We start from the raw sequence: 115,343 nt of genomic DNA on the forward strand, positions 1-115,343 counted from the left end.
TCACGCCTCCCCTCCTTAGCCCATGCTTCCAATAGTTGATCAACCTGCTCAAAATCGATACTGTCGCGAATATCCTTCGGAATCTTGGTTGCCACCAACGCTAATGCGAAGTTATCATGGTAGGCCTTTTTGCTGTCCAGTATTTTATCCTGCTTATCCTGCTGTACAAAGCTTTCAAAAACCAATACCTCCGTTGCGATCTGCTTCTGCCTTAATTGATAGCTGACGATTAATCCCGGGTTATAAAATCCGAGACCAAAACCGGAGCAAAGAATGGTTACGAGCGTTTGCTTCACAACCTCATCCCCTAACTGGATACTGTGATGGCTAGCGATGACAGCAGTGAACGCAGCCTACTGACTAGTTGCTCCCCTTCCGCCAAATCACTCGCCACAATCGATACATACATGCGCGCCTTATAACGTCCAGCTTGTTGTTGATTCACCTTAAAAGTATTCGCACTTAACGGAATGATGCCATGACGGCGTCCGTCTTTGTACAATAGCCCCTCGTACTCCATTGCATGCAGCACATCTCCAAAAGAAATCGGGTTCGAACCCACCATCGATACATAGGTCAAATAACCTTCAAGCGAATGCGCACCCAGATAGTTATCAAGCTGATGCTTGATAAGACTCATCGATTTTCTCGCATTGATTTCAACTAGCGGAACTATGCTGCCACCCTGAAGAACCATCGAATCGACGCAGACATGTCCAAAGTAGCCGCTCTTGTACAGTTGGACGGCAACGTCCTGCATCAGCACCCAATAACCGTCCCGCTCCAGCTGCCGCAACAACGGAGGAGCTGCTGTTATCGAGCCTTGATAGGCAAAATCGGCATTCAGCACCTGCTGCACCGAAATCAAATGAAATCCACCATCCGGCAGGATTTCAAATTGGCACGAGAAGTCCACTTCCTTATTCAGCAGCGGCTCTACAATAAACAGGGTTTCCTTATCGGTCTTTTCCTGCTTGGAAATGTAGGCACTCACCCGGTTCAGCATGCTTTCTGTAGAAATCAGGAGATTCCCTTTACCGGATACACCAAAGGTGTCTTTAATCAGGAACACACCTGCATCCAGCAGTTTTTTGCCAATACGGTCCAGCTCAACATGGCTCCTTACAAATTGGCTCACGTTCCAAATACCGAGCTTGTCTTTCAGCTCTGTTGAATAAGCTTTTGAATTCACATGCTTCACAATTTCAAGCGAGGGCGCATGAACCGTCCAGCCCTGCTGTTCAGCCAATACATCCATGCCTTTCAATATCGCAAAGGGCTCCAATTCAGCATTCTTCGGCAGTTGTGGATTGAACAGAAGATATGGCAATGTCGCCTTCAACCGTTCGAATATATTCATTTCATTGGATGCTGCATGATCGGATATGTCCAGATCCACTTTATTGCAGGTAAAATGGAAGCCGATTTCTTGTAAATAATGACGGTGCGCTTCATCCATCGCATAGCGGGTCAACAGCACATCCTGATCCCGGCAAAATACAAACAAGAGCTCATCCATGGCGTTCACCAGGTTACGTGTCTGTAGATCAGGGATGGACGGTAGTCTGGTTAATCTTTCATCACGCCAGCAGGTCTCGGCATCGAAGGTTCCACAGTGAATACGGGGTACGCGTTCTGCCCCTGTCATGCGCTTTGGGATTCAATAAAATAGCAGAACGTGTCAATCGAATTCAAATGGACCATATCAAATTCATCAAAATCAATTTCAATATTGAATTCATCCTCCACCCGCAATATGAAATTAATCAGCTGCAGTGAATCCAGTCCTCCATCATTCAGCACATCCGAGCTTCCCTGCAGATTTTGAAGCAGCTCCGGCTCATTTTTGATTTCACTGATAATCCCGATAATTTTTTCCTGAAGCATGAACTTCACTCCTCATTTGTTTGATTTATGAATAATGGCCGAATCACTGGTTTTGACAATAACGGCCAGAATGTCTGTTTGGGCATACTTCCGGTTATAGTTCGTCATGTGCAGCTGTCTGGCGTCCGTAACAGATATCAGCTTAAGCTGGGTGGGCAAGGCTTTAATAATATGCTTGATCAAAGCGGCTTTCGTGAAACGCCATATGACTCCATCAATCGATGAATTCACCATATAACCTTCGGTCATCGACTTGCCGGATTCGGCTTCTTCCAAAATAACCGGATCAACGACCCAGATCTCACCATGATCCCGCAGCAGTCGGGCACACTCGGCAAAAGCCTTTTTATGATGACGAATATGATGAAAGCAGCGGGCAAATATAATCACATCAAAGCTTTTATCGTCCATGGGAACCTCATAAATCCCACTAAGCAGGTAAGAATCATACCTACCCTTGCGGACGCCATATTCCAGATAATGCGGGTTAATGTCCAAATTGACGATTTGCTTTGATTGCTGCTTGCCTACATGCTTGTTTAGAAGTCCGGTCCCGCAGCCAACCTGCAGAACACTTCCCTTAAGCGGTGGTAAGAAACCATACACCGAGGTAGGTTTGGGAAAGTTCAACACAAACATCGACCATTCGTACAAACGTGGATGCTTTTCGATCAATCGTACAAGCTTGCTGACATAGAACGGATTTTTCAGCTTGCTTTTAGTAAAATCACGTTTATTCCATACATAATAGATGGGGTACAATACAATGAAATAGATCCAATATACGGCTTCCAACAGCCTAATGAATATCGGATGATCGGGTGTATGTATATGATGCTTGATACCATGATCGGTCCCCCTATGATTCAATTCACTCTGCATGTTCACACCCCCATAAAATTGATATTAATGGTAAATGATGGTTATTAAATTGTAGTTCAAGCTTAACAGAGGCGGCAGATAACCATCAATTGGACTTTTTTGTAAAAAAGCTTTTTATGCATTAGTACATTTTTGAAAAACTTGGACTTTTCTTGATATGTCTATAGTCAAGGCGGCCAATAGCCCCGTTCAGCGGAATTCCATTCCAAACCTCAGGTGGAAATAGTAAATAGACCTAATCTTCGCTTGAACGAAAATTAGATCTAAGAATAACATTAACTTATGATGAAGCTTGCTTGTATTTAATAAAAATCTGTTACGATGACAACACACATGTGATTCTTATTCAGCCTTTTGGGCAGGACTTGATAACGCCGTACATTCCCGAAATGCAAAATGTTGGCAGCCCACGCACTTGTTGTAATCGAGCTTTTTCAGAGCATAATTGATTGCTTCCCCCGTATGCTCGAAGAAATGGTCATGCCCAATTTCCACATCAAGACCCGTCTTTTTCATGAAAGCTCTTGGTTGATGTTGAATACCAGAAATGAGTACGATCCCGCCTGCATGGGTAACATGCTTCACAATATGGGCCAGGTTCGCCTCTCCAGTCGAGTCCATGAAGGGTACCCTTGCCATACGAAGCAGCAGCATTCGGTGATGTTCTTGGAGGGAATCCATGATCGAATGCTCAAACGTGCTCGCTACACCAAAAAATAAAGGGCCGTCAATCGAATATATACTCAGCTGTGGGCAATCATGACCTTCACTCACCATATAGGATTTTACTTTTTCATGCTTCAGTGACGGATCTGGAAGCACCTTCGCTACTCCCAGCGTATCGCTCATCCTTTTGACAAACAGAAGCACTGCCATAATTAATCCAATTTCAACTGCCGTTGTTAAGTCTGTAAATACTGTAAGCAGGAACGTGATGACGAGCACAACAGAGTCACTGGTTTTGGTTTTGAGTATTTCTGCAAAATGTTTACGTTCACTCATATTCCAGGCCACGACCATCAGGATCGGTGCCATACTTGCTAGAGGGATGGCCGAGGCCAACGGAGCAAATAAGATCAGGATCAATAATACGACAATGCCATGAACAACACCGGACATAGGCGATGCGGCACCATTTTTAATATTCGTTGCTGTGCGCGCAATCGCGCCTGTAGCCGGTATCCCCCCAAATAAAGGAGTCACCATATTCGCGATTCCTTGACCAATCAGCTCCTTGTTGCTGTTGTGTCGGCTGCCTGTCATTCCATCTGCGACAACAGCGGACAACAAGGATTCAATCCCGCCAAGCATCGCAATGACAAAAGCCGACGGGAGCAGCCCGATGATTTTATCGATGGATAGCTGAGGTAACTGCAGGCTAGGCAGTGTGCTCGGAATGTTCCCATAGGTTGATCCGATTGTTGCCACTTCACCTCTGAATAATAAGGCCGCTACGATAGCCGAAACAATTAACCCCACTAATGAACCCGGTATTCTGGCACTCAATTTGGGCATAACAAGAATAACCCCTAAGCTGATAAGGGCTGTTATCATAGTCCACACATTCGCCGTAGATACATGCAGCACAATTTCCTTCATATTCGAAACAAAAGCCTCATGACGTTCTAAGTTTGTCAGCCCCAGAAAATTACTGATCTGACCCGAAAAGATAATAACGGCGATACCCGAGGTAAATCCGATCGTGACGGGTCGCGGAATGTACTTGATTAGCACCCCAAGCTTCAATATCCCCATCAAGACCAGAAGGATGCCTCCCATCATACCGGCTATCAGTAAATCTTCATACCCATACTGCATCACAATAGCAAATAAAATCGGAATAAACGCGCCTGTGGGACCACCAATCTGGAATTTGGAACCACCGAGCAGTGAGATAAGAATACCCGCCACAATTGTCGTGTAAATGCCAAACTGCGGCTTTACCCCGGAGGCAATAGCAAAAGCCATCCCAAGAGGGATGGCAACAACGGCGACTATTAATCCTGATATGAGGTCTCGACGCAGCATTTGATAATTATAGCCTTCAAATCTCCCATACCCCTTCATAACAACCCTTCTTCTCATATATTTGATTATTTGAATATATAGCAATAATAAGACTAATAAACAAAAAAATCAATACCTCAATCTGAAGAACCTTACACCTGTGTAAAGAGCCTATTGTTCTGAAGCACGCATGCTTTCCAGAAGAGAGATGGTGCCCACCAGATGGTTATCAAATATTTGTTTGGTAACCTGCAGCAAGTCTTTCACCAAGGGATCACGTAAGCTGTATACCACCGTTGTCCCCTCTTTACTGCCATAGACAACATTTTTATTTCTTAATACCGAAAGCTGCTGCGAAACCGCTGAGCCTTCACTGCCAATAATGGCTTGTATCTCATTGACATTCTTATCACCCTCGCAAAGAACTTCAAGGATGCGAATTCTCATGGGATGGGCCAACGCTTTGTAAAAATCAGCCTTAAATTGCTGGAGCTCAAGATTCATAGTGATTTCTCCTCATAGATTCAAATATATAAATATTATCATATCATAAAACGATTCCTGTACAACTTTCCTCCACTCTAATCGACATTTTTTCTGCAGGAACAATAACTTGCTTTTTTTATGCAAAATCCTTATATTCAAATAACAAGATATTTAGTATTAACTAGATAACATATTGAGCAGGTATACTAAATACAAATGAGGAATTAATCATATGACCACTAGACAGATTGTTATTGATCAAGGCCTTGATTTTTTACAAAGGGTTGGAACCGAACAGATATGCAAGGTATGTATCATGAATGGAGGCTCATGCTGCAGCGGGTGTGTTCATCTGGCTGATGGAAGGGGCTGTACCCTTAGAAATACAAGCTGCACGGCATGGTTATGCGGATTTCTTGGGTTCTTGCTTTATGAAACGGGGCTTTATCAGGAATGGACTGAATTTTGGAGACAGGTCCCTGGTCGTAATTATCGAATGGATAACACACCCGATATATTCCCTATATCCAAAGCCTTGCCCAAACGAAACCTTCAATTTCTGAGTCACGAGCTTGCGGAGGATTTAAATGCCTTGTCCCTGCTGCATCCGCAAAAACGTTATATTCTTGACTTGAGGGAACAAATCGATAATTGCCTGGACGAGTTGTTTTATTGGAAAAGTCCTGAGAAACAGACCACTATTAAAAATAAATTACGATTGTTATCAAAGGATTTTTCCCGGTTTAATCAAGCTTTAGCCAGCTACCGCAAAGACACTGAGTCCAGTGTGAATTCGTGAGAAAAAAGCCCGCTGCGCATCCGTTTATCGCAGTGGGCCTCATAGTATGAACATGCTTTAGCTATACCGTTTTCTCTTAGCAAATAGCCATACTGCAAGCAGCACGATCAGCGCCCCAATGGCTGCTGGAAAGTAGGGAAACCCTGGCGATACGGCCGTTTGGGCTGTATCCGATTCACTGCTGTGTCCAGCATGGTTGTGTGTTGATGGCTGACTGTCATCCCCCTTAGCCGCCTGGTTGGCAGACTGTTGCTCGAACGTGACCAGCTGTAGCTGCTCCGTAGTACCATCCTCTTTGGTCGACCATGAGGAAATGATGTTTTTGCCTTTCCAAACGGTTGGATCTACCGAGGCCTGAATGATTTTGGGATGAGCTCCCAATACAAAGGACTTGCCGTTTATCAGCAGGATGGATGCTTTGACCGTTTTACCGTTTTTATCCTTCATATCCTTTGTTGTCACGTCTTCTACTTTCCCAGAAGGTCCTGGAGTAAAACCTGCCATCTCGTACAGCGTATGACCGTTAACCTTTTGCTCCAGGTACGGCTTCATCACCACGACCAAAGCTTCCCGAGTCAGTTCTTCGTCAGTTCGACCTATCTTGGCTTGCCCTTGAAAAAAAGCCTGATCGACCTCTTTATAGGTCGCGTTTCCTTGCACAGATGTTACAATTCCCTTATCCAATGCCGCTTTAACAATCTCATCGGTTGGCGTATTCGCCGGTTTTATTTGCAGGAAGGCTCCAGCCCACAGGGCGAGCTCCTTGCGCGTCAACTTATCACCCGGTTTGAATAGCGATGCTCCGTGCTCATAAGGAATAACACCCAATCCACTCAATATAACAATCTGCTCCTTCACAGCAGAGTACTGAATGTCCTCGTAAATGGTTTGATCATTAACCACATGTGCAGAAGCAGCTGATGGAAGCAGGATCATCAACATGGTAATCATCATCAGCAGCATACGGTACATAAAAGCTACCTCCTTAAAATCATAATTCAATCATTAGCAGCGCTAATTATATACATCAATGAATATATCAGTAATATGCATCATCGAGCTTCACTTGTTACGATAAGAGCTCCGCCGGACTGCCGCAAATCCACTGGCCCCTTCATTCCGGGTAACTGCTCCAATAGATCATGACGAATACGAAATCCAGATAGCTCTATCATTAAAGTATCCGGCATTAAAAAACCGTTAAAAAAACCGGCTTCAAATTGTAATTGCGCGTAACCATTGCCTCCACTCAACACCTGACCGATGAGTATGACGTGAATATCCTTTTTTTTATACACCACATACACATGATCGGAACGAAAAAAATACTCTACATCGCTCTGTGCATTTAACCAGCTCTCATTCAATCTATAACTGGCATTCTCGGCAGCTGCTGTCGCCCAGGTTTGTACCTGCTGCTCCGTTAGCTCCGTATCGTGCTTCAGTGCCTGAATCAGATGCTTTTCTACCTCGGATTGCCAGTCGATATCCAAATAATTAGCTACCTGATCAATGGGCAGCTGTGCATTTTGTGACAAGAACAGATTACGCATCTGCATGTTATCTTCGATTATAGTTAACAGCCGCTGATGACCCTCAAGTGCCACCTTGGTCGATTGGAGCTGCATATAATCCTTGTAGAGCAAATCCAACTGCTTCATATAGGCTTGAAGGTGATTTTCAAACAGCCAATGGCTTCCCATCGCATCAACAAGACTTTCTGACTGCAGCAGTAAATTCATCCAGGTGTCCAGACCCACTTCATTGTAAAATTGCAGTTGGGAAACCGCGAGCTGCTGTTTGTCTTTGTAATCATTTTCCAGCTTGTTGACACGAGGCACTAACGACTCGATCTCAGCCTTGGTAGAACGAATTTCTGTTTTCAATTTCTCCGTCGTTTGTTCATCTTGTACGGTAACCAGAAAATCGGCAAAAGCCCCGGTCAAATGAGCATATACGGTTACGCTCGTTGTGAGTATGAGCATACTTCCAAGTAATAACCCGAGCATGGATCGACTTCCCGTTCCTTTCACGATTGTCCAACCTCCCTAAGCATCCTTGATCAGCTTCATCGTAGATACATAGCTAGCCGCCAAACCAACCAAGGTGCCTACTGCCAGGAGAACAGCCATCAAGCTATATACCTGGGAAACTGGAAAATGAAAAATATACGGATAGTAACGTTCGATTGGAAACAGCATGTACGCATACCCCATATAAATGGTTGCTGAAGCAAGCAGACTCCCGATTAGACCGATCAAACCGCCCTCTAGCAAAAACTGACCTCTGACATGTGCTGGTTTGGCTCCCAGCAGCAGCTTGACGCGAATTTCCTTCTGTCGCTGGTAAAGCGCTAAATTAATCGCCATATATACGGTTACGAATGCAATCGCCGTACATACAGTAAGCAGGATCACCCCGTAACGCTTCCCTTGTTCTGACCATTTCACAACAGTTTCCGCCAGCTGCTGGGGATAGACCACCTCAGCTATTCCCTTCATTGTGCGCAGCTCTTTGACGATCTGCTCGATACTGTTGTTATCGCTAATTTTGATCGTAACCGCATCCGGTATGGCACTATCCTTAAAAGCATTTAGCAAATATTCCTTACCTTGAAAAAAAACACGGAGCCGCTCCAGTAGCTGCTCCTTCTTTTCGATATCTACTGATTTTACAAAGCTTTTGCTTTCCAGAATACGTGCAACTTCCCGCGTATCGATAGCAGGATCCACATAGACCTTGATGTTCACCTGAGCTTGCACATAAGACATAATGTCAGTTATGCCTATACGAACGAGCAGCAAGCCACCCAATATGAGCATCGCGGCAAAGATCAGAGCCGCAGCCGTAGCTGCAGCTCCTGCATTGCGCTGTATACCTTCTCGCGCATCTCGCATATACATGTTAAGTACGTGCATACTCCCTTACCTTTCCATTGTCCATCTTCAAGGTTCTCGATGGAAACTGCGTAATCAGGTGCTCCGAGTGCGTAACGACCAGCATCGAAATTCCTTCCTCTTCATGCAGCTCCTTTAACAGCTTCAGCATCTGCTCCGCGGTTTCTGAATCCAGATTCCCGGTCGGTTCATCCGCCAGCAAGAGGCTGGGCCGGTTAAGCAGCGCTCTGACAATCGCCACCCGCTGCTGCTCGCCACCAGAAAGCTGCTCTGGGAATAGCTGCTCCATTCCTTTCAAGCCCACCCTCTCCAGTAAACGCATGGCCTCGGGTTCAATCAGCTTGCTTGCCTTACCCTGCACTTCACCTGCTAGCACCACATTCTCGAATACCGTCTTTCTCTCAAGCAGCTCAAACGATTGGAAAATAACGCCGATCTTGCGCCGTAGTACATATTTGGGCATCTGCTCAATCGGAGTTCCTCCCACAAGGATCTGTCCGCTGTAATCTCCGATATCCCGGTACAGCAGCTTGAGCAACGTGCTTTTACCGGAGCCCGATCGTCCCTGCAGGAATACAAACTCTCCTTCCCGGATATGCAGATTCACATCATCCAAAATGGTGCGATTGCCATATTGTTTGGTCAGATTGTCGATGCGAATCATTAGAAAGTGCCTACCGCAATCCAAGGCATAAAGCCATCCAGAAATCTTTCGGTAGCTGGCATAAAATAGGATCCATAATGGTATTCAGGGTCCAAGGTGGTTACGATCCACGTGCCAGCTGTGCTCACCTTGTCCACGTATAGAATAGCTCCATGATCCTCGGTTGATATTAACACTTCCGAGCCTTTAGGCGGCCAGAACACGCCGTGATAATGCCAGGTTGCATCTCCAAGTGATATATACTTAAATAAATCGTGCTCCGGCTTTGCTAGTACCAGCCCGCTCTTCGCTTCCTTATCCAGCCACCACCAGAAATTGGTCGGCCTGAATTCCCAATTCTGTGCCGGAATCCATTCCTTCGGTTGTTGTCCGAGTGCGATGACCGTTCCCCCACTCTCGGCAAATTCCCAGATCTTCTTCTGCGCTTTCACCAGCAGTCCCAAATGCAGCTGTGAAGGAACAAGCAGCACATCGATCCCATCCAGAGACGCTTGTTCAAACTCAGGTAAATAAATGATTTCATGAATGTACCGACGATACTTGGGCTCATTCAGGCTGCGATATTGGTGGGCATTTCCCCCGTACAGGGCCGCGACTTTTCTCATTAGCCTGCATTCCTCTCTTGTATCTGTTTGTATTCGCTGCGAATCCAGTCGATCAACTGTGGAGTAATACGTCCGGCTGTATTCGGATGATTGCTGTAGCTAAGCAGGTCACTACCAGCATGAACCACGATCGTGCCCTTGGTGCTGAGTCGGTCGATATACATAATCGGCTCCGCTCCTCCCAGAAACAGCAGTACTTCCGCCTCAGGCGGCAATGGATGATGACCCCTTGCAAAAAAACCGGCTACACCCTTGTTGTAAGTCAGATCATCGGGCTCAACGCCTTCAAATATAGGATGCGGATTGGCAAAAGTAATCGCGTAGTCATTAAAGCAGCGAATCGTTTTGGGAATGAAGGAGGAGCCTCCTGGAAGCCATGGACGAAACAAATGCCCACCGAATAAAATCACTTTACCCTGCGCCAGAAAATCAGCGATACGGGCTTTTTCCTTGTTCAAATACTCCTGATCAATCAGCCCGTTAATGATCATACATTTGTAGGGAGTAAGATCAATAGACGGCAATTCATATACGTCCTGAAAAGTAAAATCATTTTGATAACGCGAATCCTTGACTCTTTGCTCGGCAAAGCTGCTGCAAGCGTTTAATACAAGAAAATCCTGGGTCAATTCCACGCAGATTACCTCTTCCTCGCTAAATTATAGGCACATCTAGATTTTGTTCAGCTGCTGTAAGGCTCCAATCAACCTCTGTGTATAAGGATGCTGTGGTCTTTCAATGACATCCTGCGGTGTACCGGATTCGACGATCTCACCCTTATCCAAAACAAGCAGGCGGTCACAGAAGCTATGGGTTAATGCAATATCATGCGTAATAAATAAGTACGAAATTTGATGGCGCTCTCGAAGCTGGTTCATCAGCTGCAGTAAGTCAAGACGCAGCGAAGAATCCAGCATGGAGGTGGGTTCATCAGCCACGATCAAACGAGGCTGACATATAAAAGCTCTGGCCAGCCCCACCCGTTGCCGCTCGCCTCCAGACAGTTCATGGGGATAACGATTCATGAATCGCTCGGGAGGCGTTAATGATACCTCGGCAAGCGCAGCGCGAACAAGCTGTCGCCGTTTTTCAGGCTCATTCTTATACAGCTTCTGTATAACTAATGGTTCTACGATCAATTGCTCAATCGTCATCCGTGGGGATAAGGACTCATAGGGGTCCTGAAAAATCATTTGTATCGAATTCGTTACCGTTCTGCGTTCTTTGTTCTTCAAGGCCAGCACATCGTGTCCCTGGTACAGCATCCTGCCGCTGTCTGCATGCTCCAAACCGGCAATAATCCGTCCGATCGTGCTTTTGCCAGCGCCGCTTGAGCCAACCAACCCAACTGTCTCATTCTCGCCTACCGTAAAATGAATCCCGTTCAACACATTTGCGATATGGGAGAAGGCGCTTCGATCACGATACGATTTGTGCAGGCTTTGTATCTCCAGCAAGCCTGTATGCTGCATGGCTCCATGTTTAATGATTTGCTGACGATGGGGATTCCGAGATAAAGCTTGCAGGGAATCCCTATCCTCTGATTCCTTTGATTTTGATAAATCGGATAATTCCTTAACGGCCATGATTCCTGCCTCCTATCCTCAAGAGTGCTCATATACCAGTTGAATGTTCGCAGGCTGCGGTTCATTGATCTTCAACCTCGGAATCGAGTCCATCAACCGGCGGGTATATGGGTGTGTTGAGGCTATCGCCAAATCGGCAGAAGCTACCTGATCGACAATTTCACCCTGCTTCATAATCACGATCCGGTCAGCTAATCCCAAGACAACAGGAAGATCATGGGAAATAAAAACCATCGATAAGCCTAGACGCTTTTGCAGTCCCTTCAACAGCTTCATGATTTCAATCTGAACCATGATATCCAAACCTGTAGTAGGTTCATCGGCAATAACAAGCGTGGGCTCATTAATAAGCGCCATGGCGATAACGACTCTTTGGCGCATGCCTCCGCTCAGCTCATGCGGATAAGCGGATCCCCACTTGGCAGCTAATCCAACCTGCTCCAGCATTTGGTTTACCCGCTGCTGCAGTTCAACCTTACCCAGCTTGTGCTTGGCAGTAATGGCTTCGATCAATTGCTGACGAACCGACAGCACGGGATTGAGCGCGTTCATAGCGGCTTGAGGGATAAGTGCAACCTTCATTCCGCGCAGCTTTTGCATCTCCATGGGAGACAATCGGGTCAAATCCTGACCGCACAAATGGATCGAGCCTTCACGCAAGACAGCAGGCGGCTTCAACAATTGAATAATCGAAGCAGCTACCGTTGTCTTCCCGCTTCCGGATTCACCAACAATCCCCACGACCTCACCTTGGTTTACCGAAAAGCTTACAGAGCTTATTGCATTCACAAGCTCCGATCCTTTTAAATAACCGACTGTCAAATTGTTGACCTCTAGAACTTGTCCTCTGCTTGTCATTTCACTAGTTGAAGGTACACCAGCGGCAGCTTGCAGCTTGACTCGCTTGACTGTCATTGCAGACAAATAAGTGCGCAGACGCGGGCTGACTCTTTCCTCCAGCCAATAACCGATAAAGGAAAAGGATAAAACCGTGATCACGATGCATAGACCCGGAGGAAGAATCCACCAGAGCCAGGCATCTGTCAAAAAGGCACTACGCGAATTCGCATAAAACAATATACTGCCCCAGCTTTTGGAAAGCGGATCTCCCAGACCCAGGAAGCTTAGCGCGGATTCCATTAAAATAGCGGAATTCACTGCTCTCACAAACTGTGGAATCAACAACGGAACGATACCGGGCAATATATGCCGGCGAAGCAGATAGAAATCGCCTGCTCCCATCGACTTCGCGGCCATGACGGGACCACGTGTACGTAATGAAAGAATTTGCGAACGAATTTCGCGCGCTTTACTGGCCCACAGAACTAAAGTAATAACAATAACCTGCGTGATTATACTTGGACCCAGATACACGCCGATTACAATCATGAGCGGGAGGAAGGGTAGGGTGAGACTCACATCCACGATTCTCATGAATAAGGAATCTGGCCAGCCTCCCCAGTAGCCCGCTAGCAGCCCAATAATGGTTCCGATGAACGTAGCCATAATAGCCGATGCGATTCCGATAAATAAGGATACACGCGCACCCTCCACCAATTCTGCCAAAATGTCTTGACCCATATCGTTAGCACCCAGCCAATGTGCATAATCCGGGGCTTGCAGCGGTAGAGCAGTCTGCTCGTTGGAGTCATACGGAACAGCAAAGGGTCCGACAATGGCCATCACTAACATCATGGACAGCAGCAGGACTCCGGCAATTCCGATCTTTTGCGCCATCGTCCGCATCATGCTGTGCCCTCCATCGGTTTACGTGTTCGTGCCCGTGGATCAACGAGCGGATAAGTCAAATCCGCAAGCATATTTGCTGCAATGACTCCGACTGTTATCAATAGAAATACTCCTTGCATCATCGGAAAATCTCGTGCCACAACACTTTCATACAACAAACGACCAATACCCGGATAAGAAAATACAGTCTCCACCACAACAGCTCCGCTCACCAGAATACCAAGGCTCATCGTGATATGCGTGTAAACAGGAAGCAGAGCATTGCGGAGAGCATGACGATAAATCACACCTCGCTTGCTGACTCCTTTGGCTTCAGCCATCAAGATATAATCCTGACCTAACGTTTCAAGCATCGAAGAGCGCGTCAGCAGGAAGTTCGTACCGACTGATGCTATCGTTATGGTTGCGACCGGAAGGATCATCCGGCGAATAACCTCAACCATATAGTGGAAATCATTGGCGCTGGTCAACGGCACCGCACCATATGAGGGCAGCCAGCCCAAATTAACTGCGAATATGGCAATCAATATCATTCCGATCCAGAACCCGGGCATCGCATTGACAGCCAGCATGCTGGTCAGGAGAAGCAAATCTCTGCGTCTCCCCCTGTTCCACGCTGCATAAGCACCACATATGATCCCGATAATCGGACTTAGTATTAGGGCAGGAACGACTAACAGAAAAGTCCAAGGTAATCGTTCCCGCAGTACAGTCGTCACGGGCTTGCCGAACTTGGTCGAGCTTCCCAGCTTCATTGTCACTGCACCTGCCATGAAATTTCCATACTGCTCCAGGACTGAGGCATCCAGCCCGAGCTCGCGGTTCATCCGCAGTCGCTGCTCAGGCGTCAATGTATTCACCTCTTGCCCCATAAAATAAATCAGAGGATCACCCGGGGCCAAACGCGGCAAGCCAAAGTTAATAGTCAAGGCAATCAGCAGCACCAAAACATACTGCAGGAATTTCCGGCCGAACCAGCGATAGAAGGAGCTGCTATCGGCTTTTCCTGGTAAGGTCTGTGTGGTCATCGAAATCTCTCCGTTCTTATTTCGCTCCCGTTGCTAATTTTCGAGCTTTCTCTGGCAGGAAAGAAAATTTATGAATGATGCCGAAACCAAGGGTTTCTACCCAAGAATCATATTTATCCGAACGGTAGGCAAAGCTTTGATCTGGATAGTACAGTGCAATGCTGGTCGGCTGACGATTGAACAGCTCCTGCAGCTCGAAGGAAATCTTTTTGCGCTTTTCTACATCCGCTTCAGCCATCCATCTGGCTGTTATGGAATCCATCTCTGGATAAGCAAGACCCTTTGTCCATAAATACCCTGAACGGTGAGACATAATGAATTGATCCGGATCAGCTACGCCATGCGGTCCGATGCTGCTAATGTACATATCGAATTTTTTGGATTGTGACAAGGTACCTATGGTTCCCGAATCCAATACCTCGACCGTAGTCTTGATCCCCGCCTTGGCAAACTGCTGTTTCAATAATTCAGCCGAACGAATCCATGTTGGTTCCGTTGAAGCTACATTGACTTTGAAATCAAGCAGTTTTCCATCAGCACCCTCTCTTACTCCATCACCATCACGATCCATATAATTGAGTTTATCCAGGACCGACTTCGCCTTCTCTAAATCGAAAGGTGTGCTCAGATTCGGATTGGTCCACGGAGAATCCGGGTGCGGATAGCCTTTGAGACCTGGCTTACCTTGACCCAGCAATACGGTATCCGTAATTGTTTTACGGTCAACAGCCAAAGAAATCGCTTGTCTAAGCTCTGGTTGATTAAACGGTTCTTTCTCATAGTTAATACGAATCTCGGCCAACGACAGCTCTGATGTTTTCATAACCTTCATATTAGGTGCCTTCTTGAACGATTCAAGTAATTCTGGCGGAACACTTCTTGCGGCAATGTCAATTTCACCGGAACGCAATGCATTGAACATTGAGGTCGGGTCTTTAATAATCGGCATAACCAGAGTATTTACCAAAGGCTTGCCATTAAAGAAATCCGGGTTCGCTTCGAATTTATAATATTGATCGGGCTTGTACTCAACCAGCTTGTAAGGTCCTGTTCCAATCGGTAGTTCTGTGAACTTACGTGCATTCTCGACCTTTTCCCAAATATGCTTAGGAATAATTGGCAGGTCTGCAAGTGTGATCTTCGCCAAGGTCGGGCAAGGATACGCGCAGGTCATACGTACCGTGTTTGCATCTTCCAATTCGATCTTTTCCACTCGAGGTACTTCGCTCACATGATGCGTATATCGGTTAGAGGGGCCATCCCTGAAATATTCAAATGTAAATTTAACATCCTCGGCTGTGAACGGCACGCCATCATGCCATTTAACACCTGAACGAACCTTCACAACCCAAGTAAGTGGGTCAAGCTGCTTAGCCGATTCGGCCAGCCATGGTTGTGGGTCGTCTACATAAGGAGAAGGGGCAAATAGCTTATCGAGCACAAGCTCTGTTAAATAGTCATAATTACTAGATCCGGTATAGAAGTTCAGCGGTCCTGCATCACCTGGTAGACCGATCTTTAATTCTTGAACCGTCTTTTCCGTTGATGCTGTCGCATTACTTGGTTGTGCTGCGCCCGAGTCAACAGCAGCTGGTGTACTCGACGAATTCGTGCAGCCTGCCAGCATAATGGCCGTACCAATCATGCATGTCAGTAGTCGTCTGGATAACTTGCGTGTAATCAACTGGATAACCCCCATTTAATGGTTTATGAAATTCTTTTTATCTATAAGCTGAGTGTTTTTAACAAGGATTTGGTTTATGAAATTCGTTTGACAGTCAGCAGTTCGTCCTGTGATAGTTCCAGGGCACGATTACAAAGTGACAGCTTCATTTCGGTGAAGGTTTCTGTATCCTGCTCCGTCATTGTGCCTTCACGCCCTTTTTTCAAATAATCATAAAAGGCAAGCGGTAAAAAGCCATCACGAAGCGACACCTCGACGGATTTGCCATCTGTGCTGGAAATCACGTACGCATAACCTTGAGCACGGTGCGGGTCATATTGGGCTTGCGGGTAATTGACATCAACCGTATAGGCACCACGAGTTACTGCCCGTGTCACAAATTCGAAGGCATCGCGAAATCCAGGTCCACCATGTCCCGACAGGATTGAAATTTCTTTACGCTGCGGCGCATCCTCGCCATACAATTCCTTGAAAGCTGCCTGCAAGCTTCTAAATCCAACGGCTACCGCCATGAGCGCTATGTTACCGTGGTATTTTCTTACTTCCGGGAAACCAATTTCCAATAATTCCTTGCCGTCTTTTATGTAGATTGTGGACATAAATGAGCCTCCTGAATAATGATTATTTGTATGCTGCAAACCGATAGTAACCCAAATGATAATGAATATCAATATCAATCATAAGGTCGACTGACCCCATTACCCGATAATAACGCTGTTTATCAGCATTTGTTGGCTATCATTTAATTTTCTGATTCATAACCAAACAATTCTTATAGAACGAATTCGGAACAATAAAAAACGCTCTTCTCTAAAGAGCGCTCCGTGTCGCATGAAAGTATCGTTCCACATCCTTGCAAAAAGCGATTTCTGCTGGGGTCAGCTTGGCCTGCTTACGCACTACAAAACCATTTGTCCTCTTTAGATTCAAGGAAGCTACCGTCCTGACCTCAAGCTCACCGTTTTTCTCATCGCCCGCAACTGTCGTATAGGGAAGAAAAGCTAAGCCCAACTGAGATTTCACAGCTCTCTTGATCATTTCAAAATTACTCATTTGTAGAAAACGCACCTTAACCTGATGCTTCTCCATTTGCTCGGCAATGTATTGCTGCAAGTATGGGCTTTGCGGGAGCAGTATCGTTTGATTTTGTAAATCCCTGCAGTAAATAACCTTTCTAAGGGCCCACGGATGACCTGCTGGAAGAATGAGCAAAAAATCATCCTCAAAAAGCACCGAGATGTCGTATTGACTATGTATATATTCATCCTTTGCATAGATCGGCATGAACGCAATGTTCGTTCTTCCCTCACGAAGACAACGTACCAAATCCTCATAGCAATGTGTATAGACTTCAAGTAATTGCTTTGGAAAAGCAACATGAAAATGCTTCAAAATGTCCGTAAAAAAATACCCGGCAATATAATTGCTTACATAAACAGACAGAATCAATTCCTGTTGGGAAACATTTTTGATCTTGATCGATGCTTCATCAACCAGCTCGGTCATGAGCTTCGCATAATTAAGTAAAATCTCGCCTTGCTTGGTCAGCTGTACAGTTTTACCTGATCGGTGGAACAATGTCGTTTTGAACATTTCCTCCAACTGCTGGATATGGTTGCTGATCGTTGGCTGGGAGCAATACAGACGTTTGGCTGTTTCCGTAAAAGAACTGCAATCAGCGAGAACAATGAAAGTTTCGATTTTTTCTAATATTTTCAGATTTATACACCTCGATGTGGTAGAAAAACTGCAAAACTACTTCTTACTGATAAAGATTATCATTATCACATAATAGAGTCAATAGATATCCAGATCATTATCCGATATACCCCAAAAAAGAAAAGTTCATTCGAAGCTTATACAGAATAAGGAGGTGCTTACTTGATGGATAATGCCAAACAAAAGCTGCATAGCCGTCTGGAACAATGGAAAACAGCCGCCACTCAACTCATATCCGGCTCCGAGGACAAACAAGAAGCCACCATTCTCGACCTTGATCCTGTTCTGTTGGACAAGTGTCATGATGAGGCAGAGCAGCAGCAAACAACGGTAAGTGCCGTTATTAATCATATTTTGCAACAACATTGGGCGCAGGCACAATCTGTTCCCCTACAGATCATATCCATTCAGCAGCTGGAGCGTAATCCCCTGCTCTATCTGGATCAATTAACAAGCCGGGAATTTAATCGTTATGGAGGTGAGGCGTATGCCGAGGAGTGAAGAAATAGATTATCGGCAGGCTGTTTTTTTGGATCAGACCGCACTGACTTCCCTAATGGATGAACAACAAACCCACTATAGTCGGGCAAGAGCGCTTTTTCTTGACCTTGATGATTTGGAACGTCCTCTCATTACAACCAATTATGTGATATTTGATACCCATCAGTGGCTGCGAAATCGCTGCAGCTTTGATCATGCACAATTTTTCATCGATATTGTCGATCAGTGTGTAGCCAAAGGTGTCCTCAAAGTGATACCCGGTAGCCCTGAACTTGAGCAAGAATCCAAGCAGCTCATTGGAAGCTGTCCCGAGCTTCGCCTGTCCTTAAGTGAGGCACTAACGGCTGTCGTTATGCTATCTTATCAAGTAAAACGTATTTTCACATTTAATCCGAACCATGCTTTTCTCCCAAAGCTGGATACCGATATCAAAGTGATGCCGAGCGGAGTGTAGATGGTGTGCAGCAGCAAATTGACTTATAAATAAACCGGAGTTCCGCTTATCGGAGCTGCGGTTTTTTACTATTTCTTCTATTATATGTGTAATCTAGTTAGTCATGAATAATCAGGGAAAGGATGCGGAAATATAGATTTAGTTACAAACAGTTCATTCGAAGGAGGATTGGAATGAAGAAATGTTTAGGCTGTCTGACCCTTCTATTATGTTTCCATATGTCAACCGTTTCAGCAAGTGAAATCAAAAGTCCTTCCATTCAGATTCAGGAATCTGATCAGGAGCAAATTCAGCCCCTATCAAGAGGCAGAGGAGGCAGCTATCGTTCACCCTCTGGATCATTTTCAGGAGGTAATAGAGCTACCCCAGGAAATGGGTATACGACCGGACCAAGGTCCCCTTCCTCCAATGTAACACGCAATCCAAGAAATCAACCGGGTCAACAAGCGAATCCAACAAGTCGCTGGGGTGGTTTCTTAGGCGGTCTTGCAACTGGAGCCATCATTGGACATTTATTGAATCCTTTCGGTTTTGGTGGTGGTGGAGGCGGTTTTTCGCTCATTGGGATTCTTTTTTGGGGCGTTATTATCTACTTCGGCTATAGATGGTTTAAAAAATTCAGGGAGAAAAACAGATGAAAATTATTTTTAATGAGCAGGATCTCATCGATTCTACCTGTGTATTTGGCGCCAGTACCTACAATGAGGTTATTGAAGATATTCAAGCCGAATTACATCACGAGGAAGGAAAAGGAATTACAGCAACACTGCATGCGTCCAAAAGTCAAAAGTCCTATCAGCTCTCGGAGCAGGATATTATAGATGCCACGGCCATTTACTTGGAGGAGTATCATCATTTTGACCCTAATCAACTACTGATTCAGTTATTTTATGAGGAGGAAACCGGATTCTCAGCAGAGATCGAAAGTCATTAAAAAAGAATGCTGACGTGAAACATACGCCGGCATTCTTTTTTAATTATTTAAACCACAACCCTATAAGTTTATCAGGATTTAATCATATCGTGATCAACATAACGCTCACCGTTGATTTCACTAATGACATTAATCGCTACCTTCGCGCCATCACCAGCAGTAATTATAGTATGCACACTCACGCCTGCTGCTGTTCCCGCTGCCCAGATACCTTCAACTGAAGTTTTGCCTTCCGGTGTAGTCGCATATATCGTTTTGATGCGAGGTTCAGTTGCCGGTTTGGTTTCAATCCCGATTTGCTGCGCAAGGTCGGTAAGTACACCCGTTGCCAGAATGAGATGCTTGCCCTCATAGTGCGCGCCTTCGATCTCGACTTGAAAGCCGTCTGCAGCTTTGGCGATTTTAATGGCTTTACCAGTAATAAATTCGGCTCCGAACTTGGCAGCCTGTTTTTTCCCTAATTCAATCAGGTCCGGTCCAGCTATTTCCAAAACACCATAGTGATTTTCAACCCAGGCACGTTTGGTAATACTTTGATCATTGTCAATAACCAATGTTTTCTTCCCTGCTTTAGCCGCGAATAACGCCGCACTCGACCCTGCCGGACCTGCTCCAATTACAATAATATCGTACATACTGAACTTCTCCCTTCAATTGTTATTCCTATTATTTCCACAGTTGCCTCTATAGCTTGTCGGTAATTTCTATGCTACACAAAGCTCCATTTAAAGTCAAAACTCGTTTGATCTTTATTTCTTATAAACGCTGTCATAGGCTTTTTGGTAAATTTTCATATATTGCGGCAGATTCAAACCATCAAGCCCTTTCACATAGGCATCCCAGTCATTATTGAGATTTTTGCGGCCAATAATAAACTCGACCATCGACGTTTTGACATAGGCATTGATCGTTGTCCTCAGCTGATTCGCTGCATCGGCATCCTGAGGGTCCATGAAGATGCTTATCGGATACATCTCTTTCGGTTGGTACTTCTCATACTTTTGCGTTGCCAAATACAGCCGATATTCATAGCCGCCATTTCCGAGTGGATCCTGAGGTACGGCAAACGATTCCCGATAATCACGCGTCCGCAACGACGAACCCATCTGGCTCCAGTGCTCATTTTGCTGTTGAATCGAATCAAATTCCGGTGCCGTTATATATTTGGCCGGACGTCCGCGAACATCCTTCTCCTCTGGCTTGGCTTTGGACCACCATTTTCCTTCCGGTCCAAATATCGATAACAAAGCAGCTTCTTCCGTATACATATAATCGGCGAGCTTCATGGCTGCTATCGCTTTTTCCTTCGACGCTTTGTTTGTAATGGCAAACGTCCCGTTACCAACCCCTGCAAAATACCCGCTCAGCTGTACACCATCCGGCCCTTTGAGTGGCGGAACCGCATCATAATCCTTATGCCGTGTTTTACCGGGAGCCGTATCGACGACCATCCCGATATGCCCCGCCGTATATGAGCCAAGGATCGCCGTATCGGGATTATTGCCCAGCTGCTTCAAGCCATCCTGATTTTGTGTAAATGAAGCTTGATCGATCAGACCCTCCTTATATAGACGGTTCATATATTCCAAACCCTTTTTCCATTCTGGCTTATTGGGTGCAAAATCCACCTTGCCATCCTTCATCGTAAAATAATCCGCTGAATTGTTATAAATAAATGCCGACATCAGAAATCCGTCAATATTGCCATGCCATGTAGCCGGATCACCTGCGCCGCTAAGCGGAATTTCGTCTGCTTTGCCATTGCCGTTAGGGTCCTTCTCTTTGAAGGCCTTCAATACTTGATAATATTCCTCAGTCGTGGTTGGCATGCTTAAACCGAGCTTTTCCAGCCACTTGGTATTGATCCACATCTTTTGTGCATACCAGCAATGATAACATTCGTTAATCTGCGGAATCGAGTATATTTTACCGTCCGGCGCCGTAATCCCCTTTTGTAAATAAGGGATGTCCTTGAACGCTCTTTTTACGTTAGGCGCATATTGATCGATCAGGTCGTTCAGTGGAATAAATACACCCTGCTGCCCATACTTCAGCTGCTCAGCCTGCGTCAAATTTCCATCCAAAAACAGCTCCGGATAATCACCGCTTGCCAGCAGCAGTTGTTTTTTGTCATTCAGGCCGGCATTGGGAACAACCTCCCATTTGAACTTGATATTCAATTTGTTCTCGACATATTTGCTGAATGTATTCGTCTCCAAATTTTCCACATCCGCCCGCTGTCCACTGAACACAGACAAAGTTATCGGGGCATTGCCATCCTTGGGCACCGCTTCCTTATCCCCCTCTAGATTGCCGCTGCAAGCCGTAACGAGCAGCATCAAGCTTAGAGCCCATGCACAGCCTGCCATGATTGTTTTGTTCATAACAACGCTCCCTCATATCAATTTATCCCTTAAGGGACCCGATCATAATACCTTTGACAAAATGCTTTTGAATAAAAGGATACAAAATCAGCACAGGCAAGCTGGATATAACGATCAAGGAAAACTTTAGCAAATCCTTTAGACCTTCTCTAACAGCCATTTGATTGGCATCGATCATCATCGAAGAAGCGTCAATGTTGTTCAGAATCAAAATATTGCGCAATATGATTTGCAGCGGAAACAGATTGGAGGATTTGAGGAAAATTAGCGCGTCAAAATAAGCATTCCAATGGCCCACTGCATACATCAGCACCAATACAGCGATAATCGGCTTCGATAAGGGAAGCACGACCCTCAACAAAAATTGTAGATCACTGCAACCGTCAAGCTCTGCAGCCTCATACAATTCCTCCGGTATCGTCGTTTGAAAAAAAGTTCTGGCAATAATCACCTGCCACACCGCCATTGCCTGCGGCAGCAGCATCGCCCATGGTGTATTGAGAATCCCTACACTTTTCACCGTCATATAGTAGGGAATCAGCCCGCCGTTAAACAGCATCGTAATGACCAGCAGCACCATGATCACATTCCGGCCCTTAAAATCCTTTCTTGCTAATGGATACGCGAGCATTACCGTTAAAATAATGTTAATACAGACGCCGGCGATCGTATACAAGGCGGAATTGCGGTAGCCGATCATAATTTGCGGGTTTTTGAACGCAGCCTCATAGCCAGCCAGACTAAAATCAACCGGAAACAGCCACACTCTTCCCGAAACTACCGCCTGCGGAGAACTGAAGGAGGAGCTTACAATGTATACAAGCGGGTACAGTACACTTACAAGAACAGCCCCCAGGAATACATAAATACAAGCCAGAAAAAGCTTATCCACATGGGATTCACGAATTGCATTCGATTTGGACATGGTCTCAGGCCTCCTCTACCATAGGCTGGTTTCGGAACTTTTTCGGGCGATGAAGTTCACAAACAGCAGCAAAATCAGGTTAATTACTGAATTGAACAAGCCGATTGCTGCAGAGAAGCTAAAGTTGGCGCCGATCAAGCCGATTTTGTAAACATAAGTAGATATCACTTCGGACGTACCGGTATTCAGCGGATTTTGCAGCAGAAATACTTTTTCAAATCCGACATTCATTAATTGACCGACGTTTAGAATAAGCAAAATGACCGCCGCGGGCATGATTCCGGGAATATCGATATTGAATATTTTTTGCAGGCGCGATGCCCCGTCCACCTTAGCCGCCTCATACAATTGCGGATTGATTCCTGCCAGTGCAGCCATGTAAATGATTGCACCATAGCCGGTATGCTGCCATACATCTGACCACACATAAATGTGTCTGAACAGCTCCGGCAGCCCGAGAATATTCACGGATTCCATATCAAGCGCTTTCAATACACTGCCAGCAAAACCTACCCGTGGAGATAAAAAGATAATAATCATGGAAACCATTACCACTGTAGAAATAAAATAAGGCGCATAGGTGACCATTTGAACCGTTTTTTTGAACAGACCCTGCCGAAGCTCATTGAGTGCCAGAGCCAATATAATCGGAGCTGGAAACCCCACTAGCAAAGCATAGAGATTTAAAAACAATGTATTTTGGATCAGAACCGGAAAATTCGGTGATTGAAAAAACTGCTCGAAGTGCTTCAACCCCACCCACGGGCTCCCCAACATTCCCTTAACTACGTTGTAATCCTTGAAAGCAATTTGGGCGCCAAACATTGGGATGTACTTGAAGATGATCAGGTACAGCAGCGGAAGAATGACGATTAGATACAGTTGCCAGTGTCTTTTAATGGAAAGCTCCCCCTCCCAAACCCTCCCCTGGGGGAGGGCCCCAAAGGGCTTGGCCCTCTGGACTCCCTTGGTGGTATGCGATACTGTGTGCGGATTAGCCCGCTCCGTCCCTTACGGGACGCGCTTTACTTTTAGTGTGATGCTGGTGGTGAGGCTGTGTGCGGTTTGGCCCGCTCCGTCCCTTACAGGACGCGCTTTACTTTTGGTGTCACGCTGGTGGCGAGACTGTGTGTTTTCGGGGACGCATTGTCCCTTTGGGACTCGCTGTTTCTTTGTTGGTTCTACAGCGTTGGTACGGCATTTTACTTTTGGTGTGATGCTGGTGATGAGACTGTGTGTTATCGGTGACGCATTGTCCCTTTGGGACTCGCTGGTGGGGTTGGCCTCCTTTGCTTGATTTTAAATTTTACAAAAGTTGGGATCGCAATGCTTATTCTCAATTTAGAGGTCCGTTGGTCATAGATCAACAATCCATTTTCCTGTGGGCAAACTGTTTTCTTTTGCAAGGACAACGGCTGCTGCAAGCGATTTTCGCAGACCATACTTAATTCGTATCATTTGATTTATGTGTAGCTGGAGATATGCATTATGTGGTCTTCTTAATATTGAACGACGGTTATTTACGTCAGGTTTTATATCATGAGACAACAAGTAGTTGTGGACGAGGTTCTTGTTAACGAATGGTTTGCTGTATTGAGAAGCGCGGAAGTAAAAGCTGTTCCTGCAAGAAATAATTTGAAAAAGCTCATTTATAAGCACTTTTCACCTTGCGATAATCTCCGGGTGATACACCCGAATGTTTTTTAAACACTCGGCGAAATGAGATCGAGTTGGCATACCCTACCTTTTCGGAAATATCCTGAATAGGCCAGTCGGTCTCACACAGCCATTGCTGTGCTTGTCGCATACGAATTTGGGTCAGAAAATCGATAAATTTTTCCCCGAACTCTTCTTTAAATACATAGCTGATATATTTACCATTCATGCGAAACTGCTGTCCCAGATGGTCAAGCGATAGCTCCGGATTCATAAAGTTCTGCTCAATATATTGTTTAAGCTCCCTAAGTAACTCATGAAGCTGTGCACGATTATGGAATGCCTCCACACGCTGAAACCAACTATTCAGAACCTCGGTAAACTGCTCTTGGATTTCTTCCAACGTTTCGAACTGATGCATTGCCTGTTCTAGTCTCTCCAGCTCTCCTTCCTCCATCCAGCTGCCGGTCTTCGGCATTTTGCTCAGTTCCTTTTTTAAAGAGCAGATCAAATCATTCAACACGATCAGAATAAATTCTCTGGAGAGCATATCTTTTTTCATTTCGCAAAAAATGGTTTCCAGGCACTGCTGCCATTTTTCTTGATATATACCAAAGCTTTCAATCATTTTAAGCAGAAGCTGAACATATTTGAGTCGATCCTCCTGGGAGTGAAGCTCCAAATCCTTTTGTAGAATAATTCGATTATGACCAAGCACGGCCTTATATTGCAACGATCTCAACGCTGCTTTGTAGGAATGCACAATATCAACAGGCTGCTCTGCTATCGTACCCAATGCCATCGTGACCGTGTATTTGAGGTTAGCTTTTAACCAAGTCTGAACTTGCTCACAGGCAGCAAAAATCAGATCGTTCGTCGCTTCCTCCTTATTCGGCCTGCTTACAATGGCACTGAGCTGGTGATCTGACGTCCATTCAATCCAAACCGGTATCCTATGGCTATCCATCACCTCCTTGAAAGCGCTTGCCATTACGAATTTAATCAAATATTGATCGTGTTCGCTATAAGCCTGAATAAAATCAGTGCTCCGATCAATCTCTGCGACAATAACGAGCTGTTGCTCAAACGTATCGCTCATCTGGAGTCTGCGCATTTGAGTGCTCCATTCAGGCAGCTGAATTTTCGGTGCGCCTCTCAGCAATTCGTGGAAAAACAATTTTTTACGCACTCGCAGCTCATCCTCATACTGCTGGGCTATCCGATTGGATTGCTCCATCAAGCTTCCCAAAGCGGTGCCAATCACCTTAAATTCATCTATCTTATCTCCACCTATAATCGGTTTCATCGGATGCGAATAGGCATGAATACGGGAGAGCAGCTCGTCGATCGGCTTATAGTTTTTACGTGTGACATATAAGATCGAAATCATGCCGAGTGTAAAAGCTATGATTCCCAGAACGATCCAGAATCCCGAAACTGTAGAGGCCACACTGATCAGCGTCCCCGCCATCAAGCCGCTGCGTATGACCCAGCCAGTGTATGTAGAGGCTTCGGCCGAGATCATCTGGTTGTCCTCTATTTGTGAATCCAGACTGTGACCGTCATCGAACAGCAGCTCCCCATTCCGGTCGAACAAACTTACAAACCGAAATGAGTTATGATACAGCTCCAACACTTTTTTCTGCAGCTGGGCCGTACTCACATTGACGACAAGCACACCCTTTTCTACATTAGATGGGGAATGGCGAACCAGACTGACAACAGATTTGGTATCCATCCTTACAAACTCTCGAAATTTACGCAAATTTGACCATTGATTCGGATAGGCATCCCGTTTCATTTGATCAACAAAAGCAGCGTCCGTAAAGCTTTCTCTGCCATTCAGAATATTGCCGTTATACACAAACTGGTCATGGTAACGCACCAGATAGATCGAATCAATCAACGGATTCATCTGCTTCAAATTTTTAATCTTGTCGGCAATTTTGTAGTTCAACAGCACGTCGCCAGAATCCGTTTCTTCAAAAAACTGCTTGAACAGCTCATTATTCAACAGTTCATTAATAACCAAATAATCAATGGATTGCAGAGTGGCGTCAATATAGTACAATACCTGCCGGGTAAATACCTGGTTAGCCATAGACAGGTCCTTCTTGTTTTGCTCTGCCAGTGTCTGGAAAAATACGAAAAATAAAAAGCAGACAACAATCATAAACATCGGAATATACGACCATAACATCCGCTGGTACCACACTTTTTTCATTCGCAACCCCACCTTTGGGTACATTTGGTAATTCAATTATAAGACGAATGAATCGAACATTTAATGGTCAATAAGAACCTATTGTTGCACAATACAAATAACTTGCAATTCTTAGCGGTTTACCTTTAAACTAATGTCACTTATACGCAGCAAGAAAAGGAGTTCCACAATTATGAACTGGCGATCACCCTACGTGTTATTAATTTTGGCGACCTGTCTGTGGGGCGGGAATTTTGTTGTTGGAAAAGTGCTTGTGGCGGATATCCCCCCCATTCTATTAGCCACATTGCGCTGGTGTATTGCGTTAATCGTAATAACCCCCATATATGCCAAGGAAGCCTGGAAACATCGCGCCCTATTTTTAGAAAAATGGAAAATGCTCACGTTCCTATCACTAACCGGAGTTGCAGGCTTTAATACGCTTGTATATATTGCTGTGCAATATACGAGCTCGATCAACGCGGCGGTTATGAATGCGGCTACACCTATTTTGATTATTATGGTTTCGTGGGTGATGTTGAAAGAGCCAATCAGCTTGAAAACCATACCGGGCATAGGTCTATCCATGTTGGGTGTGCTGTGGATGATCACCCGCGGCAGCTGGGATGTACTTGTCAGTCTTTCCTTTAATAAAGGTGATCTATGGATGCTTGCAGCGATTTTATGCTGGGCGTTATACTCCGTCGGAATGCGGCGATCTGCCAAACAGGTTCCGGCTCAAGCATTATTTGTATATACAATTATCATTTCTGTCGCACTGCTAATTCCTCTTTCTGTTGTTGAGGTCTTGCTCGTTAAGCCTGTACTGCATATTTCACTTGGTATCGGCTCAGGTATCGTCTATATTGGGGTATTCGCTTCCTTAGTCGCATTCTCGGCGTGGAATCAATCGATTGCGCTCATCGGACCAGCCCGCTGTGCCGGATTCCTCAATCTCATTCCCTTATTCAGTACCATCTTTGCTACAGCCTTTACCGGAGAAAGTATTCACATCTACCATTTTGTAGGAGCTGCACTGATCCTCACAGGCATTTATACCGCTAATCGCAGGCAGAAGCTCAAGCAGTCCGCTCCGTGATCGCTCTCTACTTCTAAGGCTTATCTAGACTTTTATCAAATTCATAATTATACTAAATTTAAACCAAATGGTGCATTTATCCACGTCAAGGGGTTGAACGAAATGATGAAATCTAGTGCTTGGGAAAGCTTGATTTATGCGGAGTCAGAGCAGGAGCAGGCTGATTATCAGCAAATGGTGCACAACGGAGGCTATTCCGCTTTTCATCAATTATTGGAGGGGATCAAGCACAAGCTGAAGTTTATGCAGGATGCGGAGATTGAACAGGTTATAGGCTGGCTTGATAAAGGGCAGCGTTTATTTCCCGAGCCCGGCGTATTCAGTCCTTCCTGGCTTCACATCTGGGATGAGTTGAGACAGATCGTAATCATTAAATCCGATATTATGGCCAGGATTCCACTAACCGACCGAGCAGGTGAATGGCAAATTCTGATCGATAATCCGCTCTCTATTCAGGAAATTGTTTGCCATCCCGCCTTAAGCTTTGATGAGGCTGCTTATTTGTACAGCTATTTCCGACCAGGACTAGAGAAAAATGAGTATATCCGGCTGCAAAAAATTATTTCCCTGATCACCGATGTTGGCGATTGAAAGCGCTAACTATATGATATATTTGCTTAATCTGTTGATTCTTGGAGTGAACTGGAACTAAAATGTCGAAGCTCGTACTGTTTTATCGAGTTGTGCGCTTACCCGGGAAATAATCAGTAATTGCACAAAAATAACCCCCGATTTCCTGAAATGGAATCGGGGGTTGTGTGTATTTCATAGCTTACTTAACCAAGCTCATGTTCAGCCTGCGATTTCTTCCAGATCCAAGTCAAAGCCGCAGCTACAAAGCCAAGGATGCCTGCAAAATAAAATCCACTATTCAGACCACCAAATTCATTAAGCCATCCAGCCATAAAGGGCCCGGCAAACATTCCGGTTGCGTAAACAGCTTGATAAAATCCCATCGCTGTTGCACGCTTCTCCGGCTGGATATGCTGAATAACGAGCCCCAGCAATAAAGGAAAATGAAGACCCTGAAAAAAACCGTTAAATATTTGTGTAATGAGCAGCATAGAAAAATTGTTAACCAAAGGCATCACCACAGTGCATAAAGCACTGCATACAAATGCAACCGCTACTACCTGCCAAGACCCAAATCTGGGTGCGAGTACTCTCCCCGATAAGAAGGAGGTCATCGCGTGTGGTATCATAAAAGCAAATACGAGCAAGGTTAAATCAAACTTATTGGCTCCAAGAGCAATGGCAAGCGAAGGTGTAAAGCCAAACATCGTAATAAACAGCACACTATGTGCCAATATCGACAGCATAGAAACCTTTAATAGAAGAGGCTCCTTCATCACCTGAAGCAAGCCGCTCAGCCGAATCGGCTGCAGCGCAATACTTTGCTTCGGTTCACGAATGGCTACGCTCACCAGCAAGCCGGCTATACCGATAAAGCTCCCTGCCCAGAAGGTAGCACTCCATCCCCATTCCTCAACCAAATAACCGCTGATACTCATCCCCAGCAGCTGCCCAGCTGCCGTCAACAAGCTGATTAGCCCCATTGCTCTCGTCATATGCTCTTGCCTGAAATAACTTGCATATAGTACGGTAAAAGCCGCCCAGGTGGAAGCACCGATCCCGGACATGATCCTTCCGGCAAGCGCCCAGCCCATATGCTCACCCCAAGCAAAACAAAGGCAGCTTAGCGAGGTCGCCAGCATCCCGAGCATCATAAAAGGCTTTCGCGCCTTCAACCGGTCAGAAGCAATCCCAAGTGGCAAGCGAAGCACAATTTGCACAAGACCATAACTTCCCAATACCAATCCGGCAAAACTGTAGGATGCGCCCAAGTGCTCTAAATAAGGTGACAGAATCGGGACGTACGTGTACAGTGATGCCCAAAAGGATACCGTAACCACAATAAAAATAATATGCTGTGCCCTGGAAGGCGTCGTGCTGTTCAAGGTGCTCATGCTGGTTCTCCTAATAGCAATTACAAACTCAATTCCAAAATTTCATGAACTGCATCCGCGTCCAGGCTTTTGAACGAACCAACCGAACCAAAACGAACGGTTTCTTTGGACATCCGATCAAGCTCTTTTCCGTTAATTTTCAAGTCGCCAAGAGTTGCAGGTGCACCAATTCTTGTGAAGTAATCGCGTGTCGCTTGAATACCTGCGAGTGCAATTTCCTCATCGGTCTTGCCTGCCGGATCAACCTGCCACACACGTACGGCAAATTGAACGAAACGATCAAGACGTGCGTTAAATACATATTTCATCCAGTTAGGGAATACGATTGACAAGCCCTCTGCATGCGCAATATCATAAATAGCACTGATTTCATGCTCGATCATGTGTGTCGACCAATCGTTTTGCATACCGACGCTGATCATACCACCGTTCAGTGCATAGGTTCCGCAGAGCATCAGGTTCGCCCGTGCCTCATAGTTGTCAGGCTGTTTCAGTGCAATTTCCCCATTCTCGATAACGGTTTGCAGAATGGACTCACACAACCGCTCCTGAAGTGGCGTGTTGGTTGTTGGAGAAAAATATTGCTCGAAGACATGAGACATCGTGTCGACAATCCCATTGACCGTTTGGTTGGCAGGCACTGAATACGTCAAGGTCGGGTCCAGAATGCTGAATTTCGGATAAGCATGAATACTTCCGAAAGATTTTTTAAGATTTTCTTCCCAGTTAGTAATAACGGAATTACCGTTCATTTCCGAGCCTGTCGCTGAAAGAGTTAAAATGGTTCCGAGTGGCAAAGCTGATGTGATTTGAGCTTTGTGCATCAGAAAATCCCATACATCCCCTTCATAAGGAACACCCACAGCAACCGCTTTGGCTGCATCAAGAACACTTCCGCCGCCTACGGCTAATATAAAGTCAAGTGAATGCTCGCGGCACAGCTCAATGCCTTTGCGGACTGTTGATACACGAGGATTTGGCTCTACCCCGGATAGTTCATGTACGACGGCTCCGATTTGCTGCAACTGCTGCTGAACCTGATCATATAACCCATTGGCTTTGATACTACCGCCGCCATATACCAATAGTACTCTTTTTCCATATTCGGCCAACTGCTCGCCAAGCTTGTTTACAGTACCAGCTCCAAATATAATACGAGTTGGATTCTGAAATTGAAAGGAATTCATTAGTACGCCTCCGCTTCTATGTATGCATCCTGTGCATCCGTATATTCTTTATTGGTTCCAAATCATTATATCCTTAAGATCTTCATTTTAAAATAACTGACCGCAGCTTTATCAACTTACCTGAGGGTAACTATAGCAATTAACATTTCTATCTATCTTGTCCAAGAGACACATTCCAACACTCTACATGCCACCGAATTGAAACCATAATGAGTCCCAGATCGCTCTTACCTGGCTGCCCAAGGGAGTTACAAAGGCATTCCATAGCAGGACCAGCGTGAGCGTGATACACACATTTTCCACCAGAAAGCCGCTGAACTTGCCTGTACTCATCATTGGAATCCTGAGCTTCCACTTGAATGGAGGAATCGGCTGTATACCATGCTTCGTTAACATATCACAGAGCAAATGCAGCGTGTAAGAAACTGCACCTGCTATCCACAATGGAATGGCCAACTGAACAGAGGCTGCATAGAGTAAACCTCCCCAGATTAAAATTCCATAAATCGAGTGTGTCAAGCCGCGGTGCGGAAGCACAGAGCAAACCATAAGCAGCGCTCCGACTGAAGCCAGCCACGGACCGCCATCAGCGCCCAGATACAGCAGCAAACCACCAAGAGCAGCCATCAGCAATTGACGAAACAAGCGATGGTTGGCCAAACAAATCGCGATTAACAAGATCCCGATCCCATAACTGTATGGAAGAAAAAAGGATTGCAGGTAAGCATACACGGTCCACCCTACCCCGATAGCTGCGAGCAGCCACTTCAATTTCAAGATCAAGGAATTGGGAACCGTCTTTTGCAACAATAGGCTGTTAGGTTCATCAATATCAGGAAGCAGTGAGCTGATCAATGCAACGGCAAAGCCCGGCAGTGTAACCCCCTGTCCAATTAGCTGCATAACGGACATAGTAACTCCTGTGCTTACAATCAGATGGGTACGTCCCGTCATAACATTCGTACGCTTCCTTTCAATAACATGATGTGCATAATGCATGTAGCTCTTGCTATTATAACATGTTTCCACCTTTTATGCGAACACATGTTCATATAATTCCATGCAACAATAGTTGAGCTAATAAATCAAATTGGTGTTAATAATTCTCAGGCTGTTTTAGATTGTTGTATAAGGTTTATATATTTCTTAGAAGAACATTACAATATAAAAGAGGAGCTAATCCTATGAAAACGTCATCTAAAGCAAACAGCAGCAAATTATTAGAGCAATTGGAAGCAGTCGATTTTGCCTTAGTCGACATGATTTTATATTTGGACTCACATCCCCAGGATGCAAATGCATTAACCCAGCATGATGAATTGTGTGAACAACGCAAAGAAATACGCAACCAATTGGCAATTGCGAATGGTGCTGTTTATAAATATGAACCCACCCGTAAATTGGAATGGCCGTGGGGCCAATCTCCCTGGACATGGTAACTATCGTCCAAACCATAGAAATACGGTCACTGATTAACATAGCTAAATAGCGACATCCCTCTCCCATAATAGACATCATTAAGCAACCATTACCACAAGCTTCACGTTAGCTTTATTCATTGTTTAGTTTATGTCGTTAACTTCTACCCTGTTTGCATTGTATAAGTATACCCTGAGCTCATTGGCTACGTCGCCATTGCTCAGGGTATTCATGCTGCTATTCACCAAGCTCCATAACCATAAAAAAAACGGCCCTTGAAGCAGATATCTGCATCAAGAGCCGGCTGAGTAAAGTCTATGTTATTGTTTAAAGGTAGCAATCAACCGTTTGGCGACTCCAGTTGGAGTAGTGATGTCCTCATAAATGTGAAGAGTCAACGGATAATCGAGCTGCTCAGACTTGATATCGGTAAAGGTGATCGTCTGTGTTCCGTTGATTAATTTACCTGTACCCTGCAGCTGCTGAGTCGTACTTCCCAAGACTCGATCCCTGCCGTCTACAAGCTCGAATTCCATTTGAGCGAATGTATTATCGACAATAACCTCTGCAGCCTTTTGGATATCAAGACTCAGTTTAAGCTTATACGTATAAGCGTTGGAGCTGAACACCGATGACAAGTTCCACTCTTCAATATTTACTGTGTACGGGTAGAATGATAGCTTCTTACTCACTGCAGTGGGATCATCCTCACCTGCTTGATTGACTGCCACCTTGTAATCGGCGATAGGCAGCTTTAATTTCAATGAATTGGAGCTGTCCAGAATACTCAACTTAAAGTTTCCTTGTGCCGATGGCGGCAGCATGTACGAATAACTGTATACATAAGCTGAATCCGGAATCAACTGCGTGAGAGATGTTGTTTGACGTGTTCCCGGGAAGATAGTTCCCGAGCTATCTGTTAAAGTCGTGTCAAACGTTGGCAATGCCAGCGTGTCATTACTTTTGTTCAAAAATTTAAATTTGGCAATGACGGTCTGATAACCATTGTCAGCGTTGGTATGCCCATTCAACTCCACCATGGAAACTTCCAGATTATTATCAATGACATGGCTGCCAGTAGAGAAAGTGAATGGCTGTCCCAACTCATACTGTGGAATGGAGTTCAGATTGGAAGCAGCAGCAAGCCCTTCTTGCAAACTAACTATCGCTATTGGCAACGAACTTGTAATCGATGAAGTGCTATTCGATTGAGAAGCCGACGACGAGTTAGATGAATTGTTAGATGAAGAATTACTGTTTGTTGTCGTGTTCGTGGCAGCACCGGTTGTTGATGAATTTGTTGTCGACGAGTTAGTCGTCGAGGCTCCGGTTGAACCTGATGTGTTCGTATTGGTTGAATTCGATGCAGATGAGTTGTTGGATGTGGAAGCAGTTCCCGTTCCTGAAACCTTGCCGGTATCGGATACCAGGAATTGAAGCTTATCTGCTGCTATCCCTTCTGGCAATACAACTGCGAATCGGTAAATACCGGATTCTCCAGGCGCAATATATGCCTCTGGCGAGACAACGGTCTCTGCACTCACAGATAGCGCTGCATCACTGGAGATTAATGTGCCTAATAATGAAGGTGTCTGCAAGGTGCTCTTGCTATCGTTGTGAATAACAGCAGTAACTAATGCCCCTTTTTTAGTGGAGATCAACTGTTCCTCCGCTTTTTGCAGCTCCAATGTAACACCTGTCCGGCCTTGAACAAGGTAAGGAGTACGATCACCCATTTTAACTAGTTGAAATATGGAAGACAACGATAGTTTGCCAAATGATTTAATACCGGTATTATCGAGCGAAAGCTCCAATGACATTTTATCGGTAACCGGTACAGTATCCGTTGTGGCAGTTAACAATACATGCTTGGTTTGACCTGCATTAATGGTGCTGCCGTCTATAGCATTGGATGCCAGTACCATGGTTCTGCCTTGACCATCACGAAGCAAATATTTTAATCCTGAGGGCAGTGTAATGGTCTCCGATCCTGTCGGAGTTACAGCTGCGTCTATCAGAATGGTCCATTTCCCATCCTGAGGTACGGTAATCGCCTTGATCGCCTCGATGGATACATACGAGCTTGTGGTCAACGAGGTGTCTACCTCAGCCAGATTCAGCAGCAGTTGCTGAGCCTGCTCACCTAACGAATCTGCATTCGCTACAGAAAGGGAGCCTACATCCTGTGTACTGGAACCGCTGCGCTGAAATACGGTAACCTTTAAATCACTTGTTTGGAGTGACCCGGGAATCGTTGATACATAATAGTAGCCTGCCGCAGTGTGCGGTGAAACCAGGGCATCAGCCGCTTGACTCATTTGTGCATAATAGCTGCCACCTGCGGTTGAGGTCACTTTAATTCCGTACTGATTAAAATCAACTACAGTGTCGCCATCATTGTTAAGCTTGACATTGAATCGCATCATCTGTGAGTCAGCACCTTTGGAAATTGAAACCTCTTCAAGCGTAAAATAAACCGAATTGTTAATAAACACGCCTTCTTTACCCGCATAAGTAATCACAGTAGACCATGAGTAGAATATCAAGCAAAGTATCGATACGATAAGAACCGCAATGCGCCCCTTATGTAACAGCTTCCCGTCAGGTAATTGAACAACCATGTTGTAATTCCTCCTTAGAGTTTGCAAAGCAAACTTTTCTTCGTAAGCATCAACTGAGTTTGCGTAGCAAACTTTTCTTCGTAAGCGTCATCTGAGTACTTTCTTCTTTGTATAAATTAATCGGTACGTAAAGCGTCGATCGGCCGAAGCTTGGAAGCTTTATTCGCAGGATACAAGCCGAAAATGACACCGACCAGAACCGAGAACAAAAATGCATACAAGCTGATATCAAAAGAAACAACCGTTAACTGCTCAGGATTAAAATAAGGCAATAACTTAGCAAGAGTAACACCTAAGGCAAGTCCGATTATCCCACCCAATCCACTGATTACGACAGCCTCAAAAAGAAATTGCAGCAAAATGTTGCGACGCTTGGCACCGATTGATTTACGGATACCTATTTCTCTCGTACGCTCACTCACCGTAACCAGCATAATGTTCATAATCCCTATGCCCCCAACCAAGAGGGAGATACAAGCGACACTGACCAGTTGGCTCGTTAACGTGTTCGAGGCTTCTGTACTTGCTGATAATAGCTGGTCTTGATTCGTAAACCGAAAACCGTTGGCGTTTTTAAACTTATAGGTCAGGAATGAAGTCAAGGTCGCCTGTGCTTTGGTAATGTCATCTTTCGTAGTCGCTTCAACATATGTCGTCCTTATAGCGCCAAGGTTCAGCTGACGTTGCGCTGTAGTGAGCGGAACGATTGCAGAGGTGTCCGCAGAAGCCCCGCCAATCGTGGAGCCCTTCGCATTCAGCACACCTACGACTGTGAACTGAAAGCCATTGATATTAATCTGTTTATCCAACGGATCGACATTTCCAAACAGCTCCTTGGCAACCGTTGTGCCGAGAACAGCTACATTCGTTCGCAGATCCAGATCGGATTCCGTGATAAAACGTCCTTCTTTAAGTGAAGCCTTCAAAATGGTCATGTACCTTTCATTGGACCCCATGACCGTATAAGAGTCTTGCGTTGTGTTGTATTTGATATTGATGTTGGAAGTAACGGTTGGGGCCATCGCGCTGATCTCAGGAAATTGTTCAAAGGTCATGATTTCCTGATAATCCAGCTGTGTGGCACGGCCCGTATTCAATAAATTCACCACCAGCAGGTTCGTACCCATATTTTCGTATTGCTTGGCGATCTGAGCAGATGTTCCTTGCCCGATCGCTACCAGTGTCACCACAGAGCTGACACCTATAATAACACCCAGCATCGTAAGTAATGTTCGCATCCAGCTGGCACTCACGGTTTTGAGCGCCATCCGCAGCAATTCCGTAATTCTCATAGTGTTGCCTCCAGCGCCTTCACTTGTCGCAACTCAGGCTCGTTCTCCATATCACTGACAATTAATCCATCTCTTATGGTGACAATGCGCTTCGCATTCTCGGCAATATGCAGATCATGGGTAATCAATACGATCGTGTTACCCATTTCATTTAAATGCAGCATCAATTCCAGTACCTCTTGCCCGGTCTTGGAATCCAGAGCTCCGGTAGGCTCATCCGCCAGCAGCAAGGAAGGACCAATGGCCAAGGCACGGGCAACGGCTACCCGCTGCTGCTGCCCACCCGATAATTCGCTTGGACGGTGATGTGAACGTTGTGCCATACCGAGCAGTTCCAGCGTCTGCATCCCTTTTTCTCTACGCTCTTTTTTGGAGATACCGGCGTAAATCATTGGTAGCTCCACATTTTCAATAGCTGTCAGCCGCGGCAGCAGATTAAATTGTTGAAAGATAAAACCGATTTTACGGTTCCGTAAACCCGCCAATTCATCGTCCTTCATCTTTTCTGTGGCAATTCCATCGAGATTGTACGATCCGGAGGTAGGCACATCCAGCAAACCGATCATATTCATTAAGGTCGATTTACCCGATCCGCTGGGACCAACAATTGCCACAAATTCGCCGATACCGACGGAAAGTGAAATATCTTTTAAAATGTGAAGCTCTTCAATTCCACGAAAATAGGTTTTTCTAATTTGCGTCAGTTCGATCATTTTCATTGGTTATCACCGTCCCTTCGAACTATAATCATCGGCCGCCTCCGCCAGCTGGGAATCCTCCGCCTGGGAAACCACCACCAGCACCGCCACCTGCAGCTCCTCCGGTATTTCCGTTTCTCACGCCTTGCTGGTACTGATTTCTCAAAGCGTCGGTTTCCGTTTGGGAAAGCTTCCGCTGCGCACCTGATGCCTGATTGACAAGCACATCTCCAGCAGCCAAACCATCCGTAATTTCAATGAGTGTGGAGCTGTTTGCACCGATTTTCACTTCATGCTCGGCCTCAATCGTTCCGTCTGCCTTTTTCAAAGAAACTGTCTTTTTACCGTTGCGTGTTTTCACGTTCTCTACAGGTACAACAAGCACATCTTTCTTGTCTTCAACGAGAATATCAGCCGTCGCGGTCATCGTGTACTTAAGCTCTGAAGCATTGTTCAATGTCACAACAGCTGTATAAAAGGTTACGCCATTCGTAACCGTACCTACAGTGGATACCTGTGTTACCTCGCCAGTGAAGACTTTGCCTGCGATGGCATCCACCTTAACCTCTGCCTTCTGGCCTACCTTGATTTTGGGAAGATCCAGCTCATCTACCTTGACCGGAAGCTGCAGTGTATTCAGATTGGCTACTGCACCCAGCTGTACATTGCTGGCTATCGTGGTTCCAACCGGGTAGGAAGCCAGCACGTTTTTCTTCTGATCGACAAAATCGGTCGAGAATACACCGTCAAAAGGCGCATAAACCTTCAGCTTTTCCAGCTGATCCTCCAAATCCTTAATACTTTTCAGGGATTGTGTAATTTGATTTTGTTTATTGGTAATATCCTTTTGCAAGGTATCACTCACAATCGTACTAATCAAATCCCCTTTATTAACCATTTGGTTTTCTTTGATTGCCATTTGATCTATGTTACCCGAAACGCCAGCCATCACGTTCACCGAGGTTTTATATTGCAGCGCGGCTTGTACTTTGGATTCCAGCTTCAACCCGTCGACGGTAATGGCACCTTTTACATTTTGTCCGGCATCCATAGTCCCATCGTTGTCCACGCGAATGTTCACATCAATCAGATGATTACCTTTGGCATCCGACTTAACGGATTGGGATACGGACGTTACAACGCCTGACTTGGTCAGCATATAGCCATCTATGGTCAACTGGATCAAATCACCCGCTTTAATTTGCCCAGCTTCCTCCTGAAGAAATGGGAGAGCCGCTGTTAACGTATCGATACTCGCAATCGTGGCAATCTTGGTCGTTTTGGATACGCCGGCTCCCTCGCTGGCCGTTGTCGCCAAAATTAATTTGCCGCTAGCGGGTGCATAGGTTTTCAAGGCTCCTGCCTGCGTCTGTAAATCCTGCATATCCGACTCATATCCACTTAATGTAAGTCTTGCTGAATCCAGCTTTTCATCCAGACTCGAATCGGACACCTCCAGCAGCAAATCGCCTTTTTTCACGGTTTGATTTCTGGTCAGATTGAGGGTTTTGATCATGCCTTCCTTGGGAGGGACAATTGTCTGCTGATCCTGCGGCTCCAGCTGAGCCGTACCAGAAATCGCTGTTCGCACATTTCCTTTTTTCACCGTGTAGGTTGTTTGCTGCACAGCTACCTGCTTCGTTCCGAGCAGCGTATCCTTTTTTAAATAGGCGTATGTACCGCCACCGCATACCAATATTGCCGCCAATGTGATAATAATCACTTTTTTCTTGTTCATGAAGCTGCCTCCCTAACTGCTAATGATAATAATCAACATTAATTTCATTCCATTTGGAACCAAGTGAAGCTTTATCCCCATAATAATGAAGCTTGCTGTGCTCATCGATCGATAATACTTCACAATAGGCGGCGTGCTGAGCTATCAGTGACAATCCTTTTTCCGAACCGAGCTTCGCTATAGCCTGCGCCCAGATTCCACATTCAACCGGGTCCATTCCGGTAACCGTACACTGATTCCAGTATATGGCATCCGGGTCCTGCGTCGAATAGGTGGCGATGGCTCCTTCGGAAAGGGAAACTGTTGCAATCAGCCCCTTTGTTTGCCCGGGTTTATTAATCCCGATTACCCAAGGATCAAAGCTGTCAACAGGGCGGCCCCATACCTTATAGGACTCACCGACACGAAGCAGACCCTGCTTGAGCTTCATCCGGTGCTGAAACATATCGGCTAATCGCAATAAAATCCAGTTCTGAACAATGCCTTGCAGTTCCAGAGTCGTTTCTTCCGGAAGACGTACCGATTTGGAATCCGAATCGAGAGAAAGCTGAAGATGTGAATTCGATGACGAACTCACCAACGGGTTGTACGTATTATGGGTCGCTTTCCGGTACGTTTCAGTGAGAGCCAAAATCTCCATCATTTGATCCGAAACCTTGCAGCGTTCCCCAGACAGCGTATTTAAATGGTTTAATTCACTATGAGGATAGTCTCGGCAAAATCGCAATTCAGTGTCCCTGAACCATTCCACCGCTAGTCTTTCAATAACTGCGATTTCCTGTGATTCGGCCCAAATCATAATGTCTACATTCGTATTCAAAGCGTGAAAATGAAACCGATGAAACATTTCTGAAAAGCGATTTGATGTGCTGGCTATCATAAACCTTCACCTCTTCTCTCTGCTAAGCCTTGCTGATATGTTCATTATGAAGGGCATACCTGAAATGAACTTGATTATTGACTGAAAGATTGCTGAAGAGATTTAGGCTATTAACTAACCAAGCATTCAGCAAACATTCAGCTGGCGTTCAGAAAACTCCAATAACCCGACCAATTAAGGTCGGGGTCGTCTGTGCTTTTCATTAAATACGGATATCGCTTGATGTGACATTACTGCTCGCTGAATTTGATGCTGAAGAGCTTTGCGAAACAGAATAAATGCTCATATTTTCCCGTTTTGTTAAGAGAATCTTTCCCATGTCACTCAGTTTACTCTTCTTAAAGCCTATTAACCTGAGTGCCACCTGAAATCTACCTGAAAAATTGCTGAAGATTACATTTTCAACGTATTTTCAGTTAGCTTTCAGTGGCATTTCAGTTGAGAAACAGATACTATTACGATAACACTTGCTTGAGGGGGATTAACAAATGCAGCCACTTAAAGGTATCAAAATATTGCTTGTCGATGATGAGCCGAATATCCTGCAGTTTCTGGAATTAGGGTTACAAAATGAAGGCTTTGAAGTAAGGTGCGCCCAGGATGGGATCGCGGCCATTAATATAATTAAGCAGTTTCAACCGCACGTTGCTATACTCGATGTCATGATGCCGGGTATGGACGGCTTTGAAGTGTGCCGGATGCTCAAAAAGACAGAAAATGTTGCCGTTATTATGCTGACAGCCAAAGATGAAGTCGATGATCGGGTCAAGGGTCTTACACTGGGAGCCGACGATTATATGGTCAAGCCTTTCAGCTTCGATGAGCTGTTAGCTCGCATTCATGCGAGAATCCGTAATCAATTCCCCAACTTATTTGGTGAGGTGGTCATCGGTCCATTCCGAATTGATGATCGCCGCAAAGAAATCAGTCTGGAGAACCGGGTATTGGAGCTGTCGCCTACAGAGTATGAGCTGTTAAAATTTCTAGTACTGAATCATGGTCTGGTACTTAGTAAATCAATGATTTTGGAAAAGGTGTGGAGTTACGATTTCGGAGGCGAGGAAAACATTGTTGAGGTGTATATTCGTTCCTTGAGAGATAAGCTTAACGATAAGGATCGCCAATTGATTCGGACTTTACGGGGATCGGGGTATCGGGTGGATCTTTCATGATTGCGAAGCCTGGATTTAAATGGAAGCAGTTTTTTGCCCCAAACTCGTTAAAAATCCAGCTATTGTCCCGCTCATTGATCATTCTGGCCGCTCTGCTCGTTCTGATCGGGGTGCTGCAGTACGTATTTATGAAAGACATTATTTATAAAAATAAAGCGACTAGTGTCCAAAGCCAAATTCTGTCGCTACCTCGCGACGCTTGGCAGCAAACCGGCAGAACGAACGAGGGTGGAAATGCGCGCGCACCTTTTTTCTTTATGCCGGAAACATCCCTCGCCTATATTGATGCTGCTGGCAATTACACGGCAATGGCAAGCCGTTCAGGAATAGAAAATGGTCCACGACTGGATACTCAGGAATATCTTGATGCGTTGAAATTCAGGAAAAAGCCTGAACTGAACTACCGGGTTATGTTGGATGAGAACGGAGTCGAGTACCTGGTTGTGCTGCAGCCCGTGTTCACCGGTCCGGGTCAAATGAATGGATTGGTGCAGGTCAGTACGATGACAGGCCCGCTCAAAGAGCTGCTCATTCGCCAAATGCTCACTTTCTTGCTGCTATCAGTGGCGGCCATGGTGTTTGGTTTGCTTGGATATTTGCCCTTGCTTCGTAAAACACTCGTGCCGTTGTCCAATATGGGCAACACCGTAGAGCAAATCAATGCAGGGAATTTGGATCATCGTTTCCCGATTCATCAAGGACAGCTCGAGGTGGATCAGCTGGCCGAATCGTTCAACGGGATGCTGGAGCGGTTGGAGGCTTCCTTTCAAGCAGAAAAAGAAACCCAGGAGCAAATGCATCGTTTTATCGCAGATGCTTCACATGAGCTTCGTACACCACTGACTTCTATTCATGGTTTTCTGGAGGTGCTCATGCGCGGAGCAGCCAACAATCCCGAACAGCTGCATAAAGCTCTCAAAAGTATGCACAGCGAGTCCGCGCGGCTGAATAAATTGGTGAATGACCTGCTGCTCTTGGCTAAGCTCGACCGTACTCCGCAAATTTTACTAAAAGAAGGCTCGTTAGATTTAGTTATTCGTGAAATGGAGCCTCAGCTTCATATATTGGCAGGAACACGCAAACTTAGCTTGCGGATTGAACCTCAAATGATCTGTAAATTCGTCACAGACAATATGAAGCAGGTCATTCTCAATTTGTTTCAAAATGCCGTCCAACACACAGATTCCGAAACAGGACATATCGAGGTTTCCTTGACCCGTAAGGATCAGGGTGTACTACTCTCCGTTAACGACAACGGCCCTGGGATTAGCGAAGCCCATCTGCCTTATGTGTTTGATCGTTTTTATCGGAGTGATTCCTCGCGTGCACGCCAATATGGAGGCGCGGGCCTGGGTCTATCGATTACCCAATCGATCGTCGAATCCCATCATGGAACGATTCATGTAACGTCCAAGGTCGGCCAAGGCTGTTCGTTCCATGTATGGATTCCCGCTTAATGCAGTTCAATACATTCATAATTTTCCCGCCGTATGAATATCCCGATATTCCTGCGGCGTCATGTTATAATGCTTTTTAAATACATGAATAAATGAATGTGCCCGCTGGTAACCCAGCTTTTCGGCAATTTCATAGATTTTCTCTTGGTTGTTTTTCAACAAGTACGCCGCTTTCTCCATACGAAGCTGAAACACATAATCCGTAATATTTTGGTTCGTCTCCAGCTTATATATTTTTGACAAATAAACAGGATGCAGATAAATATGATCGGCAATGGTTTGCAAGGAAACGTCCTCACTTAAATGCTGATCAACAAACTGCTGCACACGCTGAACGATCAATGAGCGCGAATCCTGAACCTCCTTATCCATATCCGCCTTCAGTTGGTCAAGTACACGCAGGCTCCAATCACGCAGCATGCCTACCGAACGAAATGGCAATCCCTCCGTCAGCTTATAATAATCCGGACCCATAAGCTCGGCAAGCTGCTTTCCATTTTTGTGAGTGATATAGGAAAAGGCAGCAGACACGGTAAAAAACACTTCCAGCACATACTCCTGTGACTGTGACCACTGATTATTTAATTCATCAAATACGGCCAGCAGTTTTTCTCTCGCATCTATCCAGCGTCCAGCTTCGAGTAACTGCGTTAATGTTGGCAGCTCATACAGCCGCTGCAGGGTACGGTACGGCTCGTCATGGATCTTAGTATCCGCAGCTGTCATAAACAGATTGTGTTCGCTGCCAATCCTTTTGCGAAATAACGACAAGGCTTGATTATACAGGGTCGTCATATCTTCAGGAAATTGACCCCAGTTGCTTACAAGCACAGAAATTTTCCCCTTCAAATACGTCGATACCGCTTTTTGCAGCTCGCTGGATGTCCGCTCCAAGTGCTGCTGCACCTCGGTTTGGATACTGCTGGTTTTACATTTCAACATAAACACCAAATAATCATGACTATCTTTACAATGCCATAAATCATAATGAGGCGAAAATAATTCCTCAGCAATATTGCTTACGGCATATTCAAACAAGGAAAGACTATGAGCGTCATAATGCAAAAATTGCTCTTCCATCCGCACCATAATCATAGCAAAAGGACTGTCCTGAAAATCCGGAATACTTAACTCGCGCATTCTCGGCTTCCAAGTATCAGCCCCGTATCTTCTTCCCTGCAGCAGCTCATTCAACAGATTCCCTTTCAGCAAAGGCAAGTTTTCCTTCAATGTATGCTGAATACGCTGCTGAGAAACAATATCTTCCCATTCGGCTTGAATCTGCTGAAGCACACGCTGGACCGTTTCACGAACCTGCTCCTCGGATACAGGCTTCAATAAATAATCAGCGGTTCCATGATGAATCGCTTCCTGAGCATAGCTAAAATCGGCATAACCAGATAACAAAATACATTTTGTTCGTTTCCATTTTTCCCGCACTGTGGCGATTAATTCGAGGCCCGTCATACCCGGCATTTGAATGTCTGTGATCAGGATATCTATCGTCGTTGTTTGAAGCAGGACCAAAGCCTCTTGAACGGAATACGCCCTGTGAACCGTTTCAACTCCGAGCGATTCCCAATCCATCGTTCCCGCTAAACGTTCCACCACATGCATTTCATCATCCACGATTAAGATCTGGTACATCCGGTGATTCCCTCCATGTCACAATTACTTTGAAGCCTTCTTTCTCCGCAGCCATCAGCCTAAGACCCGCCTCTCTGCCGAACTGATACCGGAGCCGCTGGTGAATGTTCCATACACCGCAGCCTATTTCATCGGACATGGGCGCATCTAACGTTTTTTGAAGCTCACTCAGCCGTTCTGCAGAAACCCCTTGACCATTATCTTCGACAATAATTCGATGTTCCCCACCATCCGACTCGCCATAGATTCGGATCACACCTTTGCCGACTTTTCGCTCCAGGCCGTGGATAATTGCATTCTCCACTAGCGGCTGCAGCAATAACCGGGGAATTTTCAGTTGCAGCATGGATTCCGGAATTTGCATATTGAAACACAAGCGGTTCATCCGTAAATTCTGGATCGTCAGATAGTTAGTAACGAGCTGCAGCTCTTCGCTGACAGCAACAAGCTGTCTTTCCACCCTTGTGGTATAGCGATAATAATCACCCAGATTATTAGCCATTTCTACTACCGATTGTTTATCCTCCAGCATAGCCATGTTACTAATAAAATAAAGACAATTGTATAAAAAATGAGGATTGATCTGTGCCTGCAGCTGTTTTAAGGTAGCCTCACGAGAACGCAGCTGCTCTGCATGAACAGTCTCTATCAGCTCCTGCATCTGTTCAGTCATCTCGTTGAAACGGCGAATCAGAAAGTCGAACTCATTATGAGTCTGATATTGAATCCGTCCTGAATAATCGCCGCGCTTGATTTGCTGAACGCTTTGCAGCAGCTTGCCGATAGGGATTTGAACATGCCTGTACAACAAATAAGCGGCAGCAATTCCTGCGATCAAAAGCAGCCCCATCGAGATATAGAAAAAGTTCTTACTGGCATTAATAGGCTGTAATGTTTGCTCCAATGGCACATAATCGACCAAATACCAACCTAATGTATTGGATTTCACATAATTAACCAAAAATTTATCATTCTCCAAATCCAGCAAACGATTACCGGAATCTGATTGGAGCGATTTCGTATCCAAATCCTTGATAACCGCTTGAGTCAGCTTGGGATCGACACTGTGATTATGAATAGCAGCGAGTCCGGGCGCATACAGAAAAGGATCTCCTTTGCCACCTGCTTTGAAGTGGTCCAGCATCAAGCGTATGTTTTCCGCATATAAACGCACTTCATACACAACTTGAGCCTGCTGTAAAGTGGTGGCGGACGTAGGCTGTGCTATTTGCCGGACCCATGTATCGCTGCCTGACTTGCCATTTCCTCTATCATAGGACCAGTTCACCTGGATCGGCTGCTTCATATAAGCATCATTATAGGTCACAAAAATGTTGGAAGATAAAGCCTGCCGATCCTCAGATAAATAAATACTTAATTCATTCGTCCAATCGCTTGATACACTCTGCAGACCCAGCTTTTCGATTACACGTGATTGCAAACGAAGCCGATCCATGATATCGCTGTCTTTCTTATCTACATATTGACGGATGAAAGGGTCCTGAGCAACAATGACAGGAAACATAGCTAATTGGTCAACAGCTCCATCTACCTGTGAAATAAAAAACTGCTGACGACTCAGCAGATTTCCCTGTATCTCATCTCGAAGTACCTGAACGCTAACCTGATGAGAATACATGTATACACAAGCTATCGGAATCAGCAGGAGAAAGATGATGAGTACCATTTTACGATACGTATTCCTTTTGGCTACAGTCATATGATCTCCTTTTTCCTGCTGATTATTAACCACACAAAGTATTGTTACCAAGAGCTTGCTTGGAGCATACCAACAGCAGCAGGTTCCCCACTTTTCTAAGCATGACTATCCTTTTACCGCTCCAGCAGCCAAGCCACTAACAATATACCGCTGCGCCAATAAAGCGATAATCAATACCGGCAATGTAATGATGCAGGCTGCAGCCATGAGTGCACCCCAGTTAATATCCGAATAAGATAAAAAGTTAAACACCGCAATCGGCAGTGTCTTTGTTTTATCTCCAGCCAGTATAATCGAAAACATAAAGTTGTTCCATGAGAAAATGAATGATAGCAATGAGGACGTAATGATTCCAGCTCCCGAGATCGGTAAAATAATTCTCAAAAACACCTGAGAGCGTGTACAGCCGTCAATCATCCCCGCTTCTTCAATTTCCAGTGGCAGCCCCTCAAAGAACGAAATCATAATCCAAATAATAAAAGGCAGCCCGACGAGCATATGGCTTAGGATCAGCGCCATGTACGTATCAACCAAATGCAGACTCGAGAACAGAATAAACCATGGGATCAGAAATGTAATGCCCGGAATAATTCTTGCCACCAGAATTACCAGTCCCAAACCCTGAAGACGGTATCTGGCAATAGCATAGGCTGCCGGTAAACCGAGCAGCAACGAACCAAGCGTGGACCCTACCGCAACAATAAAGCTGTTCACGATAAAACGCATAAATTCGTACTGCTCGAACACGTTCACATAATTTTTAAAGGTCGGTTTGAAAAACAAAAACTGTCCAGACGACAAGATCTGTGCCTGCGTCTTAAAGGAAGCCAGCAGCATCCAGATAAACGGGAATGAAAACACAGCCATCACGATAATTGTAAGCAAGGTGTATACCCAATTATTAGCGCCTTTCTTTTTCATCATGCATCTACGCCTCCAGCCTTTTACGAATCCAGATCATCATGAGTGTAAGGCCCATAACCAAAGCGAAAAACATCACAAGCAGTGAAGAAGCCATCCCCAGCTTAAAATACTGGAAGCCAAGCACATAACCATATACATTCAATGTTTCTGATGCCAGATTAGGACCGCCTTGTGTGGTCGCATAAATAATATCGAAAGTTTTAAGCACATCAATCAGGCGCAGCATGACAGCTACGATGATTGTCGGCCGCAACAAGGGAAGTGTGATGTAAAGGAACTTTTGCCATAGCGTAGCACCGTCCACATCAGCCGCTTCATAAGGGTCGCTTGGCAGTGTGGACAACCCGGCCATCACGATCAACGCGATCATGGGTGTCCATTCCCATACGTCTACGATGACTAGCGAAGGAATAACCTGAGAGGGCGAAGCCAGCCATAGCCATGGATCAAGCCCAAGTGATTTAAGCAGTGTATTGGCAATCCCGATCGTAGGCTCGTAAATCAACATCCATACCAATCCCATTGCAACAGGTGTCGCAACCATCGGCAGCAGGAACAACGTTTTCACAATATTTTTACCACGAAAATCCCGATATAATAGCAAGGCTATCGCTATAGCCAGTATCGTTTCAAGGATGAGCGCAGCAAAGGTAAAGTAGAAGGTGTTGCCAACAGATTGCCAAAACCGGCTCTCTGAGAGCAAAGCACTATAATTGCTGAGACCAACCCATTTAGGCGGAGTCGTCGCGGACATACTCCACTCATAGAAGCTGATCCTGAGTGTATAGACAATTGGAAACACCATCATAATCAATACAAATAAAACTGCGGGCATCGTATAAATCCATTTAATATTACGATCAAACCAGCTTTCACTCATCTGTGTGGCTTCCTTTCCTGACTGGAATACGGAAAGGGCCAGCATAGCCACCGGCCCCTTCCTTCATGTAAATAATTATTTATTTACCTTTTTCTTTATCGATAATAACCTGCAGCTCCTGATTCGCTTTATCCGCGGCTGCCTTAATGTCACCACCTGTCATACCTTGAAGCACAATACTGCCTACCACATCACGTGCTTCGCCTACACCGATCACAACCGGACGATCATGGTCGACTCCACCTTTGGACGAATCCTTAATAACTTGAACCATTTCGGCCGGGAAGCCGGATACTCCATCAGGTTTATCCCACACCGACGCACGAGGACCTGGATTACCCAGCTTTTGCGTTTTCAATACGACATCCTTGCCGGTTGCCCATTTCACAAACTCCCAGGAAGCATCTTTATTGGCTGTTTTTGAATTCATTGCAAGGCCCCATGAGGTGATGTTATAAGGCTTCGAGCCTGCTTGACCACCCGGGAAGAGTGCATAACCCACTTTATCGGCAATGACGGACTTCTCGGGATCCGTCGTGTTTTTGTAGAGCGAATTGGCATCTGTGATAAAAGCAACCTTACCTTGTGCGAAAATACCGAGTGCCTGCGGCCAGGACATATTAAGAACACCTGGAGGCGCATAATCTTTTAATAAGGTACTGTAGGTTGTGAAAGCTTTTATGGCTTCGGGCGTATTCAGCGTTGCCTTGTCATCTTTAGTAAAATCGCCACCTTCGGAATATAAGAAGGACGAGACTTGGGTAACCAGCGGAGAGCGTTGGCCACGGGCTACAAAACCGTACATTTCCGACTTTGGATCATGCAGCTTTTTCACGGCCGCTGTCAGCTCGTCCAAGGTTTTGGGTACGGCAATGTTCGCTTTTTGCAATAGATCTTTGCGATAATAAAGGATTTCCTGCTCAGTGATGATGGGAATACCCGCCAGCTTGCCGTCAACCGTCGTTGATCCTATGGACGATTTCGTAAAGTCTTCAAAGTCGTAGCTGGCATCTTTTTTTACGTATTCATCCAGTGCTTGTACCCATCCATTTTTGTAAAAAAGCTTACCTTCCTGTAAAGGACGATACATGAACACATCAGGCGTTGCCGAACCGGAAGTAAATTGTACAGTCAGCTTCTGCGTAAGCTGATCTTCGAAAAAGCTTTGGACCTCCACTTTCATCCCTGTTTGAGCTTCAAACTCCGGTAGCAGCGGTTTGATTGCCTCGCCCCATGGATGGTTAGCGGTAACGACCGTAAGCTTCTTGCCCTCGAATGGCTTGGCAGCTGCAGTTTTCCCTGAATCTGCTGCTGGAACTGGTGCGGGGGTACCATTCCCACAGCCGGCTATTATACTCATTGCCATGATGGTAGCCACACTGGCTGGAAGCCATTTTTTCATTTTTTGATTCATCTATTGAACCTCCCTGATATATGTTCGATCGTATGTCCGATCTATAGATATAGCGTAACTGATTTAAGACGTCCTCGAAATAACGCAGATTCAACATCGATAACGGGAACACAATCGTTTTACACTTCTTGGGCATAAAAAATATCCCCTTGCTGTTCACTCTTTCCTTCATGATCACATGAGGTTTTTTTGGAGTGTCCACTACAAGGGGATCTTATTGTCTATAATTTTCTGAGTGCAAACGAATTATACCTTTCTAAGCACAAACGACGATGCAAGAGCCACAAGGCTAGCTATAAAACCATACATGAATAAGGCATGAAACCCGCTGTATACATCCAATCCTTTTGTCAAAAAAGCACCCATTACCGTCACACCGACCGCCGTTCCGATATTACGCGAAAACAACTGCATGGAAGTCGAAACTCCTTTCTGATTGGCATCTACCAGCTGTTGAGACCCAATCGTAGCCACCGTGAAGATCAAGCCAAAAGCAAGTCCCTGGACAACCATCACCGAGAAGATGTACCAGAATCCAGTACCCTGCTTCAATAAAAGCAGCATCACACCCGAACAGATCAGCAGGACGTTGCCAATAATAATCAGCTTCCCGTAGCCCCATTTTACTGTCCATTTGCCGCTCGGAACCGCGACGACCATCCACCCAAACGATACCCCAAGCAAGGCCAAGCCGCTAACAAATAAGCTATGACCTTCCTCCTGAAGAAATAACGGCACATAGCTGGAAACACCGAATAATGCGGCACATGCAAGAAACGAATTCATATTCATTCCCGAAATCGAGCGATTCGCAAACAAGTTTAAGGGAACAATCGGTGAAGGATGTTGCCGTTCATACAAATAAAATCCAAAAAGGATGATGACACCTGCAACAGCATAGGCCCATATGTAGTTTTCAACAACCGTTGTGAGCAGCAGCATACTGACTCCAGCAGCAAACAGCACTGCACCCAAGCTATCCACCTTGGATTTCTTCGGAATGTACACTTCCTTATACGCTCTAAGCAATAGCAATGAAATCAGACATAAAGGAATATTAATGTAAAAAATCCAGCGCCATGTCGTATACTGTACGAATAATGCCCCAAGCATAGGTGCCAAAATAGCAGATAACGCCCACATGGCTGTGAAAAACGCTTGAATCTTGCCTCTCTTTTCTGGTGGATACAAGTCTCCCGATATAATCGAAGGAAACGGCATCATGACACCCGCGCCGATCCCCTGTACCGCACGATACAGGATTAACTGTAACATCGTATTGGCGAAACCGCACAATAAAGAACCCAACAAGAAAATGATAATACCTACTGCAAATATCGTTTTGCGTCCGTACAAATCGGATATTCGTCCTGCTACTGGAGCGACGACCGTAGATACGACCATGTACGAGGCAAAACTCCATGCATACAGCTCAAACCCGCCCAGCTCCTTGGCAATGATCGGCATCGTTGTGTTAATAATGGTCGTATCCATAGAAGCGACCAGCATAGCAATAACTACGCTGGCCATAGCAGGCAGTTTACTTTTGGTAGTAATGCTTGCGGTTGATGCGTGTGTAGCCAATAGTTGATCCTCCCTGCAATTCCTCTTCCAACTTCATCGTATTCAGATTTCAATTCCACTTAAACCCGCATATTTGGAAATCGCTTTAAGTAAATCATTCACAATAGGCAATATAAATTGAGCATTTCCCAATTGAAATATACCGCTGCGATTATGCACATAAGCCTGACTCACATGAAAACGGTAATGCGGTATGCCTTGAGACATGGTTATGATTTCACTACCCGAGGAACGCCGATTATGAAAAGTGATCTTCTTGCTCTCGGAAGTATCGAACGGAACGATACTTGTAATGTGCGCAAGCTTGAAATAATAGTTAACATGCGGTTTCTGGTAGACCAGCTCTTCGGTGGAAACGGTAATACCAAAATCACTTTTTTTGTGCGAAATTTTCAAATCACCCTGCAAGGACTTAATCTGGATAAAATCGTTATTCATGATAAGTACCTCCTCAATACCCACAACCGTAGGATGGGATAATTGGTTATGACAAGTATAAATTGTGTTTGCCAAAGAGCATACCACAATCCTTGCTTGTACGCTACAGAACCCTGCACCATCCTTTTACTCTCGTCTTCACCTTATGTTTATGATAGAATAACGGGATTGACTCGCAAACCAAGCGTCCACGCAGGAGGAATACTTATTTATGCTTATCATCGGAATTGCAGGCGGTACCGGATCAGGAAAAACCACCGTAGCCCGCTCCATCATCGACAAGCTCGGCAGTGAACAAATTACTTTCATTTCCCAGGACAATTATTATTGCGATCATAGCGAATTACCATTGGCTGAGCGCGAATTGATCAATTATGATCACCCTTTTGCTTTTGATAACGAGCTGCTGCTGCAACAATTAAAGTTGTTAAAGCTTAACCAAACTGTCCATTCCCCAACCTATGATTTTGCCAAGCATGCACGCTCTGAGCAAACGATTGAGCTGCTTCCGAATCCGATCGTTATCATAGAGGGACTGCACGTCTTATCGGACGAGCTGTTGCGCGGTATTCTCGATATCAAGGTGTTCGTAGATACAGATCCTGACGTGCGTATTCTCCGTCGTGTCCTGCGTGATATTCAAGAACGCGGCCGCAGCATTCAATCCGTATACAATCAATATCTGTCCACCGTAAAACCGATGCATGAAGCATTTATCGAGCCCTCCAAAAAATATGCCGACATCATCATACCCGAAGGTGGGCACAACGAAGTCGGCATCAGCCTACTTACAATTCTGACGGAGAAATACTTGCAACCGCCGCTTGCACCACTTGGTCCCAATGAAGGATAAATCGCGAATCATTTTTAAGCTTCACATTGCACATTTTTAACTGATTTTCGGTGAGCTCCAGCAGGTGCCATGAATCCGGATCAGCCACGCCCTGTATGTTCAAAAAATCAAGGTAATCAAGCTGGGCAGCTTCTTCGTCATCCCAATATTTGGTCCCATAATAAGGCAGCCTATAGCCGTTAACCAGCATACAGGTATACAGCTTTGATGTAATTGCATGCTTCATCACATAAGGCAACCTGATCTCCTCCATTTTCCAAAAAACAAAAGGCATTTTTCTCTTTGGGAGAGAATGCCTTTTGCGTTTACGAACTTATAGATACGGGCTTTCGTGCTTGGCCTTCAGCATACTCCAGCGTCGTTCCACTTCCCTCTCGAACTCTTTATAGGAATCCTCATACTCAGGTTTAGTCATATGCTTCGTTTTGCCCATGGTAGTGAGCCACTCTGACAAAGGAACCTTTTTACTCTTATCCTCCGGATTGTAAGTTATCGTTGTAACCCCATGCTCTACCTCATACAACGGGAAGAAGCAGGAATCTACTGCCGCACCGACAATATTGGACCCGTCCTCGTCTTCTGACAGCCAATTCAATGGACAGGCAATCAAAATCTTGCCGTATACCAAACCTTCATTCTGGGCATACCATTGAGCCTTGGCACCTTTACGAACCAAATCCTGCGGGAACGCCTCTGATCCTGTAAATACATAAGGAATGTGGGTTGCTGCCATAATTTGCGCGGTGTCCTTGTGATGGAACACTTTCCCCCCCTGCTTGGAGCCTACATTGGAAGTCGATGTCCGATGGCCCATTGGCGTGGAATAAGACAGCTGTGCACCTGTATTCATGTAACCTTCATTATCGTACTCCAGAATGATCATTTTGTGATTTCGCAGCGCTGCACCGATTGCTGGCCCCATCCCGATATCCATCCCACCGTCGCCAGTGATCATCACGAATGTGAAATCGGCAGGCAGGTTATATGCATCCAGTTCACCGCGGCGTTTGCGCTCCCAGAACATTTCAACAACACCGGACATGGTAGCTGCACCATTTTGGAACAGATTGTGAATATAGGTCGCCTTATGTGAGGAGTACGGATACCCTGTTGTGACTACCATGGCACAGCCTGTGTGGAACAACGCTACGATATCACCCTCGATCCCCTTGAAGAACAATTCAAGACCTGAGAAAATACCGCAGCCCGGACAGGCGCCATGACCCGGAGCAATTCGTTTTGGCTTCTTCGTTAGAGCACGCAAAGGCGGAATGCGAACATTCAGCTTCTTCGTCTCTTCATCCTGCTTGACCGTGATCAGTCCTGTATTTAATTCCTCATATTTCATCGGGTTCAGGACACGTTTCATGGTTCGATTCGGATCCCCAACCGAATGACCGTAATAATCGAACGGTACTTCTACCTTGCCTTTTTCCACCGCTTCTATAGCGAACTGGAATAATGCATGACCATCCTCATTGTAAAAATCCTTGCCACCCAGACCATAGATACGGCTTATGACCATCGTGTCATGATTGCCAAGCGTGAACAGTGCAGCCTTGATTTCATTGACCATATTGCCGCCATGACCACCATAAGAATCAGCACGGTCGCCAACGGTGACAGCCTTCACATTTTTCAAGGCTTCAGCTATCGCCTTTTGCGGGAATGGACGAATCAAATTGGGGGCAATGGAACCCGCTTTAATGCCCTGAGCACGAAGCTGATCCACAACGTCTTTAATAATTTCCGATGCTGAATTCATTAGGAACACAGCAACCTCTGCATCCTCCATACAATACAAATCAAGAATCGGATAGTCGCGCCCTGTCAGTTCTGCATATTCGGTACGAATACGGTCAAAGACATGCTCCGCCCTGTACATCGCCATGGACTGCTGGTAGCAGTTATTAATATAGTCGGGTTCATTCATGTAAGGTCCGACTGTGATTGGATTGTTACGGTCAAGCGTATCGGCAAAACCAACTGGTGGCTGTTCCCCGATAAAAGCCTGTACATCCTCACGTTTGGTGAATGTTTGTACCCGGCGCTTTTGGTGTGAAGTGAAGTATCCATCGGACGCAACAATAACAGGCAAGCGGACTTCAGCATCCTCAGCCAGTTTAAGTGCCATAATATTCATGTCATACACAGCCTGCGGGTCACGGCACATCAGGATTGGCCAGCCGGTATTCAAAGCATAATATAAATCGGAGTGGTCTCCGTGAATGTTCAAAGGTCCGGATACGGAGCGACAGACAAGGTTCATTACCATCGGAAAACGGGTTCCCGATTGCACCGGCATTTGCTCCAGCATATACAAGTATCCATTCGCGCTGGTCGCATTAAATACACGACCGCCAGCTGTGGATGCTCCATAGCAAATCCCTGCTGAACCGTGCTCGCCATCTGCCGGAATCAGCTTGATGTCGTGCTGTCCGTTAGCCTTCATCATATCAAGAAATTGAGCAACCTCTGTAGAAGGCGAGATTGGGAAATATCCCATAATGTGATAATTGATTTGGTGTGCGGCGTAAGCCGCCATTTCATTACCGGATTCATATACGATCCGCTGCTCCACTGTACCCTGAGGAATCTCTTTATTAATCTCAATTGCCACTTTGTTCTCCACCCTTCAATTTACATGTAATGGATTATGATATGCGATTTACACGAATCAGGTTGCAGCCAAATCGAACCGGTGAGGTACACGATGCTCATCCGCATAGCCGTCAGCTTCCCTTGCACTGGAAAGTGCCTCCGTTGGACAGGCCTGTACACATTTCAAGCAGCCCTTGCAGTATTGGTAATCGATTCCCTGGAGGAACATTTGCGGCCTGCCCTTTTTATCTGCTTGCTCATCCCACACAAAGCAAAAGTCCGGACAGACCGTGTCACAGGCTGCACAGTGAATACATTTGTCATCTTCAAAATGCGGCATCATGCCCGCCCTCGATATACTCAGATCCTTCAATACACTATTTCCGGGATTCGTAATGACACCGCCCATAGGCTGTGTACCAAAACCAAGAACAGGAGTATCCTGCCGGATATATGAAGGCATTTGGTCACCTTCCGTCAGCTCAAAAGTTTGAAAGATAACCTCGTTGTAACCCCTTTCAAATGTATTTAATGCTGGCTGTACAGCTAAAGGATACTTCTTCTCCAACGATTTGCGGATAACATTTTTCATCGTATCGGGATTAAGAAAAGGACACAACCGGAATAATGCACCTAACATTGCCATATTAACCCGATTTTTCTCTTCTAGCGAAATGCCAATCGCATCAATCACGGCGATCGTTCCGCCCTTCATATTCATCTTGGCCTTCAGCTCTTCCGGAGTTTTCGTCGAATTGACCAGCACCAGTGTATCCTCATAAATGCCACTAATCACATTGATCGTTTTCGACAAAGATTCATGAAATACGCCTACGACATGCGGACGTTCCACGGGTGAGGTATCCCGAATATTCGTGTTGATATCGCAAAAACGGATATGCGCCTTGACCGCAGAGCCCTTCTTCTCCGAACCATAGGAGGAAAAACTGACGCCGTTCAAGCCGGCACCTACCACGCCAGCCTCTGCCAGCATTTTGCCAGCTAGGTTAGCTCCGAGTCCTCCAATTGATTCCAATCTGATTTCAAAAAAACCCAGTTCATTAGTTCTTGGTAGCGTAACCATTGCAAGACCCCTTTCGAGAATAAACTGAAAATTAGATTAGTTTTCTAAATACTATTTATATTCTGAATAGATCGACAAATTCCTCTATTGTAAAAATATTTTTATTAAAAAAGCGGTAACCTTTCTCTTACCCCCATCCATATGCCGAAGAAACCGCGCTGATCGCGGTTTCCTGTAGTCATTGCTTTTGTTCTCTTACAAAAATCTCACCATTAAGGATGCAAAGCCTTCTTTACACGCAAAAGGATGGTTACAGCCTCCGCGCGCGTGGTCTTGTCATTTGGCATAAAGCGGTTGTCTTCTCTACCCTGTAGGAGTCCCTGCTGAACACCTGCATGTATATAGGGCTTCGCCCATGCAGGTATGTTGGAATCATCTCCAAAGGATGTGTCGCCCGCTAACTCGATTGGCCATTTCAGTGCTTTTGTAATCAACACAGCCATTTCCATTCGGTTCATCGTATTTTGAGGCAGGAAAGTACCATCAGAGTAACCATTAATGATTCCATGAGAAACCCCATATTGAATGGCTTGCTGTGCCCAATTCGGAATGTCTGCTTTATCCGTAAAAGTGATTGGGGTTAATTCAGTGCTTGACCCTTGTAAGGTGCGGATAAGCAGCGTAATAAATTCCGCCCTTGTTACCGCTTCATTAGGACGCATCCTATGATCAGAATCACCTTGAACAATTCCTGCTGACGCAGCCTCACAAATTTCTGCTGCCGCCCAGTGTCCACCAATATCTGTAAAAATGCAAGACATTGCTGTTGTATTCTCTGAAACGGTTGTTTTCTCTGGAACTGTGCGGTGAATCGTGTAGGAGTAGGATTTCGCAGAGCCATTCGGCGCCTTGACCATAATGACAACCACATTATCTCCTTCAGAGAGCTGGATTTGCTTTGAACCCTCCAGGGTCTCGCCTTGTAAAGTAACGATGCTTCTCGAATCCGCGGCCTCCACTTGAACCTCGATAATTTCATTAATGGTCTCTACTGCTCCTTCCAGGGATACAGACAGCTCCTTTCCATCTACTAGAAACTTTATGACTTTCAAATCAACATTGCCGGAAAGGGATGACCCGCGTCTGATTGGATTATCAGGTTCTACCGTCACGTTAAGAGGTTCCACGATCACGGTACGCGTAACCTCTACTGCCGCAATACCAGCAGGATCCTGCACGTTGTAACGCACGGTATACGTTCCCGTTGCTTGCATGTTTACAGCCCCGGTTACTGCTATTCGGTTTGAGAGGTCTCCATAATAGGTATCATTAGCTTGAGCTCCGGGATCCATGAAAGTATCTCCTACCATCAAGTTCATTGTTGATTGACCTAACAGCCTAATGACAGGCTGAGCAATCACATATACATACCGAGTGACCGTAAGTGCCGAATTATGTGAACTGTCTGCTACATTGTAATCGATGTTATACTTACCTATGCGGCTCGTATCCACGATTCCTGTGACATTGATCAAGGAAGAAACATCGCTCTCATATTCATCCTGTGCCCTTGCCCCCGGATCATGAAATGAACCTCCAACCCCAATGACCCATAAATGATCACCCAGTAAAGAAAGAACTGGTGGCTTTGTATCTTTCACATACACGTACCTTGTTACCGTGGGAGCTGTATGATTCAAGTGATCGGTTGCGTTATAAACTAAGCTGTAGGTTCCTAATTCACGAGTATGTACCGCCCCCGTTATTATGGGTACTAAAGCTCCTCCTTGGAAATCCATCGCCGTTGCACCCGGATCCGTGTATGAGCTGTTTACTTCTACAGTCATAGGATTGGGCCCGTTCAGTTGAATCACGGGTCCATCGTAGACATATACGTTTCGGGTAACCCGAGCTGTATTACCTGCATGATCAGTCACATGATACATAACTGGATAAGAACCAGGGATTGCTGTATTCACAATGCCTGTTTTTATAATGCTGGACGAATGAATATTTCCATCGATATTGTCTGTCACAGTCACACCGGGTTCCACATAAGACTGCCCTATGGGCACATACATCGGATTACTGCCATTTAGAATTAGATCCGGTACTGTGTTATCAAGAATAAATAAATGGGTTACTTGATGGATAAGATTACCCGCCTTGTCCTTGGCCTGTATGTGCAGGTACCAATTCCCGTCTCCACTGCTTTGAATAAGTTCCTGCCCATTCAGGAACGAGGTCCAACCGCTGACTGGCACGGCCGAGCCCTGCATCCATACATACTGAAGTGAAACAGGATCAACACCACTTTCCGTATCGGTAACCGTTACCCGGGTTGCGGCTGATTTTGTCGATGATGCATTTCCATTAACGCTGAATTGAACATCGGGGGACGCCGAATCTCTGACTATCGTGATTGTATAGGATCGGCCTGGTAAAAAATAAGGCTCCACACGAACGGGAATTTCCGTTGATGCTCCTGTTACGTTAACTATAGTTGCATTACCGCTGGATTTCAGCTGATTGTTGACATACAAGGCAGACAGGGATGAATCAGCGAATGTGGCCGTTACATGTACGCTAGAAGCAGAGGCGCCGATATAGGAATACGTATATGCTGTGACCGTAGATTGAAATGGCGGGTTGAAAGAACCCTCCTGCAAGGTTAAACCGTTTAGATCAGCACTGCCCGGAACAGTTGGATAACCTCCCCAAGCGATGACAGTTCCGTCCGCTTTCAGCGCAAGCGAAGAGTAACCTCCTGCGGCGATCCCCGTCACACCGTTCAGTCCTGCCGGTACACTCACTTGATCGGCATTATTTTCTCCCCAGGCGACAACGGTGCCGTCGGCTTTCAACGCGAGCAAATGGTTCTTTCCCGCAGTGATTGCCGCCACGCCGTTCAGTCCGGCCGGTGTGTTCCTTATGTCGTATGTATTATCTCCCCAAACAGCGACAGTGCCGTCCGTTTTCAATGCTGCTGAATAGTTTGATCCTGCGGCGATTGATTTTACATGATCCAGTCCCGGCGGTACATTGCTTTGACCGTAAACATTATCCCCCCAGGCAACGATCGTGCCGTCTGTTTTCAAAGCAAGCATATGGCTCACTCCCACAGCAATCGACTTCACACCGTTTAGTCCCGGCGGTACGTTATTTTGGCCGGTGGTATTATCTCCCCAAGCGGCGACGGTGCCATCTGTTTTCAACACGAGCGAAGTGTAGCCTCCCGCAGCGATCGACACCACACCGTTTAACCCTAACGGTACGTTCGTTTGACGATTACCATTATATCCCCAAGCAACGACGGTACCGTCCGTTTTCAACGCGAGCGAATGGAGATCTCCTGCAGCGATCGATTTTACATCGTTCAGTCCAACTGGTATGTTCCCTTGACCGTAAATATTATCACCCCAAGCGGCGACAGTGCCGTCCGTTTTCAACGCGAGTAAATGCCACCCTCCTGCGTCGATCATTCTCCCTTTTACAAATAATTGCAGATCTTCCGGCACATTCATTTGCCCGTTGTTATTATTTCCCCAGGCGACGATGGTGCCGTCCGACTTCAACGCCATCGAATGGCTCCATCCGCTAGCTATCGACATCACATCGTTCAGTCCCGCTGGTACGTCAGTTTGATTATTACTATTCATTCCCCAGGCGACAACCTTGCCGTCTGACTTCAGCGCCATTGAATGGTAAATTCCCGCGGTGATCGACACCACATCGTTCAGTCCCGAGGGTATGTCCGTTTGATGGTAACCATTATATCCCCAGGCAACGACAGTGCCATCAGATTTCAACGCTAACGAATGGTATCCCCCCGCCGCGATTGACACTACTCCATTCAGTCCTGCTGGTACGCTTGTTTGACCCTGAATATTAAATCCCCAAGCGACGACGGTACCGTCGGATTTCAATGCGAGCTGATGATTGAAGCCCGCCGCAATGGATATCACCCCATTCAGACCCGCTGGTACGTCTGTTTGACCGTAACCATTATCTCCCCAAGCAACAACAGTGCCGTCCGACTTCAATGCCATCGAATCGTTTGTTCCCGCAGCGATCGACACTACATCGTTCAAACCCGAGGGAATGTCCGTTTGATGGTAAGCATTATATCCCCAGGCAACGACGGTACCATCGGATTTTAACGCTAGCGAGTGGAAATCTCCCGCCGCAATGGCCACCACACCGTTCAGTCCTGCTGGTACACTCGTTTGACCCTGACTATTACTTCCCCAAGCAATGAGGGTGCCGTCTGATTTCAATGCGAGTGAATGGGCGGCTCCCGCCGCGATTTTCCCTTTTAGCCGCCCTTCGTTTCCCGATTGCGCGGCCTGAGCGGAAGTTCCAACGAATGAAAGTAACATGCACAACAGCATAGCCAAAAGTAAAGCAGCATAGCACGTTTTTCGTAACTTAATCGATTGCATTATAGCTCTCCCTTCAACACACTTCCGATTACAACCAGTATAAAAAACTTCGAATAAAAAAAAATCTACCTGTGGCTCAAAAACAGAGCCTGCAGGTAGAGACAAGGTTATAGATATAACGTCGATAACGACGCCATCCGTTCATTAGTTCTTATAAGGGAACTGCGCTGAGCGTCTAACCGCTTCCACGCGACTGTTCACATGAAGCTTGCTGTACAGATGATTAACGTGCGTTTTGAGGGTACCGTATCCGATTTGAAGCTGCTCGGCGATTTCCCGGTTACTGAGCCCTTCCCTCATCAATTCCAGCACGCGTTGTTCCTTTCCTGTCAAAATCTCATCGAAACCAGCAGCTGCAACTTCGATGTAGGCAACCTCATGTAAGAATCCATGCAGCACTTTGCGAACATAGTGAAGAGACAACCCACCCATATGGCGGATATGCCTGCTTTGCCGCTTTCGTATGTACATAAGCAGCATCTTTCTCAACGGTTCGCCCTCATCCACGAACAGGCGTATGCTATCATCAGGTTCTGCCCAACGCAGCGCTTCTTCCAGCTTGAGAATGGCATCTTCCGGTTTACCCGCTTGCTCCGACAGCAGCGCTTGTACAAGAAGGATTTCCGTTGTTTTAAGCGACATCTGCTCCCTCACGGCCAGTTCCAACAATCTCCCGCATAACGTCATGGCTTCTTCGCAATATCCTAATGCCATAAATACCCGTGCCACAAATAAATAATCATGCATATGAATAACGGAAACTGCATCCTTGTCGGAAAGCCCATATCGGTTCAACCACTCCTGGCCGAGCTGGACATCGCCGCTCTGCATTTCTATGCGAGCAATCGCATGATCTGCATACATCATCCCGCCAGGAATATCCCGCTCCATGAAACGCTTTTTCGCTTCCAACAGCGTATTGATCGCTTCCTCCCGCTTACCGGCAGCACCCTTCAAACGTGCCATCAGAAGCCAACCCGACACAAATGCTTGCTCCGTTCCAAGCTTAATCTGTTCCGCAAGGCGGAGTCCTGTGTGCACATGACGCTCCGCTTCCTCCAGCTCGTTCCATTCATACAGCAGTTCCGCATAACTGATACAGACCGACGCTGAAATCCATTGATTCATATCAGCCACGATTTCTAATAATTTTTTAAAAAAGGGTACAGCAACCGCCTTCCCAAACTGTCCCCGGGCGCTTTGGAACAACTGCAGGGCCGAAGCTTGCAGTGGCATATCGAACATCCCGTAGATGAAGCTGTCTGTGCTTGGCATGGACTCCAAGTAGGCTTGGAAAGATTGAAAGGCCCCGAGCCGATCCTGATTTGTTATAATTTGGGATGTGGAACGTACCAAATGAAGGCCACCCAAATATTTTTGACGCTCCTCCTCTGTCCATGTCTCCGAATGAGCCTGATAAATTTGTTCCCCTTTCATAAGCAGCCGAGCCGGTTCTTCCTTCCCGTTGCCCAAAAAAGACGCCAGCAAATAAGTCACAAAGAGTGATGGCCGCTGCCACAGAAACGGTTCAGGAAAACCCGACAGCCACGAGCAAAGCCTCGTCCAGCCCACCCCGACCACACGGCCCGTCATACGCTCCAGCAGCGCTGCTGCCCGTTCATAATGCCCGCCAGCTATGTAGTAGTCCACAGCTTCTTCTTCAAGCTCTTGCTGCTCGCACCAACCACCAGCCAAAGCACGCAGCTCCGATGCTTTGTGCGGATCTGCATTGTCCAACTGCTTTCCCAAAAATTCAGCGAACAAATGATGAAACCGGAACCAGCAGTGTTCTTCATCAAGAGGAATCGTAAACAGATGGGCTCGATACAGGTATTCAAGCACGCTTCGGCTGTCATCCCTGCCACTCACGGCTTGGCATAACGGCGCACTCATCCTTGACAAAACGGAACAGTTCATTAGAAATACACGAATCGATTCGTCCTGTAATTCGAATACTTCTTCCAGTAAATACTTTTCAATAGACTGATCCCTTCCCGAGAAATTATGAACAAATACTGAAACCCAATCCCGTTTTCGGATCGTTAGAGCAGCCAGCTTCATAGCGGCGATCCAGCCTTCAGTACGCTGCACAAGCATCATGGCTTCATCATCCGACAAAGTCAAGTTCATACAGTCTTTATAAAAATCAATGCCTTCCCGAACCGCAAATCTTAACTCCTCAGCTTCTACTCGAAACATCATCTCGCGGTTTTCCAGTCTGGCAGATGGAAAACCAGGCTCGGTACGGCTGGCGATGTAAATATGTATGTGTCCCGGCAAATGCTCAATAAAGTAAGCCACCGACTGGTGGATAACCAAATCCCGAATGAGATGAAAATCATCCAGCGCCAGCACGACAGGTGCTTGTAACCTGCCCAGCACGTTCAATAAGGTAGCCACGAACGGTTCATAGCCTTGATGAAATTGTATGGAATGGAGCTTCTGCTTCAATCCCGGATAAGCTTGGTCAAAAGCCGATACGACATAGCTCCAGAATCGGGAAAGATCGTTATCCCCATCATCCAGTGAAACCCAGGCTACCGGCGTATCAATGTCCCGCAGCCACTGGCTCAATAACGTCGTTTTGCCGAATCCGGCAGGGGCGCAGATGAATGTAATTTTATAGGACAAGCCTTTTTGCAGCGTACTCCATAACCGTGGGCGGGCGATTATATTGGCGATGTTGTTCTGCATATGGAGCTTGGTTGATAAAATGCTATTGTCAGTTGATCTCAACTGCAGACACCTCCTTTCGAAAGCTTTTTCAAACATATGAAGCTTAATTGCGTTGTCAAATGCAGCCACAGCTGGTTTTTGCATTGAATAGTCAGGCACTGGATGTGAGTCCAAGTCAAAAAAAGACCATTCTCCAAAGTCAAAGACTTGAGAATAGCCTGTCCTGCCTTACAAAACCCTGAAAAACCCGTTGCCATTCGTCGGCACAATCGGCTCCCGATCATGCTGCAAGCCGGCTCCGTTACCGCGCAATGCTGCATCGATCAGCCACTGTGTGAAGCTTGCTACCTTCATCGTTTGCATTTCTTCCATTGAGTAGAATCCGGCCCCATCTACTTCAACACCATCAGGAATAGGCTCTCCGCTTATATAATCCATCTCAAAAGCCACATACAAATTATGTACCGAAGCTCGCGGCTGGTCGCGCAAGGCAATAATTCCCTTAACATTAGTTTGAACTCCACACTCTTCAAGCACTTCACGAATTACCGTTTCCTCAATAGGCTCCAGCTGTTCAATATAGCCTCCAGGATTAGTCCAATTCCCTTTACCAGGCTCTTGCGCCCTGCGAACAAGCAGCACTTTATCATCTTTTATAACAAGGGCTCCAACCCCGATACTGTAAGATCCCCAATGAACTGCGCTGCAGCTCGTACATGCACGACGTTCTACGCCATCTATGGTCCGTATTTCCATAGGCTGGCCGCATTCCGTACAAAAATTGATCGCCATTCGTTTCTTCCACCTCTCCAAATGCATCCTGTATGTATGCGCCAATTATGGCAGCTAATCGTTATCATAGCTTGTTTGCGACTATCTTTCCAGACCCATTTTGCATGTTAGCTGCTGTGAATGTCAATGGAACCAGTTAAGCCGTACAGCGCTTTATTTTTTCTTGAGCGCAAGCATCTGATACACCTCTCTCGTGTCTCCTTTAAGTTGAATCTGTGCACTGCGCATCTGCGAAGAACCATCGCCATCGAGGAATACTCCATCCACGACCTGGTTGCGACCTACCCATTCTATCGCCGCTGTGCGAAATTGTTCTACCGTACAAGGAGTCTCCGAAACTAGCAGCCATAGATTCTGGGACTTGTCATAAACCGCACCTGAACGAAGCCGGGCCTCCGCAAACGCCGGCATATCCTCAGCCAACGCCTGCTGAATCCACTGCTCATCGTGCTGCAATGACATACTGACTCCACCTTGCGCCCAATAGTGTCCTTTATCTGTTACATGAAGCTGCTCTGCATCAATCGCGACTTGTACGTTAAAGCTGCCTGTAATTTCATCCCATACCAAGGTACCTTTCGGAACATCAATATTATACCACCCTGATCCATAGTCCCACTGCTGGCCAACTAACGGTTGGTCATTGACAACGGCAATACTAAGCAAATCTCCATTCCAAAAAAAACCGCCATTAATCCCGAATTCATCGGTTAACGTTACATTCGACTGAATATGTTTCAACACAATATTATTAGGCCGAGTGCGCAGCGAATGAAGTTTAACCCCGTTCTGGGTCGTTGTTTTCTGATAGGTATAGGTCTCGGATCGCAGATCCGCTCCAGAGGGCTCAAGCGCTGTGAATACGATAGCAATCAAATTCCCAAACAAAAAAGCCATCACCAGCAGCGGCAATCGTGCTCGGATAAATCGAACAATACCGGCAGCCTCCTCTTTACGATTCCATTCCAGCATGGAACGAGCACCTCTTCTCGTTAAATAAGTGAACAACCTCTGAATCTAGCAAAAACAACCTGCTAGTTTTTATGTCTATTGTAACTTTATGAAGCATAATATGAAATATGCATGTCCATTCGTATAGTAAGCAGATACGTAAAAACGCCTTGCGCATCGTTCGTACGCAAGACGTTTATCTGGGTCTTTCATTCGCCGTATCACAACGGCGCTATCGGGCACTACATCATGAAGGACTGATGCTGAGAGGGAGTATTCCCATTATTGGGAAATGGAGCGCCGTATGGCTGCCGTCCTTGCAGCCTGCTTTGTACAAATTGGCTTTGTTCTTGCTGTGCTTGTTGATGCTGCATGAATTTCTTTTCAACTTCCTGGCGAAGTACCGGCGATGATGCATTATACATATTGTGCTGCTTCATGTAACCGTACACTTTGGCCTGTGATTCCAGGGTGCTGTTCAATAAGGAAGTAAGTGTTTGTCGGATAGCGCTGCAATTGGATTCCGTCACAGCCGTCGTATATTCACGACTTGTCCGTTTCAGCTCGCAGAGAATGGTGAGCAGCATTTCTCTTTCCGGTAAAGCACCTGTACTCTGATTCATATTTCAGGTCACCTCTTTCTAATTATAGTTTTGTGTAGGAGCAATGGGTACATGCTGATGAAGAGTTTGCATCAGGGTGTTATAATGGTGATTATGCACATTGATAATGTCCATACACAGCAAATGGGTAGCATTTTGCTGTGTGCTTGCTGCGAGAACGGCACATTGCTTAATAATCAAATCCTCATTAGAAATCGAATCTGTAACGTAATCCAGCTCTTTGGTAGATATCGGTTCCATCATCATATATTCTCCCTTTTAACGATATTTATTACCGACAATATCATACCCTAACCCAATGATATTATTCGGGCTGCTACTTTAAAATTTAAGCAGGTGATACACAAATTGGGATTTTTTCGAACAAAGATTAGGCGAAAATCCATTTTCGTAGTATGATAGACACTAATAAAAGTAGAGCAGATGCAACAAGACTTTGGAAAACCAGACTTTAGTCCAGTTCAATACAGTACTCTGGTCCGTGTGCAAAGTGGCTTGAAGACATTATGCTTACAGATAGCTTTAATGAATCGAAAAGGGGAATTTTAAATGAACGCAAACGAGACAACTGCGCTTCAAAAAATGTTGTTCTTCTATAAATTTATCCGAACCCCCAAAGCAATTGGAAGCGTTACTCCAAGCTCCCGGCATCTGGCCAACAAAATGGTATCGGCTGTGCAATGGAATGAAATCACGAGCGTAGCCGAGCTTGGGGCAGGAACAGGCGTCATTACGCAAGCTATCCATCGTTCGTTAAAGCATGAAACCAAGGTTATGCTGTTTGAACGTGACTCCCATCTTCGGAAACAGCTGGAACATCAGCACCCGGGCTTTACTACCCATTCCGATGCCAAAAGCATTCACAGTGTTGTAAGGCAGCAAGGCCTTGAGCATGTTGACTGTATTATCAGCGGGCTCCCTTTTGCAAACTTCCCGCAGCAAGTACGTAACGATCTGATGGAGCAGATCGTCAATTCATTAAAACCGGACGGTCTCTTTATCGCCTTCCAATATACACTCCAAATGAAGAAACAGTTAAGCAAGCATTTTGAAATTGAGGCCATACAGTTCGTTATGCTCAATGTTCCACCAGCCTTTGTCTATGTATGCCGTAAAAAGCAGTCAAGTGTCACTGGCCATCACTAGCCTAAGTATCTATCAGCTTCCGCAATATCTCAAAGCCTGTTTCGCGACTAATGATCGCATTCCCTGCGTGGAATTCTCCTTTTGCATCGTTTTATTGAATCGGTTACTATGGAATACAAAGCCTTGTGGCTAGTAACTGATTTGAACGAAATGAGGTGTCACGGTTTGGAAGAGATTATTATAGTCGGAGCAGGCCCTTGTGGATTGTCTGCAGCCTTGGAGCTGCAAAAGCTGGGCTATGCACCTTTGATCATCGAGAAATACAGTATTGCACACTCTATTTACTTATACCCGACCTACATGCATTTTTTCAGCACTCCGGATTTACTAGAAATAGGCGGCATTCCATTTACAACCCCCAACGAAAAGCCATCGCGCCTTGAAGCGCTTCATTATTATCGAAATGCTGCTTTACGCAGCAAGGTCCGAATTCAGTCGTACCATACTGTCCAGTCGATTACAAAGACAGATAACGGCTCATTTGAGCTGCAGCTGAGTGATCGATTTAATAACATTTCGATGATCAAGGCCCGTTATGTCATTGTGGCTACGGGATATTTTGATCATCCGAACATGCTGGGCATTCCTGGGGAGGAATCCGCCAAAGTCTCCCACTATTTTCATGAGGCCCACCCTTACAGCGGCACAAAGGTTGCAGTAATTGGTGGAAGTAACTCCGCTATCGATGCAGCCATGGATTTAATGCGTGCAGGTGCAGATGTCACGATTGTTTATCGGGGAGAAGGCTTCTCATCAAGCATTAAGCCTTGGGTTCTTCCCGTATTTGAAAGCATGATCAAGAAAGGGAGAATCAAAATGCTGTTCGGATCACAGATCATTCAAATCCATGACCAATCCATTCTAGTTCGGACTGGAGACAACGAGCAGCTCCTGGATAATGATTTTGTACTTGCTTTAACCGGGTTTCGCCCTGATCGAGGACTTCTCGCATCCGCTGGTGTACAGATGGATGAGACGTCCACAGCTCCTATACATAATCCAGAAACCATGGAAACCCCGATTCCCGGCTTGTTCATTGCAGGTGTCGCCGCTTCAGGAAGCGATGCCAACGAAGTGTTCATTGAATCAGGGCGACTGCATGGCGGTATGATTGCTCGCCGAATTGCCGAAAGCAACTTGTAGAGAACTCTTATCCGTTATTCTTACATAATTAATACCCATATTTTAAAGACTGAAATTTTAAAAAAGGATTTTTCTATGAAGACAAAAAGAGCAGTTTTCTGAGATTCACAGAAAACTGCTCTTTTTCTCATTTATTTGAATTTCAAATCAAGCACAATCCGTATTTGTGCTTGTTCTCTCTCCTACTCCACTCAGATTGGTGAATAATAGGCGGAGCGGCCGTGGTGTTCTGTAGAAGCGAACAACAACGATCAGAAGAACATTACGGCCGCGCAGCTGCACTTATTCACCAATCTTTCACCAAGCTCCCCCCTTAAAAGATCAGATTCTTTTCACGCTGCGTCAGCCTTCTCCCGGCAATGTCAACGACTAGCTTGCCTTCGGCCAGACCCCATATGCGCGAGCCAAATTTTTCGGCCATCTCGACCTGATGCAAACTGCAAAAAATGGTCACCTTATCCTTGGTACAAATGTCTTTCAAATCCTCCATTACACGCAAAGCGGCTTCCGGGTCCAATCCGGATATAGGTTCATCTGCATAGATAACTCTCGCTCCCCGAATCAAAGCCTTAGCAATCGCTACACGCTGCTTCTCCCCACCGCTCAGCTTTTCAACAGGATCATGTGCTTTTTCGAGTAAGCCGACCTTGTCCAAATAGTCCATCGCAGTCATATGATCATCGCCAGATGTGGTCCCCGAAAGAATGCGCCACCATGCTTTGTGAAAGAACAAGCCACTAAGTACATTTTTTAAAGCAGATTTACGTGGATTCAAATCAGGCTTTTCCTCCAGAAAGGCCCAATCCTTACGAAGCTTGAATTTCTCCAGCCCGTTCACTCCCGAAATATCTTTCCCTTGGTATATGTATTGACCTTCGTCCCAATTCAGCTTTAAGGATAAACAGCGAAACAGTGTGGTTTTGCCGCTTCCGCTGCCTCCAACTAAAGCAATAAGCTCACCCTCGTCCGCTTGAAAGCTTAGCTTGTCTAATATTTGGTGATTTGGTGGAAATGATTTAGATAAATTACGTACAATAATCATCCGATTCCTTCTCCCTTTCCTTGTGACCCGGCAATAATCTTTATTATATAACATCTTGCGTCAACAAAAAAACTTTAATTACTAAAAGGAGTTCCTATTCCTTGTTTTCATACATAAAAACTGCTTTTCAGCACAAAATAAGGCAAATCGGGATTAAGAAAGGATGAGTTATTATGAACGGCTCAGGCTATAGAATTGGATTATCCCTGCTGACAGCTGCAGCTCTGCTGGGAACGGGTGCATGTGGAGCTAATACTGGACAAATGGAGCAGCAAGGCCAATCAGGTCAATCCAAAGCGCAAAATCTGAGTGTTCAGTCATCCTCCACACCCCACCTACTGGCCGGAAAAGAGAACAAAGAACGCGTGAATACGCCATTAACATTGGCCGATTTGCACCATAAATATCGCAGTACTTTTTTGTTCAACGGGCCCAAAAGCTTGCGTCAGGCTGCACTTACCTTTGATGATGTCCCGGATACAACGTTTACCGCTCAAATATTGGATGTTCTCAAAAAATATGGAGTGAAAGCAACATTTTTTGTCGTTGGCAACCGTGCCGAAGCGCATCCCGAGATGATCCGGCGTATACAGAATGAAGGACACATCATTGGCAGTCACAGCTATACGCACCCGAATTTATCCAAAACGAGTGATGCTGACTTTCATGATGAAATACATCGTACAGAAGAGGTCCTTGCTGCCATTACTGGCGCCAAGCCAAAGCTTTTTCGTCCGCCGTATGGCAATGTCACCGAATCGCAAATATTATGGCTAGCCAGTCAACAGTACCATATTATTAACTGGAATGTAGATTCACTGGATTGGAAGGGACTCAGCGCCGATCAGGTGGCAGATAATGTGTTGGGTCATGTTGTACCAGGAGCAGTGATTCTGCAGCACGGAGCCGGCGGTGAAGGCGAGAATTTGGCAGGCACAGTACAAGCGCTTCCAAGGATCATCGAAAAGCTCCAGGAAGCCCATATCGAGCTGGTCACGATTCCACAGTTGTTTCAAATTAATGACAGTGTCAAGGTGGATAGCCCCATGCACGAGTAAACTCATCTCCCTGAAACTTGAAAGAGAGAAGCCTGTTTGTGGCCTCTCTCCCCTTCTGCAGCTTACTTTATTTGTCCTCCAATGGGTAAAAAATGACATCCACAGGAAACGCAGAACCCGCTGCGGGTGTGAATTCGATATCGAGCGACGGCTCCGTTCCGTCTGTGCGTGCCAATATGGTATAACCTTGGTAATCCATCATAATGCCGGATGGCGGCGCTTGAACGATACTTCCGTTAATCTCGAAGGGACCTCTAAATACGCCTCCCCGCGGCAGAAGCAGCAGAGCCATTTTCGGTGGATGATCCATATGAATTTTATAAACAACACCATAGTTGCCCAAATTCAGCGAATGCTCCTTCACGTAGGCATCGACCCCTGTCACGAATTGATCGGACGTACCGTCTCCAATTGCAAGTGAGGATGGTTTCTTTAATCCGGTAAGATCGACGTTCCAGGACACATCCGAGCCATCGAACGTTCCCCTCACATTCCCTGTATAATCCAGCTGCTTGTACATACCGACAGATTCAATACCGGCACCTGCGTCCATGGCGACGAAGGAGAAATAGACTTCTCCACTTGTTTCAACATCATACATCACGTTCATCCCTTGGTCGGGATAAAATTCCGGCATTTTTTTGTAATACATCGTTTGATAAGGTGCAACCGTAATCGATTCTGGCGTGCTGTCGCTTTGCAAAAATTCGATTGAGGCCTCGTTTCCAATGAGATTCGCATATATCGAGGGATGTACCTCGCCATGACGCGTAGTCTTGATCGTTACTGGCTTATCGGGACTTGGATTACGAACAATGATTGCGAACTGCACCTTTTCCTTCATGCCATTCACATGATCCGCATACAGCCTTGCTTTTCCATTCACTTTTTCCTGATATAAAAATCCTTTTTCAGTAAAGGTTTCCGGGCTATCACTTACGATCAAAGGCCGGTCCTTTTCAAGCGTTGCGATGTTAGGAAGCTGTGGAATTCCTCGTAAGTAAGCACGAAGCGTTGCTTCCTCTTCCTTCACATACGTTCCCACTGGCTCGTGGTACACCTTATATTCAAATTCATCCAGATACGGCTCGTCCACAATTTCTACGTTGTAGGAGAAGGGTTCACTGACGGTACCTTTACTATCCGTAACGGAGAGCGAAACCTTGAACAAACCCGGTTGAAAAATCGCTTCGGCTTTTCCTGTCCACTCAACGTTTTTAATGGTATCCCCATCTGGATCATAGCTCGTATTCGAATAAATAATCGGCTCACCCAAACGATACGATTTCTTATTTACGGAAAATCTGGCTACCGGCTTCGTATTCGGCATCGTATCATTGAACAAGCTGCCAGCCTCAGCCCGTTTAATATACAACAGCTCCACTCGCTGCAGTTGTTCATTAACTGTCGCTTTGAATCCGATAAAACGATTTAACCAGCTCAATTCGACATACAACCGATCATTCAACTGGAAAGCAGCCTGCTCAAAATTCTCCATCTTACCATTAACACGCAACTGCTTGGCAGCAAGCTGAAGCTGAATAAATGCTGCAGGCGTCGTCACCTGAACACTTCCGGTAGTAGCATCCCACTCTACTGGAACACCAAGCAATGACGGAAGACTCGCTGCAGGCAGATAAGTACGGTTGTTAATTTGAACAACGGGTGCCTCCAAGGCAAGCATGGTACCATTGAGGAAAGCTTCACTCTTGCCATAATACAGCAGCAGCGATCTACTTTCAGGCACAGGCGCGTCGGCTGCAGAAGCATAGGGAGTCATAGAATTCGGTAACAAACAGCTGATGAATAGGATCAATGTGCCCATCGCGGCGAACCACTTTTTATATAGAGATGATATCACTTGACGAACTCCTTTATGATGGAATACTACTGCTTATCGGGCAGTGGATAAACAATGAAATCTACGGGCAGCTGGTTGCTTTCCGAGGCCATTAGCTCGATCTCAATTTTCTTTTCAGAAACTGATGTGCGATGAAGCAGCAAGGCTTCATTTGAGGTTAATCCACCTGCAGGTATCGAAATGACATTGCCGTTGACCCGAACTGAACCTTCAAAAAAGCCACCACGTGGATATAATGCGACTGCTGTCTTACCGTTAAATTCCAGACCAATCCGATAACGGACTCCGGCATTGCTTCCATAGGTAACTGCTTGCACAGAGTCGGATCCCATTTCCTTGGTGACTCCATTGAGCAGCGGTTCAATAGAACCATCACCAATACTGAATGAAACCGGCTCCTTTAGAGATCTTGTATCTAACTGAAAGCTCACCTCGGAAGCCGGAGATACGGTATGCCGTAAATCTTTGGATTGCACGGTTCGATAAGCTCCAAGCTGATATGGTTGTTCACCAGGCGAAATCATTACATAAGATACCTCGACTGCTCCATCTGTTTGAATATCATAAAGTCCTTGAAAGCCCTGTCCAGAGCTTAACTCCTGACTTACCTTATACAAAACCGCAGTACCGGGATTTACTGTCATACTGCCCGACTCCGAATGATTCGTGAGAAAGCTTTCAACTGTTTTACTTCCGAGAATAGGTGTGTAAATGGAAGCCTGCGACTCAGCAACCGCTGTTGTGCTGACAGTAACAGAGCGTGTATCACTTTGATTACGTATCATAATGGCAAGCTGTGCAGCGCTGCTCATCCCATTGATATATTGGGTGTACAAACGGGCACGACCATTCATATTTTCCCTGAATAAAAATCCCTTCTCGACAATAGGTTTTGAACTACTCCCAAGAAGCAAACGACGTTCTTCCGATGGTCTGGGCAGCACGGACATTATTGGATTCTCCAAAGACTGTCTCACGGTAATGGATGCTACGGATTCTTTGGATAACAAACTGCCTATCGGTTTAAAATAAAACGGATACGCCTGATCACTAATGTAAGGAACGTCGAGAACCGTTATTGTCTGCGAGAACGGCTCGCTTTCATTTCCTTTACCATCCTTAACCTGAAGCGTTACCGTATAAGTGCCCGGCTTAAAAAAGACTTCCTGTTTCCCAATCCAGTTATACCCAGGCAGCCCTTCCGAATCCGGGTCATAGCTTAAGTCCGTGTAGGTCACAGGCTCACCTAATCGATAGGAAGCTTTCCCTAATGCGAATTTGGCAATAGGTTTCGAATTTGGCTGGGTATCGTCATTATGAAGCGTTGATTCTTTGTAAGCGGAAGCGGGCTCCCCAAGACTGCTCAGCTCTACACTTTGGGATGCAGAATCATAGCGATACGTCATATTCGTATAAGGGGCAAGCCAGGTCAGCTTTACAAGCAGCCGCCCATTACGGATCTCGGCGACAGAATCGAACGGAATCGGTTTGCCATTAATCTGTATCTGATTCAGTGACGGATTGAATTGTATAAATGCCTTTGAAGTCAGCATTTGTGCGGTCTGCGTGTCATGGTCCCAAAAAAGCTGAATTTTAAGTGCGTCTGCAACCCATTTGGCGGGTAAATAAAATTGTCCGTTAATTATTGCGGGTGGTTCATCCAGTTTAATCTTTTGAGTATTTACGATAGCTTCGGAATTTCCAGCAAACAGCTGAAGTTGGATCGAGGAAACGGAAACAGCAAGAACCGAGGGAACGTTCATCATTCCAACTGCAAGGGCAGTACTCATTAATAATGTTGCTTTTGCGGCAGCAACCATTCGAAACATGTGCGGTAACTCCTTTTTTGTGAATATTTGTTTTCGAACCATGATCTCCTATGCATAGTACCATGTTCGAATCGTAACCGTCCAGTTGAAACGGCAAAAAACGCTGTGTTAAAATCGTGAACAACCCTATTGAAACCGTTTTCTTCCAAATCATGCCTTATTCATTTTTCATTCAATTAGGGTCAAGAATTGAGGAGAATTTTCCGATTTTTCCCTCGAAAATAAATGACTTTTATTTGCAGAAGCCCTTGCTTAACATTACACGTTATGTTATATTTAAATCAAGCAATATCAAGCTTTTCTTACAAATCCGGCACTCTAACTGTCGCTATGAATTTATATGTTTAGGCACAATCCAGCATCATAAATCAGCTTGTGAGGAGCGATGAACAATGACTTACGGACAACAAAATAATGGACAAGAACAGACGATTTCGGTAGAGCTTACTTTAAATGAAGCACTTGCTTTGACAGGTGTTCGCTTTCGTGAAAACCATCAGTTTGAAATTGAGGGTATGCACAAAATTAAAAAGTCTTTAGAAAATCGATTAATCACGGAACCGAATCGTAAAGAAGTCCAATAAAACGCTACTTTATCTCATCCAAGACCTCCTGAGCTCAGCATATTGAGCCATGGAGGTCTTTTTGGTTATAATGAACCTAAGTGAATGACAAAGGGGCGACGACGGATGAAAATAACGATTAATACGACGATTGATTCTCATAAAGAGCCACTCATTCAAGTCGCTCGATTTATTGGAGAGCATCCCGAGCTTGGACACGAAGAATGGCTGGCTTCAGCCCGACTGATCGATGAGCTTAGGAATTACGGCTTTGATATACAAAATCCTGTACTCGATTTACCTACAGCCTTCATTGCTACGTATCATTCTGGTATTCCCGGTCCTACTGTCGCTTTCTTGTGCGAGTATGATGCACTACCAGAGCTTGGACATGCATGCGGTCATCATCTGATCTCCACGATGGGACTCGCAGCCGCAATTGGTCTTAAATCAGTTCTTGATACAGTCGGTGGAACCATTCGTGTATATGGAACGCCTGCGGAGGAAACGAAGGGTGCCAAGGTGCCCATGTCTGCGGCCGGTTTGTTTGATGACGTTGATTTTGCGTTGATGGCCCACCCTTTTTATACGTATGAAAAATCAGGACATTCCCTTGCGATGGACGCGCTGCAATTTGAATATGTAGGCAAACCGGCGCATGCTGCAGCAAGTCCGCATGAGGGAATTAATGCACTCGATGCCGTGCTGCTGCTCTTCCAATCGATCAATGCTTTAAGACAGCAAATGCAAAGTCATGCCCGTGTTCATGGCATCATCAGCGATGGCGGGAAAGCACCAAATATCATACCGGAGACAACCGCTGCGCAATTTTATATCCGAAGCGACAATCGCCCTTATACCGATGCATTGGTAGAAAAAATCAAACGCTGTGCAGAAGGTGCAGCCTTGCAAACCGGATGTACGTTAAAGATGACCAATTATGAGTACTCCTATGATGAAATGATTTCAAACGAGGTTTTGTCCGATTTGTTTACAGCTAATTTAGTGGATTTGGGGATCAATGAGGCGGATATTCGCAACGGCAAAGATCATGGTTCAATTGATTTAGGGAACGTATCCCGGCACTGTCCCGCTATTCATCCCTTCATCCAGGTAACCCGTGGCGGAGAACTTCTACATACGGAGGAATTTCGTGATCAAGCGATGACGCCTCAAGCGTTCGAAGGCATGCTGCTTGGCGCTAAGGCGCTTGCCAACACAGCTTATGATGTTATGATCGATCCTGCAGTGCTTCAGCGTGTACGGAACGAATTTCGCGAACATGTGCAAGCAGTCAATTCCTGATTCCAGTCTTCATTTTCTTGGAATTGTTGAACATACTCTCCGACCACGCAATTAAACAGGCCAAGAGCAAGTTTCTGTTCATACTTGACGACTCCCTCACACCGGCGTATACTTCCTTTCATAATGTATCGACGATGATGAAGGGTAAGTAGCCGTTGGAGGCGGGTTTCAGAGAGATGGTGTTTGGTGCGAACCATCCCCGGCCGACGTGTGAATGGACTTCGGAGTTGCTTGGCCGAACGTATTTGTTTGTAGGCAAAGCCGGGATTCCCTCTCCGTTACCATGAGGGCTGTATCGATAGTGCTCTTGATGAGCCTGTCCGTACTTGAGAGTGCATCTTCATACCGGAGATGAATAAAGGTGGTACCACGATAACTTCGTCCTTTGCGATGAGGTTTTTTTGCGTTTCATAAAAGGGGGTGATGGCCATGGAGGATGGCTGGTGTTGGCGTATCTCAGATTGGAAGGATGCATCCATAAGTTTGCTCGCAGCCCCATTCATGCTTGCGGAGCCAGCTTTGCTTCGCAAAGCTCAGTTGATGCTTACGAAGCTAGCTTTGCTTCGCAAAGCTTTTAGGAGGAATTTCAATGCAAGAAAGAATTTTAACAGGAGATCGTATTACCGGCAAGCTGCACCTTGGTCATTACGTCGGGAGTTTGAAAAATCGAGTCGAATTGCAAAACAGCTATGAGTGCTTTGTCCTGTTGGCCGATGTTCAGGCACTGACAACGCACTTCGATCATCCTGCTATTGTGTGCGATAATCTGCGTCATGTAGCCATGGACTATTTGGCAGCTGGTATAGATCCCAACCGTTCTACCTTATTTATTCAGTCCATGATCCCGGAAATTGCCGAGTTGACTGTATATTTTTCGATGTTCGTCACGGTTAACTCTCTACGTCATAATCCGACGATTAAGACAGAAGCTGCTGAGCGGGGTTATAAGCAGTTGAATTATGGCTTTCTTGGCTATCCCGTCAGTCAGGCAGCAGACATAGCCATCTGCCGTGCAACGCTCATCCCTGTTGGCGAGGATCAGGTCCCCCACATCGAACAAACGAGAAAAATCATACGCCGTTTTCATGACCTCTATCGACCGGTATTTCCCGAGCCTCAAGCTTTGGTCGGCGATATTCCGCGCTTAACCGGCCTTGATGGAGGTCGTAAAATGGGTAAAAGCTCTGGCAATGCCATCTCCCTGGATTCGAGCCCACAGCAGGTCAAAGAGCTCATACAGAAAGCTGTTACCGATCCAGAGCGGATTCATAAGAATGACCCGGGCCATCCTGATATATGCCCGATCTATAGCTACCATCAAGCCTTTAATGCTCCACAGGCAGATGATATCTACAAGAATTGCACCCAAGGGACCATCGGCTGCTTCGAATGCAAGACAAAGCTTGCAGCCAAGATTAATGAGCTGTTGGAACCGATGAACGAGCGGCGCGAAGCCATCAGCAATTACCCTAAGCAAATCGACGAAATTTTGATAAGCGGTACCGAGCGTGCAAGAGCCTTGGCTCGTGAAACGATGCAGGAAGTACGCGAAGCTATGGGAATCGCCTATTTCGCACAGCCCCGCTGAAAACCAATCATTTAAACATTATAAAAAGCGGTCATCATTTAGATGGCCGCTTACCTTCTGATCATCCATAATGTGACGTCCACAATCCCGCATGAACGAAGTTAGCTGTACATAAAAATCGGCTTGGGCAGATGTATAAAATCATACAACTGCTTCGTTAAGCCTCCCTTGCCGAATCGAAGGATACTGCTCTGGTCCTTCCCATGCTTTTGTTGAATATCCTTAAGGAAATTAATGGTTTGACTGCGTCTTGATGTAATCTCACGATAACCCGTGCTGTAAAGCCATTGATCAATCGTATTATAAATACCACGATTAAGCCCAAAGGTTTGAAAGCAATAATTGACAAACTGAATGTCTGGCAAATGAAGGGCATCTGCCTCGCTTACTTCCAATTCCGAGTGGTCTTGGACTATCACATCATTCATAGTCATTCACCTCCTAATCTAATAAATAGAGACTTCACCCTGCAATAAATGCAGCTTGAAGCCTCCCGATGTCAGGTAGACAAGACTGATATTTCGTTTATAGGTTGTCGTTCCATAAATGGATCTGATAAGACCGTCTACTTAAGATACAGGTAGTTCATTAACCGATTCAATTGCATTCGCATCCGTTCTTTCTTTACGCCATACCGTTTCGGTAATGAACGATTGCACCACACCCTGTAATCTCTCTTCAATTTCCTGAACAAAAGTAAAGCTGTTGTCCTCGGCGCGAATAACCTGAGAATCTAATATAAATGCACCTGACAAAATATGATGCGCACCCAATGCAGACAACACAGGCTTGAACGCATGATCAATGGCAAGCAGATGAGCTATCGTACCGCCAATAGCCAACGGAAGTACCACCTTTCCATCCAGACCTTTTTGCGGTATGAGGTCGAGGAAGCTTTTTAATACTCCTGTGTAAGACGCTTTATATATGGGAGAAGCAACGACGATTGCATCGGCTTCGGCAACAATCCGATTGGCATTCGTGATCGCTGGACTGTCAAATCGTGTATAAAATAAATCTTCAGGCGGCAGGTCACGTACATTTACCCATTGCACCTCCAGCCCTTTCTCAAGAATAGCGTTACTCACAAACTGCAGAACTCCATCTAAACGCGAAGTTGCTGAAGGACTACCAGATATTATTGCAATACGTGCCATTGAGTTCACTCCTTTTATATGAATCGTTATCCATAATTCCGATCAGCTATTTTTGCGAATCTGCTGTCTGTTCACTCCGCTATGCTCGCGATCACGAGCTCCGGCTTCAGCTTCAAAGCGTTTGCGCTCGGTTCTTTCTATCTGTACTATTCTACCATCATGAATCACGATTTGCACAGTCCCATATTCCAAACCATTCACGGAATTAAGTATCCTTTGTGTCCATATGTCATCAACTTCCAACGGTTTTGCCATATCATAACCTCCACTCATATTAATAACATGTGCATAGTCGGAATTGAAGCGTAACTATTAAATAGTCCAATCATGCCAATCACTTTTTTGTTTTTCTATTGAAGTTAACCAGTTTTGGGTTGTCGATAGAAGCTGGGTATAGGACTGATGCGATGAATACGTATGATCTGCTTGAAAAATCACTTCTTTATCGCATTGTCCTTGAGATCTCATCCAGAACAGCTTTTGGTACAAGAAGCAATAATCAACCGGAATCACATCATCATTCGTACCATGAACCAGCAATACATCCCCATTAAATTTCCTGGATTGTTCAAACGGCTGATGTTTCGATAACGATTCAAAAAATTGCGGCTCAAACGAATAACCCAAATAATCAGCAGCACCAAATTGCACCGCATCCTCATACACTTTTTTACCTGTAATTTTGATAATATCATTAAAAGGATAGGCTACTGCGGACCATAGTACGAGTGACTTGATTCTCTTGTCTCTCGCTGCGGTTAATACCGAAATTGCACCGCCCAAGCTATGTCCAAGCAAAATGACACGTGTCGGATCAACGCACCCGATTTGCATTGCATAGTCTATTACATGTCGGGTTTGTGCAATCATAGCGTCCACATCACTTGATCCATAATTACCTGTGCTTTCACCGCATCCTGCATAATCGAAGCGAAGTACCATAAATCCTTGTTTGCTGAATTCTCTGGCAGCCTTTAGAAATAATCGATCCACACCAATTCGATTGCCTACGAAACCGTGTGCGATAATGATAATCGGGTTCTTATCTCCAGTAGATGGGGGATAGTGCAGCGTAGCCGCTAATTCCACTTGGTCACTGCTTATTGTAATATGATGCTCCATGGCTGCTCTTCCTTTCTGTGTTAAGCCCCAGATGTTTGGTAAACGAAGCTTGTGCAGGTTTCCTACTAGTATTCCACGTACTGCTCATTTACCAAACGTCCAAGCCCGATTTATTTTAGATATGAACCGGCATCGGATCCGTTTTGAGTGCATTTTCTACTGTCAGATGCTCTTGCTCATGAAATAAATAAACGCGATGTATCAACACAAGCACAGAATCGGATGGCTTTAGCGTTTCCAGCTCCAGGGAGCGATAAGCAAACAGGATTTGTCCGTTAACCTCTACTTCAACTTGCCAATTCGTTCCGCGGAAATAAATATTGTTAACGATTCCGGTTTCTGCTGCGGATGGAATTGAAATTTCACCTAAAAAGCCAATTTCCACAAATTCCGGCCGAATCGTAGCTTTTGTCTCGCTGACTGCCACGTTATTGAAGCCTTTAAAGCGATGAATATCACTTACCTGATTCGATTCACCGATGAAGCCGGCGACAAATGGCGTTTGTGGATGCTGATAAATCTCTATCGGAGACCCCTTCTGCTCCAATCTGCCTTGGTTAATAATCATAATCTGATCGGCAACCTCAACGGCTTCTTCCTGGTCATGTGTGACAAAAATCGTCGTAATACCTAACCGATTAATCATGCTTTTCAACCATGTCCTCAATTCTTTACGAACCTTGGCATCAATGGCGGCAAAAGGCTCATCCAGCAGCAGCAATTGCGGCTCTGGTGCAATCGCTCTGGCAAAAGCTACCCGTTGACGCTGACCTCCGGATAGTTGATGAGGCAGACGTTTTTCAAGACCCTTCAGGCCTGTAAGCTCAACCAGCTCCGTGACGCGCTCCTTGATCTGCTGCTTACTGCGTTTTTGTACCGTTAAACCAAAAGCGATATTATCATATACACTCATATGCCGGAACAAAGCATAGTTTTGAAATACAAGGCCGATCCCGCGCTGCTGCGGCGGAATATCGTTGACTTTTTTGCCATGAAAGAGGATTTCTCCCGAATCCGGATCTTCGAGTCCAGCTAACATTCGAAGAACAGTAGTTTTGCCACCGCCACTGGGTCCCAGCAAACCAATCAGCTTGCCTTTTTCGATTTCAAAACTGACATCCTTGGTGGCCTGAAAGCTGCCAAAGCTTTTCATCAAGTGTTTGGCTACAATATGCATGCTCCCCTACTCCCCTTCTATCTGCTGTGTCCCATTAAATTTCCATTCGATGATGCTTTTAACCGCAAGGGTCACTACCGCCAATAACAGCAGCAAAGAGGCCATCGCAAAAGCTCCTGCGGAATTGTATTCGTTGTAGAGAATCTGGATATGCAGCGGCATCGTATTCGTAGATCCCCGGATATGACCGGACACGACGGAAACCGCACCAAATTCGCCCATCGCCCTCGCATTACACAAAATAATTCCGTACAGCAGTCCCCATTTGATGTTGGGCAGTGTTACCTTCCAAAAAATGCGCCAGCCCTTGGCTCCAAGTGTTACCGCCGCTTCTTCCTCTTGTACTCCCTGAGCCTGCATGATCGGAAGCAGCTCGCGGGCGATAAAAGGAAAAGTCACAAACACGGTAGCGAGAACTATACCCGGTAGCGCAAAAAGAATCTTAATGTCATGATCATCCAGCCACGGGCCAAACCAGCCTTTTGCACCAAATAATAATACAAATATTAGTCCCGATATAACTGGAGATACGGCAAAAGGCAGATCAATCAAAGTAATAAGCAGGTTTTTACCTTTAAAATTAAATTTGGTGATTGCCCATGCTGCTGACAAACCAAACAGCAAATTTAGAGGCACCGCAACTGCAGCAGTCATTAAAGTTAAACGAATTGCTGAAGCCGCATCCGGATCCGTAAGTGCCTTGAAATACACTTCAGCACCTTTACGAAACGCTTCAACGAATACTGAAATTAACGGCAGTACGAGTAAAAGTCCCAAAAACAGCAAAGCGATACTAATTAAAACCCACTTTACGACCGCCGGTTCAGTAATATGTCTGGGTCTGTCCAGAGTAACCGAACCTGCTTTTGCGGTTGCCACATATCCGGCCATGGTGTTTCCTCCTGCTTCTAAGTTACATTAAAGCGGTTAGCCCGCCATTGGATGAAGTTAATGACCAGCAACAAAAAGAACGATATCACCAGCATAACGAGGGCAATGGCTGTAGCACCTGCATAATCATATTGCTCGAGCTTGGTCATGATCAGAAGTGGAGCAATCTCGGTCTTCATCGGCATATTGCCCGAGATAAATACTACGGAGCCATATTCACCGACAGCACGAGCAAAGGCCAATGTAAATCCGGTAAGTGCGGCTGGCAGAAGCTCCGGAAAAATTACCTTGGTAAAAGTTTTCCATCGATGAGCGCCCAGGCTGACCGCAGCTTCCTCGGTTTCCTTTTGCAATTCTTCAATTACTGGCTGCAGGGTTCGAACCACAAACGGGATACCGATAAATGTCAAAGCGATCATAATACCTATCGGTGTATAAGCCACCTTGAATCCGAGCGGTTCCAGAATACTGCCGATCCAGCCGTTTTTCGAATATATCGTCGTCAGGGCTATCCCCGCTACTGCTGTTGGCAGTGCAAACGGTAGGTCCACCAGTGCATCGACAAAGCGTTTACCCGGAAAAGAGTATCTGACCAGCACCCAAGCAACGATAAATCCAAAAATCGTATTGATAACTGCGGCCCCGAAAGCAGTCCCAAAGCTGATTTTGTAGGAAGCAACCACTCTGGCATCACTAATGGTTTGCCAAAACTGCATCCAGGTCAGACCCGAGGTTTTGATAAAAATCGCTGACAAAGGGAATAAAACAATCAGGCTTAAATAGAGCACGGTGAATCCCATTGATAACCCGAATCCGGGCAATACACTTCGTTCTTTCCATTTACTTGCCATGGATTCCTCTCCTCTGACTTAAGAGTTTCCCTTGGGAAACTCCACATCGTAAGCATCAGCTTTGTTTTCCTTGGAAAACTCTCTTCGTAAGCATCTCGTAATCGTCTTGAACTTATGGTTTGTAGATTTGGTCAAATGTGCCTTTATCTGCGAAGTGTGTTGCCTGGGTCTTGGTCCAGCCGCCAAATGGCTCATCATCGATTGTGAACAGCTTTACCTTCGTAAACTGGTTTTCATATTTCTTGGCTACGGACTCCAAACGAGGACGGTAGTAGTTTTTAGCTGCAATATTTTGGCCTTCTTCAGTGTACAGGTATTCCAGATACGCTTGCGACACTTCACGAGTACCTCTTTTGTCGACAACTTTATCTACAACCGCTACTGGTGGTTCTGCCAATACACTTAGCGATGGTGTAATAATTTCATATTTGTCTTTACCAAATTCATTGATGGAAAGGTACGCTTCATTCTCCCATGCCAGCAATACATCACCAATACCACGTTGTACAAACGTATTTGTGGCATCACGAGCACCTGAATCCAGTACCGGCACATTTTTGAAAAGAGCTTGAACAAAGTCCTTCGTTTTGGCTTCATCTTTATTAAACTTTTGGTAAGCATAGCCCCAGGCTGCTATATAGTTCCAGCGTGCGCCTCCGGACGTTTTGGGGTTAGGAGTAATGACTTCAACACCTGGCTTGATGAGATCATCCCAATCCTTGATCCCTTTCGGATTTCCCTTTTTCACAAGGAAAACAATGGTTGAGGTATATGGTGTGCTGTTTTGCTGCAGCTTTTTTTGCCAATCCTTTTGAATCAAGCCCGCTCCTTGAATTTCATCAATATCATAAGCGAGCGCCAATGTGACAACATCAGCAGCCAAGCCATCGATAACGGAACGTCCTTGCTTGCCTGAACCTCCGTGTGAAGCTTTTACGGTTACTTTTTGGCCAGTTTTCTTTTCCCAGTAAGCGGAAAATGCTTTATTATATTCTGCGTAAAGTTCACGAGTCGGATCATAGGAGACGTTTAAAATTTCAACGGGTGGTTTGGGTGTTGGCGCCGGTGTCACTGCAGCCGATTTGTTGTCACCTGCTGGTGCTGGAGCTGCCGGTGTGGTTGGAGCTGCTGCTCCGCAAGCTGTCAATCCCAATAAAGATAGCGAAATGGCGCTGATTAACGTAAGCTTACCCCAATGTCTGTTCATAATTAATCTCTCCCCTAAGTATCAATATATCTTATAAATAATCTAGACAGGATAGTAAAACCAGCCGCTATGTAGAATTTTTATTATGATATGCGCCGGTTAGCTTCGAAATTATGACTATATAGCTCCGGTTGTCCGGTAGACGATATATAATTCCGATGTGTTTACTCTGTTTTATATTCAGTATATTAGCATCGCCAGAGATTGGTGTCAATGCGTTTTTGGAAATTTCTTTAAGATCGCAGCACCTCTTTTGCACAAATAAAAACCGCTTCTCTGCTGTATATGCACGGCAAGAGAAACGGTTTCTTATGGATAATCGTTGTCGATTCAATATGATGACTCAGGATATCTCAACATATCTCAACTCTCAGTAGTTGCAATATTTTCCAACGCTGCCAAATCAGCTGCCAGCTTTGTTTTGGAAAAATGCTCGCCAATGAATACAGCTACGCTTGGAACCTCTTCCTTCGGAGTAATTTTGACAAAATCCATCTCACGATATGCATATTGAAACAAAAACAGGCTTGATGTATCGGAGAAGCGTAAAATGCCTTTGGCCCGATAAATCTCAGCCGGCAGCTTGCTTACCAGGTTTTCGAATTGTTCACTATCGATGGATTGTTGAAAATAATGCGTATATACCATAACATGATCGTGAGAATGATGATGCGCATGCTCCTCATGTTCATGAACCTGCTCGTCAATATGTGTATGTGCAGTATGGCTGCAGCTCTCATCGTGATGATTATGGTCATGGGAGGGATCGCTGCACGAAGTATGATTGTCATGCTCGATAGGTGCTGGAGTCGCGGCTGTCATCTTCTCGTCAGTGCCATCCAAACGATCAAACATCCCCAAATCAACCTGACAGCGGATCGTTGCCGTCATGGGAGCGGTCGGATTCCATTCACGAATAGCCTGCTCCAGCGTGAGGAGGTCGGCTGAGCTGATTAAATCCGTTTTATTCAAAATAAGCTCGGAAGCGCAGCGAATCTGATCCTGCATCAGCTTGTAGGTTTTGCCATGCCCTTTGCTGTGCCGCTCAAGAAGCTGCGCTGCGTCAACTACCGTAATGAGCGATTTCAGCTCCATCTCTGTCAACAACGAAGCATCCGTAACTCCATCCAGGATTTCAATAGGATTAGCCGCGCCAGTACATTCAACGAAAATAACATCGGGTGTATGATCCCTGATCAACTCTCTCAGCTCCATACCGAGATCTCCACGTATCGTGCAGCAGATACATCCGCTAAGCATTTCTGTCATTGGCACCTCGTCATCCACGAGCATACCGTCCAAATTCACATCCCCCAGCTCATTCATCAACACAGCCGGTTTCTTCCCGCTCAGCCTGTAATAGTCCAAAGCTTGCGTTAATAATGTTGTTTTCCCGCTACCCAAAAAACCGGAAAGTATATGTACAGGTACTGTTTTTATCATGATTAGTCTCCTTAGAGTTTTCGTAGAAAACTTTACTTCGTAAGCATCCGCTTTGTTTTCGTAGAAAATTGGCTTCGTAAGCATTTGCAGCTGTTTTCGTAGGCAATATGATAGAATTGTAGCTTCCTTTGTTGCAAAAGTCAATTATTTGTAATTATTACTATTATATTTAACTTAAATTTTATCTTTACTATTTTTTCTATTTACATTCGAGTTAAGCTGTGATACTTTAATTTCTACGGATATAGAAATAACAATCAAAAAAAGGGTGCGATCACAATGATGGAAGAACATGCAGACCTACGGCAAGCCGTTAAAGTATACAAAGCGCTTGGAGAGCCAACCCGACTCAAAATCGCTATGATGCTTACTGATGAAAAGAATCTGTGCTGCTCCGATATTGGAAGCAAGCTGGAATCTGTCGCTGGCTCCACGCTGTCTCATCACCTGAAGCAATTAACGGAATGCGGCTTATTGGACCTTCGCAAGGACGGAACCTATATCTTCTATAGTGTGAATCGCGAAATGGCACACAAGTATGCCCCTTATTTGCTTGTGTAATTTTTTTGCTTGTTATTTCTATATATCTAGAAATATAAAATTATTGTAAACGTGAGAGGAGCCGTTTGTTCATGTCAAATACATGGAAAATTTATATGCTGGCTATTGTCAGTTTTTTGGTTGGAACATCGGAGTTTATTATTGCGGGCATTCTGGATAAGGTAGCTTCCGACAGTGGAGTGTCAGTAGCTGCAGCAGGCCAGCTTATCACCGTATTTTCTCTGGCGTATGCGTTCGGTACACCTTTTCTGATGGCCGTCACAGCCCGTGTCGAGCGGCGTAAGCTGCTGCTATATTCACTGGCGGTATTCGTTATTGGCAATGGAATCGCCGTCGCCATACCCGGATTTGATTTTCTGATTGGATCACGTATTATTTTGGCGCTGAGCACAGGGGTATTTGTCGTTACCGCATTGACTGTGGCAGCCAAGTTGGCACCTCCTGAGAAACAGGGCAGCGCAATAGCCACGCTCGTTATGGGTTTTAGCACCTCGCTGATTATTGGTGTTCCGTTAGGCAGAGTTGTCGCATCGGTCTATAATTGGAAAATGATCTTTGGGGGGATTGGTGTACTCGGTTTGTTAGCCATACTCATTATTGCTTATGTAATTCCACGAACAGATGGCGAGGCGCCTGTACCTCTGCGCAAACAACTGGCACTGCTTAAAGAGCCACGAATTGCCGTCGCGTTGTCCATTACGTTCTTCTGGATTTCCGGCTACGCCATTGCCTATACGTATATTTCCCCATTTTTGCTTACGGTAACAGGAATGAGCGAGCAAGGTGTAAGCGCAGGATTGTTCGCATTTGGGATCGCAAGCCTGATCGGTTCCAAATTCGGTGGCTTCAGTACAGATAAGTGGGGCGTTCCTCGTACATTGATCAGCGGGATGACACTTCATACCGTGGCACTTATCCTATTGTCATTAGCCGCTCATTCCCCTGCTATTGTCTTCCCTCTGCTCATGTTATGGTCGTTCGCAGCATGGTCCTCCGGTCCTACGCAGCAGTACCATTTGATCAGTCTTGCTCCGGAAGCATCAGGTATTATGCTAAGCTTGAACAGCTCGGTGCTTCAGCTCGCAATGGCAGCAGGAGCGGGAATCGGTGGCATCATCGTGGAAAAGGCATCACTTTCGTCGATTAGCTGGATCGGAGCCGCGGGTGTTGCTGTAGCTGCCGGTACTGCTGTTGCCTCTCTCGGGCTTTCCCGTTCACACTCAAGACGGAAAGCTCTGCAGCAAAGTCTGCTTAAAGCAGAAGCTCAAAAGCTCGCTTAAACACTTTGCCCCTTATAACCTTATGCGTTAGTATAGAAGCAGGCATATCCATTCGGCTCATCGAATAAGCTTGGTACGAATATCACAACCCGGCACAGTCCGGCAAGCAGAATGAATGGAATAACTCCTTATATATAGTCAATCAAAGGGGCAATTATGATGCACAAATGGGAAGGTCGTTCCATCCAAATTGATCCGGTTTTCCCTTACTATACAGGCCGTTCCGAACAAAGTATTGTCGATGAGCTCGAGTTCGCTGGTTATCGGTCGGTCCATTATTTTGTAACGGATGAAAATAAGGTGAACGGCAGGCTGGTTGAGCTGCTTCGGGCACGGGGTATCATGGTTTGGGCTACGCTGCTTGGTAATGGAACCTATATTACGGATCATTTGCCGAAGGATTGGCCCGATTGGCAGATGACACTGCTTAGGCCGGTGAATGATGGATATTTTCGCCTCTCTCCCCACAGCTACCGTTATGTAGAGTGGAAAAAGCAGACGATGGCCGCTTTGGTCAAGGCTCATCAGTTTGATGGATTGGAAATAGCGGAGCCTTATTTCCCTGAGTGGAACGGGATTGCAAGCGGGGTGTATGGCGATGTCGGACCTTATGCCAGAGCTGCGTTCAAGCAGCAATATGGCAGTGAAATTCCCGATTTTAAACAAAAAAGCTCACCCTTGTACTACAAAAGAAACACCTCTCTCTACAGGGACTGGATCGAATTTCGCGTAGCGACTGTCAATCGTTTTTTGCATGAATTAATTAACGGTCGAGGGGGCGTTCGCGAGGCTCGACCAGAAATCCAAATCGCGACCTGGTCGCTTGGTGTCAATGCCGGGGCTGACTCTGTGGATAAGGTTAGGGAATTTCATGGACTTGATGCTGCTTCGATGATCTCTTATGTTAAACCTGATTTCCACGTCATTCAAACCCATTGGCCGGATTGGATGCGTTGGCGGCTGCCTGCTGACTACATTAAGCATTATGAGCCATTTGCTGCACGGATTCGAGCGATCCATCCTGATTTGCCCCTCAGTGTGCAGACGGATATCGGTTCGCTTCGTCCTATGCGGCGCAATCGAGCCTGGCTGGAGAGCTTCTCGACACACAGTCAGTCACTCGGCTACCGGACCTGGACTGCATACGAATATCATCTCGGAGCCTATATGTACGATGAAAAACCAAAGCTAATGGCAATTAAGCGTCAAGGCAGGGATAGACTGCTGCTGCAATTCCAAAAAAGAATTGATCCTGCATCAGCTGCAATAAGCGATAACTATAAGGTGATTCAGGATGCAGGCATAAGATCCGATGTGCAAATCGGGGTTATAAAAGTTGATGGCTGCAACGTGCTGCTTCAGAGCGGGCAATTCCCCACAGAACCGTTCATACTTTCCATATCAAAGCTTAAGGATACACCGAAGCTGTGGTTATTTCCGAGTAATCGGGCTAATGAAATGGCTAGCCCTTGCCAAGCCGAGGTTGAATCTTATTCATAAAAAGACGCTTCGTTGCAGTAGCTTAACTGCAAACGGAGCGTCTTTTGTTTTTTTAAAAATGTGAATGATACGGAATATGAACAGCCGTTATCTGGTTCTGCTTTTCCACTGATAATATAAAAAGCAGCCGATACAAAAGCCGCAGATTGCAATGGAAGCTGCGATCCCAACCATTGCGGCAAACAAATAACCCGCGATAGAAGACCAACTGAAGCAAAAGCAAATGACAGCAATCGATAACAACACAACCGCAATCGAGTTATTAAAACGAAGCAGCTCTTGCGATTCAGTCTGTGCTCCCTGTATTTTGTTGGTCAAGAAGGGCTTGGCAATATTAATAAAAAGGTTTGCACGCAGACCCAGCACCATCGGTATCACTTGAAGGGCCCATAAAATAATAATCAAAATTGGCTGCTGCAGCAAGATCGCCAGCAGTACGAACAGCACAATACCCACCTGATTGGAACGTACGTATGGAATCGGTATTTCCTTCATAATTAACCGTTCACCTCCGATTTATCGTAATGGATGGTTCTAATGCAAGCTGTCCGGTATTGGTGTCTGATAGATATAACCTGGCTTCCGTCTGATTGCCGTTCTCATCGATTCTGCGGATTGGAGCTGTATGGCCTCGCTCGATTAAAGAGCGGGCATCCGTTTCGGATAGCGAGGCGCCTAAGCTGTCCTTCCAGAGTACAAAGCCGCAGCCGGCTTTGTATGCCGTGCATCCATAGCCGCGCTTGCCGGCGATGATCCGCCCCGCGCAGCCGCTGCGCGGGCAGGCCGCTATGCTGCCGCGGGCCATGGCAGCCTGCGCAGCGCCGTCGCTGCTTCGCGTGCGTGTCGTCCGCTTCGCGCCTGTGGCCGCTCCTGCGCTGCCACTCGCCTCTGCACCGCCTTCGCTGCTACGCGTGCGCGTCGTCCGCTTCGCGCCTTCAGCCGCTCCTGCGCTGCCACTCGCCTCCGCACCGCCGTCACTGCTGCGCGTGCGCGTCGTCCGCTTCGCGCCTCCAGCCGCTCCTGCGCTGCCGCTCGCCTCCGCACCGCCTTCGCTGCTACGCGTGCGTGTCGTCCGCTTCGCACCTGCGCTCGCTGGACCAGCCGCACTTTCGAAAGCTTGCTTGGCTGCTTTCGACTGCACCCGAACCTTCTCGATGATCAGGTTTGTGAACTTCTTCACGTTCGCCATAAAAGCTTCGTCAGACGCGACACCGCGGGCAATTTCATTGAGCCTGCGTTCCCAATGACCTGTCATCTCCGGCGAGGTTAACAGATCCACACCTGCGGAACGAATCAGTTCGACCGCTGTGCGTCCCTTTTGCGTGATGATGATTCGTTTGCCCTGCATCACGATGTAGTCCACCTGCTTCAACCGCTCAATAACGGAAGCTCGCGTAGCGGGAGTTCCGAGACCTGAATCCTTCATCGCATCCCGAAGCTCCTCATCCTCGATCTGCTTCCCTGCGCCTTCCATTGCCTTCAGCAGCGTTCCTTCTGTATACGCCTTAGGGGGCTGTGTTTCTTTTTCCTTAGCTGCAATTTTTGTGCATTTTACAGCTTCAGCTGCCTGCAAGCTGAACGGGGTTGTGATCTCCTCCTCCGGGACCTCATCCTCGTCCGTCTTGTCTGCCTTGCCGCGAGACATCGGCTTGCCCTTTTTTTGATCCGCATAAATGACCTTCCAGCCCAAGGAAAGCAGCTGCTTGATCGTACTCTTAAACATTTCCCACTCTACCTCGGTTAACACCGTGTGAATTTTGTACTCCGCGGGAGGGTAAAACTGTGCCAAAAATCTCCGTACAATCAAATCATAAACCTGCTGTTCGTCATTAGATAACCCGCCAGCCTTTTTATGCGTTGGCAAAATCGCGTGGTGATCCTCCACCTTGGTCGGGTTGCAGATGCTTTTGTTGTTTTTATGCACAAGACGCTTGTCTGCCTGCTCGGCAAGCTCACCATAAGATGTCCCCTTCAGTTGGTCCAGCGCCTTATACATCTCGGGTATATTAGCTTCGGTCACATAGTTGGAGTTCGTCCGCGGATAGCTGATCACCTTATGCTTCTCATACAGTGCTTGCGCCGTATCAAGCGTCTTTTTGGCGGAAAAACCAAGCTTCGCATTCGCCTCCCGCTGCAGAAGCGTCAGATCGTACAGCTTAAACGGATACTCCTTCGTATCCTTAACCTCATAGCTGGCGATAGTCCCCATTTTCCCTTTTACCTTTTCAACAATCGCATTGGCTTTCGCCGGATCGGTAATGCGTTCGCCCTGCCACAGCGCTTTATACTCGGTTTCTTGTTGCTTGAACAGTGCCTCTACATCATAGAACTTGTTCGAGCTGAACGCTTCGATCTCCTTTTGACGGTCATACAGGATAGCCAAAACCGGGGTCTGTACCCGCCCGACGGACAACAACACCTGATGCTTGGTTGTAAAAGCCCTTGAGCCGTTCATGCCAATCAGCCAATCCGCTTCACTGCGAACTCGCGCTGCTTTGGTCAAATTCTCGTATTCAACACCCTCGCGCAATTCGGCAAAGCCTTTACGAATCGTCTCTGGAGTCAGGTCCGATATCCACAGCCGCTTTACTGGCTGCTTTAGCTTCAAATGCCGCTGAATCAATGAAAAAATATGCTGGCCCTCACGCCCAGCGTCACATGCGTTAACGAGCTTTTCGCTTCGCTTGGCAAGCTCCCCGATCTGCTTTAATTGATCCTTAGTCCTCGCATTCGGAATCAGCTTGAAATGATCCGGAATAATCGGAAGATCATTAAAATTCCATTTTTTATACTTGTCGTCATAGGCATCCGGCTCAGCCAGTCCAATCAAGTGCCCGATGGCCCATGTAATGATATACTGCTCACCTTCGATATAAGTTCTGAAGTTTTTGGCCTTCGGATCAATGGCTGCTGCAATATTGCGTCCCATATCGGGCTTTTCAGCTATAATTAACGTTTTCAAATCTTCCCTCACTCCCAACGAACACAAACCCATTCTCCGCCCATGGTACCCGAAAAACAAACCTGTTGTAAACCTTCAACGCACCTGGTTCGGTGTTTATCTAGCTTTATCTATGAGTTTACCATGTCTAATTCTCTGGTAGCAATGCTGCTTTATACTCATGTGTCCTATTGCTGGTTGTTTACTTTTTTTCAATTTGTAGCAGCACCTATATAGTTAATACCTATAGAATATATATTAATTATATATTTCAACAATAGATATTTAAACGATAAGATCATTACATCAATACTAGGAGGGATCATGATGGACATCAATACGGCTCATAATCGGGCGGAATTATCAGGAAAGCTGACCAACGTGTTAGATGCCAGATCGTTAACAAACTCTCATAAAAGGCTTGCAGACATACTCACTACTGGCATGAAGGTACTTGACGTTGGTTGTGGGACCGGAGCAATTACTCGCGGGATAGCAGAAGCAGTAGGACCAACTGGCTGTGTGATAGGCATGGATAGCAATCCAAACCTGATCGATAAAGCCCGTCAAACTCATGGGAATATACCGGGGATAGCTTTTGAAACAGGGGACAGTTATAATATACCTTATGAAGGAGTGTTTGACATCGTCACCTCCGCTCGTGTTCTCGTATGGTTATCTGAACCGTTACAAGCATTAAGCAGGATGAAATCGGCCGCAAAAGTCGGTGGACGGGTTGTGATCGCTGATTATAATCATGAGAAAATATGCTGGGAACCGCAGCCTCCCTCCAGTATGCTTTCTTTCTACTCTGCGTATTTGAAATGGCGTTCCGATGCAGGTATGGATAATGCGATTGCCGATCATCTTCCTCACATGTTTCATACAGCTGGCTTTAAGAACATTACGGTAACTCCCCATCATGAAGTTACGAATCGAACAAATCCAGATTTCCTGGCTAGAATCGGAATATGGGCGGATACCGCTTCAAGCAGAGGCGTGCAAATGGAAAAAGACGGGTATATCACTAAACATGAATATGTAACAGCGGAAAATGAATACCGGGAATGGATGCTTCAAGACGCCCAGTCCTTATCGATGTATATGCTAGCCGTAGAGGGTGTAAGACTTTCGTAATGCCCTCTGCTCTATGATCTCTCATCTTACATCTAGCGAAATTAGGTGCTCTATCCATGAAAAAACAATGGGTGCTTGCTGTTGTTCTGTGTCTGGCGCTGCTAACCGTTATTCAACAGCTGACAAGCGCTAACAAGCAGCTTCCCAAAAAAGGCTATACAGCTCCAGCTTTCACACTCACAGCTTTAAATGGTCAATCCTATTCTTTGGATTCGCTGAATGGCAAGCCGGTATTGATTAACTTTTGGGCTTCCTGGTGCGAGCCTTGTCAGGCGGAAGCGCCTGAGTTTTCCAGACTTTATGAGCTGTATAAGGATCAGATCGAGATTCTGGCTGTTAATGTCACATCCAAGGACCGTGTCGATGACGCACAAGCCTTTGTCAGTAAGTACCACATACCTTTCCCTGTTTTACTGGACGCCAAAGCAGTGGTTACCGAAACCTACAACATTGCTGCAATCCCCACTACTTATTTTGTAGACAGGAACGGAATCATCGTTGACAGACTTGTCGGAACCACTGACCCTAAGCAGCTAGAGCTCAAATTCAAGCAATTGCTTCGTTAACCTTATGTTCCTATGATGCTGTACACTGTAAAGCCATGATCATTGTGAGTTTAAATACCGTGCAGCCTCCATACGATAGGCGCTCATAGCAGGCATAATCCCTGCGAGTATCCCTATACACCCAACGATTCCAACGATACTCAGCAGTTCCCAATTGTACATCGGTATAACGGTAATCGATATTTGTGAGCCTATATACCTGGACAAAGCCACCGTTAACAAATAACCACCAGCAATACCTCCGACGCACCCAAGCGCGACAATCAGCACGCATTCCAGCAGAACGATGGACAGCACCGATCTCCGACTTGCGCCAATGGCCCTTAATATCGATACGGTGCGTCTTCTTTCTATGGTCGATCCATACAAAGCCAGTACAATCGTCAGCCCTGACATCCCAAGTACGACATAGCTGATATATTTCAATACCTGTTCTCCGCTGCCCATCATATCGAAGATTTTGGCAATAATCTGTCCGGGAAAAACAGCCTGCGCTCTGGCTCCCTGATTGATTTCCTGATACATTTTCATCAAATCCATATAGCTTTTGGGTTTAATCAGTGCAGCCGTGACACCCTGAGGTGCTTCCAACTGGTTGGTGGTCCAGGATAATGTCGCTTGTCCCGGTTTGCCCGGTGCCGTTGTGGGAGCAGCAGAGGCTTTGGCCGCCTGACCGTGACTTGTCTCTGTCTCTTCATCATGGCCATGCTGTCCGTGACTGACCCAGTAGCTATCCATCGTTACATAGATGCCTTTGTCGGATGGAGCTGAGACACCGTTTAATATACCAACGACCGTATAAGGAGTTTCCTTGTGCTCATCCTGCTCATTGGACATCGCTACGCCATGCCCGGAAACAAATGTATCGCCAATGGCCAGACCTGTCTCTGCGGCAACCTTTGAGCCAATTACAGCTTCAAAGGCTTTGTCAAAAATTCTGCCTGCTGCCAAATGAAAATAAGGTGGATCTGCAGGTTTGCCTCTTAAAGTGAAAAATTCAGCGCTTGTACCCACGATTCGAAAGCCCTTGTAATTATCACCCAGCGCAAAAGGAACCGCCAGATTCACTCTCGGATCTGCTTCAAGCAAGCGATAATAATCAAGACTGATGTTGGCCAATGGATTATCCATCAGAAAAATCGTGTTAAACACAAGCTGATTGGCGCTGCCTTTGGAACCGACGATCATTCCGTATGGCTCACTAGCTTTGACAATTCCCTGCTTGATGCCGTCCGAGAGCATCATGATGCTTAAAGCCATCGATACGCCGATTATAATAACTATAGCTGTTATCAACGTCTGTACACGGCGGTTAATCAAATTACGCCAAGCCATTTGTAGTAACGACATATCTTATCCCGCCCTCCCTGCAGCTGTTTGGGAAAGCTCGCGTATATTAATGGTTCGATCCATGGTACCTGCCAGTTCAAGATCATGACTGCATAGCAGCAGCGCAGCACCATGACTTCGGCAAGCCTCATTCAGCAGAGCTGCTACTTGCTCCGCATTCGCATAGTCAAGACTGGCCGTTGGCTCATCAGCCAGCACTAGCGCCGGATTATTAACCAATGCCCTGGCAATGGAAACACGCTGCTGCTCACCGTTGCTTAATTGTCCCGATTTATGATGAAGCCGATGAGACAATCCGACCTGATCGAGCATATCGGCGGCACGTTCCTTATGCAACTTAGGCGGGATGACTTGACCGAATCGCATTGCTGCCAGCACGTTCTCCATTGCCGTAAACCCGGGCAGCAGATTAAAGCTTTGAAAGACATAGCCGATATGCTTGGCCCGAAATCGATCCAGCTCTGATTCGCTCAAGCTGTCCAGTTGCTTGTCAAGCAGACGAATGGTACCGCTTGTCGGACGAAGAATACCCGCTATCATATGGAGCAGCGTACTTTTACCAGAGCCGCTCGGACCCACCAATGCCACTTTTTCCTGTGGCGACATCTGAAAGTACGGAATATGCAGGACAGGAACGTGCTGCCTACCCGGGATGATATAGCTTTTGTCCACATGTTCAAGCAGCAGCATTATTTGAGCACCTCTACCTTATCAGCAATAATTCGTATCAGACTTACAAAACCTGTCTCTTCATCCGTTTGAGAGCCAATACTCAAAGTCCCTGTTACTTTGACCTGATGCTCAGTTGGAATAACCTCTTTTCCCTTCGGCATGGACACAACTACGATATCAATCGGCCAATCCGCGTCCGTGGAGCAGAATGGACAAATCGACATGGCCACACGGGTCAGCACAAAAAAGTTAACCTTTGCGGTTAGCGGAGGAGCCATGAATCCGGTCATTTCCACTTTTTTATTGGCAAGCTGTGTAAGTTTATCCGAGAACTTTACACCTCGAACGGTCATATCCGAGTATAGATCCTTGAAGGTTATCGTGGCTGCTTTGGTTATATCCTTAACGATATTGACTGCGGCGGTCTTATCAGCTGCAGGAGTCTGCTCGGATGACAACGGTTTGGATGGAGTTGAAGCTGGCTGTGATGCGGCTTCGGAAGGAGCAGGTTTGGTCACGGTCTCGACTGCAGACTCAGTAGCTGTAGATGCCGTCGCTGATTTTTCCGGCATTGGTAGGTCCGCTCCTGACTCCCCGGATACAGGTGGCTGTTGCTCAGATGCCGTCTTGGGTTCAGGTGAAACAGACTTATTGACATCCGCCACAGATGCAGCGGGCTTATTTTCCTGCTTGGTTGTGACCTCTGATTGCTTCAAATCCGGTTGATTGGATTCTGATTTATCCGTATCTAGTTTATTTGCTTCTAAATGGTTCGTCTGTGCATCTGCTTTCGGTTGGTTCACTTCTGATCTTGCTGCTTGTGCAGCATTGGTTTCCGTTGTATTCGAACTCTTATTCATATCACCTTGGTTAGAACTCGTCTGATTGGTTTTCCCTGTTCCTAAGGCTGTCTGCTGAAAAGACAAATCAACCGCCCCCCCATCACGTAGGGGAGCCGGTTGATTGCATCCGGAAACAAGTAGGGTCATACCCACTAGACAAGCACCCAAGGTGATCATGCATTTACTGTCCAGTAACATGCAAATCCCCTCCGGATCATGCTAAGTTTGTATTGGATTATTTGCTTGCAAGTACTTCCAGAATAGAGCTGGTCGATACATAAGTCGTGCCATTATTAAACTTGAAATCAAGTGCTACTTCTTTACCCGCTTTAGTCGCTTTACCGCTAGCCAGGTTAAGAATTACGCTGCTGCCATTGACCGTTACTGTAATTTCTCTGGTAGTAGCTTCGTATTTAACCGTACCGCCAATCACATTGACAAAAGTGGAAAGCTGAACCCAGTTTTTACCATCGGACTTAGCGTCTGTCAGATTAACACCTAATGCATTAGCTAATCCGAAGAAAACTTCGGTATTGTCCATGGTACCTTTAAAATAGCTGGAGCCTGGTCCATATGCCATTAAAGGAACATCGTCAGCGGTATGAACGCCTGTGCTGTCTGTCGTTTGGTTCAGAATGCCTTTACGCAAGAAACGATCACGATCCGGATCATCCGGGTTCGCTAATTTAGCTGGATTGGCAACATAGAGACCTTCTTTATTTTTCACAGCCGGTGAAGTTGGAATGGGATCGAATTTGTAATCTTCATAGTAGTCGGTACCCGATCCGAATACGACCCCAAGCTTACGGTCAACATCCGGGCTATCCGGGAAGCCGTCTCCATTTCCATCTACATAAGTCGGGAATTTGGCCTCTTCATACGTGCGGAAGCCTTCTCTGCCCGATTTGCCGTCACCCTCCCAATACGTGCCGGCCAAGCTAACAGAGTGAGCATGGTCTGCCGTAACTACAATCATCGTGTCGCCATTCTTCTCGGCAAATCTCTTGGCAACTCCAAGAGCCTTATCCATCTCAATCGTGTCATAAGCAGCACGTTCCCAATCCATCGGATGAAGCTGCTTATCGATGCTGGCGCCTTCTACCATTAGGAAGAAGCCGTTCTCGTTTTTACTCAGCACTTCAATCGCCTTTGACGTCATGTCCCACAAATTCGGTTGATCCGTAAAGCTTTTCAATTCAGCTGTATTGTTCGTAGAACGGTCGTAATATACACTCATATCTGATGGATGGAACAAGCCGAGCAGCTTATCTGGTGCATTAGCAGCTTTTAGCTGTGTTGCGTTCTCAGCGATCGTGTAGCCTTTTTTCTGAAACATATCGAATAAATCCTGATCATCTTTACGCTTGGAGCCCGGTGTTGATTTAGGCAAGAAGTAAGCAGAGCCTCCACCCAAAATAACTTCCGGCTGCAGCTTGTACAGCATTTCAGCGATTTCCGGCTTGTCAGCACGGCGACGTGTGTGGGAAACAACTGCAGCAGGTGTTGCATCTTCAATTTCGGAAGTCGATACCACGCCTACAGACATTTTCTTGCTGCGTTTTAACATCTCAGCCAGCGTCTCTACCTTCGGATCATCCAAAGAGCTTTCTGTGTTATCCGGATAAATGCCAAGACCGTTTACAGCCGATTTATGGCCTGTATTATAAGCACTTGCGCTGTTGGCAGAGTCTGTAACGATGGAATCCATCCCTGAGGTAGTCACTACTGCCCGCTGTTCAAATTTATCCATTTCCAACAGACCGTTATATTTACCTTCAGTCAGTCCTTTGGACATCACCCTGGAAATGGTAATGTCCGGGAATGCCATTCCGTCACCGATGAACAAAATCACATTCTTTGCCTTCTGTCCGCCATTGTCCGCCAATACAACCTCATATTTTACGGTTTTAGACAAACCATCCGCTTTTACTGCTACTTCATATGTACCTGCTGTGCTAATCATCACATCACGAATGGTAAATTCCTGGCTCTTGCTTGTGTTCGTTTTAACAAAAGGCTTATCGAAAAACTGCTCGGCGTCCTTGCCGTTAACCGTGATGCTTACAGAACTCGGCATGGCCGTTAAATTGTTCAGCTCTACGCGGAAATCAAACTTGCCGCCAGCTATAAATTTCGCGCGATCGATTGGGGCAATGTACACGGATGGTGCCGCAGCTTGCTCTGCCGCCTGTACCGTTGAAATGCCAATCGGAAGCAGCTCAGGACTGTTAACTAATAATCCTCCCGTCAGTGCGATACTTGTAATGAGCTTTAAAGTCTTTGTTTTCATTCTGACTCAACACCTCCAACAGTTTTGGCCAAACATATGTATAAAGTGGACATATGTTCAATTGTAACTATCAAAGATTTAACAGAATGCCTGCTTACATTATCACTATGTAAAATTTGCTCGAGATCATCAACAGAATGTAAATTAGAGGTGTAAGCAGGTTAAAGAGCCGGCATGTTGTAGCTTGCGAGGTTAATTATGATAGGCGCCGCTTGGCTCATTCAGTACCCATTCCAGCATCATAACCATGGACTCCAACTGTTCAGTCTTTGAACGAAGCCTATCGATTTTCCCCTCGCTTTCGGGATTGCTTTGCAGTAAATTTACCAGCTCAGCTTCTGCTGACTTCAACTGGACAACCAGCTCATTGCGTTTTCTTTTAATTTGATCCTCGGTCCTCATATGATCCCAGCCTCCAATTCGTCTAAGTAGATGGATAATATCATATCGAAAAAGCTATCGTTCGTAAAACTCTCATATAATTTCATCGTGATTTGTCCATTTCCGGGTAAACAAAGGTATAGCTCAGGTATAGGTGGGAAATAATAACACCTTTCCAAAAGCTATGTAATTACCCAGAACCCAGACTTGCCATTCGTGACAAAAAATGAGGAGGTATGATACTTGTGAGTATCTTATTAACCCCGGAGCTGCTCAGAAATCCTTATCCTATGTATGATCAAATGCGCGCAGGACAGCCCGTTGCTTATATGGAAGCTATGAAGTTCTGGTCTGTGTTCGGCTATGACGATGTACGGACCGTGCTTTCCGATCAAGCGCGCTTTTCTTCCGGCCACGGCCATGAAGCGAGTGCTGAAACTGCTGCTCAAAAGTCTGCACAGGCTAATAGTGGCTTTTCTCTAATTACGACCGACCCTCCAAGGCATACCATGCTTCGCTCTTTGGTTAGCCGTGCTTTTACGCCCAAAGCGGTTGCTGCCTTAGAGCCGCGTATCGAGCAGATTGCCAACGAACTGCTTGCTCCATATATTCAATCAGGTAAGGTCGACCTTATTCGTGACTTCTCTTACCCGCTGCCGGTTATCGTCATAGCCGAGCTGTTGGGAATTCCAAGCGAGGATCGCGACCGGTTCAAGCATTGGTCCGATGAGGTCGTAGCCTCAGCCAATGCCGTAATTGGGGAAGTCAATCCAGAGTCCCAACAAGCACTCATGGAGATGCATGCCTATTTCCGTGAGATCATAGCCAAACGCCGCATCCATCCTCAGGATGATCTGATCAGCGCTCTCCTGCTGGCTGAGGAGGAGCAGCAGCAGCTGTCAGAGCATGACATATTAGCTTTTTGTTCGCTGCTGCTTGTCGCAGGCAATGAAACTACTACCAATTTGATCGGCAATGCTGTTCTCACCTTGTTGGAGCATCCTGAGCAATGGGATCAGCTACGCCAAGACCCGCAGCTTCTTCCTTCTGCCATTGAAGAGGTGCTTCGTTATCGTTCCCCTGTTCAAGCCATGTTTCGTACGGCCAAGGAGGAATTAGAGATTGGTGGACAAACGATTGCAGCTGGCAGCAGGGTCGTTGCCTGGATTGGATCGGCAAACCGTGACGAACACAAATTTATGAATGCTCATACGTTCGACATCACGCGAAATCCTAATCCGCATATTGCTTTTGGCCATGGTATCCACTTCTGTCTCGGCGCACCGCTTGCGCGTATGGAGGCCAAGGTCGCACTTAGAGTCATCCTGGATCGGCTTCCGAACCTGCAGCGGATCAATCAGGATTTGCTTCAGCCGGCACGCGGATTTATCGTTCATGGAGTGGAAAGCTTGCCTTTGCGATTCCATCATTAATTGCAATTTTCATGCAAAAGGCTTCGCGTTCGTTGGCAATCCGGCGACGCGAGGCTTTTTGGAATGATTCAGTTCACTGGAATTCGCAGGAATTATACATTTCATACAATGATTGCAATATAGATGTAAATTGTGATATGATATCCGTCCTGTCTAACACAATATGAACGGAATGAGCGGAGGTTATCACTTGGAAATCAGCATGCAAAACGCGTATGACGAGGAAATGAAACGGTTGGCGGACACGTTCACCGAAATTGACCGACAGCTGCAGGAACTGGCAAGCATTCCGCCCTATACCGGGCATGATCACACCGAACAGGTGCTGGATTCGATCCGTGATTCACGGCGTCGTAATCTGGCTGTTGCCCAGAGCGAACCTTATTTTGGCAGGCTTGATTTTCAGGAAAGCGGTCACAAGGAGCCTCTCCCTCTTTATATTGGCAAGGTTGGCGTTGAGAAGGATTTGACGCTGGAGCTGATGGTCGTCGATTGGCGTGCACCGGTTGCTTCCCTTTTCTATTCGTATACAGGAGGATTGGATGCTACTCAATACGATTCCCCTGATGGTCTTGTGGAAGGCCTTGTGTTTTTAAAACGAAATCTTGTCATTCGCAAACAAATTCTCCAGCGGGTAGTCGATACATTCGATCGAAACGGCGACAACATGGCAGTTACCGATGAATTCCTGCTCTACCGTTTGGGAGAAAACAAGGATAATAAGCTGCGCGACATCGTTTCCACCATTCAGTCCGAGCAGGATTCGATTATCCGTGCTGTCAAGAACAGCGCTTTGCTCATACAGGGTGTCGCTGGAAGCGGTAAAACAACGGTAGCTTTGCACCGACTCGCCTATCTGCTATATCAATACCGCGATCAGGTTCGTGCTGAACGCATGATTATTTTCGCGCCTAACCGAATGTTCCTCGATTATATTTCAGGCGTGCTTCCTGAGCTTGGTGTCGGCGATATTCAGCAAACTACCTTTAGTGACTGGGCGCTGGAGCTATTGGAGCATGAGGTGAAACTGATCGATACCTCCGAGCAATTGCGTTACTGGTTTCAAACCGGTCCGGGCCGACCTGTAATGAACGACGCTGCTCCGGGCCGCTGGAAGGGCTCGATTAAGTTCATGCAATGGCTGGAGCAAGCACTGGAGCAATTCGAAGCTTCTGCCGCTCCTCATGCAGATTACAGTCCTTGGGACGGTGTCAAGCTGAGCAAGCAAACGATGCGTCAGTGGTATGAGGTAGAATACAAACATGACCCTTTAATGAAACGGCGTGAGCGTGTGATGGCGCGCGTTAAACGTTGGCAGGAAATGGAGCTTGAGAAGGTATGGGAGGTTCATCTGAAAAAGGACTATAAGAAAAAGGCTTCCAGTCGGCTGCGCGACTATGCCAAGCATTGGACTGCCTATACCCCCTTTACGTTCTATAAAGAGCTGTTCCAAACCGCGGGTAAGCCCGATTATTTGTCCGTCGAACTTTACAATGAAATACCTAAGGAATTGCTGGCCTCGACCGAAGCGCACCTTAAGAAAAAGCGTGTTCAGCCCGAGGATTTGGCAGCACTACTCTTCATTCGCAGCAAATTTCAAGGTATCCACGGGGATCTGACCTTTGATCACACGGTAATTGATGAAGCCCAGGATTTTTCACCGTTTCAGGTAGCTTTGTTAAATCTGCATACCCGTAACCAATCGTTTACGATTTTGGGAGACCTGTCCCAAGGGATTCATGCCTATCAAGGGATTCGCAAATGGGATGAGTTTACGGCGCTTTTTGAAGAAGGTAAAACGGCTTATTTTCAATTGGATCGCAGCTATCGATCTACGATGGAAATCATATATTTTGCCAATGAGGTATTAAAGCTCGGTCTGGATCAGCCTGCAGCCTTGGCCATTCCTGTGTTCCGCAGCGGAGACCCCGTCCAAATTGTTCGGGTGGATGAAGCCAAGCTGATTACCTCCATCATCACTGCTGTCCAGAAGCTGCAAACCGGAGAAATATCAACCGTTGCGATTCTCGTTCGCACCGAGGCACGCAGCGAAGCGCTCTACAAGAAGCTTAATGCAGCTGGCCTGTCGGTCAACCTGATCGCGGCGGGTCAACAGCACTATGAAGGTGGTATTTCCATCGTTCCGACCTTTATGGCTAAAGGACTCGAATTCGATGCGGTATTGATCATTGATGTGGATGATGTTCATTACCCGGCTACCGAGCAGGATGCCAAGCTGCTGTATGTGGGCTGCACCCGCGCTTTGCATTCGCTGCAAATTTGGTATGATGGGACGGCTTCACCCTTAGTTGATCCGATACAAGGTGATTTTGTAATCAGATAAGCCCATTTCATATGTAATTCTAAGAACGATTGTCGAAAACCCTACGTTGGTGCGTTGGCGAGGACATGGGTATGGGGTTGCAGCCGTTGTTGAAGTCGTGTTCCATTTATTAGACTCGGAGGTGGGAACACGACTTCAAAGACGGCCCGTAAACTTTCCACCCAACACCCATGTCCTCTATTCATCTTTTTTGCTGGCTGCCACTTCATTTATAAACCTAAGAGTCGAACTGCCTTACGCTATTTCATAAAAGAGAACCCCTTTGTAGTATCAACACCTAAATACATATAAGTAAATAAAGCCCGTCTCTAGCAGCTTGGCTGCCGGGACGGGCCTTTTGTATGGATCAGATGTGTTATCTTCCTATGACGATTATATATTACCTATGCCTTGCAGTTCCTGAACAACATACGCTTCGCCGCCGGTTAATGCACCAACGAGATTTTTCGCTGCCAGCATGGCCATATCGTATCGCGTTTTGTCAGTTGCAGAGCCAATGTGCGGCAAGGTAACGACGTTCGGCATTTTGAGCAGCGGATTGTCGATCGGTGTTGGCTCCACATCGAACACATCAAGGCCTGCGCCACGAATTGTTCCGTTGTTCAAGGCTTCAATCAACGCCTGCTCATCTACCGTTGCACCACGCGATGCATTAATGAAGAATGCCGTTGGTTTCATTAGACTAAATTGCTCTTTACCAATCATATGCTCGGTCTCTGGTGTCAGAGGCGTAATAATGACTACATAATCCGACTCAACCAGCAGCTCATTCAAGGAGCAGTAGCGAGCGCCATACTTGTCCTCAACATCTTGCTTGCGGCTGCGGCTATAATACAACAGATTCATATCAAAGCCGTGTACAGCCCGCTTGGCAATCGCTTCACCAATTCGTCCCATACCGATAATCCCAACAGTTGCATGATGAATATCCATTCCGAACAGCTCAGTACCTTTTACAGCACCCTTTTGCCATTTACCTGCCTTCACAAAAGCATCAAGCTCCGCAATTCTCCTACCTGCACTCAGCATGAGCGCAAGCACAAGATCCGCAACAGTTCCATCCAGAACGTATGGAGTGTGCGTGCCAAGTACTCCTCTTGCCTTCATAGCCTCAAGATCAAAATGATTGTAACCAACCGAAGACGAGCTGACTACGCGCAGATTAGGAGCACGATCCAGCAGATCGGTATCAACAGCCCCTCCAGAGAGGAATACACCTTCTACATCCGTAATCTTTTCCAGCAGTTCAGCACGAGGCATCGTGCCTTCCTTGTCCCAGTAAGTACAGTCACAATGCTCGTTCAAATAATTTTGAACCGTTTCCGGCACTTTTTGCGTGATAAGAACTTTTGGTTTTGCTGACATTTTCTTTCCTCCAGGTATTGGTTTTATGGAATCCATTCTACTTAGGCTATACGGTTTCTGCATGAACGGATTGCTGATCGGGACTTAGTACTTCGTTCAAGCTTCCTGAGCGGTAGCCCTTTAAATCCATCGTCACGTATGCGTAGCCGATTTCTTTCAGCTTGGCATGTACGGTTTCAGCTACGGCCAGTACCTCGGGCAGATCTGCGGCAGGCACTTCGATACGAGCGAGATTTTCATGCTGTCTGACCCGCACTTGACGGAATCCGAGTTGAATCAGGAAATCCTCAGCCTGGTCAATCATCGACAGCTTTAAAGCTGTAATCGCTTCCCCGTAAGGTATTCTTGAAGACAGACAAGCAAATGAAGGCTTATCCCATGTACGCAGCCCAAATTGACGGGATAGATGGCGGATTTCTGATTTTTTAATACCCGCTTCCAGCAGCGGTGCACGTACACCTTGGTCATGAGCAGCTTGAAGTCCCGGGCGATGTTCGCCCAAATCATCGGCAATTGCACCGAATATAACGTGATGATAGCCTTTTTTCTCTGCAATCGGAATGAGATGCTCGAATAATGAATTTTTGCAAAAATAACAACGATTCGTCGGATTCTCGGCATATCCAGGAATATCCAACTCACTTGTATGAATAACCTCATGCGGTGCATTAAGCTCCTTGGCGAGCAGAATGGCCTCTTCCTTCTCCCGAACCGGATACGTTTCGGAATCTGCGGTTATCGCCAAAACACGCTCAGGACCCAAAAACTCCAAAGCTGCTTTTAATAGAAAAGCACTATCCACGCCACCGGAAAAAGCGACGACGACCCGATCCATCTCGTGTAAAATACGGCCCAGCTCTTCATATTTCTGTTCGATCGTTTGCATGGAAATCCCTCCTTAGAGTTTTGCTTTCGCAAAACTTTCTTCGTAAGCATTTGCTTAGAGTTTTGCTTTCGCAAAACTTGCATCATAAGTATTACAACGTATTTCAGCCTCCGGAACTCCGGTCAGCCTGGCAATTAGGGTATTGCTGTATAAGTAAAACGGGACTTTTGGAATCCCGCTTTATTATAGTCCTTTTTACACTCAAGAAAAAGAGCAAATTTTCAAGGTTGCACATAAAAAGGCGACAGAAGTTCCCCCCCTTCGTTTAACAAACGTTCGAATTCCATTGCAGGAAGCGGTTTACTAAAATGATATCCTTGTGCGTGGCGGCAGTCCTGGAGCAGCAAAAACTGCAAATCCTGTGCCGTTTCCACTCCTTCGGCGACCACCTCCAGCCTTAAATGGTTGGCCATCGCTATAATCGTACTTACAATTGCCGCGCTGTCGGCATCATGATTAATATCGCGAATAAACGATTGATCGATTTTTAGCTTATGTAAGGGAAGTCTGCGTAAATATTGAAGTGAGCTGTAGCCGGTCCCAAAATCGTCCATCGAAATTCGGATACCCAAGTCCTTCAGTTCATTTAATTTGCGAATCACACGCTCAACGTTGTCCATAGCCATACTCTCTGTAATTTCCAGCTCCAGAAACTTGGATTCGAGTTCGGTTTCTTTTAAAATCCGCTTAATATCACCAATCAGATTATGCTTCTGAAATTGACGAAGCGATAAGTTCACGGAAATCGATAAATGCAGAAATCCTGCCCTTTGCCACTGCTTATTTTGCCGACATGCAGTACGAAGCACCCATTCACCAATCGGTACGATCAAGCCTGTTTCCTCGGCAAGCGGTATGAATTGTGCAGGTGAAACCATGCCATGCTTCGGATGATGCCAGCGGATCAACGCTTCTGCACCCATCAGCTCATTACGCTGTATGTCATACTGTGGTTGATAATATAACTCAAACTCTTCGCGCTCCAACGCCTTGCGCAAATCATGCTCAAGCTCTAAGCGAAGCCGCGCATTGGCTCCAAAATCCCCTTGCTGAAGACGGTAAACACCCTCGCCGTATTCCTTCTCCATTGCCTGTACATTGGCCGCATGCAGCAGAAGTCCATTCATGTCCGTGCCGTCTTGCGGGTAAAAAGCCAATCCGATACTCCCCACAATCACAATTTCCCGATCCCTCACCAAAAAAGGAACCATCAGTTGTTCATGAATCGAGCGGGCTTTCTCCACAATTTCTGCGGAGTCTCCGAATCGGGAAAATAGAACGGCAAATTCATGGTTACCTAATCGGCTTACCGTACAATCGAATCCCGCAAGAAGCTGCAGCCTTTCACCAACCTGCTTAAGCAGCAAATCTGCCAGATTGGGGCCGAGCAAATCGTTGACCATTTGAAACCTTTCCAAGTCCAGCAGCAGAATCGCAAACTGGTCATCCTCAGAACTGCCCAAAGAAGCAGAAATCATTTGTGTCAACTGGATTTGAAACATGGTGCGATTGGGTAGTCCTGTCAATGTGTCATGATAAGCCATATGCTCAATGAGCTGCAATGCTCTCTTTTGGTCTGTCACGTCCTTGAGCACCACATATATAAACACCTGTCCATCACTGTCAACCGGGATTAAGCGCAACTGCAGCTCCGTAACCTGCCCGCCCCGTTCAGGAAATTCAACCTCCAGATTACTTGCCAATCCTCGCAATGCACCTTGAAAATGCGCGGCAAACGTATGTCCGTTCTCCTTATCGAGAAGAGATTCAAAAGTACAACCTAACCAATCCTTGGAGTTTAGTCCCGGCAATCTGCTGCATTCCGCATTTAATTGTATAATTTTACCATTCGAACCCAGAAGCACGATAGCATCGCCGCTAAGCATGAATAGGGGCTGCTGCGTAAGTGGCAGCGATGATTCTAAATAATCCATGATTGCCTTCTCCCCAGTCTGCTGTATGAGCAGATTCCGCTAAAATACCCTCTCATTGTTAGACAACAACGAGCTTCCCTGTGGAAGTAAGTCATGCGAGCCCTCTCAAAACTTAAAGTTTAGCTTTTCAGCGTCAATTATATCATAAATGAAGGAAATTGATGACGAAATTAATCGAATCATGTAGAAAAAAAGGATTATGCGGCATACCACACAATCCTTCGTTTTCCAAATATGTAGAAGTTATTACAGCAGCTTCTCAATGGCTTCCGTTAACTCAGCATCCTCAGGTGCAACGCGGCTTGAGAATCGCCCGGCAATTGTGCCCTCTTTGCTAATTAAAAACTTTTCAAAATTCCATTTGACATCGCCCTGCTGCTCAGCCTGCTCCGTCAGTAACGCATATAAAGGATGCCTATCCTCACCCAAAATAGTGACTTTACCCAGCACTTCAAAGGTGACACCGTAGTTCAAGCTGCAAAACTCCTGGATTTCTTCCGAGCTTCCTGGCTCTTGTCCGCCAAAATCGTTGCAGGGCACGCCCAGAACAACCAGCCCTTGATCCTTCCATTGCTGGTTCAGCTTTTCAAGACCTGCATACTGCGGTGTAAAGCCGCATTTGGAAGCCACGTTCACGATCAGCAGCACCTTACCTTTGTATTCGCTTAATGATTTACTCCCACCGCTCGCTGTCGGCACGGATATTTCGTAAATGTTAGACATGGTTGATACCCTCCTCAAAGTTTTGTCTTATCATACCATGAACCCGCTCACAAATAGAAATCCTGTGATGATTCGTATATCTAAAATTATTTTGTTACAATTAAAGTTGGACTTGGGCAAGCTATGACACATTTGCAGGGGAGGTACCCGTTCGCTAACGATTAAGGTCGTTGTTACAAGCGGACGGACATTCAAATGAATGAAATTCAAAGAATTCAACATCATCTGGAGCAGGCTATCGGTCTGCTGGAAAGCCGCTTCCTGGAGCGTGAAGAGCTGATTCGTTTACTTGTACTCGGCTTGATGGGCAATGAGAATGTACTGCTGATCGGCCCTCCCGGCACAGCCAAATCGCAGCTCGCAAGAGCGATCTCACAGCTGTTCGGCAGCGGAGAATGGTTTGAATACCTGTTAACCCGCTTCACAACACCTGATGAGCTGTTTGGTCCAGTTTCGCTGCAGAAGCTGAAGCTTGATCAATATATTCGGCAAACCGAAGGGTATTTGCCTGCTGCTGACTTTGCTTTTCTCGATGAAATATTCAAAGCTAACAGCGCTATCCTGAACGCCTTGCTATCCATATTAAATGAACGGATATTTTTCAATGGACGTGACAAAGAAGAGTCCCCGCTCCTTTTTCTGATGGCGGCCTCCAACGAGCTGCCGGAAGAAAATGAGCAATTGGCCGCATTATATGACCGTTTTCTGATTCGCTACGAGGTTGGCTTCCTGAAGCATATGTCGAGCTACGAGCAGATGTTTCAGCTTCCAACCGACTCACTTCCCTCCCTCTTGACAGTCAAGGATGTGGAAACGGTTAGAAAGGCGTCTGAACAGGTCACCCTACCGGAATCTCTTATCTATATGCTGTACCAGTTGAAAACCGCTATGGAAGCTAAAGAATTCACCTTATCAGACCGCCGCTGGCGCAAGATCGGGCAATTGTGGAAAACCTCAGCGGCATTAAACGGGCGTGATGCAGTCAATGTGTGGGACACCGTGTATACGCCTAACATGCTGTGGGATTTTCCAGAGGATGTGACGGTAGTACAGGAATTGTTTCATACCGCTTTTCAGGAGGCTCTTAAACAGCAGTCTGAGCGGGATCTGCCCCTTCACGACTATGATCAGACCGCCAAACGATGGCTCGATATGGAGGATGAGCTTCATGCCTTCCAGTTCAAGAAGGAAGTCGGCGGATCACTTGGTAAAGAAGCACAAGAGCAATTAAAGGATCGGCTTGAGCAATGTAAGCAAGAGCTCGAAGAGACAGCCCGACAGCTGCGCGGTAAATTAGTGCAGTGGCAGCAGCGGGAGAAGGATTGGCCCGGCTATATTCGCAACCAAAACTTTTTGCTGATCCATACGGATCGTTACGCTGTTAAATACACGCATTTGCGGATTCAGGGAGAACGGATCCTGCAGACACTGCAAGGCTTATACCGCACCTTGTTTGATCGTGAAATTCCCGGAGTCCAATACGACTACACACTTTAGCAGGCAGCACCATTATACGTATAGGCGGTGAGTGAGGTTGATCATCCAATGTGCCCGTATAGACCGTTATGTATTTGATGGATATGTCCACTCATCGCGCACGGCGAAGGAATGGATTCGCGAGACGAAGGGATCGGCGGCCTGGTTTTCGGTGGAGCTGTTTGCCGATTTTTTCATGTGCTTTTATTTACCCAAGCCGGAAATCAACCGTTCCCAGGAAGCTGCACCTTTTCACCATTGGCTGGTTGGACAGCTGCGCAGGCAGTTTTTTTATCGCTCCATTCGTCCCCGCACAATAGGTGAGGTTAATGCTTCTTTCAAGACCGCACTTAAAGCGCTGATGTGGCTGACAACAACTTATGCCGAAGAGGTAAAGCAGCGCAAGCAGGATGAAACGCTGATGGGGATTGGCTTGCAGAACAGGCAGACGGGTCTCGGGCAAGACAGCACTCAGATCAGCGAGCATCTCAGCGATAAACAGCTGGAGCGACTGAAGCTGGTCGGCTACACGCTCCAGCAGGGGAAACGCAATGTTGAGGATAAGCAGGCTTCGCTCGATTCAAAACCACTGGTGGAATCGGAGATTCAACAGTTGAAGGAACGCATTGTAACCCTGCAAACGGAAATGCGTACGGATTTCGTGAAACGAGATAAGCTGAAGCTCAAGCTGCGCAAGTCTGAAACGGAGCTTGAGCAGCGAGAACGTCAGTTGGAACGATTGACCAAACGTGATAAGGACACCTATCAACAGCTCGAGGAGCAGCTGGGACAATGGCTGAACCGTTCGCTTAAGGAAGCGTTGGGGCGTGAAGAGCAGGAAAGTCTGGACGTTCACGATTTGCTGCAAGCGAGCCAACGCGTAGCCAATCGCTATTGGGGAAGTGATCTTGGAAGGCTGCACAGACAGGAATTCGCCAACTATCTCCAATGGCTGGACAAGCTGAAGCGTCACCCGGAGCTGATCGCCTTTCTTCAGGAAGTCGGTCGCAACCTGCAGCATCTCAAGGTACAGCGCCGCAACCAACGCTCGCCCCATATTCCTGAAGCTTATGACGATCTGCGACAATCAGCCGATATCGCCCATATGCTGCCAAGTGAAGCCAGTTTGCTGGCTGATTCGGATTTTGAATCGTATTTTCTGGTGAAGTGGCTCGACCGCAAGCTGCTGACTTACAATGTGAGCGGACGCACCAAAGAACCGCACAAAGGGCCGGTCGTTTGTATGCTGGATACATCCCATTCGATGCGCGGCAGCAAGCTGCGGGTAGCACAAATTTTTGTCGCGACCTTTGCTGCCTTTAGTATGCTGGAGCGGCGCGACTTTGCCCTGCTGCTGTTTGGTGCCCAAGGTGAACTGGTCGAGCAAACGTTATTTTGGCGCAAGCCGGACTGGCCGGCATTTTATGCGTTGACACAGTTGGCGTTTGGCGGAGGCACCCATTTCGATGCTCCCATCAAAAGGGGAATTGAGATGGTGGAAGCCAACTCCCGTTTCAAGGACGCCGATTTCGTCATGGTCACCGACGGTATAGGCACGATCAGCGCACCCGTCCGCCAGCAGCTGGCTGAGTTAGGCGCTCATAAACAGGTGCGGCTGCACTCGCTCATTGTCGGTAATGCCCGACAGCATCTTGTCAATCGCTACGATATTTTGGGTATTTCTCATCAGGTCCGTTTTGCTGCAACCTGGGAAACACAGTCCACATCGAGCAATGAGCTGCTTCTTGATGTATTTCGCAAGCGTTAGGCTGGTTTTGCTGCCGGCCTCATTCTTGCTTTTTTCCAATTTCCGAATCGATAATAGAGAATGTTCAAAACCGCTGCTACCGTAAAGCTGATCGAAAAGCTCCACCAGATGGAGTCAAAGCCGTACAAACCACCCAAGAGGTAAGCAAGCGGATTCCGCACCAGCAATAAGGCGATAAAAGAAATGACCAGCGGTACTATAACGGACCCGGAGGATCTGACAACACCGGCGACCACATTGAAGATCCCAAATATAATGAACGACCAGAGCGTTAAATTATTAATGTGCACGCCGATATCTATCGCATTCCCCTCGGGGAGGAACAGGCTGACGGCTTGACGGTTAAATAAATGGATGAACGATACCAGCACACCCGTCAACCCCACATTGAAGGCCACACCCGTCCATGTAATCCGATTGACACGCTCCCAATTCCCTGCGCCAATATTTTGTGCTGCCATTGAGGTAACCGCACCGCCTATCGCAAGAGCTGGCATCTGTACGTAGCTTGAAATTTGGGTAGCGATACCAAAAGCAGCTGAAGCCTCAGAGCCGTATGAGTTCACCAAATGAACCAGGAACAGATTACTTAACGAAACCACCACCATATTCAAACCCATCGGAAGTCCCTTTTGGATGAGAGCGCGTACAATATCCCATTTTAATCGCAGCATATGGAGATCGTCTTTGGTGATACGAAGAAAATATTTTTTTCTATACAAATATAACAGCAGCAGCACAAAGCTGACCAATTGTGAGAAGAAGGTCGCATAAGCAGAGCCGGATATGCCAAGCCGTGGAAAGGGTCCCATCCCTTCGATCAATAACGGATTGAGCAGAACGTCAAGACCGACCGACAGCAGCAAAAAGTAAAATGGGGTTTTGGCATCGCCGGACCCACGCAAAACGGCCATCACAAGATTATAGCCAAACATAAAAGGTACCCCTGCAAAAATAATCCGCGTATACGCAATTGCAAACTCCCTCGCATCTGCCGGCGTATTCAACAAATCTAGAATTTCCGGTGAAAAAATCAAGCCGATCGCTCCGACAATAATCGATAGTACCATAAAAAATACCGCGCTCGTGCCCACTACCTTTTTAGCCTCGTCTACACGCTTGGCTCCAAGATTTTGTCCGATCAAAATAACAGCCGCCATGGCAATTCCAAAAATCGCACTAATTAACAAAAACATAATAATGTTGGCATTTGACGTTGCCGCAAGCGCTTGCTCACCGAGAAACTTGCCAATCCAGATGGCATTGACAGAACCATTCAAAGATTGAAGCACATTACCAAGCAAAATCGGTAAAGAAAATAAAAAAAGCGTTTTGGCGATAGGTCCTTCTGTTAAAGAGGGACGTGCCGCCGCTGGTTTAGAAGTACTCATTGATATTCTCCTTTATTTTTAAGTCACAATCCATATAGCACAAACTTGAAGGGTTTTCCTCTTTTATAAGTAAAGCTTCTGATCGAAGCCTATTCGACGAAGATACATCCGTGTCCAATAGGTTGCTTTTCTTGCGAGATAAGAATCCTTCAGCTTTGCTGAAAACTTATAAATTCTTATGTTATAAAAAGGATACCTCATTAAATCGTTCAATGCTATAATACCTAAAGAATTAATACTGATACCTACTCAGACAGGAGAACAACCGTGATTACCACCATGATCCATTCAACAAGACCCATTTTTTACAGCTTATTAGTCTTAACCTTTGTACTGCAGACCTTGATCGGCTCGACCTGGCTCCTAATAGTTGAAGGTAGCCTTGCGATCGTATGCCTAGCCATTTCCATGCATGACGCTCGCAGGATGTTTCAAATCGCCGGCTCTCTTTTTATTGCAGCAGGCATCGCATGTATGATCTGGGGACAGCTTCCGATCTCTCAGCTCCCCTTATTGATGACATCCAACGTCATGTTGATTTCGCTTTTGTACATGCTGCCGTTCATTAACCGGGTCATCCGGATAGGTGGTTACGATCGGCACTTGAGCAGATGGCTCCATGTGAAGTCCGGTAACCTGGGCAGCTTATATGTACGTTCCTTAGCTGTAAGTTATTTGCTAAGTCTTTTTCTGTTTTTTGCCGCTCTTCCTTTGGTTCACAAAGTATTGAAAAAGCATCTGCAGCATCAAGAGCAGGGTTTGGCCAATCGGTTTATCGCCAGTGCCATCTTACGCGGCTTTGGAATAGTCGCATTGTGGAGTCCGGTCGAGCCCTTGGTGGCAACCGCTGTGCTCATTACCGGCATCTCTTATATGTCACTGCTTCCCTGGATGCTCGGCTTATCTGTCCTGATGTTTATAGCTGGCGGCCTGTGGGGCTTAAGCTACCGACGAATCAAGGACGAAGCCATGATACAAGCTACTGCCAAAGCCCCATCATGGCCCAAAACCATTACATTTTTGTTCGCTCTCTTGCTGTTGATTACTCTCGCTTTCTTACTGCAATCGGCTTTACATCTTTCCTTTTTCACGGCAATGACGTTTGTACTGCTTCCTTTTTCTATTGTATGGGCTATCGCTTTGCGACGATTGGGGCGCTTTGTCGCCTCCATCCGTTTGCATGGGAGAGAGGGCATCGTCGGACTGCGCCATTTATTGGTATTGTTCCTGTCCTTCGGTTTTTTCAATAGCGCCGTGTCCAAAAGCCCGCTGTTTCATCTGGTCGAGGGCTCCGTTCAATCGATCTCCCACTGGCCATCCTTACTGCTTATTGTTATTTTTCTGGTTTGCTTTCTATTACCGGTTGCAGGTATTCATCCTTTGGTCGTAATGGGAGTATTTGGCTTCCTGCTGCAGCCAGTTCTTGTGATCATGAATCCGCTAAGTATCGCAATGGTACTCATTACCTCATGCTTATGCTCATCCTTTATGGGAACTTTTAATTCAACAGTAACGATCATGAGCGGCTTGCTCCGCGTCAATCCTTATCGGATTACCGCATGGAATCTCGGCTTTGGTTTACTGTTTGGAGGTACAGGCGTGCTAGTCAGTTACTTGCTGTTGTAGTTATTCAGCTCATCACAATCACGTATAAAAGGAACAGGCTGCTCTTAACGCTTGTTCCTTTTTCTACATGATTTGCTATAATAACTAACCAGCTTCTTCCTCTGCCTTGCTCTTGATCCGATCCACAATTTGCTCCAACGGCTCCGGCTGCAGCAGCTCAACAGGCAAAATACCTTTGTCGAACATCAGACCCTCGCCCTCCAACACAACTACGTAACGATCCCCCAGCTTCGCAATATGCAGACGGTCGCCAAAATCGGCCAATAACGCTCGAACCGTCATATTGCCAAGCTTCAGCTTCATCTCCAGCTCCGGCTGCTGTTCAACCAATACCGAGGACGCCTCCATTACTTGTTCGTGTGACCATTTCTCCTGTAGCTCACGCTTCTCGCTGTAAGCCCATACTTCCATCTCCTGTGTCTCTTTCTCACGTGCCTCCTCATTGTCCTCATATACCTGCTCGATATATTGGTGAACAAAGCCAAGCACCTGTTCATTCAATATTTCCGGCTGCGATTTCTCATATTCCACATATTTCAGGAAGTCCTCGAAATATCGGGCATGTGAGGATTGATGGATCTTCAGCTCCCACGGCTCCAGCATTCCTTCCTCCGGCATGTGCGGGTACATGATCGACTTCATATTTTTGGCATTGATCGCCATCTCAACCTTGTTAAGCAAGCTTCTTTCATCCGTGATCCGGGCGATTTTTTGTTCAAAATCACACTTCAATACAAATATAAACGGTTCGTCGAACAATTGACTCAGCTTGGCACGAGCAACGAACATCGCTCCACCACGGATTGCACTCGTATCCATATAGGCCTGCACCAAAGCTTCGGCATGCTCGACATAGGTATCCATCGTATCCGCCATACGCAACCGCGCAAATAAATTATAGTTAGGATTGCTGTCCAGATCATAGCCCGGCTCCACAGCGAATCGACCGATTTTTGTAGGCACCTGCTCGGCTTTCGGGTTACGTTCAGCGTGACGCTTGGCAATTTTGGAGAATTCTCCACCTAGAAAGGAGCTGAGCTCACTATCTGCATAATCGTCTCCGTCGAGCGTCTGATAATGCTTATATCGTTTACCGCCCTGCTCTTCTTCCCCCTCGATCTGAATCACAAAAAAAGATATACATTCGATGTCAAACTTCATTCCTGCAGCTCCCTTAAGAGGATAAATGTCCAAATAAAAACCCACCACTAGGGGCTTCTTAAAGCCCCGAAGGCGGGTTTAAACATCTTAACACAGGTTTAAGGGATGCAGCAATCCTTCACAATTCCCAAAACAAATTACAGGATAACACCGCAAGCAATACGAGCGCCGGAGTTACCTGAAGGATCGGTCATATAATCATCTTCCGCTTCATGGATGACCAAAGACGTACCACCCTGCTTCAACAAGGAATTGGCTTTATCCTTATCGAGCGTTACCATCTTGTTGACGAGCTCCGCACGACCTTTTCCATCAGCGCCAACCTCCAGATTCAAAAGATCGCCAGCGTGTGGTCCCTGAGGATTATTGAAGCCATGCTTCTTGCCTTCTGGATTCAAATGCTCTCCAGCTGTCTTGAAATCCGGACCTGTGCACACGCCGTACTGATGGATGTGAATGCCATGCTTGCCAGGCGCTATTCCTGTAACCTCGACCTGCATCTTGACCCCCTCTGGAATGGAGGATAACACGGCAGTTCCCGTCTTGATCCCCTTGCTGTTGATGATGTCAATCCGCTTGATCATCGGTCCTGAATCCTTGGCCATTTCGGTTGCTGTTGAGACAGCTGCACTTTCTACCTGATGACCATGCTGCGGTGTACGTTCAGCCAAAGTCGGCTGGTTACTCCATTCACAGCCTGACAAGAGCACGATACAGCTTAATAACGCAAATCCCCTGTTTCTATTTCTACTCATGTGATTCCCTCCAAAGGTTCAATCAAAGTTCCTTAGTCATTGTTGGCCTATTGAGAGGAAATTAAACTTATTTTGTCACAAAATTTCTTCCGAACCTGTTATATTCGACAAAAACCTCCATGAGATGACCACACACATCTAGTCAATCATTTCATATGTTCCGCTGTAAATACCAAATCCTGCTTGCTCACACCCACCGATTCACTAATGACAGAATAAAGCATGATTTGGCCGTTTTCCTGTCCGATCCAAGTGAGTGCCTGGGACTGGTTAGATGGACTCAGAAACGCATGGTTGTTAACCGAATAGTAGGCCTCTTTGCCTTTCAGGTTTATTTTTTCCACTTGCTCAATGCCCGTTATATGCGCTTGTACCGTTTTCTCCTTTTCACCATCAGGAATAAGCTGATAATAAATCTGGATTTGATCC

At 46.1% G+C, this 115,343-nt stretch carries 101 protein-coding genes and 1 other annotated feature (2 of these 102 running past the window's edge); of the genes, 27 read left to right on the forward strand and 74 right to left on the reverse strand.

The genetic code is table 11. The features are described from left to right. The 6 genes from OB236_RS37175 to OB236_RS37200 form a co-directional block, all read right to left on the reverse strand. Window positions 1–296: the beginning of a glycosyltransferase gene (locus OB236_RS37175; RefSeq protein ID WP_262688542.1), read on the reverse strand. The gene continues 865 nt to the left of window position 1, outside the view; only the first 296 of its 1,161 coding nucleotides appear in the window; it begins with the start codon at window positions 294–296; the stop codon falls past the left edge of the window. 11 nt (window positions 297–307) lie between these two features. After that, on the reverse strand, window positions 308–1,648 hold the full coding sequence (locus OB236_RS37180; protein WP_262688543.1) for a hypothetical protein: 1,341 nt from the start codon (window positions 1,646–1,648) through the stop codon (window positions 308–310). Continuing rightward, window positions 1,645–1,887 (reverse strand): acyl carrier protein, encoded by a 243-nt coding sequence (locus tag OB236_RS37185; RefSeq protein ID WP_076228687.1) that lies wholly within the window; start codon window positions 1,885–1,887, stop codon window positions 1,645–1,647. The genes OB236_RS37180 and OB236_RS37185 overlap by 4 nt, the downstream gene beginning before the upstream one ends. 12 nt (window positions 1,888–1,899) lie before the next feature. Beyond that, window positions 1,900–2,769 carry a class I SAM-dependent methyltransferase gene (locus OB236_RS37190; RefSeq protein WP_262688544.1) on the reverse strand — a complete coding sequence of 290 codons (870 nt, stop codon included), beginning with the start codon at window positions 2,767–2,769 and terminating at the stop codon, window positions 1,900–1,902. A gap of 342 nt (window positions 2,770–3,111) precedes the next feature. Next, window positions 3,112–4,836, reverse strand: a complete 1,725-nt coding sequence (locus tag OB236_RS37195) for a SulP family inorganic anion transporter (RefSeq protein WP_262688545.1) — start codon at window positions 4,834–4,836, stop codon at window positions 3,112–3,114. A gap of 111 nt (window positions 4,837–4,947) precedes the next feature. Continuing rightward, complete coding sequence (locus OB236_RS37200; protein WP_076228684.1) at window positions 4,948–5,280, reverse strand: ArsR/SmtB family transcription factor; 333 nt, start codon at window positions 5,278–5,280, stop codon at window positions 4,948–4,950. Between the two features lie 214 nt (window positions 5,281–5,494). Between OB236_RS37200 and OB236_RS37205 the strand changes: the two genes are divergently transcribed. After that, window positions 5,495–6,061, forward strand: coding sequence for a hypothetical protein (locus OB236_RS37205; protein ID WP_262688546.1), 567 nt, complete (start codon window positions 5,495–5,497; stop codon window positions 6,059–6,061). Window positions 6,062–6,118: 57 nt separating this feature from the next. Here the strand turns inward: OB236_RS37205 and OB236_RS37210 are convergent, their stop codons facing one another. The 12 genes from OB236_RS37210 to OB236_RS37265 all read right to left on the reverse strand — a co-directional run bounded on the left by OB236_RS37210 (window position 6,119) and on the right by OB236_RS37265 (window position 17,999). Continuing rightward, the gene (locus tag OB236_RS37210; protein ID WP_262688547.1) at window positions 6,119–7,033 is read right to left on the reverse strand and encodes a hypothetical protein; all 915 of its coding nucleotides are present in this window, start codon (window positions 7,031–7,033) and stop codon (window positions 6,119–6,121) included. A gap of 80 nt (window positions 7,034–7,113) precedes the next feature. Then, the gene (locus tag OB236_RS37215; RefSeq protein WP_262688548.1) at window positions 7,114–8,094 is read right to left on the reverse strand and encodes a hypothetical protein; all 981 of its coding nucleotides are present in this window, start codon (window positions 8,092–8,094) and stop codon (window positions 7,114–7,116) included. Between the two features lie 15 nt (window positions 8,095–8,109). Next, a complete protein-coding gene (locus OB236_RS37220; protein WP_262688549.1) occupies window positions 8,110–8,979 on the reverse strand; it encodes a cell division protein FtsX in 870 nt (289 codons plus the stop codon). Next, a complete protein-coding gene (locus tag OB236_RS37225; protein ID WP_262688550.1) occupies window positions 8,966–9,622 on the reverse strand; it encodes a cell division ATP-binding protein FtsE in 657 nt (218 codons plus the stop codon). Before OB236_RS37225 ends, OB236_RS37220 begins: the two co-directional genes overlap by 14 nt. After that, complete coding sequence (locus OB236_RS37230; protein ID WP_262688551.1) at window positions 9,622–10,227, reverse strand: hypothetical protein; 606 nt, start codon at window positions 10,225–10,227, stop codon at window positions 9,622–9,624. Before OB236_RS37230 ends, OB236_RS37225 begins: the two co-directional genes overlap by 1 nt. Beyond that, window positions 10,227–10,862 (reverse strand): phosphate starvation-inducible protein PhoH, encoded by a 636-nt coding sequence (locus OB236_RS37235; protein WP_262688552.1) that lies wholly within the window; start codon window positions 10,860–10,862, stop codon window positions 10,227–10,229. The genes OB236_RS37230 and OB236_RS37235 overlap by 1 nt, the downstream gene beginning before the upstream one ends. Window positions 10,863–10,898: 36 nt before the next feature. Beyond that, window positions 10,899–11,813 carry an ABC transporter ATP-binding protein gene (locus tag OB236_RS37240; protein ID WP_262688553.1) on the reverse strand — a complete coding sequence of 305 codons (915 nt, stop codon included), beginning with the start codon at window positions 11,811–11,813 and terminating at the stop codon, window positions 10,899–10,901. Between the two features lie 18 nt (window positions 11,814–11,831). Beyond that, window positions 11,832–13,562, reverse strand: a complete 1,731-nt coding sequence (locus tag OB236_RS37245) for a dipeptide/oligopeptide/nickel ABC transporter permease/ATP-binding protein (RefSeq protein ID WP_262688554.1) — start codon at window positions 13,560–13,562, stop codon at window positions 11,832–11,834. Then, window positions 13,559–14,590 (reverse strand): ABC transporter permease, encoded by a 1,032-nt coding sequence (locus tag OB236_RS37250; RefSeq protein ID WP_262688555.1) that lies wholly within the window; start codon window positions 14,588–14,590, stop codon window positions 13,559–13,561. The genes OB236_RS37245 and OB236_RS37250 overlap by 4 nt, the downstream gene beginning before the upstream one ends. A 16-nt stretch (window positions 14,591–14,606) precedes the next feature. Beyond that, window positions 14,607–16,274, reverse strand: coding sequence for an ABC transporter substrate-binding protein (locus tag OB236_RS37255; protein WP_262688556.1), 1,668 nt, complete (start codon window positions 16,272–16,274; stop codon window positions 14,607–14,609). 74 nt (window positions 16,275–16,348) lie between these two features. After that, entirely contained in the window at window positions 16,349–16,873 is a 525-nt protein-coding gene (locus tag OB236_RS37260) for a hypothetical protein (protein WP_262688557.1), read from the reverse strand. 211 nt (window positions 16,874–17,084) lie between these two features. After that, window positions 17,085–17,999, reverse strand: coding sequence for a LysR family transcriptional regulator (locus OB236_RS37265; RefSeq protein WP_317259427.1), 915 nt, complete (start codon window positions 17,997–17,999; stop codon window positions 17,085–17,087). Window positions 18,000–18,158: 159 nt separating this feature from the next. Here OB236_RS37265 and OB236_RS37270 point away from each other — a divergent pair, with 159 nt between their 5' ends. The 4 genes from OB236_RS37270 (at window position 18,159) to OB236_RS37285 (ending at window position 19,882) form a co-directional block, all read left to right on the forward strand. Beyond that, a complete protein-coding gene (locus OB236_RS37270) occupies window positions 18,159–18,494 on the forward strand; it encodes a hypothetical protein (RefSeq protein WP_262688558.1) in 336 nt (111 codons plus the stop codon). Then, window positions 18,481–18,948, forward strand: a complete 468-nt coding sequence (locus OB236_RS37275) for a type II toxin-antitoxin system VapC family toxin (RefSeq protein WP_262688559.1) — start codon at window positions 18,481–18,483, stop codon at window positions 18,946–18,948. The genes OB236_RS37270 and OB236_RS37275 overlap by 14 nt, the downstream gene beginning before the upstream one ends. A 173-nt stretch (window positions 18,949–19,121) precedes the next feature. Then, window positions 19,122–19,586, forward strand: coding sequence for a hypothetical protein (locus tag OB236_RS37280; RefSeq protein ID WP_262688560.1), 465 nt, complete (start codon window positions 19,122–19,124; stop codon window positions 19,584–19,586). Beyond that, window positions 19,583–19,882 (forward strand): YxcD family protein, encoded by a 300-nt coding sequence (locus OB236_RS37285; RefSeq protein ID WP_262688561.1) that lies wholly within the window; start codon window positions 19,583–19,585, stop codon window positions 19,880–19,882. Before OB236_RS37280 ends, OB236_RS37285 begins: the two co-directional genes overlap by 4 nt. A gap of 71 nt (window positions 19,883–19,953) precedes the next feature. Here OB236_RS37285 and OB236_RS37290 read toward each other — a convergent pair whose 3' ends face one another. The 5 genes from OB236_RS37290 to OB236_RS37310 all read right to left on the reverse strand — a co-directional run bounded on the left by OB236_RS37290 (window position 19,954) and on the right by OB236_RS37310 (window position 27,071). Next, the gene (locus OB236_RS37290; RefSeq protein WP_262688562.1) at window positions 19,954–20,517 is read right to left on the reverse strand and encodes an NAD(P)/FAD-dependent oxidoreductase; all 564 of its coding nucleotides are present in this window, start codon (window positions 20,515–20,517) and stop codon (window positions 19,954–19,956) included. A gap of 114 nt (window positions 20,518–20,631) precedes the next feature. Then, the gene (locus OB236_RS37295; protein WP_262688563.1) at window positions 20,632–22,266 is read right to left on the reverse strand and encodes an ABC transporter substrate-binding protein; all 1,635 of its coding nucleotides are present in this window, start codon (window positions 22,264–22,266) and stop codon (window positions 20,632–20,634) included. A 22-nt stretch (window positions 22,267–22,288) separates the two neighbouring features. Beyond that, complete coding sequence (locus OB236_RS37300; protein WP_262688564.1) at window positions 22,289–23,191, reverse strand: carbohydrate ABC transporter permease; 903 nt, start codon at window positions 23,189–23,191, stop codon at window positions 22,289–22,291. 15 nt (window positions 23,192–23,206) lie between these two features. After that, window positions 23,207–24,091, reverse strand: a complete 885-nt coding sequence (locus OB236_RS37305; protein ID WP_262688812.1) for an ABC transporter permease — start codon at window positions 24,089–24,091, stop codon at window positions 23,207–23,209. Window positions 24,092–24,836: 745 nt separating this feature from the next. Continuing rightward, on the reverse strand, window positions 24,837–27,071 hold the full coding sequence (locus tag OB236_RS37310) for a helix-turn-helix domain-containing protein (protein ID WP_262688565.1): 2,235 nt from the start codon (window positions 27,069–27,071) through the stop codon (window positions 24,837–24,839). Between the two features lie 172 nt (window positions 27,072–27,243). Here OB236_RS37310 and OB236_RS37315 point away from each other — a divergent pair, with 172 nt between their 5' ends. Together OB236_RS37315 and OB236_RS37320 are read left to right on the forward strand one after the other, a co-directional pair. Next, window positions 27,244–28,149 carry a DMT family transporter gene (locus OB236_RS37315; RefSeq protein WP_262688566.1) on the forward strand — a complete coding sequence of 302 codons (906 nt, stop codon included), beginning with the start codon at window positions 27,244–27,246 and terminating at the stop codon, window positions 28,147–28,149. Between the two features lie 102 nt (window positions 28,150–28,251). Beyond that, window positions 28,252–28,740: a hypothetical protein gene (locus OB236_RS37320; RefSeq protein ID WP_262688567.1), complete on the forward strand. Its 489-nt coding sequence runs from the start codon at window positions 28,252–28,254 to the stop codon at window positions 28,738–28,740. Between the two features lie 185 nt (window positions 28,741–28,925). Here OB236_RS37320 and OB236_RS37325 read toward each other — a convergent pair whose 3' ends face one another. From OB236_RS37325 to OB236_RS37335, 3 genes are all read right to left on the reverse strand, one after another. Continuing rightward, window positions 28,926–30,116 (reverse strand): MFS transporter, encoded by a 1,191-nt coding sequence (locus OB236_RS37325; RefSeq protein ID WP_262688568.1) that lies wholly within the window; start codon window positions 30,114–30,116, stop codon window positions 28,926–28,928. A 20-nt stretch (window positions 30,117–30,136) separates the two neighbouring features. Then, entirely contained in the window at window positions 30,137–31,303 is a 1,167-nt protein-coding gene (locus OB236_RS37330; RefSeq protein ID WP_262688569.1) for an iron-containing alcohol dehydrogenase, read from the reverse strand. Between the two features lie 183 nt (window positions 31,304–31,486). Further along, window positions 31,487–32,257 (reverse strand): metal-dependent hydrolase, encoded by a 771-nt coding sequence (locus tag OB236_RS37335; protein ID WP_262688570.1) that lies wholly within the window; start codon window positions 32,255–32,257, stop codon window positions 31,487–31,489. A gap of 230 nt (window positions 32,258–32,487) precedes the next feature. Between OB236_RS37335 and OB236_RS37340 the strand changes: the two genes are divergently transcribed. Beyond that, window positions 32,488–32,742: a spore coat protein CotJB gene (locus OB236_RS37340; protein WP_262688571.1), complete on the forward strand. Its 255-nt coding sequence runs from the start codon at window positions 32,488–32,490 to the stop codon at window positions 32,740–32,742. Window positions 32,743–33,042: 300 nt separating this feature from the next. On the opposite strand, the gene OB236_RS37345 is transcribed toward OB236_RS37340, so the two are convergent. The 5 genes from OB236_RS37345 to OB236_RS37365 all read right to left on the reverse strand — a co-directional run bounded on the left by OB236_RS37345 (window position 33,043) and on the right by OB236_RS37365 (window position 39,951). Then, complete coding sequence (locus tag OB236_RS37345; protein ID WP_262688572.1) at window positions 33,043–35,343, reverse strand: hypothetical protein; 2,301 nt, start codon at window positions 35,341–35,343, stop codon at window positions 33,043–33,045. Window positions 35,344–35,459: 116 nt separating this feature from the next. Then, a complete protein-coding gene (locus OB236_RS37350) occupies window positions 35,460–36,635 on the reverse strand; it encodes an ABC transporter permease (RefSeq protein WP_262688573.1) in 1,176 nt (391 codons plus the stop codon). After that, a complete protein-coding gene (locus OB236_RS37355; protein ID WP_076228657.1) occupies window positions 36,632–37,354 on the reverse strand; it encodes an ABC transporter ATP-binding protein in 723 nt (240 codons plus the stop codon). The genes OB236_RS37350 and OB236_RS37355 overlap by 4 nt, the downstream gene beginning before the upstream one ends. A 28-nt stretch (window positions 37,355–37,382) precedes the next feature. Continuing rightward, window positions 37,383–39,071 carry an HlyD family efflux transporter periplasmic adaptor subunit gene (locus OB236_RS37360; protein ID WP_076228656.1) on the reverse strand — a complete coding sequence of 563 codons (1,689 nt, stop codon included), beginning with the start codon at window positions 39,069–39,071 and terminating at the stop codon, window positions 37,383–37,385. 19 nt (window positions 39,072–39,090) lie between these two features. Continuing rightward, window positions 39,091–39,951, reverse strand: a complete 861-nt coding sequence (locus tag OB236_RS37365) for an FAD:protein FMN transferase (RefSeq protein WP_076228655.1) — start codon at window positions 39,949–39,951, stop codon at window positions 39,091–39,093. Window positions 39,952–40,439: 488 nt separating this feature from the next. On the opposite strand from OB236_RS37365, the gene OB236_RS37370 reads away from it, so the two are divergent. Beyond that, window positions 40,440–41,123 carry a response regulator transcription factor gene (locus OB236_RS37370; protein WP_076228654.1) on the forward strand — a complete coding sequence of 228 codons (684 nt, stop codon included), beginning with the start codon at window positions 40,440–40,442 and terminating at the stop codon, window positions 41,121–41,123. Next, entirely contained in the window at window positions 41,120–42,580 is a 1,461-nt protein-coding gene (locus OB236_RS37375) for a sensor histidine kinase (RefSeq protein WP_262688574.1), read from the forward strand. Before OB236_RS37370 ends, OB236_RS37375 begins: the two co-directional genes overlap by 4 nt. A 15-nt stretch (window positions 42,581–42,595) precedes the next feature. On the opposite strand, the gene OB236_RS37380 is transcribed toward OB236_RS37375, so the two are convergent. The 7 genes from OB236_RS37380 to OB236_RS37410 all read right to left on the reverse strand — a co-directional run bounded on the left by OB236_RS37380 (window position 42,596) and on the right by OB236_RS37410 (window position 51,187). After that, on the reverse strand, window positions 42,596–44,227 hold the full coding sequence (locus OB236_RS37380; protein WP_262688575.1) for a response regulator: 1,632 nt from the start codon (window positions 44,225–44,227) through the stop codon (window positions 42,596–42,598). After that, window positions 44,202–45,947, reverse strand: a complete 1,746-nt coding sequence (locus OB236_RS37385) for a sensor histidine kinase (RefSeq protein ID WP_262688576.1) — start codon at window positions 45,945–45,947, stop codon at window positions 44,202–44,204. The genes OB236_RS37380 and OB236_RS37385 overlap by 26 nt, the downstream gene beginning before the upstream one ends. A 105-nt stretch (window positions 45,948–46,052) precedes the next feature. Continuing rightward, window positions 46,053–46,868 (reverse strand): carbohydrate ABC transporter permease, encoded by an 816-nt coding sequence (locus OB236_RS37390; protein WP_076228886.1) that lies wholly within the window; start codon window positions 46,866–46,868, stop codon window positions 46,053–46,055. Between the two features lie 7 nt (window positions 46,869–46,875). Further along, entirely contained in the window at window positions 46,876–47,751 is an 876-nt protein-coding gene (locus tag OB236_RS37395; protein ID WP_262688813.1) for a carbohydrate ABC transporter permease, read from the reverse strand. A gap of 79 nt (window positions 47,752–47,830) precedes the next feature. Beyond that, the gene (locus OB236_RS37400; RefSeq protein WP_262688577.1) at window positions 47,831–49,165 is read right to left on the reverse strand and encodes an ABC transporter substrate-binding protein; all 1,335 of its coding nucleotides are present in this window, start codon (window positions 49,163–49,165) and stop codon (window positions 47,831–47,833) included. Window positions 49,166–49,411: 246 nt separating this feature from the next. Then, window positions 49,412–50,695 (reverse strand): MFS transporter, encoded by a 1,284-nt coding sequence (locus OB236_RS37405; protein ID WP_262688814.1) that lies wholly within the window; start codon window positions 50,693–50,695, stop codon window positions 49,412–49,414. Window positions 50,696–50,791: 96 nt separating this feature from the next. Then, a complete protein-coding gene (locus tag OB236_RS37410; protein ID WP_076228649.1) occupies window positions 50,792–51,187 on the reverse strand; it encodes a hypothetical protein in 396 nt (131 codons plus the stop codon). Between the two features lie 211 nt (window positions 51,188–51,398). Between OB236_RS37410 and udk the strand changes: the two genes are divergently transcribed. Continuing rightward, window positions 51,399–52,040 (forward strand): uridine kinase, encoded by a 642-nt coding sequence (gene udk, locus OB236_RS37415; protein ID WP_262688578.1) that lies wholly within the window; start codon window positions 51,399–51,401, stop codon window positions 52,038–52,040. Here udk and OB236_RS37420 read toward each other — a convergent pair. The 9 genes from OB236_RS37420 to OB236_RS37460 form a co-directional block, all read right to left on the reverse strand. Then, window positions 51,976–52,278 carry a hypothetical protein gene (locus tag OB236_RS37420; protein WP_262688579.1) on the reverse strand — a complete coding sequence of 101 codons (303 nt, stop codon included), beginning with the start codon at window positions 52,276–52,278 and terminating at the stop codon, window positions 51,976–51,978. The genes udk and OB236_RS37420 overlap by 65 nt on opposite strands. A 75-nt stretch (window positions 52,279–52,353) precedes the next feature. Beyond that, window positions 52,354–54,660, reverse strand: coding sequence for a thiamine pyrophosphate-dependent enzyme (locus OB236_RS37425; protein WP_262688580.1), 2,307 nt, complete (start codon window positions 54,658–54,660; stop codon window positions 52,354–52,356). 57 nt (window positions 54,661–54,717) lie between these two features. Further along, window positions 54,718–55,725, reverse strand: a complete 1,008-nt coding sequence (locus OB236_RS37430) for a 2-oxoacid:acceptor oxidoreductase family protein (RefSeq protein ID WP_262688581.1) — start codon at window positions 55,723–55,725, stop codon at window positions 54,718–54,720. A 212-nt stretch (window positions 55,726–55,937) separates the two neighbouring features. Continuing rightward, window positions 55,938–60,107, reverse strand: a complete 4,170-nt coding sequence (locus OB236_RS37435) for an immunoglobulin-like domain-containing protein (protein ID WP_262688582.1) — start codon at window positions 60,105–60,107, stop codon at window positions 55,938–55,940. Between the two features lie 144 nt (window positions 60,108–60,251). Further along, the gene (locus OB236_RS37440) at window positions 60,252–62,843 is read right to left on the reverse strand and encodes a LuxR C-terminal-related transcriptional regulator (protein ID WP_262688583.1); all 2,592 of its coding nucleotides are present in this window, start codon (window positions 62,841–62,843) and stop codon (window positions 60,252–60,254) included. 168 nt (window positions 62,844–63,011) lie between these two features. Continuing rightward, window positions 63,012–63,575, reverse strand: coding sequence for an NUDIX hydrolase (locus OB236_RS37445; RefSeq protein ID WP_262688584.1), 564 nt, complete (start codon window positions 63,573–63,575; stop codon window positions 63,012–63,014). Window positions 63,576–63,728: 153 nt separating this feature from the next. Beyond that, window positions 63,729–64,547, reverse strand: a complete 819-nt coding sequence (locus tag OB236_RS37450; RefSeq protein ID WP_262688585.1) for a hypothetical protein — start codon at window positions 64,545–64,547, stop codon at window positions 63,729–63,731. Between the two features lie 221 nt (window positions 64,548–64,768). Continuing rightward, the gene (locus OB236_RS37455) at window positions 64,769–65,149 is read right to left on the reverse strand and encodes a spore coat protein (protein WP_262688586.1); all 381 of its coding nucleotides are present in this window, start codon (window positions 65,147–65,149) and stop codon (window positions 64,769–64,771) included. Window positions 65,150–65,167: 18 nt separating this feature from the next. Continuing rightward, window positions 65,168–65,392, reverse strand: a complete 225-nt coding sequence (locus OB236_RS37460) for a hypothetical protein (protein WP_262688587.1) — start codon at window positions 65,390–65,392, stop codon at window positions 65,168–65,170. 306 nt (window positions 65,393–65,698) lie between these two features. On the opposite strand from OB236_RS37460, the gene OB236_RS37465 reads away from it, so the two are divergent. After that, entirely contained in the window at window positions 65,699–66,295 is a 597-nt protein-coding gene (locus tag OB236_RS37465; protein ID WP_262688588.1) for a class I SAM-dependent methyltransferase, read from the forward strand. A 165-nt stretch (window positions 66,296–66,460) separates the two neighbouring features. After that, window positions 66,461–67,438 carry a YpdA family putative bacillithiol disulfide reductase gene (locus OB236_RS37470; RefSeq protein WP_262688589.1) on the forward strand — a complete coding sequence of 326 codons (978 nt, stop codon included), beginning with the start codon at window positions 66,461–66,463 and terminating at the stop codon, window positions 67,436–67,438. 313 nt (window positions 67,439–67,751) lie between these two features. On the opposite strand, the gene OB236_RS37475 is transcribed toward OB236_RS37470, so the two are convergent. After that, window positions 67,752–68,480 carry a phosphonate ABC transporter ATP-binding protein gene (locus OB236_RS37475; protein WP_076228639.1) on the reverse strand — a complete coding sequence of 243 codons (729 nt, stop codon included), beginning with the start codon at window positions 68,478–68,480 and terminating at the stop codon, window positions 67,752–67,754. Between the two features lie 173 nt (window positions 68,481–68,653). Here OB236_RS37475 and OB236_RS37480 point away from each other — a divergent pair, with 173 nt between their 5' ends. Continuing rightward, on the forward strand, window positions 68,654–69,538 hold the full coding sequence (locus OB236_RS37480; protein ID WP_262688590.1) for a polysaccharide deacetylase family protein: 885 nt from the start codon (window positions 68,654–68,656) through the stop codon (window positions 69,536–69,538). Between the two features lie 67 nt (window positions 69,539–69,605). Here the strand turns inward: OB236_RS37480 and OB236_RS37485 are convergent, their stop codons facing one another. Together OB236_RS37485 and OB236_RS37490 are read right to left on the reverse strand one after the other, a co-directional pair. Next, a complete protein-coding gene (locus OB236_RS37485) occupies window positions 69,606–71,399 on the reverse strand; it encodes a copper amine oxidase N-terminal domain-containing protein (RefSeq protein ID WP_262688591.1) in 1,794 nt (597 codons plus the stop codon). 26 nt (window positions 71,400–71,425) lie between these two features. Next, window positions 71,426–73,228: a stalk domain-containing protein gene (locus tag OB236_RS37490; protein WP_262688592.1), complete on the reverse strand. Its 1,803-nt coding sequence runs from the start codon at window positions 73,226–73,228 to the stop codon at window positions 71,426–71,428. Between the two features lie 392 nt (window positions 73,229–73,620). Here OB236_RS37490 and OB236_RS37495 point away from each other — a divergent pair, with 392 nt between their 5' ends. From OB236_RS37495 to trpS, 3 genes are all read left to right on the forward strand, one after another. After that, a complete protein-coding gene (locus OB236_RS37495; RefSeq protein WP_076228635.1) occupies window positions 73,621–73,812 on the forward strand; it encodes a hypothetical protein in 192 nt (63 codons plus the stop codon). A 105-nt stretch (window positions 73,813–73,917) separates the two neighbouring features. Further along, window positions 73,918–75,096, forward strand: a complete 1,179-nt coding sequence (locus OB236_RS37500) for a M20 family metallopeptidase (protein WP_262688593.1) — start codon at window positions 73,918–73,920, stop codon at window positions 75,094–75,096. Window positions 75,097–75,221: 125 nt separating this feature from the next. After that, window positions 75,222–75,485, forward strand: a binding site (T-box leader). A gap of 200 nt (window positions 75,486–75,685) precedes the next feature. After that, window positions 75,686–76,684: a tryptophan--tRNA ligase gene (trpS, locus tag OB236_RS37505; RefSeq protein WP_262688594.1), complete on the forward strand. Its 999-nt coding sequence runs from the start codon at window positions 75,686–75,688 to the stop codon at window positions 76,682–76,684. 101 nt (window positions 76,685–76,785) lie between these two features. On the opposite strand, the gene OB236_RS37510 is transcribed toward trpS, so the two are convergent. From OB236_RS37510 to OB236_RS37550, 9 genes are all read right to left on the reverse strand, one after another. Next, entirely contained in the window at window positions 76,786–77,112 is a 327-nt protein-coding gene (locus OB236_RS37510) for a hypothetical protein (protein ID WP_083689030.1), read from the reverse strand. A 141-nt stretch (window positions 77,113–77,253) separates the two neighbouring features. Beyond that, window positions 77,254–77,841 carry an NADPH-dependent FMN reductase gene (ssuE, locus tag OB236_RS37515; RefSeq protein WP_262688595.1) on the reverse strand — a complete coding sequence of 196 codons (588 nt, stop codon included), beginning with the start codon at window positions 77,839–77,841 and terminating at the stop codon, window positions 77,254–77,256. Between the two features lie 42 nt (window positions 77,842–77,883). Beyond that, a complete protein-coding gene (locus OB236_RS37520) occupies window positions 77,884–78,096 on the reverse strand; it encodes a YezD family protein (protein WP_240418621.1) in 213 nt (70 codons plus the stop codon). Window positions 78,097–78,153: 57 nt separating this feature from the next. Continuing rightward, window positions 78,154–78,963, reverse strand: coding sequence for an alpha/beta hydrolase family protein (locus OB236_RS37525; RefSeq protein WP_076228629.1), 810 nt, complete (start codon window positions 78,961–78,963; stop codon window positions 78,154–78,156). Window positions 78,964–79,078: 115 nt separating this feature from the next. Continuing rightward, window positions 79,079–80,140: a sulfate/molybdate ABC transporter ATP-binding protein gene (locus tag OB236_RS37530; protein ID WP_262688596.1), complete on the reverse strand. Its 1,062-nt coding sequence runs from the start codon at window positions 80,138–80,140 to the stop codon at window positions 79,079–79,081. Between the two features lie 6 nt (window positions 80,141–80,146). Then, window positions 80,147–81,031 (reverse strand): sulfate ABC transporter permease subunit CysW, encoded by an 885-nt coding sequence (gene cysW, locus OB236_RS37535; RefSeq protein WP_076228627.1) that lies wholly within the window; start codon window positions 81,029–81,031, stop codon window positions 80,147–80,149. A gap of 17 nt (window positions 81,032–81,048) precedes the next feature. Further along, on the reverse strand, window positions 81,049–81,882 hold the full coding sequence (gene cysT / locus OB236_RS37540) for a sulfate ABC transporter permease subunit CysT (RefSeq protein WP_076228626.1): 834 nt from the start codon (window positions 81,880–81,882) through the stop codon (window positions 81,049–81,051). A gap of 112 nt (window positions 81,883–81,994) precedes the next feature. After that, complete coding sequence (locus OB236_RS37545) at window positions 81,995–83,089, reverse strand: sulfate ABC transporter substrate-binding protein (protein WP_262688597.1); 1,095 nt, start codon at window positions 83,087–83,089, stop codon at window positions 81,995–81,997. A gap of 363 nt (window positions 83,090–83,452) precedes the next feature. Further along, window positions 83,453–84,532, reverse strand: a complete 1,080-nt coding sequence (locus OB236_RS37550; protein WP_262688598.1) for a CobW family GTP-binding protein — start codon at window positions 84,530–84,532, stop codon at window positions 83,453–83,455. 279 nt (window positions 84,533–84,811) lie between these two features. On the opposite strand from OB236_RS37550, the gene OB236_RS37555 reads away from it, so the two are divergent. From OB236_RS37555 to OB236_RS37565, 3 genes are all read left to right on the forward strand, one after another. Further along, a complete protein-coding gene (locus OB236_RS37555) occupies window positions 84,812–85,093 on the forward strand; it encodes an ArsR/SmtB family transcription factor (protein ID WP_076228623.1) in 282 nt (93 codons plus the stop codon). A 71-nt stretch (window positions 85,094–85,164) separates the two neighbouring features. Continuing rightward, window positions 85,165–86,373, forward strand: a complete 1,209-nt coding sequence (locus OB236_RS37560; RefSeq protein ID WP_262688599.1) for an MFS transporter — start codon at window positions 85,165–85,167, stop codon at window positions 86,371–86,373. Between the two features lie 159 nt (window positions 86,374–86,532). Further along, window positions 86,533–87,873 (forward strand): N-acyl-D-glucosamine 2-epimerase, encoded by a 1,341-nt coding sequence (locus tag OB236_RS37565; protein WP_262688600.1) that lies wholly within the window; start codon window positions 86,533–86,535, stop codon window positions 87,871–87,873. Between the two features lie 87 nt (window positions 87,874–87,960). Here the strand turns inward: OB236_RS37565 and OB236_RS37570 are convergent, their stop codons facing one another. Both OB236_RS37570 and OB236_RS37575 read right to left on the reverse strand, forming a co-directional pair. Next, a complete protein-coding gene (locus tag OB236_RS37570; RefSeq protein ID WP_076228620.1) occupies window positions 87,961–88,368 on the reverse strand; it encodes a DUF4395 domain-containing protein in 408 nt (135 codons plus the stop codon). Window positions 88,369–88,378: 10 nt separating this feature from the next. Then, entirely contained in the window at window positions 88,379–90,835 is a 2,457-nt protein-coding gene (locus tag OB236_RS37575) for a type IA DNA topoisomerase (RefSeq protein WP_262688601.1), read from the reverse strand. Window positions 90,836–91,141: 306 nt separating this feature from the next. Here OB236_RS37575 and OB236_RS37580 point away from each other — a divergent pair, with 306 nt between their 5' ends. Then, a complete protein-coding gene (locus OB236_RS37580; protein WP_262688602.1) occupies window positions 91,142–91,951 on the forward strand; it encodes a methyltransferase domain-containing protein in 810 nt (269 codons plus the stop codon). A gap of 56 nt (window positions 91,952–92,007) precedes the next feature. Then, window positions 92,008–92,517 carry a TlpA family protein disulfide reductase gene (locus OB236_RS37585; RefSeq protein ID WP_262688603.1) on the forward strand — a complete coding sequence of 170 codons (510 nt, stop codon included), beginning with the start codon at window positions 92,008–92,010 and terminating at the stop codon, window positions 92,515–92,517. A 39-nt stretch (window positions 92,518–92,556) separates the two neighbouring features. On the opposite strand, the gene OB236_RS37590 is transcribed toward OB236_RS37585, so the two are convergent. The 5 genes from OB236_RS37590 to OB236_RS37610 all read right to left on the reverse strand — a co-directional run bounded on the left by OB236_RS37590 (window position 92,557) and on the right by OB236_RS37610 (window position 98,073). After that, window positions 92,557–93,867 (reverse strand): ABC transporter permease, encoded by a 1,311-nt coding sequence (locus tag OB236_RS37590; protein ID WP_262688604.1) that lies wholly within the window; start codon window positions 93,865–93,867, stop codon window positions 92,557–92,559. A gap of 3 nt (window positions 93,868–93,870) precedes the next feature. After that, a complete protein-coding gene (locus tag OB236_RS37595) occupies window positions 93,871–94,557 on the reverse strand; it encodes an ABC transporter ATP-binding protein (RefSeq protein ID WP_262688605.1) in 687 nt (228 codons plus the stop codon). Then, window positions 94,557–95,579 (reverse strand): hypothetical protein, encoded by a 1,023-nt coding sequence (locus OB236_RS37600; protein ID WP_262688606.1) that lies wholly within the window; start codon window positions 95,577–95,579, stop codon window positions 94,557–94,559. The genes OB236_RS37595 and OB236_RS37600 overlap by 1 nt, the downstream gene beginning before the upstream one ends. A gap of 37 nt (window positions 95,580–95,616) precedes the next feature. Continuing rightward, window positions 95,617–97,671, reverse strand: coding sequence for an alkaline phosphatase (locus OB236_RS37605; protein ID WP_262688607.1), 2,055 nt, complete (start codon window positions 97,669–97,671; stop codon window positions 95,617–95,619). Between the two features lie 192 nt (window positions 97,672–97,863). Continuing rightward, the gene (locus OB236_RS37610) at window positions 97,864–98,073 is read right to left on the reverse strand and encodes a hypothetical protein (RefSeq protein ID WP_262688608.1); all 210 of its coding nucleotides are present in this window, start codon (window positions 98,071–98,073) and stop codon (window positions 97,864–97,866) included. A gap of 224 nt (window positions 98,074–98,297) precedes the next feature. Here OB236_RS37610 and OB236_RS37615 point away from each other — a divergent pair, with 224 nt between their 5' ends. Next, window positions 98,298–99,485 carry a cytochrome P450 gene (locus OB236_RS37615; protein ID WP_262688609.1) on the forward strand — a complete coding sequence of 396 codons (1,188 nt, stop codon included), beginning with the start codon at window positions 98,298–98,300 and terminating at the stop codon, window positions 99,483–99,485. A gap of 190 nt (window positions 99,486–99,675) precedes the next feature. After that, window positions 99,676–101,829 carry a HelD family protein gene (locus tag OB236_RS37620; RefSeq protein WP_262688610.1) on the forward strand — a complete coding sequence of 718 codons (2,154 nt, stop codon included), beginning with the start codon at window positions 99,676–99,678 and terminating at the stop codon, window positions 101,827–101,829. Window positions 101,830–102,201: 372 nt separating this feature from the next. Here OB236_RS37620 and OB236_RS37625 read toward each other — a convergent pair whose 3' ends face one another. From OB236_RS37625 to OB236_RS37640, 4 genes are all read right to left on the reverse strand, one after another. Continuing rightward, entirely contained in the window at window positions 102,202–103,194 is a 993-nt protein-coding gene (locus OB236_RS37625) for a 2-hydroxyacid dehydrogenase (RefSeq protein ID WP_262688611.1), read from the reverse strand. 46 nt (window positions 103,195–103,240) lie between these two features. Beyond that, window positions 103,241–104,080 (reverse strand): ATP-dependent sacrificial sulfur transferase LarE, encoded by an 840-nt coding sequence (gene larE, locus OB236_RS37630; protein ID WP_262688612.1) that lies wholly within the window; start codon window positions 104,078–104,080, stop codon window positions 103,241–103,243. A gap of 221 nt (window positions 104,081–104,301) precedes the next feature. Beyond that, entirely contained in the window at window positions 104,302–106,014 is a 1,713-nt protein-coding gene (locus tag OB236_RS37635; protein WP_262688614.1) for a putative bifunctional diguanylate cyclase/phosphodiesterase, read from the reverse strand. 246 nt (window positions 106,015–106,260) lie between these two features. Continuing rightward, window positions 106,261–106,737 carry a glutathione peroxidase gene (locus OB236_RS37640; protein ID WP_262688615.1) on the reverse strand — a complete coding sequence of 159 codons (477 nt, stop codon included), beginning with the start codon at window positions 106,735–106,737 and terminating at the stop codon, window positions 106,261–106,263. Window positions 106,738–106,932: 195 nt separating this feature from the next. On the opposite strand from OB236_RS37640, the gene OB236_RS37645 reads away from it, so the two are divergent. Both OB236_RS37645 and OB236_RS37650 read left to right on the forward strand, forming a co-directional pair. Beyond that, window positions 106,933–108,234 (forward strand): AAA family ATPase, encoded by a 1,302-nt coding sequence (locus OB236_RS37645; protein ID WP_262688616.1) that lies wholly within the window; start codon window positions 106,933–106,935, stop codon window positions 108,232–108,234. Between the two features lie 37 nt (window positions 108,235–108,271). Then, window positions 108,272–109,981: a hypothetical protein gene (locus tag OB236_RS37650; RefSeq protein WP_262688617.1), complete on the forward strand. Its 1,710-nt coding sequence runs from the start codon at window positions 108,272–108,274 to the stop codon at window positions 109,979–109,981. Here the strand turns inward: OB236_RS37650 and OB236_RS37655 are convergent. Beyond that, complete coding sequence (locus tag OB236_RS37655) at window positions 109,978–111,372, reverse strand: MATE family efflux transporter (protein WP_262688618.1); 1,395 nt, start codon at window positions 111,370–111,372, stop codon at window positions 109,978–109,980. The genes OB236_RS37650 and OB236_RS37655 overlap by 4 nt on opposite strands. Window positions 111,373–111,639: 267 nt before the next feature. Between OB236_RS37655 and OB236_RS37660 the strand changes: the two genes are divergently transcribed. Further along, window positions 111,640–112,998 (forward strand): hypothetical protein, encoded by a 1,359-nt coding sequence (locus OB236_RS37660; protein ID WP_262688619.1) that lies wholly within the window; start codon window positions 111,640–111,642, stop codon window positions 112,996–112,998. 84 nt (window positions 112,999–113,082) lie between these two features. Here the strand turns inward: OB236_RS37660 and OB236_RS37665 are convergent, their stop codons facing one another. From OB236_RS37665 to OB236_RS37675, 3 genes are all read right to left on the reverse strand, one after another. Further along, complete coding sequence (locus OB236_RS37665; protein ID WP_262688620.1) at window positions 113,083–114,159, reverse strand: DUF3900 domain-containing protein; 1,077 nt, start codon at window positions 114,157–114,159, stop codon at window positions 113,083–113,085. 137 nt (window positions 114,160–114,296) lie between these two features. Then, window positions 114,297–114,914: a superoxide dismutase family protein gene (locus tag OB236_RS37670; protein WP_262688621.1), complete on the reverse strand. Its 618-nt coding sequence runs from the start codon at window positions 114,912–114,914 to the stop codon at window positions 114,297–114,299. A 146-nt stretch (window positions 114,915–115,060) separates the two neighbouring features. Next, on the reverse strand, window positions 115,061–115,343 hold the 3' end of the coding sequence (locus OB236_RS37675; RefSeq protein ID WP_262688622.1) for a hypothetical protein. The gene runs 722 nt beyond the window's last position; only the last 283 of its 1,005 coding nucleotides appear in the window; its start codon lies beyond the right edge, outside the window; it ends in the stop codon at window positions 115,061–115,063.

The sequence above is a fragment of the Paenibacillus baimaensis genome, from assembly GCF_025567575.1.

What these genes read in the sequence shown, in the direction of transcription:
- OB236_RS37180 (WP_262688543.1), bottom strand. Translation starts at nt 1,648, where the DNA reads ATGACAGGGGCAGAACGCGTACCCCGTATTCACTGTGGAACCTTCGAT.
- OB236_RS37185 (WP_076228687.1), bottom strand. Translation starts at nt 1,887, where the DNA reads ATGCTTCAGGAAAAAATTATCGGGATTATCAGTGAAATCAAAAATGAG.
- OB236_RS37190 (WP_262688544.1), bottom strand. Translation starts at nt 2,769, where the DNA reads ATGCAGAGTGAATTGAATCATAGGGGGACCGATCATGGTATCAAGCAT.
- OB236_RS37195 (WP_262688545.1), bottom strand. Translation starts at nt 4,836, where the DNA reads ATGAAGGGGTATGGGAGATTTGAAGGCTATAATTATCAAATGCTGCGT.
- OB236_RS37200 (WP_076228684.1), bottom strand. Translation starts at nt 5,280, where the DNA reads ATGAATCTTGAGCTCCAGCAATTTAAGGCTGATTTTTACAAAGCGTTG.
- OB236_RS37205 (WP_262688546.1), top strand. Translation starts at nt 5,495, where the DNA reads ATGACCACTAGACAGATTGTTATTGATCAAGGCCTTGATTTTTTACAA.
- OB236_RS37210 (WP_262688547.1), bottom strand. Translation starts at nt 7,033, where the DNA reads ATGTACCGTATGCTGCTGATGATGATTACCATGTTGATGATCCTGCTT.
- OB236_RS37220 (WP_262688549.1), bottom strand. Translation starts at nt 8,979, where the DNA reads ATGCACGTACTTAACATGTATATGCGAGATGCGCGAGAAGGTATACAG.
- OB236_RS37225 (WP_262688550.1), bottom strand. Translation starts at nt 9,622, where the DNA reads ATGATTCGCATCGACAATCTGACCAAACAATATGGCAATCGCACCATT.
- OB236_RS37230 (WP_262688551.1), bottom strand. Translation starts at nt 10,227, where the DNA reads ATGAGAAAAGTCGCGGCCCTGTACGGGGGAAATGCCCACCAATATCGC.
- OB236_RS37240 (WP_262688553.1), bottom strand. Translation starts at nt 11,813, where the DNA reads ATGGCCGTTAAGGAATTATCCGATTTATCAAAATCAAAGGAATCAGAG.
- OB236_RS37245 (WP_262688554.1), bottom strand. Translation starts at nt 13,562, where the DNA reads ATGATGCGGACGATGGCGCAAAAGATCGGAATTGCCGGAGTCCTGCTG.
- OB236_RS37250 (WP_262688555.1), bottom strand. Translation starts at nt 14,590, where the DNA reads ATGACCACACAGACCTTACCAGGAAAAGCCGATAGCAGCTCCTTCTAT.
- OB236_RS37260 (WP_262688557.1), bottom strand. Translation starts at nt 16,873, where the DNA reads ATGTCCACAATCTACATAAAAGACGGCAAGGAATTATTGGAAATTGGT.
- OB236_RS37270 (WP_262688558.1), top strand. Translation starts at nt 18,159, where the DNA reads ATGGATAATGCCAAACAAAAGCTGCATAGCCGTCTGGAACAATGGAAA.
- OB236_RS37275 (WP_262688559.1), top strand. Translation starts at nt 18,481, where the DNA reads ATGCCGAGGAGTGAAGAAATAGATTATCGGCAGGCTGTTTTTTTGGAT.
- OB236_RS37280 (WP_262688560.1), top strand. Translation starts at nt 19,122, where the DNA reads ATGAAGAAATGTTTAGGCTGTCTGACCCTTCTATTATGTTTCCATATG.
- OB236_RS37285 (WP_262688561.1), top strand. Translation starts at nt 19,583, where the DNA reads ATGAAAATTATTTTTAATGAGCAGGATCTCATCGATTCTACCTGTGTA.
- OB236_RS37290 (WP_262688562.1), bottom strand. Translation starts at nt 20,517, where the DNA reads ATGTACGATATTATTGTAATTGGAGCAGGTCCGGCAGGGTCGAGTGCG.
- OB236_RS37295 (WP_262688563.1), bottom strand. Translation starts at nt 22,266, where the DNA reads ATGAACAAAACAATCATGGCAGGCTGTGCATGGGCTCTAAGCTTGATG.
- OB236_RS37300 (WP_262688564.1), bottom strand. Translation starts at nt 23,191, where the DNA reads ATGTCCAAATCGAATGCAATTCGTGAATCCCATGTGGATAAGCTTTTT.
- OB236_RS37310 (WP_262688565.1), bottom strand. Translation starts at nt 27,071, where the DNA reads ATGAAAAAAGTGTGGTACCAGCGGATGTTATGGTCGTATATTCCGATG.
- OB236_RS37315 (WP_262688566.1), top strand. Translation starts at nt 27,244, where the DNA reads ATGAACTGGCGATCACCCTACGTGTTATTAATTTTGGCGACCTGTCTG.
- OB236_RS37320 (WP_262688567.1), top strand. Translation starts at nt 28,252, where the DNA reads ATGATGAAATCTAGTGCTTGGGAAAGCTTGATTTATGCGGAGTCAGAG.
- OB236_RS37325 (WP_262688568.1), bottom strand. Translation starts at nt 30,116, where the DNA reads ATGAGCACCTTGAACAGCACGACGCCTTCCAGGGCACAGCATATTATT.
- OB236_RS37330 (WP_262688569.1), bottom strand. Translation starts at nt 31,303, where the DNA reads ATGAATTCCTTTCAATTTCAGAATCCAACTCGTATTATATTTGGAGCT.
- OB236_RS37335 (WP_262688570.1), bottom strand. Translation starts at nt 32,257, where the DNA reads ATGACGGGACGTACCCATCTGATTGTAAGCACAGGAGTTACTATGTCC.
- OB236_RS37340 (WP_262688571.1), top strand. Translation starts at nt 32,488, where the DNA reads ATGAAAACGTCATCTAAAGCAAACAGCAGCAAATTATTAGAGCAATTG.
- OB236_RS37345 (WP_262688572.1), bottom strand. Translation starts at nt 35,343, where the DNA reads ATGGTTGTTCAATTACCTGACGGGAAGCTGTTACATAAGGGGCGCATT.
- OB236_RS37350 (WP_262688573.1), bottom strand. Translation starts at nt 36,635, where the DNA reads ATGAGAATTACGGAATTGCTGCGGATGGCGCTCAAAACCGTGAGTGCC.
- OB236_RS37355 (WP_076228657.1), bottom strand. Translation starts at nt 37,354, where the DNA reads ATGAAAATGATCGAACTGACGCAAATTAGAAAAACCTATTTTCGTGGA.
- OB236_RS37360 (WP_076228656.1), bottom strand. Translation starts at nt 39,071, where the DNA reads ATGAACAAGAAAAAAGTGATTATTATCACATTGGCGGCAATATTGGTA.
- OB236_RS37365 (WP_076228655.1), bottom strand. Translation starts at nt 39,951, where the DNA reads ATGATAGCCAGCACATCAAATCGCTTTTCAGAAATGTTTCATCGGTTT.
- OB236_RS37370 (WP_076228654.1), top strand. Translation starts at nt 40,440, where the DNA reads ATGCAGCCACTTAAAGGTATCAAAATATTGCTTGTCGATGATGAGCCG.
- OB236_RS37375 (WP_262688574.1), top strand. Translation starts at nt 41,120, where the DNA reads ATGATTGCGAAGCCTGGATTTAAATGGAAGCAGTTTTTTGCCCCAAAC.
- OB236_RS37380 (WP_262688575.1), bottom strand. Translation starts at nt 44,227, where the DNA reads ATGTACCAGATCTTAATCGTGGATGATGAAATGCATGTGGTGGAACGT.
- OB236_RS37385 (WP_262688576.1), bottom strand. Translation starts at nt 45,947, where the DNA reads ATGACTGTAGCCAAAAGGAATACGTATCGTAAAATGGTACTCATCATC.
- OB236_RS37390 (WP_076228886.1), bottom strand. Translation starts at nt 46,868, where the DNA reads ATGAAAAAGAAAGGCGCTAATAATTGGGTATACACCTTGCTTACAATT.
- OB236_RS37395 (WP_262688813.1), bottom strand. Translation starts at nt 47,751, where the DNA reads ATGAGTGAAAGCTGGTTTGATCGTAATATTAAATGGATTTATACGATG.
- OB236_RS37400 (WP_262688577.1), bottom strand. Translation starts at nt 49,165, where the DNA reads ATGAATCAAAAAATGAAAAAATGGCTTCCAGCCAGTGTGGCTACCATC.
- OB236_RS37405 (WP_262688814.1), bottom strand. Translation starts at nt 50,695, where the DNA reads ATGGCCAGCGTAGTTATTGCTATGCTGGTCGCTTCTATGGATACGACC.
- OB236_RS37410 (WP_076228649.1), bottom strand. Translation starts at nt 51,187, where the DNA reads ATGAATAACGATTTTATCCAGATTAAGTCCTTGCAGGGTGATTTGAAA.
- udk (WP_262688578.1), top strand. Translation starts at nt 51,399, where the DNA reads ATGCTTATCATCGGAATTGCAGGCGGTACCGGATCAGGAAAAACCACC.
- OB236_RS37430 (WP_262688581.1), bottom strand. Translation starts at nt 55,725, where the DNA reads ATGGTTACGCTACCAAGAACTAATGAACTGGGTTTTTTTGAAATCAGA.
- OB236_RS37435 (WP_262688582.1), bottom strand. Translation starts at nt 60,107, where the DNA reads ATGCAATCGATTAAGTTACGAAAAACGTGCTATGCTGCTTTACTTTTG.
- OB236_RS37445 (WP_262688584.1), bottom strand. Translation starts at nt 63,575, where the DNA reads ATGGCGATCAATTTTTGTACGGAATGCGGCCAGCCTATGGAAATACGG.
- OB236_RS37450 (WP_262688585.1), bottom strand. Translation starts at nt 64,547, where the DNA reads ATGCTGGAATGGAATCGTAAAGAGGAGGCTGCCGGTATTGTTCGATTT.
- OB236_RS37455 (WP_262688586.1), bottom strand. Translation starts at nt 65,149, where the DNA reads ATGAATCAGAGTACAGGTGCTTTACCGGAAAGAGAAATGCTGCTCACC.
- OB236_RS37460 (WP_262688587.1), bottom strand. Translation starts at nt 65,392, where the DNA reads ATGATGGAACCGATATCTACCAAAGAGCTGGATTACGTTACAGATTCG.
- OB236_RS37465 (WP_262688588.1), top strand. Translation starts at nt 65,699, where the DNA reads ATGAACGCAAACGAGACAACTGCGCTTCAAAAAATGTTGTTCTTCTAT.
- OB236_RS37475 (WP_076228639.1), bottom strand. Translation starts at nt 68,480, where the DNA reads ATGATTATTGTACGTAATTTATCTAAATCATTTCCACCAAATCACCAA.
- OB236_RS37480 (WP_262688590.1), top strand. Translation starts at nt 68,654, where the DNA reads ATGAACGGCTCAGGCTATAGAATTGGATTATCCCTGCTGACAGCTGCA.
- OB236_RS37490 (WP_262688592.1), bottom strand. Translation starts at nt 73,228, where the DNA reads ATGTTTCGAATGGTTGCTGCCGCAAAAGCAACATTATTAATGAGTACT.
- OB236_RS37495 (WP_076228635.1), top strand. Translation starts at nt 73,621, where the DNA reads ATGACTTACGGACAACAAAATAATGGACAAGAACAGACGATTTCGGTA.
- OB236_RS37500 (WP_262688593.1), top strand. Translation starts at nt 73,918, where the DNA reads ATGAAAATAACGATTAATACGACGATTGATTCTCATAAAGAGCCACTC.
- trpS (WP_262688594.1), top strand. Translation starts at nt 75,686, where the DNA reads ATGCAAGAAAGAATTTTAACAGGAGATCGTATTACCGGCAAGCTGCAC.
- OB236_RS37510 (WP_083689030.1), bottom strand. Translation starts at nt 77,112, where the DNA reads ATGAATGATGTGATAGTCCAAGACCACTCGGAATTGGAAGTAAGCGAG.
- ssuE (WP_262688595.1), bottom strand. Translation starts at nt 77,841, where the DNA reads ATGGCACGTATTGCAATAATATCTGGTAGTCCTTCAGCAACTTCGCGT.
- OB236_RS37520 (WP_240418621.1), bottom strand. Translation starts at nt 78,096, where the DNA reads ATGGCAAAACCGTTGGAAGTTGATGACATATGGACACAAAGGATACTT.
- OB236_RS37525 (WP_076228629.1), bottom strand. Translation starts at nt 78,963, where the DNA reads ATGGAGCATCATATTACAATAAGCAGTGACCAAGTGGAATTAGCGGCT.
- OB236_RS37530 (WP_262688596.1), bottom strand. Translation starts at nt 80,140, where the DNA reads ATGCATATTGTAGCCAAACACTTGATGAAAAGCTTTGGCAGCTTTCAG.
- cysW (WP_076228627.1), bottom strand. Translation starts at nt 81,031, where the DNA reads ATGGCCGGATATGTGGCAACCGCAAAAGCAGGTTCGGTTACTCTGGAC.
- cysT (WP_076228626.1), bottom strand. Translation starts at nt 81,882, where the DNA reads ATGGCAAGTAAATGGAAAGAACGAAGTGTATTGCCCGGATTCGGGTTA.
- OB236_RS37545 (WP_262688597.1), bottom strand. Translation starts at nt 83,089, where the DNA reads ATGAACAGACATTGGGGTAAGCTTACGTTAATCAGCGCCATTTCGCTA.
- OB236_RS37550 (WP_262688598.1), bottom strand. Translation starts at nt 84,532, where the DNA reads ATGATAAAAACAGTACCTGTACATATACTTTCCGGTTTTTTGGGTAGC.
- OB236_RS37555 (WP_076228623.1), top strand. Translation starts at nt 84,812, where the DNA reads ATGATGGAAGAACATGCAGACCTACGGCAAGCCGTTAAAGTATACAAA.
- OB236_RS37560 (WP_262688599.1), top strand. Translation starts at nt 85,165, where the DNA reads ATGTCAAATACATGGAAAATTTATATGCTGGCTATTGTCAGTTTTTTG.
- OB236_RS37565 (WP_262688600.1), top strand. Translation starts at nt 86,533, where the DNA reads ATGCACAAATGGGAAGGTCGTTCCATCCAAATTGATCCGGTTTTCCCT.
- OB236_RS37570 (WP_076228620.1), bottom strand. Translation starts at nt 88,368, where the DNA reads ATGAAGGAAATACCGATTCCATACGTACGTTCCAATCAGGTGGGTATT.
- OB236_RS37580 (WP_262688602.1), top strand. Translation starts at nt 91,142, where the DNA reads ATGGACATCAATACGGCTCATAATCGGGCGGAATTATCAGGAAAGCTG.
- OB236_RS37585 (WP_262688603.1), top strand. Translation starts at nt 92,008, where the DNA reads ATGAAAAAACAATGGGTGCTTGCTGTTGTTCTGTGTCTGGCGCTGCTA.
- OB236_RS37590 (WP_262688604.1), bottom strand. Translation starts at nt 93,867, where the DNA reads ATGTCGTTACTACAAATGGCTTGGCGTAATTTGATTAACCGCCGTGTA.
- OB236_RS37595 (WP_262688605.1), bottom strand. Translation starts at nt 94,557, where the DNA reads ATGCTGCTGCTTGAACATGTGGACAAAAGCTATATCATCCCGGGTAGG.
- OB236_RS37600 (WP_262688606.1), bottom strand. Translation starts at nt 95,579, where the DNA reads ATGTTACTGGACAGTAAATGCATGATCACCTTGGGTGCTTGTCTAGTG.
- OB236_RS37605 (WP_262688607.1), bottom strand. Translation starts at nt 97,671, where the DNA reads ATGAAAACAAAGACTTTAAAGCTCATTACAAGTATCGCACTGACGGGA.
- OB236_RS37610 (WP_262688608.1), bottom strand. Translation starts at nt 98,073, where the DNA reads ATGAGGACCGAGGATCAAATTAAAAGAAAACGCAATGAGCTGGTTGTC.
- OB236_RS37625 (WP_262688611.1), bottom strand. Translation starts at nt 103,194, where the DNA reads ATGTCAGCAAAACCAAAAGTTCTTATCACGCAAAAAGTGCCGGAAACG.
- larE (WP_262688612.1), bottom strand. Translation starts at nt 104,080, where the DNA reads ATGCAAACGATCGAACAGAAATATGAAGAGCTGGGCCGTATTTTACAC.
- OB236_RS37635 (WP_262688614.1), bottom strand. Translation starts at nt 106,014, where the DNA reads ATGGATTATTTAGAATCATCGCTGCCACTTACGCAGCAGCCCCTATTC.
- OB236_RS37640 (WP_262688615.1), bottom strand. Translation starts at nt 106,737, where the DNA reads ATGTCTAACATTTACGAAATATCCGTGCCGACAGCGAGCGGTGGGAGT.
- OB236_RS37645 (WP_262688616.1), top strand. Translation starts at nt 106,933, where the DNA reads ATGAATGAAATTCAAAGAATTCAACATCATCTGGAGCAGGCTATCGGT.
- OB236_RS37655 (WP_262688618.1), bottom strand. Translation starts at nt 111,372, where the DNA reads ATGAGTACTTCTAAACCAGCGGCGGCACGTCCCTCTTTAACAGAAGGA.
- OB236_RS37665 (WP_262688620.1), bottom strand. Translation starts at nt 114,159, where the DNA reads ATGAAGTTTGACATCGAATGTATATCTTTTTTTGTGATTCAGATCGAG.
- OB236_RS37670 (WP_262688621.1), bottom strand. Translation starts at nt 114,914, where the DNA reads ATGAGTAGAAATAGAAACAGGGGATTTGCGTTATTAAGCTGTATCGTG.